Source organism: Spirosoma litoris, from assembly GCF_054776755.1.
Genome location: NZ_BAAHBI010000010.1, coordinates 391,065 through 506,407 on the forward strand (window position 1 = coordinate 391,065; position 115,343 = coordinate 506,407).

A 115,343-nucleotide genomic window follows, 5' to 3' on the forward strand; every position below is an offset into this window, starting at 1 on the left:
ACTAGCGTATGAACAGACGCCCGCCCAATTTCAGGATGATTTGGTCCGATCGATTCAGCATTTGCAGGATATTACAGGCAAAAAAGTACGGTCGTATCGAGCGCCGGGTTTTTCAATTAAGGAGTATAATCGTTGGGTGTTCCCAATTCTGGTTGAGCAGGGTATCGAAATTGACTGCTCGGTGTTTTCTGCACGGCGTTCCCATGGGGGCGATGCATCGCTAGGTATGTTTGAGCCGGGGTATTTAAATGTTGGCGGCACCTTATTAAAAGAATTTCCGATCAACACGGCCCCTGTACTAGGGCAGGATCTGATTTTTTCGGGTGGAGGCTATTTTAGATTATTCCCGTATGGTCTGATAAAGAGCCTGATGCGTCGATCCCCCTATGTCATGACTTATTTTCATCCACGCGATTTTGATGCGAAACAGCCTATGATTCCAGGGTTGAGTCAAATGCGTAAGTTTAAGTCATACTATGGCCTTCAGAATTGCTGGCCCAAATTAAAGCAGTTGCTCCTCGAATTCCCATTTGTAGACCTTGCCGAAGCTGATCGGCAAGTCGATTGGACTAAGGTTATACAGCGAACTGTGTGATATTCGTTTTGATTAGCTAATTAAGTAGCACATTAACTACAATTGCATTCTTCACTTCTTTAAAAAATGGTTACTGGTTTCTCTGAAAATAGACGTACTGCCACATGGTTTATTTTGCTCAGTGCCATTCCAATTCTGCTTTTTTTCTATATATTTTTCCAATATATCAGTAATATTCCTTTTCAGGACGATTATGATGCGCTCTTAGAACCTGTTACAAAGTTTACGCAGCAAACTCATTTTTCTTGGCCGGAGTTTGTGAAAATTGTTTGGACACAGGATGATGAACGACGAATTGTAATCGATCGGTTAGTGGCAATTTTAACTTATTCGATACTGGGTAAATTAGATCTGAGGCTACAGGCTTTTTTAGGCTTGTTATCTTTATTGGGTATATTTTATTTGCTGTACGCGATCATTCGTGATGCTAAACTTCCGTTTACTTTAGTCCTGGCTTGTTCATTATTATTATTCCATATCCAGTATTACGAAACGATCTTTTGGGCAATGATACCCTTGCAACATGTCATTGTTTATTTTTTCGTTTTACTCGCTTCATCTTATTTATATACGCCTAAACTGTCTTCTCTAATAATTTCACTGGTAGTGGCTATTCTTGCCATTTTAAGTGATGTAAGTGGGACGTTTATTTTACCCGTAGGTTTACTGTTGTTAGGATTACAACACCGATGGAAACATAGTATTATATGGGCTATTGTTATAGGGGGAATAATCGTTTTATACTACCAAAACTTTACAGTTCCTTCCTTCAGACCTAAGTTATCCGATAACTTACAACGACCTGATCTGATTACTGGACGTATTCTGGTGGCTAGTGGGATGTCGTTCGATGCGAACATGCTCCTTCCAGCAGGTCTACGAATAGGTTTGATCATGGTGGTAGGAGCTATTTTGTGGGGTTGTGTTATTTTATTCGGCTTTCTTCTGGTTAAATCAGCATTTAATCGGTTAGGTGTAAAGCTTGCTCGCTGGGAAAGTACACTATGGGGTGGGTTATTTCATTTTAGTATAACCTTACTTGCTTTAGCTGTAGGAAGGGCAATTGAAGGCATTGATCCATTATTAATTAGTCGCTATAAACATATTGGATTTATTTGGCTGATATTGATCATTTTATTGATTGCCAGCAAACTTAGGCCTGCCGCCCAGCTTGTATTTAGTAGAGTTTGGCTTGTGATGGGTTTTTGCCTGTTTTTATTTAGTTATTTTTCTTATTTAGCTCCCCTCGATTTTTATTATAAAGACCGTTATACAGATATATATGGTTGGAAAAATAGCCGGACAATACCCAGCACGCCTATTTATATAAGTGTGCGGGCAACCGTAGATACCATAACGAATCAGGCTGTTCGGGCAGGTGTTTATCAGTTACCTGATCATTACTTTTTTGAGGGCCCCTATCAGGAAAAAAAGGAGATCGTTCGCTTAAAAACAGAGCATATGGGAGGACACACATTGTCCTTTGTAAACGATAAATTTACTCGGCGATTCGGCAAAGAAAATGGGGCTTTTATTATTCTCAAAAGTGCCGATCAACAGCAAATTATTCCGACTCAGCAAAACAAATACTCCCTGAAATCTTTTCTAGTTTCGTTCGGACAGAATTATTATGCAAATGGTTTTTCCGGTGTATTTACCAGCAAATACTTAAAAAATAATCAGACGTATAATGTATTTGTTTTAGGGATTGATGGGGACAATAAAATTATTTATCCCACCAATACACAAATTGAAACGGGTACTGATTCACTCAAAATTGTGTCATTGTAGCATTACTTCTTTTGAACGATTTTCGTATACTCGTCCAGAAGCTGTTTAGCTACCACATCAATATCGTAGAGCTTCTTTACCATTCCCGTTGCGTTCTGTGCTACCTGACGGCGAAGTAAATCATCGCCCAATAGTTTTTCCAGACCAGCCGTAACAGCTTCAGGAGTTAAACTACTTAACAGACCTGCCGCTTCATATTGCCGAATCGTATCGCCAAATCCAACTCGATCCGACACAAGGGCAGGTGTTCCGGCGGCCATTGCTTCAAGAACTGCCATCGAAAAGCCTTCTGAATAGGAGGGAAGCGTAAATATATCCGCGTCAGCGAGAGCCGCCTTCTTATCGTCGCCGGTGAGCATGCCTACCAGACGTATCGAGTCGCTAAGATTATGCTGATCAATAAACTGCCGGGTCGTGGCTTGGTAGCCATCATCGGAACCCGCCAGAGCCAGTATCGTATTTGGGTATTTCTGCACATAATCCCGAAAGCCAGGTAAGAGTAAGTCCAATCCTTTTTTTACATTCAGACGACTCATAAACAGCACTAACTGTTTATTGGCGGGGATATTGAATTTCTGTCGGAACGTGCCTTTGGGAGGAAGTTGAGCAAAGTCGCTGGTTTTTACACCGTTGGGAATAACAACTACATTGGGATGTGGCTGCCCAAGGTACCGCAAGATGTCTTCCTGTTCATCGGTATTATTGATTTGTACTAAATCAGCACGGCGTAAATAGGCTTTTTGAGCAAGCGAATTCATCAACTCTTTTTTCCAGTTGTTGTGTGCATATACCCAGCGATCTAGTACCCCATGAATCGTTATGACTTTGGCGATCTTCCGATCGAGCATAAAAGGGGCTAGTGTGCCAAAATGCCAAAGCCCATGACAATGAATGACATCGTACTCGTGGATATGCTTCTGGAGATATTGATACAATTCGACCGAAAATTCCCGAAAAAATCGACTGATAAGCGGAGTCCGTTTGCACAATATTAAGTTAGCGCCTTCGGGGACTGGATAGGGTTTTTCGCCAGGAGTAAATGGGCTTAAAATGTCAACCTGATGGCCGTAACGAAGAACAACCTGCGTGTGGTCGAAAATGATTTTAGGAGGGCCACCAGCTTGCCAGGTGTAAGCACAGATATTTAAGATTCGCATAGATGACGCGAAATAACTGATTAGTTCGTGATTTTTATAAAACCATTTAGCATTTCCTGAGCTACCGCTTCGGGCGCGTAGGGCGCAATGATCTGTCGGGCTGCCTCACCCATTCGGTTTGTATCCACTAAGCCATCCATAAACTGAGTTAACAAATGACTTAATTGCTCAGGCTCATCAGGGTTGAAGACAAACCCATTTTGCCCATTTTTAACGAGGTCAACCGCACAACCACATCGCTCAGATACGATAACGGGTAGGCCGCAGGCCATAGCCTCATTGACGACTAAACCCCAGGGTTCTGACCGACTTGGCAGCACCAGTACGTTACTAAGAGCCAGCACCTCCGGTACCCGAAACCAGGGTCGACCTGGCAGCAGAATAATCTGGTCTGTTAATTCCAAAGTGCTGATTTGCTGAGTAAGCTTCTCCTTTTCCGTGCCATCGCCCAATAGAATTATCCCCCAGTCGGTTCCGTTTTTCGATTGTTTACGAGCTTCTGCAAACGCGTTTAGTAACAAAGAGAGGTTCTTGGCCTCAATGAGCCTACCCACAAAAACAAAGTTATTGGGGCGCAACCCGAATAACTGCTGTTGCTGCGTGCGGGAAGGCAATGACTGGTTGTATACTGATTGAAGTACGTTATTGTCAACAGCGTTTTTGCGGAGTAAAATCTTACTGGACGGCACACCGAGTTGGATTACATAATCGGCAGCCTGGCTACCAAAGCAAAAGAATCCGTCGCACTGACTAAACACCCATCGTTTTAGCTGTTCTTTCCAACCTCCCCGTTGTTGATCAGCCGCCGTACTTTCGTTTTGCATCACAACCCGAATACCATTTACTTTAGCCCACATTAGGAGCAGAAGCTGGGCGGGATCATAATAACCCGTTAGGTCTATGACATCGGGTCGAAAGGTTTTGGCGTGCCGAAGTAGTGCCTGAGCCCGTTCGCGAAAGCTGATTTCCTCCAGATAACGGTCAAACAGAAGCTCGTACTTGTAGGTGTAGGTTGGAGTGGATGCATCCGAATTTGATTCCAAACTGGCACGGGAACGTTCGTTACGGGCAATCTGTAGGACGAGTACAGAAATATCGTTTTTTTGATCAACAAGCTGTTGTAAGGCCTGAAATACACTGGATTTATAGTGCGCCCAGAGCATATTATGAACTATAAGGATACGCATCAGGCCGATTCGGGGTTTGCTATGACAACGTATTGCTCATGGGCATCTACGGGAGCATTATCCTGTAAATGATTGGGGAATAGATGATCGACGCCCATAAATCGGATCATCAGTGCTAAGGGGAACCAGAACGAAATCTCATACGGTCGCCCGTTTGTGATTGACTGGATTAGGATCAGCAGGAAAAAATACGCTAAAAATACACTCAATGGATTGGGGTTTCGGCGCATAATACCCAACGAATAGAAACTGGCCATACCAATAACGCCCCCGAATAAGACTAGTCCCAAAATTCCCTGATCAGCCAGGGCCTCCATTATTGGCACATCCAGGTACAGGAACTTGTAGCCGTATCCGAGAATCAGCATGTGAATGTGGCCTAGTAAGACATTTCGAAGGAAATCGGCACTGGCTGAACGGTTTGCTGTAGAATCATCGAGAACGGCTTTATAATCTGCCCCCTGCGCTTTTAGCCCTAACATCGCATAGACCGTTTCTAAATTTCGCTCTGCGAAGGAAGTCACGTAATCGTACAGAATGAAGTAAACGGTTAGATAACGCTGGAAAAAATACATAACACCTAAGAAACCCACGACCATAATTGTGATCGGAATGGGTTTGACCAGGCTACGAGCAACCTGGCGAATTTGGGCTGGCCGAACGTTGAAGTATAAAAATAAACCAATGGCTAAAGCCAATGCAACAATAGCCGAACGGGTTTGAGTGAGTACCAAAACCGCAATATTAAGAACACCCGCAAAAAAGGAAAGAAGTCGAAATATAACATGTGTATTAGGGCGAAGGAGCCAGATTGCACAGGCAATGGCACCCATAAAGGCGTTGCGGGAAAATGAATGAGGATTGCCCGAGCCTGGGTCACCATTGTTCAGCGTAATGGTTGCTCGCTGGCCAATAGCCCATGTTGGATCTGTTATTAGCGCGTAAACTAGCCCCAGATTTGATAATAATGTAAAAATCACCACTACCGGAATAAACACCGGAATAATTTCATTGGGTATATTGATCAATAGAAATAAGAAAATCAACATGTAGGCATAATAGATCATATCCCGCCCCGAATCCTCAAATCCGGGCACACCATTGTATAGGTACATGTAGATAATGCTAAGCAGAAGAAAGCCCAGACCCATCCAGAACATGGTCATGTTAGGACGATAAAGTCGGCGTAAAAAGGTAAATGGAACCATAAGCACCAAACCACCTGCCAAAGCCGCAGCCGTAAATGCTGTGCTGCCAGGGGCAAGTCTCATTGTTTCCCGAAAAAAGAAGATCAGCGGGTAGCCATCCACCAGAATGCAGATACCGAGAACTATCCGCATATAATCGAGGGTCTTCAATAAGCGAATAAAGTTGCTCATAAACAGACTATGGTTTGTGGTTTGTGTTATTCGGTTTTAGAAATCGGGTAACGATAAACCGGATAATGCACTTTCAATTTAATGCCTGGACCGATTTAGGGTAAGCCGATGACGGACATAGCCCCATTCACCTTTCAGTACAAAAGTCAGTAGTTTGCGAAGTCGGCAATAACGTTGCCAGAATGATGCCCCTAACGATGAGGTTAAGCTAGGAAGGTATTTTTCCTTCACGAACTTGTGTTCCTGGAGGCCAACCGTTGCGGCAATCGTCGACGATTTCGCATCTGGCTGTACCCGGAATCCTCCCCAGAACCCATTCACATGCCGAAACTTTATGCCAGATTGAACACCCAAACGTGCTATAATTTCGTAATCGATCACAAATCTCAGGCTTTCGTCGAGTAACCCGAATTGCTCTAAACGTTCGCGTCGGATAAATAACGACTGATTAAATACCTGCATACCTTCGTAAAGCTGACATTCTACACAAAACTCAGGGGCACGCATCTCCTCTAAAATAACGTCGGCTTCATCGATGATATACATATCTCCGAAAAAAACGTCGGTAGTCGGGGCTTTACGCCAGGCTTCAGCTACCCGGCTAAGGGCATCAGGAGCAAATACATCGTCGGAGTTCTGAAAGGCAACGTAATCGCCTGTGGCCAATCGAAATCCTTTATTTATGGCGTCGGTTTGCCCACGATCTTTTTCACTAACCCATCCGGCCAGATAGGGTTCATATTTTTTTATGATGTCAAGACTACCGTCTGTAGAGCCACCATCCATAATAAAATACTCAAGGTTTGGATAGTGCTGATTCAGGACGCTCAAAATCGTTCGTTCGAGGTATTGGGCCTGATTAAACGAAGGCGTTACGATCGTTAACTTCGGATAGACTTTCGAATCGGCGACGGAGTTTCCTTGCAGACGATACGGCGAAGTCACAAAATCCTGTAAGGTGTTGTTCGAAGAATTCATACTGTCTAGCGCAGAGATTGATAAACCTCCAGCGTTTGCTGAGCAGTTTTGTCACACGAAAAATCACGAAGGCGTTCAGTACCTTTCTGGCGCAGGTTGGCAAAGAGTGCATCGTCGGTTACGATACGTTCAATGGCATGGGCTATCGAATCATCATCTTCTGGATCGAAATAAATAGCGGCATCGGCACCTACTTCGGGCAGCGAACTCCGGTCGCTTAATACCACTGGGCATCCTGCACTGTAAGCTTCCAAAACTGGAATACCAAACCCTTCGTTCAAAGATGGAAAAACAAAGGCACGCGCGTGCTGATAGAGCGTCACCAAGCCCTCATCTGTGAGGGGGCGAAAGTGAACTCGTTCACTAAGGCGGGCGGCATGAAATAAGGCTTGTTCATTGGGCGTAAAGGCCCCTCCGCCCGCGCAAATAATGTGCAAATCGGGGTGCTGATGTAAAACGGGTTGAATGGCTCGGAAAAAAACGTTGAAATTTTTATATAAACCACGCTTTCCTACATACAGTAAATAGGGAGCCGCGAGGGGAGAGGCTTCCCGTTTGGAGGGAGCTACATACTCATCCATTGTTGTGCCCAGCAAAACAACCTTTACTTTATCGGGATCAACCGGGAAGTAACGAAGCAGATCCTGCTTCGAGAATTCAGAGATGCAAATAACACAATCAGCCCGGCGCAGGAGTTGTTTTTTCGTCTCATAAATCCCCTCACCTAATTCTGGATATTGATCACCAAATCGTTCGCTGGTGGCATCGAAAAAGGTGAGCACAAATGGTTTAGAACCGATCGAATCCAGGAAATAGCGGTGGTAATAGGTCGGATGGAAAATATCGAATTTGCCAGATCGAATCCGCTGTTTACTATAGAGCCGATTAAGGACAGAAGCGGCCCGATGCGCATTACGCATATGGGCAAACCTCGGATAACGTATATGATTACTAAACGATGCCTGATTTAAATATTCATTATTCGATAGCCGCAGCGATAGCTCAAAGTCGATGTCTGACCGTTTGGCAAACGAACGCATCAGTTCAAAAAAGTAGCGGGAAACACCCCCATAGGGCAGGCCCGTGAACGATTGATGGTCGAAGAGTACTTTCATGAAAGGGAAACCTACAACCCAACTCGGTTTGTATTTTTCTGAGATAATTTACCGGCAAAAATAGGTCTAATTGCCGATAAATCCTTGTCGAATATAAGTATTCGGTTTTCGGCCTTTAGTTGATGACTGGGATCTGCACACGATCAAGAAAGCTGGTAACGGCCTTCATGGATTTAATGGTGGCATACCGCCAGCCCCGTACAATTGGTGGTTCAGGATGTTGACCATAGGCCGGATTAATAGCTGCGAACGGTAAGGCCTGGCGCTGAGCAATAACCTGGCGATAATTGGCTAATAACGTCATTAGTTCAGGCTGCTCTGAAATGCGTACACGGTTCTGGTAGGGAAAAAAGCCTTCGTCAGGATTCAGAATACCTTTGAAATTAACAAACAGTACTGGCTCTTTCAAGCCACCAGGGCCGCTCGCCTGCCAGTTGCCAGCCTGTTGTTGAAGCGTTCGCTCGTGCAGATTCCATATCCCAATGTGCCAGCCCGGACTTTTTACGATAGCAACTTCCCGGAACATAACCGGCACGTGCATTAGCCAAATCTGATCGAGACAAAGTCCTTCACAATAATTGATAAAAGCCCGTTCTCGCACTCGGTTATCCCACCAGGCTAATAAACGATCAGTTTCGGCTGATCGGCGGAATGCCAGAATGTCGGAACTATACAGCCCAATATTCTGGAAAAACTTTTCATCGGGCCAAGCCTTATCTGTTGGCCCATTTGCTGGGCTTTTTGTAATAAATGGGGATAGTACAATATTAGCGGTATCGAGCTTATCCAGAATTGGAGCTGGAGAGCCTAAAAAATGAATATTGGGATCTGCATATATCAGTTTGTTTACAGCTGGGTAGCGTCGAAAGACTTCAGTAATAAACAACGGTTTGCAGGCTGCCGCAAACTCCGTCGGCGTGTATTTTGCCGACAAAGCAACCAGTTGATCGGTTGGCAATAGTTCTCCAATTGGTAGTATCGGATAAGCGGATACAAAACCGGGTGGAAGATGAGCAGGATCATCGGCTAAACCGATCAGAATTGATTCAGTTTGGCCAGTTGCGGTGAATTGATTTAACGTATCGCCCAGCGCAAGTGCCTGCGGTAATTGACGGATTGTACAGATTGTTAGTAGCACAGTAGGTGCAAAACTACATTATTCGAGTATATCGCCCAAAACGGCTAACAAAGGAGCATACCAATTGGCTGCAGGATCGGCATAGCGACGGTAATTGCCTTTGACCAAATTAGTGAGTACAGGTACGATACGTTTTAGCCGATTTGGGGCTAAATTACTCCGCAGGCTAAAATGAGCCAGGCGCTGTCGGAGTTGAGGCAGACCTGGGGAATTTGCAGGAACTCGTTTGGCCAACAAGTCATTAATTGTACTCAGCTGAACCTGTTTTTTGACCAGCGGAGCTAGCTTTCTGGCACGGTGACGTGTTAGACGGTCTCGTAACCGTATTCGAGCGCCAACTTCTTGCGGGCGTACGCCCACTTGTTGTTGAACGTGGGTACGGTAAAGCTGTAGCGGTTGATCGATGAAATTAATTGCGTTCTGGGTAGCAGCCACTAATGCAATCCAACCATCATAAATATAACCCGGAATTTTTCCTGGAATTGGTAATACAGTGGGCAAAAATGTCCGACGAATTACGCTGGCGCAACCCATCATACGGTTTCCATCCAACAATACATCCATTGTTTCACCTGCTTTCCATCGTTCCTGAGTTTCTTTGTCGAAAAGAACGGCTTCCCAAAACCGATTCTGACGCCCTTCAAGATTTTCATCCGTTACCCAGGCGTCACAAAAAGTGACCTGGACATCAGGATGATCAATCATGTACTGAGTCATCGTGTGAATTTTTTCCGGTAGCCAGAAATCATCCTGGTCACAGATAAAAATCAAATCGCCAGTGCAGGCTGCCAGAGCTCGTTCAAAATTTTTATTGTAGCCCAAACGAGTTTGATTCCCTAAAATACGCACGGAGAAAGGGGCCTCTGCAGCAAATTGCTCAAGTAAACTGCCGGTGCCATCCGTTGAACGGTCGTCAGAAATGACCACTTCGTTAGGTAGCAGGTGTTGATTAAGCAAACTTTCCCATTGAGTTGGCAAGTAGGCCATACCATTGTAGGTACAAAGGGCAATGGAGATTGTTGGTTGCGCAGACGTAGTCATATTTTGTAACCGTATTGGGCGAAAATAGGACGCCAGTACTCTGTTCCATGGATATTCCAGGCATGACAACCGAATGGTAAACGCCCTTGATTATAATGTTCAACAGCCCATTTCGGAAAAAACTCAATGGCAAAATGTAAGGCTTTTTTATACTTAGGAATACGTAATCGTGGCCAGTAACGATTTACTTCAATACCCCAGAAAACATCTTCGTGATAATGGTGCAGATCAATTCGGTTGTACTCAGCAATTTTATCCTTAAACGGCTCCAGCCAACGTAACATCGCTGGTACACGTCGAAGCGAGAAACCACCACAGCCAACGCCGTTCAGGTTAATAATTTCGCGAGGGGTTATACCATCTTCTTTTTTGAGGTTAAACCAGGTCGCTATCTGCTGTTTAATGCTAAACCAGATGTGGTCACCAATACCTGTAAAGTCTCGGTCACGTAGCCAGGGGGCTCCTATATAATCGTAGTTTTGCTGGCACCAATAAGCCAGATCGTCCTGAAAGACGAAGGCATCCAATTGATAAATCAGTAGATATTCTTGATCATCAAAGGCCTGATAAAAGTCGGCCGATAGCATGAGCCGATTATAACCCTGGATATCGGTGAAATAACTTTCATCGAATGTCCGGGCCTGCAACGACGGTTCTAGTTCCCGGTAAGCCGAAATATCCAATGAATGCGGAGTGGCTAGCCAAATTGGGTAATTACCCAATACCCGCAAGCATTGGGTCAATGAGATGCGCTCATAATCGGTAAGCTGTGGTTTATAAACAGGTAAAACCACATTTACACTAACTTTATTCGACGACTTCATACAAATTTGGGTTGGCCTAATCGTTCCTGAACAGCATCCTGAACCCAGCTATAGGGTAGCTCGGCACATGGATGGCCATAATCGTTAAGAATGGTTACCCCTTCTCCCCGTTTGAAACGACCAGAATAAGGCAGATAATCGACAAAGTCGAACAGCTTGCCTAGTAAAATAATGCCCTCTGTTTCCATAGCATTTGCCATATGAGCGGGGCCACTGTCAATACCTATAAACAGGCGAGCCTGTCGGATTACTTCAGCCGTTTCGAGCAAGCTCAACTGGCCGCATAAGCTTCTAAATTGTGGGTGTTCTTCAACTATAGTCGGAGTTAAGCCAATTTCAATTATTGGATAAGGATAGGTCGCTAGTAGCCACTTCACAAGTTTAGTCCAATTTGCGGCAGGCCAGTCGCGCATAACATGGCTCGACTGACAGTGGATAACAATTGGGTTGGTCGGTAAATGCAACGCCTGTACTTTCTCCTGAACAGATTTCGGGACGTACATCTTTGGATCGGCGGTGATGGCGGGTAAGCCAGCTGCCTGTGAAAACATATACAATAGATCGCCCCGATCGTAGTAATTATCAAAATTTAGGCCAATGCCATCAGAAATTGGATTTATCGGATCTTCGAGGCAGTATTTGCACTTTCTGTGTGAGATGTGCATGTTATACACTTTATCGAAAATGCCTGATCGCAGTAGCCGAACTCGTTCACCAGGACATTTTTCAATCAGAAAACCATCCAGATCCGGGTGATGGCTTACTAATTCTGCATACGGTTTGCGCACCATCCAGATAATATGATCATCTGGATGAAGTCGACGAACTTCACGGGCAACAGGTTCGCAGGCAATAATGTCGCCCATTTGTTCCGAAAGAATAATGACGACCAACTGCCGAGAGCCCAATTTCTGTTTGAGCCGACGCAACTGCACATATTTAATGGCAAATGACCAGAATTTCCCGATGATGTGGGTGTATTTGTGAAAGCGATACGTCCAGAGTTGCTGGATACGTGACCAATCTGCCATACTTAACGAGATTCTAACAGCGCAATCGCTCGATTAAAAGGTGTTTTTAGCAATTTGCGAACTCGAAGATAGCGAAGAACTACGGGAGGCTTAATATAAACGCAAGGATATTGTCGATATTGATCATTATGATTAGCCAAAAGCCGTTCTCGATACAAATCGAACAACGGTTTTGCATCCGGCCGTTCCTTTTTTTGTTGCCCCGAACTAGTAAAGACATACCGGGTCTGGTATTTAGAAATTTCATTCGGCCGTTCGGGATTATAGCCACTATAGTGGAAAAATTGTAGCGGCTCTACTTCACTAAGTTCGCCATGTTGATCTACACATTTAGTTGAACTAGTCACCTGCCACTGGCCTGCTTCGTTTTGATATAGATGGCGTTCATGCAGATTCCAGTAAGCTACATTATAGCCTCTATGTTGGTCAATTAAGACATTGTCGTAATAAACCGGCGCAAAATTTACCCAGTGCTGATCTACGAAAAGGCCTGCGCATAAATCAATGCGACATTCATACACGAGCCGATCTTTCCACCAGTTAACGAAGCTGCGTGCAGTAGCATCGTTGCGTAAGCCAATAAAGCCAAGGTTGAAAATACCTGTATTTAAGTGGTGTTGCTCGTTAGGGCGCTCCCAGTCGGGCGTGGGGGAACAGGTATGGGGCGTTAAAACTAAGCTATAGGTTTTTAAGGCTTCGTTGAGCTGTTCCAGTGGTTTGAAAACAATAATATCGGGGTCAAAATAAATAACCTCGGTGGCGTCAGGATATGAATTATAGAGGTAATCGATATAAAATGGCTTAACGGCCGTGTTTAGCTCCGTTATATCATAGCGGTCGCACATAGCGGCAAAGTCAGGAATCCCAATCTTGTCTACTTCAAGCATGGGATAAACGGGCATCAACTCAGCAGGTAAATTGGCTTCACCCAATTTATCGACCAGGCCAATTATATACTGATAATCAGGATTGGTTTGCCGAAGCGAATCGCCTAAGGTTCGGGCCTGAGCTAAGTAGTTGATCGAACAGATTGTAAATGCAAGCGTCATAAACGTAATTGGTCGGTAATGCAGTTGAGTAAATAGGATTGCCTAACTCACCAATTCACCCGTTCTTTTCTGAGTAAAATGACGCTTTAGGTTTTGCAAAGGTTTCTCAAACAGATACCAGGAAAGCGATGCTACGACTAGTAGCAATAACAAACTTACAAAACGATGTGACCAATACCCCAAGGTCAAGGGGAGGTGGATGCGATTACTAATAGCGAATAGTATCTTCATGCCATAAGACGGAACAAGCATATGGAATACATAAAGCCCGTAGCTGATTCGCCCAAAATACTGAAGAACAGAACTGTTAAGGACCTGCCCAGCCAGACCTTTGAAACCCAGGCTTGCTCGGGCAATAATAAATAGAGCAAGTACCGAAATGAGTGTTCGTTGGAACAAAACGGCCATTAAATGATCGTTGGGTAAGAAAAGTAAACCTACGAAACCAAGGAGTGCCAATCCGGCGACAATGGTTAATTTCTTCAGAAAGGCATCGATCGAGTTGGGATGATCAACAACCACGTAAGCCCACAAAGCACCTATCCCAAACGTATCTAAACAGGCAGGTGTCAGAACTCCATCAAGACGCTCTTGCGTATACCCGTAAGCGCGAGAAGCTATCCCCAACACAATCATGGCCAAAATAGCCCAGCGAAAGTAGTTTTTTGGAACTAATAAGACGATGCAGGGCCAAACAAGGTACAGTTGCTCCTCGACCGCCAGCGTCCAGAAAGGAGATAATATATCGGCCCAGTTTCCGGTTTTGTTAAGCAGGAAATTGTATCCGTATAAATAATAGACTAAAGGGTGTTCGTCAATATCCGAAGCGTCGGGAAGTACTAGCCAGACGAAGGTAATAGCCAGGTAATAGAGCGGTAAAAGACGAAGGATGCGTCGAATGAAAAAATTGCGGTAAGTGTCCTTAAATGAATACTCGCCCATCTGAATCAGGTCTCTGCTTTGGAGAAGAATTCGGGTGATGAGAAAGCCACTAAGGACAAAAAAAATCACAACACCTATCGAGCCGTTGGGTAATCGATTGATGCCTTCGCCCGTTGGAAACCAGTGATAAATAATCACTAGCATAACCGCAAACGTCCGTAGCGAATCTAATTGGGGCATATAGCCAGAGGGACGTATTGCCATTCAAATAGTCTATTTAATAGTCAGTTGGTTGAACAAAGTTACGAGAGTTTCAACACTCTGCTTCGCAGGGTGACGTTCCAGGATCTTTTGACCGAGTCGATGGCCTAGCTTATGACGGAGATCAGGCTGTTGAAGTAACGCTACTACTTGACTACTCATCGTGTCCAGGTCAAGGTAAGGAACAACAAAACCGCCATCGTCTTCAACCAGTTCGGGAGAACCTCCAGCACCCTCGAAACAGACAACCGGAATGCCACATAAACCAGCTTCAAAAACAACTAATGGGTAAGGGTCTTCGCGGGAGCAAAGCACAAATACATCGAACCGGCTCATGTAGCGCAACACATCGGGCGTGGGCGGAATTAAATGAACCTGATTGGTAAGGCCAGCTTTTTGAATATCCAGCAGCAAATCGTCGCGCAACGAGCCGAGGGGCATGCCAACCCAAACAAAATGAATGGGCTGTGTCAGGCTACTGTTAGTTAATGTTGCCTGCGTTCGGCCAATTACTTGCCGAGCCAGCGAGATAAATAAATCATTTCCTTTTCGCCACTCCGCATTGCCGCATCCCCCCACTATCAACGCATCGGCAGGCAGACCTAATGCTGAATACAAACCTGGTTGATCGCGTGCTTGTTGAACATTGCGCGCCAGTGTGGGCGTATCAATGAGCGTATAAAGGCTTATGCGGGCAGGATCGAAGCCATGTTCTCGTTCATAATAGAGAGCAGTTGCCCGCGAAACAGCCAGTAAATGAGTCGTTCGCTTTAGCAGATGAGCCAATTCGTCGGGCTTTGAGTAAATCCTGACCGACATGGCCAGTTCATGTACGAATGTGACAACTGGAGTTTTATCAGGAATCACCAACTGACTGAACAAGTGACTGCTAGCTACGGTATTAACCAACACCAGATCAATGGAACCCAGATCTAATTGTTCCTGGATTTCACGTTGCCGGGTTGCCTGTTGCCGATCATGAAACTGCTGCCATAATCCTAACTTGCCCAATACTTTATCTGCCAGCGCGTTTATGACGTAAGTCTTGGGAGCAGGCCAGATTGTTATAGGGCAAATAGCCTGATAATCATCTAAGATTGGGCCACCTTCGCCAAGTAACAGATGCATTTGCAGGCCCTTGGCCTTTAGCAAACGCATTATATTAAGTAGAACAAGTGGCGCACCGGCGCGATTGGCATCGTGGCCAATGAGAAGTATATGCATGTACGATTTACGAAGTACGAATTACGATTGTAAAATCACGAGTTCATGAATCGTAAATCGTACTGCTATCAATAAGCTTCGTAACTTGGTTTGGGGAGCTTTTTTGCCGGATTACCCAGATACATACCCCATTCTTCGGTGTCTTTATAAATGGCAGCTGCCATGGCTAAAAGAGTACCTGTAGCAACATGGAGGTAATCGCGAATGGTACTATTGACGCCAAAAAAGCAGTAAGGTTCGATCACACAATGTCCCGACATAACCACGTGTGACGTAAAGAAAACGTGATCCTTGATTTGTCCATGATGGCCAATGTGGTTGCCACTCCAAAGAACAACATTGTTGCCAATCGTGGTGAACGGCTGAATGGTATTGTCTTCCAGAATGAAGCAATTTTCACCGATCTGATTCCCGAAAAGTGTTGCTTTTGAACTGATATAGGAAATGAATTCGTATCCTTTCGCTTTGGCTTCGAGGTAAATTCGTTCGCGATTCCGGTTCATGTTCCGACCTGTCATAGGCGCGAAAAATTTGTATTCCTTCGGCGAAAACAGTGTTTCTACATCCTCAAACGCCACCAACGGCAATCCCTGGAATTCAGTGCCGTTCATGTATTCCCGGCTAACCGTAAAAGCCACTACTTCGTGTTCCGAATCGTGCGTAAGGTAGAAGTGGGCCAGTTCAGCCGTATCCATTACCCCGAAAATGATAACTTTTGCCATAATTTAATGAGCGAATGAGTGAGTGAACGAATGAGTGATGTTCAGCTTTTCGCTCTTTCACTCATTCATTCTTTCACTCTTTATTATACTAATTCATATTCAGTCAACATCGTCCTGACTGTCGCGACGTCGTTAAACATCAATACATCGATGATAGATAACCAGGGAACAAATTCGTTTTTGAATTGAGGATACTCGACCCGATTAGACTTAATAAAATTTAATTGGATACCTGCTTGATCAAACGTCGGTTTGTCGTACAGTTCAGTCCCACCAATTGGATTGATATAACGCTGTGCGTTTTCCTGCCGACAAATGTCCAGTATACGCGCCTGGGCTTTCATGTCCTCATTGGCATAGATCGTAGATGATTGTACCAGGCGAGTCGTCATACCTAAATACTGATTCAGTTCAACCAGACTAAAATAGACCAGATCAGCAATGGAATCGGTGGTAAAATTGATAACTTTTTCGGTTAGCGGCATCACCGTTTGATAATAGGGAGCTTTCCGATAACCCTGTTCAATCGTTTTTAACAATTTACTACGCCACTTCGGATCGTCGGCCAGATGCACTTCATTAATGCGTTTATTCTGGCTGGCATCTTTCAATGGAACGGTAAAAAGGTATTCCTGTCCGTTTATAAGTAGCCGATTCCGGTTTATCCAACCTCGGTTTATGAACGCTACATCATCGTACAACACAAATGTATCAACAGCACTCATGAGCTGCATGTAGCCGATGTAGGGCATAAAATAAGGTTGCATGATGGCAAGCGTCATAACTTATTTTTTGAGTTTTCGCAAATAATAGTCCTCGGCAGGTACAATTACATTGGCCCGCATGGTGGTGTCGGTGCCTAAGCGTAAATCGCCGGGTTGAGGTTTTATCACACTTTTATCAAAAAAGAGATAATCGGCCTCTTTCGGGATTGGCTTCAGACCCTTCTCAAACGGATTGATAGCAATAAGTCGTCGAGATAAATGCGGGCCGTAAAGCGGATACTCATAATCGTCGTTGATGGTAGCTAAGGCAACCGTAGCACTGTCGGGGACTAGTTCATCGAAACGTTTGTAAGGAATATAGGTGTCAGGCCGACCCAAGGTCATTTGGCGGATTCTGTCGGATTGGAAGGCTGAGACAAAAGACGTCCCATCGGGCGCTGTCCAGGCAAATGGCAACGCTCGGGTATTGAGAAATATAGCTAATAGAGCCGAAAGACAGCCTACTACCGTTACCAGACCAACGTAACTTTTCCAGATCACTCGGCCTGGCGTATTAACCGTTGTTCGTGGATGCAGAAATAAGAGTGCCAGAAAGGTAATACCAAATACCCCAGTCTCGATAAAATAACGCCCTTTAAATGGATCATAGGGGGCGGAGTAGGAGAGAGCGGCAAAATGAAGCAGTAGCGCTATACCCAAGAAAAAATGAGGTGTTGAGCGTACGAAACCAATTAATACCAGAATGAGTAACGGGAAAATAAGCCCAAATCCAAAGATGCCCCAATATGGATTGGCATTGTAGAATACAAACTTCCGATCGAAGGCGAAGGGCTGGATGGAGAAATCGGTTTCTTCGTCCAGCCGCATGTGTAATTTATTTTCCAGGACGACTAGCGGCTGGCGCATAGCGTGATTAACTTCAGCGCCGATAGCGAGATTTCGGATGCCGTCCAGATTGACGTGATCATAACCATATCGAATCACATTTCTGCTACCTTGCTCTAGAAGATTTGATAAGGAACCAGCTCGCTCAACAGACTGGTGTTTGAGCGCAGTTGGCGGGCCAATGGGGTGACCAAAAACTTCGATGTTCTTTAAATAGCCCGTTGGCAGAGTCCATATGCAAAACCCAATCAAAATTGCCGCTGCCAGCCGCCAGGTTCGTCCAAATGTAATGGCCCAGGATGGTGACAGAAAAACGGTGTAAATCATGATAACAAACACCGAAGGCAATAGTAAGGTGAACGTAATCTTATGGCCATAAGCAATACCGAACGCCATACCGGCTAAATACAAATAGCGGCTATCGGGCTGTGGCGGAGTGCCAACCTGCCGGGTTCCACTCGTCCGATAACTAAACAGCATATATAACAACACACTCAGATAAGCTGTCAAGACAATATCCGTTTCGGTTGTGATCGACTGCATCAAAAAATCGGGAAGCAGAGCGTATGCTAACGCACAGAAAAAGCTAGCCGATAATTGATTTTGACCGATGCGTTGCACAATGCCAAATACGGCCACAATAGCTGTCCAATAGCTTAGGTGGTGAATGAATTTGAAGCCGTTTTCGAAGTGGCCCGTAATCAGAAATGAATAGATCTGAAGCGTACAAACACTCTTTGGGTACGTATCGATATTCCAGTTTGTACCACCAAAATGACGCATCGTACCTCGTTGTACATATTGCATTACCCGATTTAAATGGCCGGTCATGCTGTCCCACTCATTTGGAACCGTGAACAGAACTAACAGAAGATTGGTAACTGCAAGAAGGAGTAGTGTGCTGAATAGTATAGAAAACAGAAAGCGAGAATAGCCGGATAAACCGCTGAACCATTCTCGGCCTGTTTGCCAACGCTCTTGAATAAGGGGTATTACCGAAAAACGTTCCTGATTAATCAACCGGCTCAACAAACCACCAACTATAGTAGCGGTAACGAACACCGACCCAGCCCAAACCGCTGTGTTGGCCGTCAGGTATAAAGCGGAAAGGATAAAACCAGTTAGAATAACGCTGCCAGCTCCCAGAAGGAAAGTGGTTAGCCACCACTCCGTCAGTGACCGACGAGAAATACGTGTCGATAACTGACCGACATAGTAAATAAACAGAAAAAGCGAAAGGAGATAGACTAGGATCATAAGGTACAACAAACCGTACTAGCAGCATTAAACAAAGTTGCCTGCCAGTAAGCGCAATCAATCATTGATCTGATTGGCTAATTGTCAGGCAGCTAATGGATTAGGCATCTTCGTTGACCGCAAGCACGGCTTCGTTGACGATAGTGGCAATACGGTCGATATCTGCTTTAGCTAAATCAGGGTACATGGGTAAACACAACACCCGTAATGCAACATCCTCCGATACCGGGCAGGGCTGTGCTTCGCCTGAGGTAAGTGCAAAAGGCAATGTATTTAAGGAAGGGTAGAAATAGCGCCGAGGTACAATATTCTGGGATACCAGCGTCTCCATGACGCGCAGAAGCGTTTCTTCCGAATCGAATACAATCGGATAATAAGCATAGTTATACTCCATGCCAGGTGTAAGGGAAGGACGCGTAATCCGGCTAAAATCAAGCTGACTATCGTAGTAGCCGAACCGTTCTTTACGGGCCGCAATTAGATCGGGTACTTTCGGTAGTACGCACAAACCCATTGCCGCATGGAACTCTGAATTTTTGGCATTTATGCCTAACCCAAAATACGTGTCATTCTTATGACCAAACGAACGGTAGTGATGCAATTTCTCTGCCAGAGCATCGTCATTCGTTACAATACAACCACCCTCAACCGTATGAAATACTTTCGTTGCGTGGAAACTACAGGTACTGATATCTCCGTAGCTGAGAATTGAACTTCCTTTATACGTAGCCCCGAACGTGTGCGCTGCGTCGTAAATAACTTTCAGATTATGTTTCTCTGCTATCGCCTGAATTTGCTCGATCTGGCAAGCATTGCCGTACACATGGGTTGCCATAATAGCCTCTGTATTCTCGGTAATCAGAGATTCAATTTTGGCCGGATCGATATTGAAATCGTCTGGACGAATATCGGCAAAAATAGGGGTACAGCCTTCCCACAATAGCGCATTAGTGGTTGCAACGTAGGAGAAAGGAGTTGTAATCACCTCTTTTTTAATATCCAGTACCTTGAGGGCCATCTGGAGAACAATGGTGCCATTGGTACAGAACTTCAGATGCTTAACGCCCAGGAATTCTTTTAGTTGATCCTCTAAGTCGCGCAATAAGGGGCCGTCATTTGTTAGGTGAACGCGTTCCCAGACACCTCTTAAAAGGGTTACATAATCCTCAAGATCGGGCAGGTATGATTTAGTTACGTTAATCATTCGTCAGGAATCAGTGAATGGCCATTAGTAGATAGTCGACAGTTTCAGTTTATAATCGTTTACGAATCATGAGGTTACCTAGTGATTGTACACCAGTAGATCATGATTCTTGATCGATAACTGATACCTGTAAACTACTCACTTACAACAGGTTCCAGCATTTTGGTATGAAAAGGAAACTGCGGTCGAACATAGCCAGGCCATTTCCCGTACCAGGCAATTCCTTCGCGATAATCCTCAACATCAAAGGTAATGCCTTCTTCCATAACATAAAGTGGTGTAACCGTATCCTTAACGATCATTATGGAAATGGTATACGAACCATCGTTGAGGAAATAACCTGGAATGGTACATTCAGCAGCAATCAATCCTTTGCCATAGGGTTGTGATAGTGTACCGATATTAAAAATACACTCACCCGTAAGCGAATTAAGGTGCAGACTTAAATTCAGGTTGGCATGATCCATTTGATTCCAGAATTCAAACTGAAACGTCATGGAGGTCCGAACGTCAATATGAGTCAGGTCCTCCTGATAGTCTGGAATCAACTCAATCCGTCGTACGCGGACCAGATCATTGCCTGGACCTTCTTCGGGCGTATCCCACTGACGGCGTAATCGTGTTTTCGAAACCTTGCTCAGGTAAGAGGCAATAACTTGGTTCGTCTCGCCCTGTTCGATCAAACGGCCTTTTTCAAAATAAAAAGTCTTATTGCAAAGGGCTTGTACGGCGGTTAAGTTATGGCTAACAAAGATAACCGTTCGACCACTGGCCGAGTTATCCCGCATTTTACCCAAACTTTTTTTCTGAAATTCCGCATCACCTACGGCCAAAACCTCATCAACAATCATGATTTCGGGGTCGAGGTGAGCCGATATGGCAAACCCAAGTCGAACGTACATGCCTGATGAATAGCGCTTTACGGGAGTGTCCAGGAATTTTTCAACTCCAGCGAAAGCCACAATTTCATCGAATTGCTTCTTGATTTCGCTACGGCTCATTCCGAGTAGCGAACCATTTAAAAAAATGTTTTCCCGGCCAGTCAGTTCCGGGTGGAAGCCTGTTCCAACTTCAAGCAAACTGGCTACCCGCCCCCGAATACGTACTGTACCTGTGGTTGGTTGAATAATCTTGCTCAAGATCTTGAGCATCGTTGATTTCCCGGCTCCATTGTGCCCAACGAGACCTACCCGATCGCCCTGTTCAATCGAAAAGTTGACGTCGCGTAAAGCCCAGAACTCTTCATGAGTAGTGGCATTCTTAGCCTTCTTGCCAAACATCGACCGGAAATTTTCCGTCAGAACATCGCGTAGCGTATTGCTACCCTTGCCTCTTTTGTGGTCAATGATGTATTGCTTACTTATATTTTCGACAGTGATAACAGACATAGTGATTTACGATGTGTGATTTACGATGCACGAATTCGCAGGGGAAGCGCTACAAGTTACGACTGTGATACGTCGTAATTCGTACTTCGCAATTCGTAATTCTTATATATCATCTACAAAAGTATTCTCCCGCTTCCGAAAAAAGTATAGAGACAGAATTAAACAGACTGTTACTATACCAATAGATAGGAGTAAACTATGAAGATCAAAGTAGGCTTTTTCACCGAGCAGTGACCAACGAAAACCGTCGATGATACCAACCATCGGATTGAACCAGTAAAAAGGTGCCCACCATTCGTTGGCTTTCTCTGCAACTAGGCGACTGCTGTATGCAATCGGGCAAATGTAAAAGCCAACCTGAACAATGAACGGAATGAGTTGGCCTATATCGCGGAATTTGACATTGACGGCGGCAAAGAATAGCCCAAAGGCAAACGATGCCAGCAGCGCCAGCACAATAAACGCAGGGAGTAAAAGTAAATGCCAGTCAGGTATGAACCGATACCAAATGGCTAACAGAATAAATAGTCCCAGCGAAACCAAAAAGTCGACAAAACTAACCGCTATCGAACTGATGGGCATAATAAGCCGTGGAAAATAGACTTTCGTAACCAGGTTAGAATTCAGCGTTACGCTGTTACTGATCTGGGTAAAAGCCGTTGAAAAAAATGTCCAGACCGTAATACCGCCCAGAACCATGAGGGGGTAGGGGACACCCGGATCAGCTGGCAGTTTAGCAATTTTACTGAAGACGAACACCATAATCAGCATGGTCGTCAGGGGGCGGATAAGTCCCCAGGCAGTGCCTAATGCTGTCTGCTTATACCGAACAGACACGTCGCGCATCGACAGAATATACATCAGTTCCCGATTGCGCCAGAGGTCTCGCCAGTAATGCCGCTCTGAGCGACCCGGTTGAATAATTACTTCGTGAGTTTTCAAAATAAGTTAGTCGATTAATAACAGGATCGTTTACTTGTCCAGTTAATCCATAACTGTTTATTCTTCCTTCATGATAGACCGATACGTCTCTCGGATAAAAATGACGATAATAGCTAAGATAAACGAAAGCGCTGTTCCAATCTGCAATCCCTTTGTATTAAGTACCTCCCGAAATAAAGGCAATGATACAGGCTCAATAATTGTGAACAAGGGCGTTTCCCGAATAAGCGACAGACGCATGTTATCGGCCTGCTGTAAAGCCTGATAGTATAAGGTAGTTAGGAAGGTTGAATTGCGAGTCAACTTATTCTCTTTTATACGAGCCTGCGCTACCACCACCTGCTGATTCTGATCCATGAACTGGGCCAACTGGTTTTCGGTGCCACTTAAAATCCTGGCCAGCGAATCAGAACGTTCATTAAGCAGGTCATACATTTCGCGGGTTTTTTTGGTTTGCTTCCGCTGATAATCTTCTTCAATCGTTTTGAGGTGGCGAGACAGAAAAGTTGCCGTCAGTAGCTCATCTTCCATAAAGCAGCTTAACTCCATAAATGACGATTTGCGTTCTGGCTGTTTTATCGCTATTTCACTTTTGATCCGCGTATAAATGTCGGCCATTGCCAACTGCTCCATTTTGGTATACTCTTCCGGCTTTTTTGCTCTCTTAAAATAAAAAGCTCTTAAAGAATCATTTTCTTCCCATTCTTTATCGCGAATACCACTATGGCGAATGTAATAATTGACCAATAGCGTGTCTTTGCCATTGATCGTATCATGTTGCATCAGGGTTTTCTCAACAACTGGCCGAGACTGAGCATAGATTAAGAAGTTATCTCCAACAAAGATATTCGCATCGGGAGCGCCAGAGCTTAATCCGAAAGCTCCTGCTAATTGACCTAACTCACCAAATCCACCACTCGATGACCCTCCGCCGAGGTTAAACATAATCGAACCCGTGTAGGTGATTCGGCTTTTATGCATTAGATCATATATATAGCCAATTAGTGCCCCTATTGCTACCAGAATAACAAGTAACTTCCAGTTGCGTCGAAATACGTTCTTTATCTGCAGAAGGCGCAAGACAACTGCTTTGGGGGAAATCTGATCGGGAGGTAACGGCCGGGTAACGATGCCGTTTGGGTCTATAGCTGGTTTATTTGTAGGCGTCATAGTTTCCTTTAAATTAGTTCCCCACCCGGCTTAAAGCGATAATCAACCCGATTACACTTAACAGCGATGAAATCGTACCTGCTGTTGACGTTAATATCTGTTGGGGGGTCAGCGGCACATTTGTTTTTCTTGGAACGATGATTTCAGCACCTGGCTCAACACGTGGATACACATTGAAGAAAACAAACTTGCGGGTACGATCGACGGAGCCATTGGCATACATGATAAACGATCGCCGGCGTTGTGATTTACTGGTAAAGCCACCGGTTTCTGAAATGTAATCCCGGAAGCCCTGACCAGCCCGGTATTTTACCGTTTTGGGTAATTGTACTTCCCCCTCAACACGTACTGTTTCGAGGAGCTTAGGAATGCGTAAGGTGTCGCCTTCCTGAAGCAAAATATCTTCAGACGAACCTGGTTTTTGCAGGATCTTCTTAAGATTAATATTAATGGACTCAACCGAGTTCGTCGAAATAACTTCGGTCTCAACGACAGATTTTGCCGCACTATTAGCGACGTCTTCGATAGCCTGCTGCTTCCGACGCAATTCTTCAGCACTCAGTTTTACTGGACGAACCAATGTTGCTCCTTCTACATAAGCTTGTGGCGTGAGGCCGCCGGCCTGAGCAACCAGATCTGAAATTTTCTGATCTTTACTAATAATCGCGTACGCACCGGGCAATATTACTTCGCCTGCAACGGTAGCGTAGGTTTGAATGGCGTAGTTAGGCGATCGGCGAACTATGATCTGGTCGAACGGTTCTAAGGTGAAGTTTTTGTTCTCGTCGGAGTTGATTGACAAATCCCGGTTGACATTGAACCGATAGATTGTAGCAATCTGAGCAGATGGAGAACGGGGGTCAACATCCTTTTTTCTACGAACAACTTCAACCAGCGATGCTGCTGCTGATTCTTTCAGACCACCTGTTTGAACAAGTGCATCATTTAGTGTCATATTAGCCATATAAGGCAGGTCAGTATCTACTCTGTTCACCTCACCCTGTACTGAAATTGTTGCTGCCTGAGCTAACTCAAACCGCGACGGAATAATAACCTGATCTTCGCGCTGGAGAGGAATATCTTCCTGTGTACCAGCCATAATAGCAGCCAGGTTTATGGCCAGGTTTTCCATGGCCAAATCTTCACGGGTTCTCAGAATATTGATTCGACCCGTAAAGGCGTCTCCTTTCAACCCTTCGGCAGAGGCAATGAGTTGTTTTAGCGTACGGTTATTATCCAACGAATATTCGCCAGGACGATAAACTGACCCTTCAATAGTTAGTTTATTCTCAAAGCGATTGAGCAATCGTTCAACAGTCACGATATCGCCGTCCTGCATCACAAACGTCTTAAATTCGGGAACAGTTACATCCAGGAATTTTAGTTCGCGATCGGTTAGGCGGGTTACCTGTAGCCGACTTTTATACGCGTTTGACGTAAAGTCGCCTGCATAGAAAAGTAACCGTTCCAGAGTTTCGCCCGGAAGCATTTCGAAAATATTTGATCGTTTAACCGCTCCATTGATTTCAACCCGCTGAATATAGGTTGTAAATCGAATGTTGTCATTATCCTGTAAACGAAAATCATTGCGTTGGGTACCATTTAACAGATAATCATACAGATCGAGCGTGGCCAAAATATGGTTGTTCCGAATGAGTTGAACTTTACGGAATGAACCAACATCGTTAGGTCCACCTGCCTGATAAATAGCGTTCATCACTGTCGACAAACCCGACATAGTGTAGGTGCCAGGCCGTATTGCATCGCCAGTTACGGTTACCCGAATACTACGAATATTTCCTAATGAAACCTCCAGGAACGTATTTTGGGCGCCATACGAAGAGTTGCGTAGCCCCACAAACTTAGCCGACATCCGGCTTATGAGACGTTCTTTCGCTTTATCGACGCTTAAGCCAGATACGAAAATTGGTCCAATACCACTTTGACCTGAAATATAAACGTAGCCTTCTGGCGATACTTTCTGCGAAAAATCACCAGCCGAGTAGCCATACATCTGAATATTCAGTTCATCGCCTGGGCCAACAATATAGTTCCTAGGAGTAGCAATATTCAGGTTTGGCTGAAAGGTTGTGGCCATCGCAGGGTCGTTAAAGAGCGAATAGCCAAATAGTTTCTGGCGTCTCTCGGCCTGCTCACGGAGTTGGGCGCGCTTAACACCTTCTGCTGCAATTTCCTTATCGGTTAATGCTTGCTGAGTGGTGTCCGTTTGCTGCGAAAAATCAGCACCTGTTGGCGTTTGGGTTGTTCCAGGAGTTGCTGTTCGACCATTGGTTGCTCCCTGGCCTGTTCGTTGGTTATTAAGTTGCTGCTGAACACCAGCCGGTAAATTGTTGATATTGACGCCTGCTGGTAATGCTCCTTTGCTACTGCCAGGTAGTGATGATGGCGTACTACTGGGTAATCCAGATGCGGGAGTTGCCCCTGCTCCCGACGATGGGGCAATCTGAGCCTGGGTGGTAAAGCCTGCTATGGATACCAGCAGAGCGGTTAAAATAATACGATTTTTACGTTGTAAACGGGTTGCCACACGTTGAAAAAAAAATAGTGGCAAGACGTGCATAATTGCTGGTTTTTGCATATTTTTAAGATGTCGAACAGCTCGCAAACGATAAGGGCGAATCCCTGTAGTAACGTACCAATATGTTATGTAGTACACAGGACAGTTCAGCCGGCAAAGTAAGCGAACTTTTGTTGGATTATAAATAGTTTCCTCTTGTGCGGTAATTTTTATCCCTGTAACTATACCGGGTATAATTTTTCCGATGTTTGGTTTTTAGGGAGTATGTTATTTAGCCTCCCGATCTAGTCTATTAGTTACTAACTCCTTATGGCAGAATTGCTGAATCAGTCAGTTCAATACAATGAAGACAGTATCCGCTCGCTGGATTGGCGCGAGCACATTCGCCTGAGACCAGGCATGTATATCGGTAAACTTGGCGATGGCTCCGCTGCCGATGATGGTATTTATGTGCTTATTAAAGAAACCATCGACAACTGTATCGATGAACACGTCATGGGTTTTGGTAAAACCATTGAGGTTCGTGTGACAGATCACCGGGTTGAAGTACGCGACTTTGGCCGGGGTATTCCACTGGGAAAAGTTGTTGAAGTCGTCTCTAAAATCAATACTGGTGGTAAGTACGACTCGGGTGCGTTCCAGAAATCGGTGGGGCTTAATGGCGTGGGTACAAAAGCCGTCAATGCCCTGTCTACTTATTTTCGCGTGCAATCGTTTCGGGAAGGCCGTACCGTGTGGGCCGAATTTGAACGAGGTGAACTTAAAAATAAAGGCGAAGATTCGACTACCGAGCGAAACGGTACATTGATCTGCTTTGAACCCGATGACAGTGTATTTAAGAACTTTCATTTCATTCCGCAGTTTCTGGAAAACATGATCTGGAATTACTGCTATCTGAATGCGGGGCTGACAATTGCGTTCAATAAACAGAAATACATTTCGCAAAACGGGCTGCTTGATTTACTTCGCGACAAGACCAAAAAAGATGAAGAGTCGCTCCGGTATCCGATCATCCATCTGAAAGGAAATGATCTCGAAATTGCCATGACCCACGGCAATCAATACGGCGAGGAGTACTATTCATTTGTAAACGGCCAATATACTACCCAGGGTGGTACGCATCTGAATGCCCTGAAAGAGGCTATTGTTGAAACGGTTCGGCGGCACTTCGATAAGAATTATGAAGTATCCGATATCCGGTCGTCCATTATTGCCGCTATTAGCATACGAGTTCAGGAGCCCGTTTTTGAGTCGCAAACCAAAACAAAGCTTGGATCACAAAACATGTCGCCCGAGCCGAACGCCCAGTCTGTCAGTTCATTTGTTAAGGATTTTGTGAAAGAACGCCTGGATAATTATTTGCACATCAATCCCGCTGTTCGCGACGCTCTAAAGAAACGCATTGAACAGTCGGAGCGGGAGCGCAAAGAACTCGCCGGTATTAAAAAATTGGCCAATGATCGTGCCAAAAAAGCAAGCCTTCACAACAAAAAATTGCGCGATTGTCGCAATCACTTGCCTGACTTGAAAGCGGAAGATCGTTACCAGTCAACCCTCTTCATTACCGAAGGAGACTCGGCGAGTGGTTCCATCACAAAATCGAGGAATGTGCAGTCGCAGGCTGTGTTTAGCTTGCGCGGGAAACCTTTGAACTGTTTTGGCCTGACTAAAAAAGTTGTGTACGAAAACGAAGAGTTTAACCTGTTGCAACACGCTCTGGATATTGAAGAAGGATTGGATGGCCTTCGGTACAATCGTATTGTTATTGCCACCGATGCAGATGTTGACGGCATGCACATCCGATTGTTGATGCTAACATTTTTTCTGCAATTCTTCCCCGATCTGGTTCGTAACGGACATTTGTACATTCTCGAGACACCTTTGTTCCGGGTTCGGAATCCGAAAAACCATAAAGAAACCACCTATTGTTATTCGGAGGAGGAAAAACAGGCGGCAACGGATAAATTAATAAAAGGCAGCAAAAAAGTTGAGATTACCCGATTTAAGGGTTTAGGCGAAATCTCTCCTGATGAATTTGGCCTGTTTATTGGCGAAAATATGCGTTTGGAACCCGTGATTATGGAGAAGGAAACATCGGTTCCTAAATTGCTGAGCTATTATATGGGCAAAAACACGCCCGATCGTCAGCGATTCATTATCGACAATCTTCGGATCGAAAAAGATGTAGACGAAGTTGCCTTAGTATAAGCTGTCAGTCAATAGTCGTTACGAGGTCGCCCATGTGATCATTAGGGATTTTAGCCGTTATTTGCAGGCTATACCGCCCTTGGCGACTCACGACTATTGACTGACGATTTTTTTATGACTTTAGAGTCTCTCCGTAACGATATTGACGCCCTCGATGATCAACTGCTGACATTGCTCAATCAGCGGATGGAATTGGTACGTCGGGTGGGCGAATTAAAGCGCTCGACCAATGCTGTTATTTATCGACCCGAACGCGAAAAGCAAATTATTGATCGGCTGCATGAGCAGAATAATGGTTTATTGAACCGGCCTGCCATTGAAGCGATCTTTTTGGAAATTTTTGCTGTATCGCGCAATCTGGAACTCCCCGAACGAGTGGCTTATCTGGGGCCAGAAGGTAGCTTTACCCATCAGGCTGCCGAAAGTCGTTTTGGGGCCATGAGTACCTATATGGCGTTGCCAAGCATTCGGTCGGTATTCGAGAGTGTGGAAACGGGCAGAGTACGCTTCGGGGTTGTTCCCATTGAGAACAATCAGGAGGGGGTTGTTGAGGAAGCGATTGATTTGCTCCTCGAAAAAGACCTGCGTATTGTTGCGGAAATTAAGATTCCGGTACATTTTACGTTTGCCACACAGGCCGAAAGCCTGGCCGATATTACCCATATTTATTCGAAAGACATCGCATTTCGGCAGTGCAGCCAGTTTTTGAATGACTATTTCGATGGATTGAAAGCGGAGCTTGTGCCCGTTGAATCAACATCGAAAGCGGCAAAACTGGCTTCACAGCATCCTCATACAGCGGCTGTGTGTTCAGGTATCGCTGCCAAGTTATTCGATGTGCCTGTCTTGTTCGACAATATTGAAGATAGTGATCTGAACCGGACACGATTCCTGATTCTGGCAAAAGATTTTGTGAATCAGCCGAGCGGCCATGATAAGACCACGCTCATTGCCCGATTACCGAATACGCAATCGCCGGGTGTATTGGCCGAATTTCTTCAGGAGTTTAACTCCCGAAATATTAACCTCACTAAAATTGAAAGTCGCCCTTTACGGGAAGGAGCAACCTTCAAATACTGGTTTCTGCTCGAATGTGAGGGGCACGCCAATGACCCTGATTTACAGGAAATCCTGAACCACCATGCTGCCGAGGTAAAACTCCTGGGAAGTTATGTTCGGGTTTCTTAATTGTCTTATCAATAGACGAATACAAGAGCATGTATGGGCACCTCTCTGAACTGGAGGGGTGTTTTTTGTAATCTGTTATCTGGTTAGTAACCAATAAAAAATAGGGCGTTAGCCCGTTAACTTTTTGGCGAAAAAATAGCTTATAGAGGTATGGAAGCGAACGAAAAAACCGATCGAATTATCGATGCCCGTATGAAACTCAAACGTAGGTTTGAGGAAAAAATGGCCATGACCCCTTCCTTGACGGATGAAAAGCCACGTGGCTCAGGTCCGGTGAATCGGCATGGTATGCCAGCAATTCCAGTAGGACAGACGGTTACGACCAAATGGCCTGTGTTGGACCTGGGGTATCAACCAAGTATTCCGCTCGATAAGTGGCAGCTTAATATAGATGGCGAAGTGAATCATCCAATCCGACTTAAATGGGAAGATTTGATGGCACTACCACAGGTGGAAGATACAAGCGATTTTCATTGTGTAACTACATGGTCGCGATTGGATATTCCCTGGGTCGGCGTACGTTTTATGGACCTGGCTGCCTTAGTCGATCCCAAAGGGTCAGCTACCCACATCATGTGTTATGGATATGATGGCTATTCTACGAACGTTTCGCTTGAAGAGGCTCTCAAATCCGATGTTCTGCTGGTTCATACTGCCGACGGCAAGCCGTTAACACGCGAGCATGGCGGACCGCTTCGCATGATAACACCGCAATTGTATGCCTGGAAAGGCTCTAAGTGGATAAAACGGATTGAGTTCTTAGCCAAAGATCAGCTTGGTTTCTGGGAGGAGCGTGGTTATTCGAATACGGCCTATCCGTGGCGTAATGATCGCTATTCTTGAGATCATACAAAACAAAAAAGATTCTCTAGAATCAGACGTTATTATTTATAAACAGGTACGCCCCGATGGGAGCAAATGTTATAGAACTTCACTATAAACATTTGCTCCCATCGGGGCGTACCTGTTTATAACCTAATTTTATTTCACTAGCTCTAGAAGTAGCTCCGGCTCATTAGTGGTAATGTAATCGATTTTCTGATCCAGAAACCATTGAAGGGTTGAGCGGTCGTTTACTGTCCAGGCGTTCGTGGTCAGATGGCGTTGTTTGGCATCCTGCAACCAGGCTTCGTTCTTTTTCAGAACCGAAAAATGATAATCAAAGCCCGTGAGTTTATCCGCTGCTAGTTGCTCCGGTGATTTATCGCCATTGAGGTAGGAGACCTGCGCTACAGGATCTAAATCCTTCACTTTTTTACAGACATCGTAATCGAAGGCAATATAATCGACCCAAGCCTGTGCCCTTAGGTGATGAACCATGTCGACCACCCGCTCAGTCAAGGCCATCGACCGTCCCGTTTTTGAGGTTTTTATCTCTAGAATCAGCCGGGTTCGGTTCTGCTTCATGCCTTCCCGCAAGTACGACTCTAACGTTGGCAAAGGCTCCCCGTTGCTTAGCTTAAGTTTTGCTAAATCAGCGGCAGATGTCTTCTCTATCTCAATGCCATCCATTGCTGGATCGTGATGAATGAACATGACCGAATCGGACGACATGTGCACATCAAACTCACTCCCCATGCAGCCTAACTTGACCGCGTTGTTTAACGACGTTAGAGAATTTTCAGTCGTACCACTTTGCTTCCAGGCACCACGATGGGCAATTACTTGATTTCGAATAAATTCATCCTTAACCAGCCGAAAGGTATCTAGTAGCGCTCCTTTGGCACTCTGACCTTCAACAATCAGATCATACCAACGTTCGGAAGACTTCGTTGCCGAGGATTTGATGGACAACTGATTCGCTTTATTCACGCTAAATAAAGCCGCATTCGGCCCGCGTAGCGTAAATCGGCTGATTGGCTCTTTTGACTGAATCGTGCCGATAACCAACTGGGTTGGCGAATAGGTATAATTCGAAAGAGACAGGACTGATTGAGCCATGCTGACTACAGCTCCGTAGTAAGCCATGAAAGCGAAGCCGATTAGCTGAAGGAGCGTTTTTTTCATGAGTTGAGATGCTGAATGAGTAGCGGGTTTACGCTTTTTTGCCTTCTTCAATAAATCCATAGCAGAGCATATGGCAGATTGTCATCTGGGCATCTTCAACCCGGCCATAATGTTCATCCTGAATAGTAATCGACTCATGGGCTATTTCAGCTAATTTACCCCCTTTGCCTCCTACAAGAGCGATGGTTGTCAAGCCGTTGTCATTGGCCCATTGAACAGCTTTTACCACATTGGGTGAATTGCCGCTCACACTGAGCGTTAATACCAGATCGCCGGGACGGGCGTAGTTCTGGAGCTGGCGAAGATAAATGTCTTCATAGGCGTAATCGTTGCCCAACGCTGTAATCCATGAAACACTTTCGTTTAGCGAGGTACACCGAAAGCGTTTGCCCATCGTATCGGATGCACTTTTGCCGAGGTCGGTGATGAAGTGCGACACATTGGAAGCACTACCGCCATTGCCGAAAGCAAACAATTGCCGATCGTCTTCCCAGCATTGTTTAATGAGGTTGATGAGGTGTTCTACCCGATCAATGGGTATTGCTTCGTAGGCCGCTTTCTGACGATCCAGGTAATTTTTGAAATAAGTCTGATTCATAAAGTATAGTGGGTAATATATAATGAGTAATGAAAAATGTATAATGGGGTATTGAGCATAGTATTATTCATTTTTCATTAATTCTAAGGCGCCAACAGGTACGGCATCTTCACCCAGTTTAGCTAGTAAGACGATGGATGGCGGCTGAAATGATTTCATGACAAAGCGAGGGAGAGCCTGTCGGACTGCCGCACGCAAGGGCTCGCCAATGAGTGAAATGCCCCCACCTAATACAATGGCATCGGGATGAAACAAATGGATTACGTGCGAAAGGGCGAGGGCCACCACCGACCCAATCTGCTCAATGAGCATTCGGGCAACGGGGTCACTGGCTTCGTACGCAGGGTGCAGAAACCGGGCTTCTTTACCCTGATCGCCATGGGTATGAGCTTGCTGAACGGCTATTTTTAAGGCCGAATCATCGGGAAGTTGGGGAAGTAGGTCGCGAATTTGTTTGTCGACAGCCCAACCCGATACGGTTTGCTCAACGGTTTGCCCTGGTGACGAATCGCCTGGTGGCACGAGCCACAAATGACCAATTTCGGCTTCACCGGGTAAAGCGCCGTGATAAAGGTGCCGATCAACGACCATACCGCCACCAACGCCACTGCCCAGCGTAACATAAAAGACCCGGTTGAATCCGGTAGCTACACCACGACGGGCTTCTCCAAGCGCGGCTACATTGGCGTCGTTTTCGATGCGTACCAATGCCCCCGGTGCCTGCTCCCGCAGCCAGCTGCCCAAGTCAAAGCCTGACCAGCCTGCAATTTGATGGGAAGTCGCAATTTTACCCGTTTGCCAATCGACAGGGCCGCCAAAGCCTACGCCAATTGACTGAGGAGTTTCGGGAAGCTGCTGGATAGTGCTTGCAATTTGCGTCAGAATACCTTCTGCACCCTGTGCCGGGTCAATCGCGAATCGAAAACGTTGGTTAATCTGGCCAGTTATGTCGCCTGTCACCAATTGTAATTTCGTGCCGCCAATTTCAATACCAAGATTCATGCGGCAAAGATAATCGGTTGTTTCAGGTTTCAAGTTCCCTATTTATGAACAACGCGCGCCTTGAAACAATAAAAACTTAACTAGAGATTATCCTTTTTTCATGGTTGCCCGACCCAGATAGATTTCGTCACCCTTGAGTGAAATCGTTGTGTAAAAATTGTAGCCGTTCTGCACATAGCGAACCATTACCTGGTTCGTCTGGCCCGATCGGGCGTAGGCTTTCGTAGCCGCGACTAGAATCTGGTCTCCATTGACAATGGCTCGTACAAAAGGCAAATCATGCGTTTTTAGCTGATTGGCGTTGTATTTCAACCAGGTTTGCCCACCGTCATACGAACAGTCGGTGGCTTCATTCAGGTACGTTTCCCGGCCATTGAACATGTCGCTATGATGCTTGAAGAGCCGCCAGAGTCCATGAACGTAGTGTTCATAGCAGGCATAATTTCGATCATTGCCAAGTCCTTTCTGGTTTGGGTCAGTAGGAGAGGGCTGGTCGGGGGTAAGGTCATTCTGATCGTCCCAGAACAGCGCGCCATAAGCTCCGGTGAACCAGTAAAAAATGCCCATTCCTTCGGCCACAGCAGGCGGAGCGGCATGTTCTGCCTTACCGCTATTCGGAAGTTCGCTTTGAGTATTGAACAACCAGTGCCAGGCAATACGCTTTTTGGGCGAAAGTTTCATGTTAACCTCCTGCTCACCCAGCAAAGCCGCTAACCAATGCCGATCATTGTCGCCGGTATGCTTAATGGTGTAATCAAAGTCAGGGTAAACGTAATATGTGCCAGGCATTTGAAAGTCAGCATAATCGCCGAATGACTTACCCAGAATATCGTCAGACATACCTCGTTGCCGACTAGTTGCTGTATGTTGAGCCGGTGTTGTCCATAGCCATTCTGGTCCCGCTTTATAATCTTCGGCTCGTGAATAGCCTACGCTGTTATGTAGCACTGGAGCAATAGAGCCAACCAACGTTTGTGGACTGGAGTTTTCCTTGATCGTTTTGATCATGTAAGTGTACAGATTTGCCTGCTCCTGCCGATTACTCATATTGGCCCCATCATTTTCAATATCCAGCACGATTAGTCCATACGTACTCTTCCAGGCAGCAGGGCAATCCCCGAAATTTGAGCAACTTCCCTGTAACTCCGAAGATGCCTGAAAAAGCGTGTTCCGATTGAGTGGAGCTGATGGGTTCGCCCGATTAGGCAGTACTCGGTAAATGGTTTCGCTCGCCTTGTCGCTATTTTGAGCCCAAGCCAAACCGAATGCATCCCTGAAATAATTCTGATAAATAATCCAGGTTCGTTGACTTAGATTAAGGGTACTTTTCCAGCCTTTAGCCGGAAAACCATCCCGCCAGATTTCAACATTAGGGACCATCCGGCTCGACTCGACCGCCGAAAAGCCACGCCGGAAAATTTTCGACCGATCCTGTTGTACGTGCAGATTCCGACCAGCTCCACAGAACATGAGGGTTTTCGTGCTGGGCAGGGTAAAATCACTCACAATATCCAGACTATAATACCCTTTTCGGGTACTAGGTGTGAAGCGGGAGCGCGGTGTTGCAATTAGTTGTGTTGGAGCAGGCAAAGCTCCCTGTAGTTTTATGGCAATTGGTTCGGGCATGGCCGGACGCGAAAACCAATAGCCTAAACCAGCCACACCAGCCGTTAAACTTAAGAGAAGCAGTTTCATGTTGAGTTTCAAGGAGCTATAAGGCTAGTAGGGCTGCGTAATGATACGCAGCCCCCTGAATTTTGCGAATAGAACAGCGATTACTATTCCTGATCAATATACCGTTTCGTGATCGGCTGATAAGAGTCGATGCGCCGGTCGCGGAGATATGGCCAGGTAGTACGGTATTTTTCCGATAATGCCAGATCAATGGTTTGTACGTGCACCAGTTCCTGGTCGTGAGGAGCCAGATACAGTAATGCCCCAAACGGATTAGTAACGAACGAGCCACCCCAGAATTGCTGGTCAGCTTCGCGTCCGACCCGGTTTACCGATACGACGTGGACGCCATTGGCAATAGAATGACTACGCTGAATCGTTTGCCAGGCATTGTACTGCTCTTCGTTTTGCTTAGGATCGGGTTCGTTCGTATCCCAACCAATAGCGGTCGGGTAGAAGAGAATTTCGGCACCCATCAACGATGTGATGCGAGCAGCTTCCGGATACCACTGATCCCAGCAGATAAGGACGCCAATCCGGGCAAATTTTGTATCGAAAACCTTATAGCCCAGATCGCCGGGCGTAAAGTAAAATTTCTCGTAGTAACCTGGATCATCGGGAATATGCATCTTCCGATATTTCCCTAAATAAGACCCGTCTGCATCCAGAACGGCCGTTGTGTTGTGGTATAAACCATGCGCCCGCTTTTCAAAAAGAGACGCTATAATGACGACACCTAATTCACCCGCCAATGAGCCTAAACGGTCGGTTGTTGGACCGGGAATTGCTTCGGCTAAGCTGAAATTATGGTGATCTTCGACATCGCAGAAATAAAGAGAGGTGAATAATTCCTGCAAACAAACAATCTGAGCCCCTTTTTGAGCGGCTTCACGAATGCCATTGATGGCTTTCTGAATGTTGGCCTCGACATCTGCCGAGCAACTCATTTGTACTAAACCGATATTGACGTTCTTAGACATGGGGCAAAAATAGGGTGTTCTTTATGAACAGACCCCATTGGCAACAAAAAGCTTATCGGGTGGGTTCGGAGCTGGTTTCAAGTTCAAGGTTCAAAGTTTCAGGTTTCAGGTTTGAAGTCTGGCAACTGTCCACGAACTTTAAACCTGAAACTTTGAACCTGAAACAAAAATGACGTCGCGCCGAACCTTCTTAAATACCACTATTCTTACGGGGATAACCGCTTCTATTTCGCCCAATACACTGCTTACGGCAACTCGCCCAGCTAAAGATCGACTTGGGGTTGCATTAGTTGGGCTAGGTTATTACAGTACTGATTTACTGGCTCCTGCTTTACAGAAAACGAAGAATTGTTACCTGGCTGGTATTGTGACAGGAACCCCCGAAAAGGCTGAGAAGTGGAAAAAGCAGTACAACATTCCTGATAAGAATATCTATAACTACCAGAATTTCGATCAGATCGCAAACAATCCTGATATCGACGTTGTGTATGTAGTGTTGCCTCCGTCTATGCACGAAGAGTATGTGGTGCGGGCAGCTAAAGCGGGTAAACATGTGTGGTGCGAAAAGCCAATGGCCGTCACAGCAAAGGAATGTCAGAATATGATTGATGCCTGCGCGAAAAATAAAGTGTCGTTGTCGATTGGTTACCGATTGCAGCATGAGCCTAATACGCAGGAATGGACAAAGGAGCTTCGGGCTGGTAAAATCGGTAAGATATTGATGGTCAGTTGTTCGGCAGGCTATTATGATAATCGGACTACCCATTGGAAGCAGAAAAAAGAAATGGGCGGGGGCGTTATGTACGATATGGGGGTGTATGTGCTACAGGGAGCCAGGCTGGCCACTGGCGAGGAACCTATTGCAGTTACAGCTCAGCAGTATACCTCACGTCCTGATGTCTATAAAAATGGTCTGGACGAAACGTCGATGGCGCAACTTATTTTTCCGAGTGGAGCACGGGCTGCTGTTCAGACGAGCTATGGTATGAATATGAATTTCTTGAATGTAACAGGCTCAAAAGGTACCTTAATGATGGAACCTTATTCGGCATATAATGGACAGAAAGGAATCTGGAGTAACGGAGGAAAGATTGAACATCCCTATGAGGTGCCCTGGCAGCAAACAAAGCAAATGGACGACGATGCCGAAGCGATTATGAACAAGAAACCGATGCTGGCACCCGGCGAAGAGGGCCTCCGCGATATAAAAATTGTTGAAGCGATCTATCAGGCTGCACGAACGGGTAAAGAAGTGAAAATAGTTTAAGCTATATATGTTTCAAGTTTAATGTTCCATGTTTCCTAATTTGGCATAACGAACTGAAACATGGAACATTAAACCTAATACTATTGGATTTGTATGTTAATTATGTTTTAGTTGGAATATATAAAGTCGGTTGGTGTGTTTGGAGGAGCGTATGCTTTTCGCTTATTTCGCCTGTCAACCCCGTTTGCCCATGCAACCCGCCGATTTTACCCGCCTTCCCGCCGAGCAACAACTCGACACCTTGTATTTCACTGGCGACATTCTCGCCAATCGTTATGAAGGTGAGAACATCTTTCTTCTATACAATCTACAGGATTTCTACGTCGAACTCCGGTACGATGCCTATAACAACAAGCTTCATCAGGTTAGTGCTTTTCGGGATACCACTAAATTGGAGCCGTATCTTCCCTATCTATCGGTTTAAATGTTGTTAGTAGAGTCAGTTTTAAAACACCGTACTGGCAATTGCTATTTCCTTTTTAGCCTTGCCATTAGGGATGGGTCTGGCTGTTCCGGCCATGACAACCGGCACTCTGGCCACCGTTGATCGTAGTCGTTCGGGTATTGCTTCGGCTGTGCTGAACACTACTCGGCAAACAGCTGGGGCTATTGGTGTAGCCGTGTTTGGCGCGATGGCAACGGGCGGCCCTGCGGACATTGTTCAGGCAATTAAAACCAGTTCAGTTAGCTCTGCGGTGTGTGTATTGCTGTATACCTGCCTTGTGTTGAAGTACCTAAAGAATAATTAATAGAGTTGGAGACGGCTCTGGTTAGAAACGCAGGAGTTTAGGATTTATAGGAAAAGGTTCTCCTAACAGCACTCGCTTTAAATATGAGCACACAAGCCGATTCCTGGCAGGCCCGCGCCGAACTATTTCAAAAACTTCACCAACGAACAGGAATTTTCGTCGTTCCTAACCCTTGGGATGCGGGCTCGGCACGAGTGCTGGAAAGTCTGGGCTTTGAAGCGCTGGCAACAACAAGTGCTGGTCTAGCCTACGGCCTTGGAAAACCAGATGGACATGCTTCCATAACTCGGGAAGAAACTCTACAGAACGCCCAAAGTATCGTTAGAGCAACTCGGTTACCCGTAGCTGCCGATTTGGAAAATGGCTATGGCGACTCTCCATCTAGCTGTGCCGAAACGATTCTATTGGCTGCTGGAGTAGGGCTTTCTGGCGGTTCCATTGAAGATGCAACTGGCAGACCCAGCGATCCAATTTATCCCTTCGAGCTGGCCGTTGAGCGGGTTAAGGCTGCCGTTGAAGCTGCGCGAAGTTTACCATATCCATTTACACTGACGGCAAGAGCCGAGAATTTGATTTATGGTCGGCCTGATCTTTCCGATACAATCAGACGTCTGGAAGCCTTTGCCGATGCGGGCGCTGATGTGCTTTTTGCACCCGGTTTAAAAAGCAAAGAAGAGATTCAGGCCGTTATAAAGGCAGTACACCCACGTCCTGTAAACGTGATTATGGGCCTGTCTGGTGGTAATTTTTCGCTGGACCAACTTGCCGAATTAGGCGTTAAGCGGGTGAGTGTAGGTTCGTCATTGGCTCGGGCAGCCTATGGGGCACTTTTCCGGGCGGCCGAGGAAATTCAACAAAAAGGTACGTTTAGTTATGCTAATGAAGCGAAACCCTATGCCTATATGAATAGCCTGTTTACAAACGATGCGCAGAATGATTAGTGCTTTGTTAAACTAGATTCTATTGATTCTGCTAGTTTCTCTTTTTTTATTGCATTGATAATCAGATGCTAAGATTTAGTCAGAGTCAAAGGGTCTATAGTGACTAAATGGGATTAGTACTAGCCTAATTCAACAACTGCTTCTTAAATTGATTCGGACTTACGCCCGTTTCTTTCTTAAAAAGCCTTGAAAAATATGGTAGATTTTCGAATCCCAACGTATAGGCAATTTCGGATACGCGCTGATCTTCGCCTTTTAAACGATTTTTTGCCTCATTGATCAAGTGAATATGAATCAGTTCAATGGCCGTTTTGCCGGTTTCCTGCTTCAATAAATCACTTAAATATCGGACTGACAGATTGAGTTGAGATGCTACCGAATGTACCGTTGGTAGGCCATTCGTTTGGAGCAGGCCCTTTTGTGAATAGCTCGTTAAGATATCGTTGAACCTGGAAACCGTATTGCCCGACAACTCAGTCCGGTTGATAAATTGTCGTTTGTAAAAACGTTGAGAATACTTCAGGATAGAGTCAATATGGGTCAGGATAATGTCGCGACTATATTCATCGGTAATGTTGTTGTACTCGGTTTCAATTTTTCGATAAAGATCCCAGATGATTGCTTCCTCTCTGGGCGATAGATGCAGCGCTTCATTCGTTTCGTAGTCGAAGAAACCATATCGGTTCATCTCATCATGTAGCGGAGAGCCTATTAGGAAGTCTTCGTGAATAAACAGATTGAAACCAGTTTCCTCAAATTGTAGGTCTTTAAATTCGATGACCTGACGAGGCTTTACAAATAATAACGAGCCATTCTCGTGGTCATACTTGGTACGACCATACTTAATAATCCCCGATTTCAGCTTTTTGAAACCGATCATGTAGAAATCGCTGGTAAAGGCTTCATCGCCGAGCGAACATTGACCATTACAGTCTATAAGGACAATCATCGGGTTTTCGGGTGGTGGAAAACCGTTGGATGTCAGGAAATGGCTCAAACTTTTATAATGCTTCATACTGGTAAAGATGTAACACAAATTACACCGGTAAAAGCGCAACTTGTGTTACAAATAGATGAAAAACTACGATTAATGACCATGTGCGGCTGTTGATACCTCGCTCCATTGATCCCATTCGGCTATACGTCCGGCATAAACCTGTTTGACCCAGGGAAGCGCTTTTTTACCCAGAAACAACCGAAGTGGTGGATTTTCGGCATCAATCAATTGTAGGACCGCATCGGTCGTCGATTCTGGATAACCATAATCATCGTCGGTAGTGCTGGCCGCAAAAGCTGCTTTTACCCCTTCGTATTCCTGCATCGGTGCTGTATGAAAGGCAGAAGCGCCACCCCAATCTGTCGAGAATCCATTGGGTTCGATAAGCGATACGTGGATACCGAACGAACTTACCTCGGCCGCTAGCGATTCGCTCAAGCCCTCTACTGCATATTTGGAGGCATTGTAAAGGCCAAGTACTGGAAGCGTTACCACGCCTAATACACTGGATACCTGTACAATATGACCATGACCTTGCTTCCGCATAACGGGTAAAACAGCTTGGGTTAGCCAGAGCAAACCAAAGAAATTGGTTTCGATCTGGTCACGAGCTTCTTGTTCGGTGGTCTCTTCAACACTGCCAAATAGGCCATAGCCAGCATTGTTGATGAGTACGTCGATCTGGCCAAAATGGTCGGTTGCCTTTTGTATCGCAGCGAAATCGGCAGCCCGGTCATTGACGTCTAGTTTAATGGGGAGTATGGCGTCGCCATATTGATCAATTAGATCGCTAAGGGAATTTATATCACGAGCCGTAGCAACCACTTTATCTCCACGTTGTAAAAAGGCTTCGGCCCAGATTTTGCCAAAACCACGCGAAGCACCTGTAATGAAAATTGTCTTTGACATTGTTGTGTTGGTTTATTGTCAGGACAAAAGTAGCGGGTGGATCGCCGGAGAATTTATACGAAAGTAGGGAAGAATGATACAGTTATACGACCGTCTGAGCAGTAGGATAGGGTAAGTTGAAAAAACTCTAATGGATTAATTCGGTTAACGTATGAGGAGCATACAAGCCTGGAAACTTGGGAGATACTGTTTGCCCAAAGTCATCTGATTATTCTTAATTATCTGAAAACAACCAACGTTATGAGCGAGAAAAATGTGAAAAAAGTAGCCAGAGTTTTTCTGGGAGGTGCGTTAATTTTTGCAGGCATCAGTCACTTGACGTTTGCCCGAAAAGCATTTAGAGCCCAGGTCCCTGATTGGGTTCCACTGCCCAAAGACGATACAGTTGTCTATTCGGGCTTAGCTGAAATTGCGCTGGGTAGTAGTTTGGTGCTAACCGACGAAGAGCACCAGGAGGCTGTTGGGAAAGTAGCAGCTGCGTTTTTTACGGCTGTTTTCCCTGGCAACATTTCTCAGTTTACGAATGAGCGAAGTGCGTTTGGGTTAGATACAGACCTGAAGCGATTTGTGCGCTTGTTCTTCCAGCCTGTCCTTGTCGGCTGGGCATTGAAAAGTACCGAAACAAACTAAACCCAGGAGTTAGGCAAATTAAATTCTGTTCTGTTTGCTCCTGGTCGGATTTGCCCGTTTTAGAGCAAACAGAAACACAGTGGAACTGGATAGTTTATGAAAACAGTCGGCTAAAACGATTTGTTAAATTCGAACTTTCTGCCGAACCTGTTCAAGCCATATAGTCCGGCCTTCGCAATTCCAGTGAGTATCGCTTTTCAGATAGGGCGATGGCGTTGCGCGTTTGAACAAATCGTATGTGTTAATGTAAGGGACGACCAATTTAGGGTTGTTCTGAACTCGTTCAATCAGGTGATTGTAATCGCTTCGATTCGTCTCTAGGATACTGGCCTTGTTCGGAATAATGGACAAATACACCTCATCGAACCCTAACTGCCGATAGCGGTTAGCGACCGCATTTACACTGTCGACCAGTGTGTTCACTTCCTGATCGCTCAGTTCCGAAAACGAAGAAAGAAGTTTCTGGGTAGTATCTGTGTCCATTTTAAGAAACAGATTTTGCTTGTCTTTCGATAAACTCACTTTTGAGTTCGTTCGATCAAACCAGTTGAGCGTTAGACTCGCTTTAAGCTCTTTAAACCAAAAAGCCCAGTCCTGACTAAACAAGGTCGATTCAAGGCGCTCTTCTATATCCGTCCGGTGAAGATCATCTGAAATCCGCTTGCGAAGCGACGGTTTGGTTTGACCTAGTTGGGTAGTATCTTTTTCAACAATAAATTCGATGATTGGAATAGCCAGATGTTCGCGAAAATGGCGTTCAACAGTTTCAATGATCAACACATTCCGTTTTTCTGGATTGAGCTGTATTCGTTGTTGGTTGTACCAGGCTACACGTTGAAAATGACTCACTTGGAAATCCGATTGACTCAGTCGCTGAGGTTCCGTAAAACTGTCGCCAATGAGGTATAGTTGAGTCGATGCGGTATCGCTTGATCGATGCGATGGAGCGCAGTTGGGCTGGGCCATTTTAAATTGGGGCAATGCCGAAAGACGGTATAAATCCCCAAATCGATAATCGTCGGCAATGAACCCAATTTCATAAAGCCAATGCGATATTGTGCTCGAGAGGCCACCTCCCCATAGGACGAGTGCAAACAGTAAGATAGTGTAGCGAAAAAAACGCATAAGGTTTTGGGCAAAGATTTGTGGCTTGGAACAATCGGTTTTGTACGCTGTTCGTTGCCCAAAACTTTGCTATCTAAGTCGAATACTAAAGAGTAGAACGGCTTGTTGGGCACCACTCAAAATATATAATTCGTTGGTTCGCTCATCAAATTGAAGCGCCACCGGAAAATCACTAGGAATAGGCCGCTCGCCTACAATTCGCCCGTTTAGGTCATACAGCGTTGTAAATCCTCCCGATTTAACACTGATCAGGTCAATACCTGCACCCAGGCGATGATAGCGCACATTGTTACGGCCCGATTGCAAGGCCCGTACATCGAACAAGCGTTGTCCTTGTTGGTTCAGTATGGTTACTTCTGTATCTGTTGTTCGTAAGAGCAACCAGTTCGTTTGATCTTCGTCTGGAAAAAGTCGGAACGATCCTCGCCGAACCGGTCTATATAACTGAGTTCGCTTGGCAACCAATCCATTGGAGTTTATTGAAAGTAGTTGACCTTCATCGGCAATTGTCTGAATCAAGGATTGACCTATTGGTAACAGGGCTGGCCCAATGAATTTAATTTCGGGCTCTTCTTCGTTGGTTCGTTCAATCCGACTAGGAAAATGCGGGTATTCACTGCCATTGTCACGCCAGTAATTTAAGGTGCCATCGGCCTGCATTCCCAATACATTCATGCCTGCGGGTGTGGCCAGCACTTGAAAAGGAAGTTGTAATGACCCTTTATGGGGTGCCGTCATGATACGAATGAAAGCTCGCCGTTGCCGATCTAGGGCATAGATATGCCCGTCTTCATGAGCAGCCAGAGCGACCAGATTCCGCTGTAGACTTCCCCGTGGCTTGGCCAAATAAGACGGATCGAGACCTTTGGGGAGAGGAATCGCCTGAAGAGCAACTTGCTTACTAATCCGTACTGGATCAGCAACATAAAGCGTCTGATCAGTCATAAACAGATATTGCAATCGCCCATTGTTCAGAAAATCGACTCCCAATGCGTTACTACGAATAGGTCCATCGGTATTGTTCTGCACAATCTTGTCGCCTTCTGGCGTTACCAGCACAAATTGGCCGGCGTTGTTTTGCGCATAAAACTGAGCTGAACTGTCGATTAGGTTGCCGGTTACAATAGGGGCTGCAATCAGAGGGGCATTGAACTCCGTTCTTTTCCGGAGTAATAATTTATTGAGAACCGCCCGGCTGGCCCGGCGGGTAGTGCGGCCCAAAATAACTGTCGATTGAATGTTCTCGTTTCCATAACTGGCTTGATACGCCATGTTTTCCAGATTCGACAGCGAGGTGCTACCCGTAGCTGGATCAACCTGATCGAGCAGGTTTTGCCAGGCCAGAGGCCAGGTTGCTGGTACGGTTGTCTGTGCCCGGTTCAGCCGAACGAAGGCTGTAAAGTTGGCAGGGCGCAACGTGGTGTTTAGTAATTCCGCTTGCCGACCATCCGCTGTCCAGACCGCTCCTCGCTGAACCTGCTGCAGGTAATCCTGCATCGCTTCCTCATTGTTAGCGACGATTAATGAAGAACCATGCTGCGTAATCCAACTTTGCGAAAACCCAGAAAATAAACTACTAAATAGAGACGCAGGCAGTTCGGGCACAGTCAACAATAAGAGTTTATGGCCTAAATATTCTTTAAGGAGCGTAGGCGCTTTGGCACCAGCCCGGTAGGCTATCTGCTGATAGACAGTAGCCAATTGTTTGCCATTTTGAGAGGTTAGAACGAGAACTTGCCGAAGAGAGCCAGTAGGTGATTCAAGCCGACATAATAATAAGTCGCTACCTAAGGTTTGATAAAGCGCCTTTGTCGAAGGCTCAATCTGGTCGAATCGATCCCGTAGAAAATCGCTGGATGCTGACCCCAGCAGTTTGCTTAACGAACGACCAAAACGAGGGGCATCGCTGATACTAATGTGATAAAGCGTAGCCGTTGATTGCGGAATGAGATTCGCGTGTTGAATACGCTGGGGAGTTTGATCGGCAAATAGGGCAGCTACATCGCTCCGAGCGCCAATTTTATCGACAGCGTACCCAATCAGGTGTGAGCGCGAAGCTGATTGTCGGAACTGCAGGTTTAACTCTTCGGGTAGGAATAACCGAACCAGTGAGCCTACATTACTGAATAACGATTGGAGTACGTCGGGCCGAACGGAAACAACAGCCAGATGATCATCATCAACCCGAAAATCGGTCTCATCCTTCGTTAGTTTTAGCGATTGGTGCATTCGTTTGGCTACGTTCTCGATCAGAATTCCTGATACGCTACCGACCAGAAAACCATCTGTCAGAATAAAGGAGCCAATCGGTTCATTCATCCTGGAAACAAAATCCAGGATTTTTTCGCCCGCAAATGTATGATTCAATACCCGGTACTGTCGTGGATCGGGCTTGGTAATTCGAGTTAGAAATGCCTGATCTTTATCGCTTAACGGAATGTAAAAAACGAATTCAAGTGTCGTTTTAGAAATCGAGTGGAGGGAGTAACGAATGGTTCGGCCCTTAACAAACTGCAATACCGTGGCCGAGTCGGCAGTTGCATATAGGAATCGATCCAGACGTTGACGGGCTTCATCAAAAACGGGTATCTGCCTTAGCGACATTTCGGTACGCAAGGATTGCGCCGAAACAGTGTCCTGTAAGCGATCGCTGGATAAGATCATCAACGCTCCTGGCGGTACCAGTGAGCCAACCGTACGAGTTACTGGAAAGAATTGTCGGTAGCCCCACCAGCCAATAGCTAGCAGCAACAACGCACCGATACCGATCCAGAGAGTTCGTTTCATTTAAATGTTATATAGTTGTGAAGTTATATAGTTGTACGGTTATATAGTTGTAAAGTGAACTTCACTAATCACCCAACTGTATAACCGTACAACTATATAACTTCACAACTATTTTTATTTCCCCCACATCGCATTCGCGGTTTCGGGGAAAGGCATGGTTACTTCGGGTACATTGGCGGCTATCCGGTTTGCCCATTCAACACCTTGCATCAGCGAATGATCCTGGTTACTGACCTCGTATTTCCAGGCACCAAAACGACCTCGGGAGTAGATTCCGAACGGCTCGAGCTGGGGTAAAACGGCTTTTAAAATGCCATCTCGTTCAACCGATGGCGTTGGATAACCATAATCGAACGCCATGTGGAAGGTCGAAATCACATCGTCGGCCGATTCAATCAACTGGTCTTCAATAAGCGCGCGGATCGTATCGTCAATCAATGTTTCCCGATTAACGGGCTTCGCCGATGATTCACTCGTTTCGGTCATTAATGACCAGTGTTCATTGATATCAGGAACGTTATTCGGGCTGTAGTTTGAGAATACCGTAACTCGATAATAAGGGCTGTTATATTCCGGGAAATACATCCAGCACATGGTTTTCAGGCTTTCTTTAGGTTTCCCTTTTAAGCCAATGCCGACTACATTGGTCGATGAGTGTTTGAGACCCTGTGCCGTTTGTACTGTTTCTGGCGACAGTCCTTCTACCCGTTGCGTGAACAAATCGAGGGGCATGGTACTCATCAGGTGCTCATAGTGAATTTCTTCGCCACTGGCCAGTACTATCTTTTTCTCAGGCCCAACTACCTTTTCGACGGTAGCATTCAACTTAACATACTCCCGGCCAATAAGGTCGCCAACTGCTTCCCAAATACCACCGGTGCCTCCTTGTTTGGGGAACTGAAATGTGCTGTTGGGACCCCACGAAAAATCGTCCTGATCGAAGATGATGTTTTTCGTGACTCGTTGCAGGTCGGTAACGGCTACGCGTTCGCCCACCCAAACGGCATTCATGTCTTCGGGCGGATAGGCCCACACTTTAAAGTTATAGGGAAACATAAACGTTTCGGCCAGACCAGGACCAAACGTCGCCAGAATCCACTCCCGGAAGTTGGCGGGCTTCCGGTTGGTTGGAAATTTATAGTTGTGGATAATACCTTCAAGGCATTTCCACATCGTTTCTGGGGTCAGGTATTTAATGTTATTCTGAAAAGGGTAGGGCACAAATCGATTTTCGATCCAGACCCAAGATTCGCGCTGATGACTAAGCCAGCCGTCTGAGCCTAAGGCTTTCAGCATCAAATCGTCGAAGTATTTGTAGTGCGAAAATTGTACGTGTCCACCTACATCCCAGGTGAACCCTTTTTCGTCTACAAAACTTTTTGATAGTCCCCCAATTCGATTTTCTTTTTCTAAAACGATAAAGTCGGTAATACCCAGCTCTTTCAGGCGGTAGGCTGCTCCAAGACCCGTAGGGCCAGAGCCAATAATGACATATTTGTAGTTCATAAGTTGATGCGGATATATGATATATGATGTATGAGCTGGTTAGCTAAGAATCATACATTATATATCATATATCAATCTATGCTGTTACTGGTTCAGGTTTTTTGAGCGCTTTCACTTTGCCGCCTAACTCGAAGCGGAACTGCGCCAATTCTTTAAAGCTCTGAATGCACACTTTCAACAGTTTCCACTTCAAAATCGAGACAGTACCGGTTTGGCGCTCTTTGTGTGTGATGGGAATATCGAAGGTATTGCAGCCAGCTTTCTTGGCCATCACAGCCAGAAAAATATTGGGGGCGAATGGGGTTGGGTCAGGTAATTGGGCTAGTAGCTTTCTCAGGAACGTACCTCGGATCAGCCGAAATGGAATATTGCTGTCCATTATGTAAGTGCCATAAATGAAGGCAATGCTCCAGCGAAGAATTCGGGTGATGAACAAGCGCGCTGGGGCATCGTACCGTTCTTCACGGTAACCTAAAATAAATGGCGAGTCATTACGGTGAGCCCATAACTTACCAAAGTCGTCAGTAATAAACTGATCGTCACTATCGGTTTGGAACACATATTCAGAGTCTAGGGCAACGGCTTGCCGATACCCATTAACAACCGCATTGCCGTGACCCCCATTGATCTGATGGACTACCATCAATTTGGGATAACGGCTTTTAATTTGGTCGAGGATCTCCCCGGTTTTATCGCGTGATCCGTCGTTAACAACAATCAGACGGGTATTTTCAGTAGGGAATTGACGGGTCAACAAATCGGTCCACTGTTTAACAACAGTTTCAATCACTTCTTCTTCGTTGTAAGCCGGCATTACAATGGACAGCAGGAGGCTCATTCAGTGTACTTTAGGGATTGACAACACGCCTAACGCTTGTCAACGGGTTTGAAATAAGTTGGATTAACACACAGCACCAACCGGATTATGTATTCCTATCAATACTGCAAATATATAAAATTGTTGATGGCTAACCGTTTAATTGAGGAAGGAGCTTAGCGAGTGGTTAAACAGAATCAATACGTGAACCTGTCTTTGAGGGCATTAATCGGTTTTTCAATTAAGTACCAGGATAGGGTAGCTACTAACACCGTTAATGCATAGAAATAACCCATTTTTAGCGCAGTTATACTGTCTAGAGCTGGAAGTAAAGAAACCGCTTTATTCCAAACTCGCATTGTTATGTAGGTAGGTTGCGTGTGATAATAGTTGAATACCAGATTGTGAAATAAGTACAGACCATAACTGATTTTTCCTAAATAATTGCTGACAGGATTCTCTAAAATCCATTTAAAAGGCTGATTAAAACCAACGACAGCCCGGCCAATTAAAAACGTGCAAAACAGGGAGGTAACGAAGCGGTCGGTTATATCGGTTGCTACATTTCGGGTAAGGTAGTCGGGCGGTCCTACCAGAAGCTTCATCAAGTATATGTTTGCGGCATAGAGTACGAAGCTCAGTAACAGAAGCCAGTTGTTGGTCACTAACTTCAGAAAACGATCTCGATGGTTAACCATGAGGTAGGCCAGGATACCACCCATGCCGAACGCATCCAGACAGGTTGGCATCAGGACAAACTGCGCCATCCAGGGTGCCTGCACAGCGAAGAGGTAGACGCGTAATAGAAAGGCAAATCCGATTAGCCCGAACAGGGTACGGAGCAGGTAACGGTTAGGAATAAAGAGGACTAGAAATGGGAAAAAGATATAAAACTGCTCTTCAACAGCTAATGACCAGAGGTGGTCAATAGCACCCATCCAGGTTTGATGCTTAACAATCCAGATGTTTGGGGAATACGTGACGAGCCACCAAAACGTCTTTCGGACAGCCTGAAAATTAATGGCTGCTAAAACCAGAATTGTGAGGTAATAGATCGGGAAAATCCGCAAACTCCGACGGATATAAAAAGCTTTGAGTGAATGCCCATGCCCTCGATTGAGCCGAGCGTCGTGTTGTTTACTGGTAATGAGAATGCGGGTAATGAGAAACCCACTGAGTACAAAAAAAAGATTAACGCCCAAATAGCCCAACGGAAACTGATTGGCTTCGCCGAGCCAGTGATCAAACATAACGAGGGTTACGGCAAGAAACCGCAATCCATCTAATTGGATAAGGTAATTCTTTTCTTTCTGAATGGTCTCTAAGGATGCTGTTGCCGTTTCTTGCATAGTTCGTTAGGTGATTCCGACCATAGCCCTATTATGGAGAAATCTGGAATGAGTGGGGAAGCACCGTACTATAAAGACGTAAAAATAACGTATCGGTCAGTCATCGCAAGATGAATATGATTATTCTGGTTCGTAAGAACACCAATTCGATAGCGTCCAGGCTCTAATTTTTCTTTTAAGGCCTGCGTATAAAATCCCAAAGGACTAAAATAAGGCGTTAAACCTGATGAATTGAGTAGCGGGCGGGCCGCAAATAAATACGTACGCGTTGGGCTTTTGAAATAAAGATAAGAACCATCGTCGGGTTGGGAAAGGGTAGGGTTTGCGGCCTTAGCCTGAGCAACGTTATACATAAATGGCCGATCCTCAATTTTGTCGACATCGGTGGTAGGTTGAGTCGTCCACCAAACGGGCGATATAAGTTGAGAAACACTCGCGCTGAAAAATGGGCGTTCTGTTGGGGTAAATACCTGCCGAATAGCCTCTTGCTTTTCTTGTGGTGTATTGGCTAAATACGTGAAGTATTCGGCCATAGTCCGCCGGCGTTGGGCAATGATACCTTCCAGGCAGCAGTAATCCGACAATAAACTTTGCCCAATAAGGATCACAGTGATACCCAACACAATCCGTGGGAGAAATGTCTTTTTCTGCCAATAGGATAAGCTGTAAAGATAGACGACACTAAGTGCAAGGGCTGAATATATTTTATAACGGCCTTGTAATAAATAGCCAGGTCCAGCAAATCCAACGCGTGAATAGACCGTAATAACGGCTGAGGCAACTAGAAAAAGAATACACCCCAGAAAGAAACTGTCCGCCAGCTCAATTTTCGATTTGTTCAGACGCCGAAGCAGTGAAGTAACAAAAATCCCGGTAAGTATAACAACTAAGCCTCCAACAACGATTGTCAGCCAGAGTGCAGACTCATTCGTAAAGCCACTAGGACCTAAATTGGGCGATGAATCGGCAAAGGAACCTAGAAAAACGAAAAATGCTTTTATCCAGTCAGTTATTGGGTATCGGAACGGAGACGGGAAAAATGAGATGCGGTGGTAGGTGTAGAAATAGCCAGCCAATGAAATCGCCGTGGTTAGTAGCCAGATAACCATAAATCGCCAGTGTTGTTGGTAGGCTAAAACGATCAGGCCTGCAATAAGTGCCAATGAACCATTACCACTGGTGAATGTAGCCAGGACCGCTAAACCTAATGCCAGCATCCGGGGCACCGGTTTATTGAGGGCCAGCCCGTAAAAGATGCCAAAGACAAAGGCGATTATCCAGAAGTTTTGGATAGAAGCCATTGCCCAAATCAGATTTTCGTACGACTGTAACGTAAAGAGCAGAAAGGGGATAGGAATAAAATAGCGTAAGGGTAATGACAATCGGCGAAACACAGCAAATAGTGTGCTCAGTACGATCAGAAGACCACTGAAGCCAATGAGAGTTAATCCGTAATAATTTAACGAACCATTGATTTTGGCAAAAAAAGTAAAAACCAGACGAGTCCAAACAATACGATGCTCCCAGTGCTGATCAAACAGATGAGCTAATTTCTGACGTCCCGTTCCGGTTTTTAGGACTAATAAATGCTCCTGAATCAAATAATCATCCCAATACGGTAAATTAATGGCATAGGTTAGGATTACCCAACTCACTAGCACAATAGGTAAACTAATGAGTAAAAGTGAGCTAAGTTGTTCCCAGGTAGTTACTCGTTTGGATGGATTGGCCAAGTGCATTACGAAAGTTTACCAGTTTTTTTTAATCTCAGGCTGTGCCTGTGAATTGGCTATAGCTGTAATCGTTTGACCAGTAGGATGGCGTTCGATAGCTCCATCCGCTTGAACAATGAGCCGTTCAACCTGATAGGTAGCGGGTACTACTGCAGATTCAGAAATACTACTTGAGAAGCCTTTTTTAAACAGATCGGCAAGGCCAACACGGCTTCTCCAGGCTTGATTAATAATAGGCGTTGTCTGAAACAAATAGAGCCGCTGACTCGATCTTAGCAAAATATACGAACCAGCATCGGGAGCGGCTGGAATAATTGTTGTTGAATCACCCAACGTAAAGCTCCCGTTCGTTTTCGTTATTTCGGATAGGGGGAGCGAAGGGCCAGAAGCGGGGCTATATAGTGACGCCAACGAGGCATCATAAAAGGCTGGCGAGTTATCAATCAAGTGAGCCGTATTTGCGTCGATTGTTGAGATGGGCTTATTGGTGGTATAGGTCCAGTTAAACTGGTTTGTTAGTAGCCATTGTCGCCACCAGATTGTATCATCCTGATACGACCGATAGGAGCTTCCCATCAAAATCAGGCTAAATACCAGACCTAATCCTGCTACTATTTTTTGGAGTAATGCGCGAGTTTGCCCTATCATATACACATAAATAAGGGCTAGCGTCAATACTGAATAAAGCTTATAGCGACTGGTAATTAAGGTATTTGCCCCAAACCCTGCCCTGGTCCAGGCAACAACAGCACCGGTGCCCACCAAAAAGACAGCTGAGCCAAGAACGAAAGAATCGAAGGGCGAAAGCGCTCGTTGACTTAGCCACTTTTTCAGGATGTTCAGGCAGATTCCCAGTATAAAAATGAGGCTTAAGCCACCCAGTACGATACAGGCCGTAAGAACGGATTTGACAGGGAAAGCCTCTGCGGCTGATCCTGTAAATGCCATCCAACCACTGATTAAATCAAGGAGAGAGCCTTTGGCTGGCGGGTTACCTTCTGGTTTTGCATAACCCCAAAAGTAGAGCGCGATAACGGCGATAGCGCTGCCTCCCCAATAAAGTAGATTTTTGGACTTCGCCCAGCTACTTGTTTGTAGCAAGAGTATCGCAAAGCCTACAGGCCATACGAGTAAACCATTGCCACTCGTTAAACTAGCTACTATGGCTACTAATAGGGCTGCCCCAATTTTTTGTGTATAGGCAAGCAGATAAATAACCCCAAACACCCAGAAAATAACGGTGAAGTTTTGCAAGGCTGCCATACCCCAAAACATATTCTCCCAATGAGATAGGTTTAAAAGCAAATAGGCAACGGGTGGGAGATAAACTAATCCAGCCTCCCCATCAAACAATGGTCTACGCGTTAAGGAATTACTCGATTGGTTGGCTGATTGCGCCAGTACCAAACCAAATATAGTCACTAGACCCACCAGACTCAGGTTGCCTATCAGCATTAAATGTAGATAGCTAAACTTACCAAACAGATGGAAATCAAGCCAGGTTATTAACCGATCATAAACAATTCGGTGCTCGTTATGCTGTTTGAAAAATTGGTATAGTTTTCCTGAAATGGAGGTTTCGTTGTTTAGGTTGACCAAGAAAGTCTTTAAAACATGGTCATCCCATTTGGGAACGTTCACTGCATAGATTGACCAGACATACCAAAATACCCCAACCGGTATCAGCAGCAGGAGCACAGCTACCCAGAGGTCGTAGCGCCTGGCGTGAGTCTGATGGGATGATTTGGTATCGTGTAGCGTAACCAATGGAGAGAAACAGAAGGCTAGTTTGTGAAAGAGGCCAATTGGCGGGCAATGTTAGCCGGGTCTAGTCCAGACAACTGTTGATGGTATTTCTGATCGCCATACAACCCATTCGGATAGCCTTGTGCCGAGAGACTCACAAAATGACTGGGAGCAACTCCGTCGGTAAGTAGTTTGACCGACAGTTGCTGTGCTAAACCTCCAACAGACACATGCTCTTCAACAACCAGCAATGGTTTTCCGGCCCAACGATGCGCCAGATCCGCAGGTAGATCGAGGGGTAGGTTTGTGGCCGTGAACACATCAAATTGACCCGTCAGCAACTCATCGTTAAGGGCTGTCAGGACATTGGCAGCTACAGGGCCCAAAGCAACAACCGTACCGACCGAAGCTTTACTATGGACAATGTGCTTAAACGAACCATGGACTTCGGCTCCATCTGGCGTGTTGGGGCCAGCTCCTAAGCGAAGATACGTTGGCCGGCCTTCTGCAACGATCTGATGAAGCATTGGTGATACCTCGTCAGCAAAAGCCGGGATGTAGGTATTCACATTTTGAAGACTACTCAAACAGGCGAGATCCTCAATGGCATGGTGCGTACTGCCCATAATACCGTAGCCATAACCTCCGCCATTTCCAACTAAAAAAACAGGCATTTGATGCAAGCAAACGTCATTACGAAACTGCTCCAGGCAGCGATAAACAACAAAGGGGGCTATACTATAACAAAATACTTTATACCCTTTATAGGCCATTCCGGCAGCTACCCCCACCATGTTCTGTTCGGCTACACCTGCATTGATGAAACGAGGACCAAGGGCATCGGCCACGTTTTCCAGAGCAGCATATCCCAGATCGCCCGTAATGAAAACTACTTTATCGTCTTCGCGACCGATTTTCTCGATAGCGGCTGCAAATTCTTTACGCATGACAGAAGTATGAATTATCATATAGGCTATATGATGTATGCGTTATTATTCCCTTTAACCTACATCATATAGCCTATACCATACATTAATTTACTTACTTTTTCGCTGCTCAATCATGGTACTGATCTCAGCCGCCGTTTTGTATATTCGGTCCCCTTTACGAACCATCGTTCGGATAAATTTCGGGCGTTTTTTCGTCTCCTCAAATATCTTGCTGATATACTCCCCTAAAAACGAGATACCCAGCAAATTGATACCGCCGAAGAACATGACCAGAATGATGACAGTTGATAATCCGTAAGGAGTATGGGGGTCGAAATTGAGTAGTCGGGAAATGATCTGCCAGACGATCCCCAGCATCGACAATCCCGTTAGAACAAAGCCTGCGTAGGTCATCAACTCCAGTGGCGCAAAGCTAAACGAGAAGATCGCTTTCTTGGCCCACCAGATGTTCTTGGTCCAGTTGTTCGTTGAAATACCGAACATGCGCTCTGGACGGACGTAATCCACTCCCGTTTGTTTGAAACCCACCCAGGCTCGCAAACCGCGCAAAAACTGCTCCGTTTCGGGAAGATTGACCAGCTCGCGCACCACTTTGCGATCAATAATCGAAAAGTCGCCCGCATCAACCGGAATATTGATATAAGCTGTCCGTTTGAATAGACGATAAAACTGCTTGTAGAAAAAATGGACGTGGGGCGGCATTTCACGCTGTACCCGAACACCGTAAACGACATCAAAACCCTGTTGCCATTTTTCGTAAAACTTCGGAATTACTTCTGGCGGGTCTTGTAGGTCGCCATCCATTAAAACGACGGCATCGCCCGTGGCAATTTCCATTCCACTCAAAAATGCCGATTGTGAGCCAAAATTACGCGAATGCTTAATCGCAATGACATTTGGATCTTTAGCGCAAATCTCACTAAGCACTTCGTCTGTATTGTCGGGTGAATTGTCGTTTACGAAAATAATTTCGTACCGAACCTTCATTTCATTGAAGGTTTTCACCAGCCGCTCATACATGTATGGAATAGCCTGAGCGTCTTTGTAACAGGCAATGATGGGTGAGATAACAGGGTTGAGCGTAGGCGTTTGAAAAGCAGGAATTACCCTATTCTCATACTGATGAGCGATCTGCCAGTCAGCGGTTTGGCGAAGGCCGTTGCTGAGCGAGGTTGTCGCTTTCCAGCCCAGATCAGCCTCGGCAGCTGTTGGATCGCCATACCAGTCGGAGAGGTCCCAGTTGCGATTAGTCATACTGCCCCAAACAGGCTCTTGTGTTAAGCCAAAGGTTTGCCGGGCCACATCGACCAGCTCACGCATGGTTGTTTTTTGACCCGTCGCAATGTTGTATGACCTTCCCCGAATTTCGGGATTTACCTTAAGGGCAGCCTGAACAAACGCGTTAATGCAATCGTCTACATAAACAAAGTCACGACTGATATCGGGCGATACGAGCGGAGGCAATTGTCCTTTTCGATTTTCTTCCACAAGCCGTGGAATAAGCCGATCCGGTTCTTCCCAGCCGCCATAAATGGAATAAAGGCGTAAATTAAGGGTGTTGAGCTGATGGACTTTCGCGTAATACTCAAGGGTGTAAGCCGCCGAAACTTTCGAAACAGCATAGTGACTATTTGGTTCTACCCGATCGGTTTCTTTCGGGGCAGTACAGTTAAAGCCATATTCAGAGCTGCTGCCTGCATGGATATAAACCATGTCGGGCGTGCAGTTTTCGAGAATATTGACTGTTCCGAGTACATTTGTCTCGTACGTCAGGCCAACATTTTTCTGCTTGCTGTAGGCACCGTAGGCCGCCAGATTGAAAATTGTTTTGGGCTTAATTTTGCCAAAAACATCCTGTACCGATGTCGTCGACAAAATATCGCAGTGAACGATATTTTCGGCGGGTACATCTAACAGTTTAAGACGCCAGGCTTTGGTAGCGTCGTGGGTCAGCGCGTACACATCCTTGCGGACGCGGAAGAGTTGCTCGAATAGGTTAGCGCCGATGAAGCCACTGGCTCCGAAAACGACGATAGGACCCTTGAGTCGTGTACTATCAGTAGGTAGCAAATTGGGGGCAGACTGATTCATTCAGGCCGCAATATTACGGGAAAAGACGGATATGCCTTCTTTAATAGGCTTTTTTATAGGAAACGGTAACCGATACAGGCTTATTCCTGAACTGTAGTTAAGGCTAGATAATGCTCATTTACATCGTCTTTAGCTTGTTCGTACTGCGTTTCGGTCATGGGTAAATAGTGCCATTCAAGCCGATTTTCCATATACGACACGCCTTTACCTTTTACTGTTTTGGCAATGATGAGTTTGGGTTTTCCGTTTGGGGTAGCGGTCAGCCGATCAATTGTAGTCAATAACTCGGCAACGTTATGCCCATCAACAACCGCAGTTTCAAAGCCAATGGCATTCCAGGTTTGAACAGAAGCCGTATCTCCCAAAACGTCGGCAGTTTGGCCAAAACCCTGCAAGCCATTTTTATCAACCAGTACAATCAGATTATCCAGTTTGTGCTGAATGGCAAAATGAGCGGCTTCCCAGGTTGTCCCTTCGTTCGTTTCTCCATCCGACATCAGGACAAATACGCGAGAATCATCGCCTGTCAGCTTGCCCGCCTGAGCTATCCCCGAACCAATGGGTAAACCATGTCCTAACGAACCCGTAGCAAATGGAATGCCTTTATGTTTATTCGGTGCAGGGTGAGCTGGAAGAGTAGTGCCATTCAGGTAATAAGTTGCCAGTACCTCGTCCGAAATTTCACCCAAATGATTCAGACATGCATAAAGCGAAGCCGCTGCATGTCCTTTCGATAATAAAAACGTATCCTGTTCCCGCTTGCGTAGCACGAGTGTAGCAATCATTAAGTCTACGCAACTCAATGAACAACCAATATGACCGGCATGCGCCTGATTGTAGAGACTCAGTATTTTGAGCCTAAGCTGCCCCTGAAGTGTTTGCAGGTCAGTGATTTCTGTCGTTGATGTCATGGTTGTTAAGTAAATGGATAATGTACAATGAATAATGGACCATTCGACTGGCATTATTCATTGTACATTATCCATTGTTCATTGGTTAGTCTCCGTAGCGATAAGTACCGCCCTGAAAATCAAAAATAGTAATTTTTTTATCCGAATTTCCTTTCACCAGTACAATCCGATCCCGTTCATTTGGGTCAACCCGCTGAATATACTGCGCATCTTTGGGCAAATAAACGTTTACTAATTGAGCATCATAGAGCGACACAGGCGAGAAGGTTTTGTCATTTTTCTCCGAGTAAATAACTCGTTTTTTATTTGGATACAGAATCGTATCCCCCGGCGCATACAATTGAATTAATTGCTGAGCAGACGATCTATAGGGGTTGGCAATTCGGGGTGTACCAAAAAGCGTGTATTTAGGCGAAGTGTCAGCGTAAATATTGCCTAACGTTAGTACAATGTGGCCTGCCTGAATAAGCAGAACAACTGCGATAGGCAAACTGAACCACCAGCGAAGGCTAGTTAACTGATAGAGTCCTAATGCTACTAAAATACAGACATAGGGGAATGAAAAACCGGAATAACGTTGTGTAATACCATAGGTATGCCCGGAGCGCCAGGCCATAAATAGTAAAAACAACGTGGGTACAAAAGCCAACAGAAGTAAAAGAACAACAAAACGCTTCTGGTCTGTATCAGTTTGATCAACTACGTATCGGCCGATGAGGTAAATAAACGGAATGGCTACCGACAGAACCAATAGCCGAAGTGGTTGAACCGTGTAAAATGGCAGGCCGATTAGCAAAAGCACCGTCATAGCAGCGTACACCCAGACTGGCGGTTTCGCCATCGAAAAGTACCTATGCATGATTAGCGTCGTAACTGTCCCAAGTCCTAATGCCAGTACTGAGTTACGAATACCGCTTAAGACCTGACTTAGCCCATTGGTGATCATGAACAAATCGGAGAAAACGGGAATTGCCCGAACTGTGATATTGGGTAGCGTGGCAGGAAGAATAATACCGAAAACATTATTTCGGGGGTTGGTAAGAGCCAGGTTACGGTAAAAATTCTTTTGTTCTTCTAGGATATAAAACGTGTATTTACCTCCGCCGTAACGAAACCACAACGAAATAAGCCCAATACCGATTATTGCTGTTAGACCAAGGGTGACCCAGGCCCGACCATTTCGGAGATAGAGCAGTGCATAAAGACCATGACATAAAAATACCGTGATCGCTAAATAATGCGATAGCACGGCTGTTACAAAAACGGCCCCGTAGCTAATGTAAAGCCAGGGTAAGGAAGGTCCAGAATAGCGTAGATGACGATCTGACGAACGAACGCGCTCCTGAATCAGCAGAAAAATATGAGTGGCCAGTAACGTCAGAAAAAACGTCATGGAGTAATTCCGGGCGATGTGGCTGTAGGCTACAAAAAAAGGCTCGATTGTAGCAATAGCGGCACTCGTCAGTGCTATTTTATCAACAGAACTAAGCCCAAACGCGTCAGTAGATCGATTGGTGGATTGGAAATGTCGTCGGACAAATACAAAAAGCAGCCAAACAATCAACGTACTAAAAATAACCGAAGGCATTCGCAGGGAAGCATCGCTTAAGCCGAATATCTTGAGCCAGAGCCATAGCACACCATAGTAAGCAGGGCTATTTCCAATATCGCCCCGGATATTCGCTTCAATAAAGTCATTGATGGTTTTGGGCTTCCAGAATTCAGCTGGCGTAAAATAGGGTTTGCTGAAGACATCCTTCTGATTAGCGCCTTCCAGGCAAACACCCTGGCTAATAAGTAAGGTCGATTTTTCGTCGAAATAAATGCCATAGGTACCAACTCGGTACAGGCGAAGTGCCAATGCTAAGACTAGTAAAGCGCTTAATAAAAGCAGGCTATTGCGGGATAATTGGACAGACATTGGGCCAAAACTACGGCAAAATGAGTGTAGGACAAGTTCTTTTCGATAGGATTTACCGGATGAACAGGATTGGTAAGTCGTATAAACAACCGTTTTGTTCAGTAAGTCTTGTTCAACCGGTAAATCCTGTCAGAAAAAATATACCCTATCAAAGTTAGGTTTTCAGAGTTTGAGAATCGTGAATTCGACGCGTCGATTCTGTTTTCGTTTCTCTTCGGTTTCGTTGCTGGCAACGGGTTTACTCGGTCCCCACGCCTTCGTCTGAATGCGTTTTTCGGAAATCCCTTTGCTGATCAGGTACTCTTTTACAACCCGAACACGGTCTTCAGAAAGCTTCATATTAGGTTCCCAATCGCCCTGATTATCCGTATGGCCTTCGATTAGCAGTTCCATTGTTGGGTATTTTTCCAGCATTGATACGACCTGATCCAGTTCTGAGTTGGCTCCCGGAAGCAGGGTAAATTGGCTTTGCTGAAACAGCACCTCGCGCATGACGATTTTTTGGCCTGGCTCAATTTTTACCAGATAAAGCGTCCGCTTAATATCCCGGAATCGCTTGTCTTTGCTTAAATCAAGGGTTTCGGTGGTGGTAAAGTAGCCCTCTTTTTTTGCTTTTAGATTGTAAACCTTCTGCGTAGGGAGAATCATTTTATACTCGCCCGTTTCAGGATTGTAATCTACTTTAGAGATCTCTTTCGAATCGCCAAATAGACCCGATGCTACTTCTGAGGCCACTGGCTTTTTGCTTTGAGAGTCCAACACTTGCCCGGATATAATGGCAACGGGGTCTGGCTTGATGGCAGGAAATAGTCGCAGACGAAAAATGTCATCTTCTCCCAGCGAACCAGACCGCGAACTCAGGTATGCAAAATCACCGGATGCCGGAATGGTAAAATAACCATCCCATTCGTTGGTGTTGATAGATGGCCCAAGGTTTTCGGGTTCACTCCAGTTTCCCCAGGAATCATCTTGTCGGCGGCTGACAAAAATATCGCCATTCCCATAACCAGGATGTCCGGCAGAGGTAAAATAGAGCGTTCGGCCATCGGCAGCTAAAAAAGGCGAACTCTCAAACTCGGCGGTGTTTACAACGCCACCCAACGATACCGGCTCCGACCAGGAATTATCCGGTTTTAGAAGCGATACATAGAGATCACGATTACCACGGGTATCTTTCCGCTGCACGGCTAAGATAATTGCCTTCCCATCGGGCGATACACAAAACTCAAGTTGATTTTTTTCGTGCAGATTATAGTTGTTGGCAATTCGGCACTCAACTGGCTGAGACCAACCGGCTTTAGTCCGAATGGACTTCGAAATGCCAAACGACATGCCTCCATCGGGGCGATATACATTGATCAGGTAAGCCGTTCGTCCGTCAGGGGCCATTCCGCTAATGGCATTGTCACCATTATTATTAATGGGAGGCCCAATATTGACCGCTTCGCTCCAACCAGGCGGGTTACCGTTTGACGCCGATTCCAGTGTGGAGTACCAGACATCCTGGCGATCAGGAGCCCCCATATTTGCTTTATTGAAATTCCGGGTGAAATACAGCGTCCGTCCATCGGGTGAGATAACGGGAGCTACTTCCTGACCCGGCGAGTTTACCGTTTTGCCGAGATTTTCTTTCTGAATGTCCTTAGGCGTGTTTTTCGAAACGTTGATGCCTACCGTAATTGGTTTCGTATCTTCAGAAATCCCAATGGCATCAATCTGATTCATCCCTTTCAGGGCAGCTCCATTGATGACAACTTTAATCTGCGTACATAAAAAAGCCGAGTCCTTGGGGAAAATTCGTAGTAAAGGGTCCTGACGCGCCTGAACACTGGTGGCCTGATAAACAGCATGCTCTTTCCCTTTTTCATCAATCACGATGACTTTTACCACCGATCCGGGATTTACATTTTCAGCCACAATAATTTGCCGGGCCTGAATAGGGTTTTCAAATCCTACCTGAATCCATTCATCGGCTGTGCCATCGGCGTAAAAGGGCGCCCACGCACAGGGACTTTCGCCCATTTCAGGGACTTTGCTGGGGCGGCCTAGTACCTGAGAGGCTTTATATTGCTCGCCGGTAGGTTCGCCTTTTTTCTCAGATGATACACCCACAACCCGACTGGCCCATTGTATGGCGTCTTTTTCAGGGGATGGTAAATTGGTAGGGCTGGCGGCTCGCTGTTGCGCATCAGTTGTTTGCGCAAAACCAATCGAACTGGCTACGCTAAATATGACCGCTAAAATGCTCCAGACTCGCATAAACGATTAAACGATGAGTAATATAGACTGATTTTTGTTGCAATAGTTGCAATGAGGAACACAGAATTACCACCCAGTCAGAAAACCTAGTACTCGTCCAATTTTAGATACTTTAAATTCTATTTGAGGTTCTTATTGATAATCAATTTAATAAAATCAGATAGAATCAATAGTATCTTGCTTGGTAAAGCACTAGTTCGTTAGCACTCGGTATTCCCACGGTTTTAAAGTTACAGCCATTTCGGGTTTTAACTCTACCGATTGATGACTAAATATTTCTGCATATGTACCTGCGTAGCCATCACCCGATAAATGTACTGTTTGGGGGGTCCCGCTTAAGTTAAGTAAAACAACAACACGATCATTGTCGCGCTGACGATGAAAAGCATACACCTGATCATCATGATCCGTTATTATTTTCACCGCATTGCCACCAGACAGCCCATTCCAAAGCGCCTTGTTGCGATGTTTTAGCGTGAGCAGAGTTTTGAAGAAATCGCTTTTAGAATAGCCGTCCCAGGCTATCGTGTCTTTATCCGAAACAGCCAGCCGCTTATTAAGGTTAGATTCCATTCCATTGTAGACCAACGGCATACCTTCGAGCGTACTGCTCAGAACAATGAATGCATCGGCTCCGGGGCCAAACGATTCGTCTAGCGTACCATTGTTGGTATTCTCATCATGATTCTGCGTGAACAGCATCTGATAATACCACTTTGGAAACAGTTTCTGATTTGCCTCACGCAGTGAGTCAATCTTGCTGGCAGTGCTAACACCTTTGGCTACAGATTTCATCAGGTTATACATGCTCCAGCCATAATTCATATTAAAACAGCCTCGAAACTGATCTGGATCGGCTTCCCATTCGGCTAACATGAATACTGGCTTGATCTTATCTAATTGGGGGCGTAGTGCGTTCCAGAACGAATTGGGAACGTAACCCGCTGCATTGCAGCGATAGCCATCAATATCAGCTTCCTTGACCCAGTATTCCATGGCTTCGGTCATGCTTTTTCGTAGCGCTGGATTGTCGTAATCAAGCTTAACCACACTAAGCCAGTTGGTTGGTTTACCCGTCTGATAATTAGTGGGAGAGACCATTTTGCCTTTTTCTGTAACGTACCAGTCTGGGTGTTCTTTTACCCAGCTATGGTCCTGAGCCGTATGGCTGGCAACCCAATCAAGAATAACCCGCAGCCCCAGCGCATGAGCCCGGTTGACCAATGATTTAAGGTCTGCCATTGTCCCATAGTCTGGATTTATGGTTTTGAAATCAGTTATCGCGTAAGGACTGGCTTGTACTCCTTTTTTTGTTTCCTGACTAATGGGGTAAATTGGCATCAGCCAGATAATATCTATGCCCATCTCTTTCAGCCGGGGCAGTTGAGCTTCAATTGCCTTAAAATTCCCCTGTGGCGAAAACTGGCGTGTATTTACTTCATAAATAGTTGCATTCTTAGCCCAGTCGGGTGTGGGCGGAGCGGCTGAGGCAGTCGTATCAGAGGGAGAATTCTCTGTTTGATTCTGGGAAGAATTTGTACAAGCCGTGATCAGAAGGAGCGAGCTGAACAGAATGGCCAGATATAATTTAATCATGGAGGATGCTTGCTGAGTCAATTAAAGTTAAGAGTTACGGAAAGCATCAGGCTATTGTAGGCTGACGGCTGTTTTTTAATTGACGGATTGCCTCCAGCGGATCGGTGGCTCTGAAAACGGAATTGCCTGCTACCAGTATATCGGCGCCAGCGTTGAGTAAGATTGGTGCGTTTTTTTCGCCAACCCCTCCGTCAACTTCAATCAGAGCCGCCGACCGATTTGCTGTTAGTAATTGTTTTAACTTCGTTATTTTCTGAATCGTATGAGGAATAAACGTTTGTCCCCCGAAGCCCGGATTTACAGACATGATTAAAATAACATCAATCTGCTCCAGAACATCTTCAAGGACGGAAATTGGGGTATGTGGATTAAGAGCCACTCCGGCCCGGCAACCTAATTCCCGGATTTGGCTAAGCGTTCGATGGAGGTGCGTGCAGGCTTCATAATGTACGTGAATAACCGATGCGCCCCCTTCGGCAAAAGCTTCCAGGTAGCGTTCCGGTTGTACAATCATTAAATGCACATCCAGCGGTTTCTGGCAATATTTTTTTGCTGTTTCTAACAGTGGAAAGCCAAAAGAAATGTTAGGAACAAACAAGCCATCCATTACGTCGAAATGAAGATAATCGGCCTCGCTGCGGTTTATTAAATCCAGCTCTTTTTGCAGATTAGCAAAGTCGGCGGCTAGTAGCGAAGGGGCAATGAAAGGCTGAGTCATGGTTGTTTTGACGCCCTAAAAAATCAATCCATTGAAAAAGAAAGACTTAGTTAGTAGCCGTTAACAATTACGTAATTTTTTATCCTGTAAAACTAACGTTTTTTTGCTTGAACGAGGAAACAAACCCAATATTGCTGACTAGTCGTTAGTCAACGGTCAATAGTCATTAGCCAATATATGCTACTGATGACTATTGACTATTGTCAACGAAGAATGCCTAACAACTTATTTTATGACACCCCAGGAGCGTATAGCCGAATTAACCGATCGTCTGAATTATTATACCCACCAATACTACCAAAATAGTATTTCGGAGGTAGATGACTTTACATTCGATCAACTCCTGGCCGAATTGGCCGATCTTGAAACACAATATCCCGAATTTCGCCGGCCTGAATCGCCAACAGCGCGGGTTGGTGGGACAATTAGCAAGGAGTTCGCAACGGTTTATCATCGTTTCCCAATGTTATCGCTGGGAAATACCTACTCCGAAGAGGACTTGATTGAGTTTGATAAGCGGGTCCAGAAAGGGTTGAATAATCAGCCCTACGAATACATCTGTGAACTCAAATTCGACGGTGTAGCCTTAAGCATGACGTATGAGAACGGCCTACTGGTACAGGGTGCTACCCGTGGAGATGGTGTTCGGGGAGATGACATTACGAACAATATCCGAACAATTCGAACTGTCCCATTACGTGTGGTAGGCGGGGGGCGCGGAGCGGGGAGCGCGGAGCAGGAAACAGGCAGGACGGAGTTTGGTAATGGCCAGATTACGATTGCCTTTGCTGATAATACCCCCCCTGCACCGAGCCCCCTGCCCCCTGCTCTTTTTGAAGTGCGTGGCGAAGGGTTTTTGCCATTGGCTGAGTTTGAACGAATCAATAAAGAGCGCGAAGACATTGGCGAACCTTTGTTGGCCAATCCGAGAAATGCCGCTTCGGGTACGTTTAAACAGCAGGATTCGGGGGCGGTGGCTAAACGCCGACTTGATTGCTATGTTTATTCGTTTTTATCAGACCCCGACGTTTTTCAGACCCATGAAGAAAGCCTGATTGCGATGAAGCAATGGGGGTTCAATGTCTCGCCAACTTGGCAAAAATGCACCAACATTCAGGAGGTGATGCAATACATCAATCAGTGGGAAGAAAAACGGTTTACGTTGCCACTGGGCACAGATGGGATTGTAATCAAAGTAAATCGCTACGATCAGCAGCGGGAGTTGGGCTATACAGCGAAAAGTCCGCGTTGGGCCATCTCGTTTAAATATAAGGCATTAGCTGCCAGTACCGTTTTGACAGGTATTCGGTATCAGGTTGGCCGTACCGGATCGGTCACGCCCGTTGCCTTGCTTACCCCGGTGTTACTGGCAGGAACCACCGTGAAACGAGCATCCTTGCACAATGCCAACGAAATTGAACGCCTGGGCGTGCGGCTTTACGACACCGTTTTTGTGGAGAAAGGTGGCGAGATCATTCCGAAAATAACTGGTGTAGATCTGAATAGGCGCACCGATCAAAGCCAACCCATTGTTTACCCCACAACCTGTCCAGCCTGTGGCACCCCCTTGATTCGGAAGGAAGGCGAAGCCAACCACTATTGCCCCAATGAGCGTGGTTGCCCACCGCAACGACAGACCCGATTCGAGCATTTTATCCAGCGTCGGGCCATGAATATCGAGAGCCTGGGCGAAGGCAAGATCGAAATGCTCATTGATCGGGGCCTGGTGGAAACGCCAGCTGATCTCTATTCATTGACCAGCGAGCAACTGCTAGGGCTTGAGAAAGTATTCCTTGATGAAGAGACCGGAAAAAAACGGATTGTTAGTTTTCGGGAGAAAACCGTTGAGAATATTTTAACGGCCATTGAACGGTCGAAAGCACAACCCTTTCAGAACGTGCTATTTGCGCTGGGTATTCGCTATGTAGGGAGCACAACTGCCGAAAAACTGGTGGATTATTTTGGGTCGATGGATGCTATTATGAAGGCTAGCCAGGAAGAGTTACTGGCTGTTCCGGATACGGGTCCACGCATTGCCGAGAGTGTGGTGACATGGTTTGCCGATGAGTACAATCGGGCGTTCGTAGAGCAATTGCGGGCGGCTGGTTTGCAGTTTGCTGGTGAGAAAAAAGTGGTTGAACAGGAAGGTGATGCACTGGCTGGGAAGACATTTCTGTATACGGGCACATTCGCCAATTTCAGCCGCGAAGAGTTGGAAAATCGTATTGAAGCCAATGGTGGAAGACTGCTCAGCGGTATTTCCAAAAAGCTGAATTACCTCATTGTGGGCGAAAATGCGGGTCCATCCAAGATCGATAAAGCACAAAAACTCAATGTGCAAATGATTGGCGAAGACGAATTCCTGGCGATGCTGGAGGTGTAGCGTATATCGAAACTATATTCGCTATATTTGTATACTTAACCGCCCACTGAACAATGGAGTCGACTACAAGCTTTGATGAAATAAAGAAAATCCTCACGCGTACCGCTGAGCTTACCGAACGTAATGCTAAGCTCATTGGCGATCTGGGTAACAAATTTGGTAGCTTTACAGAAGGCATGGCGTTTCCAGCAATGGAAAAAGTACTACGGGAGCGGTTTGGCATGACCACTGTAACAACGCGTTATAAAACGCAGAAGGGCAGCGACACTATTGAAATTGATGTGCTGGGTATTGCTAATGGAGCGGTCAATACTGTAGTTGTTGTGGAAGTTAAAAGCCATCTGAAGCGACGGGACATTGAGCAGATGTTGAAAATCCTGGACCGCTTTACCGATTATTTTCCGGAACAAAAAGGTAAAAAACTGTACGGAATTTTAGCCTTCGTTGATGCCTCTGATAATGTCATTCAGGAGGCTGAAAAATCCGGATTATATGTCGCTCGAATTCATGATGAGCTCTTTGACCTATTGCCTTTGAATGGTTTTTTGCCAAAAGACTTCTCTCAAGTTACTCCGAAACAATAACTCCCCAGTAAAATCCTGTAACTTTGCAGGAATATATATTCCTGTTTCTTCTAATGGATACTAAATTCCATGGCGTAGGTGTTGCCATTGTGACACCTTTCAATGCCGACCTGTCTATTGATTACGACGGCTTCGGCCGCATCATTCGGCACATCTCCGATGGCGGTGTGCGTTACATTGTCCTGCAGGGCACCACTGGCGAATCGCCTACCGTGACTAAGCAGGAGAAGAAACAGTTGTTGCAATACCTTAAGGAAAATAACCCGAAGAAACTCCCTATCGTATTTGGCGTGGGCGGAAACGTTACGTCTGATGTTGTATCGGGTATGAAAGATATTGATTTTGAAGGCGTCGATGCTATTCTTTCGGTTTGCCCATACTATAATAAACCTGGCAAACGGGGGGTTATCGAGCATTTTACGCGGATTGCCGATGCAAGTCCAGTCCCAGTTATCTTATACAACATTCCATTTCGGACCGGTATCAATATGTCGGCCGAAACGATTTGTGAACTGGCCCAACACCCCAATATCATTGGTGTAAAAGAAGCATCGTGTGTGATTGAGCAGTGCATGGAAATTGTTCGCGATAAACCTGATGACTTCCTACTCATTTCAGGAGATGACGTGCAGGGTGTCCCCATTATTAGTATCGGTGGAGTAGGGGTTATGTCGGTGGTTGCCAATGCATTGCCTGCCAAGTTCAGTGGCATGATTGAAGCCGCTTTACAAGGCGATTTTGCCTTTGCTCAGAAAGAACTTGGTCATTTCCTGCGCATCGATCCGCTCTTGTACGAAGAAGGAAATCCCGTAGGTATTAAAAATGTTCTGGAAATTATGGGCTTGATTTCGGCTGAAGTCCGGCTACCGCTTATGAAAGCTTCCGACGATCTGAGTGAACGCCAACGAGCTGTGCTTCAGCGAGATGGTTTGCTGGAATTGGTAGCTTAAGCAAAACATACGTAAAAAAAAGCAATGGTCCTCAACTTAGCAGCTAAGTTGAGGACCATTGCTTTTTATAGCCTTTCTGCGAAAGGCCTGGAGGCAAGTAATAATGTGAGAGGTTAAACTTTATCTGTTTGGTCGCCAGCTTGCCCAATCGCACTCATTTCCTGGTAAATCCAACTGCTAATCTTAAGCGCAATGTCTACTATGGATAGAAACACATTTCTGAAAGAAATCTCATTGCTGGCTGGAGCCTCTCTTATGTCAGGACCAACGACCCTGGCTATGGAAATCGCTAAGGAAAAATCGGCGATTAAGTTGGGGTTTGTGACCTATCTGTGGGGTAAAGATTGGGATTTACCTACGCTGATAAAAAACTGTACGGACACAGACATACGTGGTGTAGAATTACGCGTAGAGCATGCGCATAAGGTAATGCCTGATCTGAATTCGGCGCAGCGGCAGGAGGTTAAAAAGAGATTCATGGATAGTCCCGTTCAGCTTGTTGGACTTGGAACAAACCAGCAATTCGATTTTGTGGATCAGGCCAAACTGAAAGAATCGATTGAAAGGTCAAAAGAATTTATTCGGTTGAGTGCCGACGTGGGCGGAACGGGCGTAAAAGTGAAACCGAATGCGCTCCATAAAGAAGTACCTACCGAAAAAACACTGACGCAAATCGGCGAAGCGCTCAATGAGCTTGCTCGCTATGGGGCAGACTTTGGACAGCAGATTCGACTGGAAGTTCACGGTGAAGAAACGCAGGAGTTGCCTGCAATTAAGCAGATTATGGATGTCGCTACTCATCCGAACGCGACCATTTGCTGGAATTGCAACCCGCAGGATTTGAATGGCAAAGGTTTCGCGTCCAATTTCAACTTAGTCAAAAACCGATTTGGGGCTACCTGCCATGTTCGTGAACTGGACAGAACCGACTATCCTTATCAGGAATTATTAACTAATCTGGTGAAAATGAACTACAAAGGCTGGGTACTCCTTGAATGCCATACCAATCCGGCTGATAAAGTAGCTTCAATGAAAGAACAAAGAGCTGTGTTCGATCGGATGATTGCTAAGGCGTAGCGACTAGATGATAGTAAGTATATTTTTAGTGATGTAGCCCAAATATAGCTTTGTTTATTTATCTGTATTTGTCGTTAAATTATCCATAGATTATTTGTGACGACTCGGGAATGTATAGCCTAGAGTAAAATAAGCTTCTGATGTAAGTGAAGAGTTCGCCCGAACATTAATTAGTGTACTTCTGGTGCTTAATCCCAACTCTAAATTAAGATAGAAATTCTTCCTATAAGTTCGTTGGAACCCCCACAGAGCTTGCAATGCAAACCCCTGAATATCATTTGGCCGAATAACAGCTCCATTACAGTCACAGTTAGAAATTGGGGAGAATGTATAGAGAACTTTTGCGCTGATATAATTCCCCGAATTATACCGGATTGATTTGCCTTTTTGAATACGACGGTTGAAATTATAAAAATGTCTGCCTGCTATTGATAATCGGGGGCTAAAGGCAAAACCACCAGATGATTCAAACTGACCTATGGACGAAGTTACAGTTTTAATAAAGGCCGGTGAACTAACAAACCCAAGACGAGATACTATTGTAGTTTTCTGTCCAATCGACCTTTCGTTGCTAACACCAGGCCCGAAAAAGTCTACACGCCAGACATTTCTTTCAAGATATCGAATCGATGATGTCGAATCCTGAGCTTGGCAGAAATAAGTTGACAAAAGGAAAGGTAAAAATTTATACATGAATCTTTATTTAGTAATTTAAAACATAAATATAGTATATATATAAGTATGTAGTATTATAGAACAAGTATTTTCATGTTAAATTGATTTCCTCATACTGCACTCAACAAAAAGGCAGCTTTCTAATTTTAGAAAGCTGCCTTTTTGTTGAAGAAAATCCTAAAGAGAAGTTACTTACTACCTCCACCAAAGAGCTTGGAGACCAACCAGATGACTAGTCCAATCCCTAGAATGACAAGTATAGCACCCGTCCAGGCCCCGGCTTTGAAAATATCGCCTATGGCCTCGCAACTGGTCAAAAACAAGGTTAAAAATAAAGCCACAAAGGCTATGGGGAAAAAACGCAATAGAGTTTTCATAAACGTTGACTGAATTTTAGTGTAGTAACTAACCGTCCGTTTTTTAGCGGATTGTCAATAAAACAGACACTGATTCAGTTTGTTTAAAACCCTGAAAATTAAAGATTCCACCAGTAAGTCCACTTCAGTACCAGCGCCCGATTTTTAACCGAAAAGAACCCCGGTACATCCTGACCAATCTGCGCAGAATTGGGTAAATAGTTGTCGGTATAGACCAGGAAAAAGTCGGAAGCGGGTTTGTAACGCCATTGAACACGAGCATTAACATTCATGTTTTTTTGCTGCTCATTATACTGCACAAACGTGGTCAGGTACAGCTTGTTCGTAAACGTAAAGTCGAAACGGGGGCCAACAAGCCAGAAGGTAGTGGCACCCCAGGGTTGCGGCAGACGAATGTCGTTATAACTCGCACTGGCAGCCAGACTGACGTATGGTTGGAACCGGTAGCCTAGATCGGCAGTGAGATTCAAGCGAGTACCGTTCGCATAATAACCGCCGTAACGCGACGAAAATCCATAGGTAAATACGCTCTGAGGTTTCGAATCAAAATCGGTTCCCCAAGCGGTCCAGTTATGTTCTGTGCCCGTCGCCAGTGTTTCGCGACCTGAATTAGTGGGATCAAACGGTTGAAGTAGCCGAACGTAATCGGTGGCAACCCAGGCGGTGAACACACTTCGACTACGGAACGTGATAGCATAGCTGAGCATGCTTTCATTATCGCTCTGTTTCCAGGCAGGATCGAAAAAATACGTCGATGTGAGCGTTGGTCCGTGGTTGAGTACGCCACTACCTGTGGGTAAAAAGGTGTAACCGAGTGTCGCCATGCCTCGCTCATAACCAATACGAGGAACATAGCCAGCTTCGGCCGTGTAGTTTTTGCCGATCGACTCTACCTGACCGCTGATCAGCCATCGACGAGTGAAATATTGCAGGTTAGCGGCATATACGGCATCATTTCCCGGCTGATCGGGTCTGAATGATTTGACATACAGGGCCTTTCCCGTCCAGACGTTATTTGACGAAGCCAGATTATACTCCAACCCTAAGTTTCGGTTATAGCGTGAGTAAAGGGGTTTGTCAGGGTTTGGGGTATACGATAGCGATTCTTTATTAACGAAGATCATCCCGATGTTCGAACGAGCGGAAACACGTCGTTGTAGGGCGACAACCGCAAAATTCTGAGCGGGCAACCCTGTTTCATCCACGCTTCCGGTCTGCATATCCATAATGCCAAGTCGCCAATCTTTATTGAGTTTACCACTCAGTCGGGCGCCAAAGCGAATAGGCACGCCACCCAACCCAATCCGACGGCTAAAAAATGGTCGAATCGTTGCATAGCCGAAGTTGGTAAATTGATCGCCGTTCTCTAAAAAGAATTGTCGCTTCTCTGGAAAAAACAGCTCATAGCGATCCAGATTCGTCACTTGCTGATCGACATCGACCTGCGAAAAATCGGGATTAACTGTTAAATCAAGGTTTAATGATGAGGTAACGGCCACTTTGGCATCCAACCCGGCATCGAAACGACTTTTGGTCGGAACACCATTCTGATAGTCGCGGGTTACTCCACTCAACGCATAAGGAATAATGGAAATATTGGGGCCGGGTTGTGGCGGAGGCTGATCCCAGACCAGAACTCCGGTTAAGGCCAGTGAGGCCGTTGGAAACTGACGTTGTATAGGCGTCCAGGATGATTTCTCAGTCGTTTTCAAATCCTGCCGACTAAAGTTGATTCCCCAGCGAGAGATGCCTTTTTTGTAGCGAATCGTTTTGAACGGAATCGCCAGTTCAATTACGTAGCGATCCGGGTAATTCCGAACAACGGATGTCCATTTATTATCCCAGCTTAGATTGGCTTTTCCTCCTTCATATAACAGTCCATCCCACTGAGCACCAGCGGCATTGGTGCCAAAGGTGAAGCCATTCGTCTGGTCGTCGAAGGTGTCCATGAAAAAAATGAAGTTATCATTTTTGAGAAAAGCCCAGTCGCGTCGGAGCGATTCAACCATGTAGGGGCCTGGCACATCGCCATGATAGCAGATGGCACTTAAATATACATTATGGTCATCGTAAGTCATCCGAACGTCGGTGCGAACGCGGGCGCGGCTGGTATCCATCGGGAGTACCATCCAGAAATCACTGGCCACTTCGGCTGCCTGCCAGGCAGGTTCATCGATGGTTCCGTCGACAATAACTGGTGAGGTGGCCCGGTTGATGTGAAGCTGATAACTCTCGTTTTTTTTCTGAGCCAATAGGACACTGGGACTCAGTAACAGACAGATAATGGAAGCAATAAAGGAAAACTTCACCAAAGAACGACGTTTAAAGAGATCACTACTAAAAGCAAAGGTAAGGTAGATTTACCTACCCATAAGCATAAAACAACAGGCACCGCTTGATCAAGCGGTGCCTGTTGTTTTAATCTAGTACTCGTTCTTTACATTGTTCATTAGACCCGATCTTCGTCTGTCCAGGCAGGGTCTGGCTCAGTGCCATCGTTATTTCCGAGGGCATCTCCATTACCATAATTCGTTAAATCGGGCTCCATATTTGGACTACCTGAAGCGGCACCGGTTCCTTTATTGGGTTTAGCTGCATCCTGCTCGTCTGTTGGTGTAGTAGGCGGGGAGTTCACATCGCCTGCCAGGTCGGTTGGATTGTAATCTTCATTCAGTGTAATACTGTCGTCGGGCGTTTGGGCTGTGCCCCCCGTGCTGGGATTAAACGTCTGCGATTGCTCATTGAGCATCGCATCCTGATTTGCATTTTCCATGGTAAGTAGGGACATCGTTTACTGCATAACCCGAAAAGCCGAATTCGGTTTAACCCTTTGTGAACAATTCCCACAGACGATGATACAGTTTACCCGCGTAGGTCTTCACGTCGAGGTGCGACGCGTGTATGGTAAACGGAGCAAACTGGCTGGCCGATGAGGCCAAGGGTTCAATTCGGACAGTGCGTCCGGTTGTCCATCGACCTGCCAACTGGCGTACCGAACCCGTCAGTCGTACACCCGCGTCCAGTAAATCGACCTGATAGGTTTCTGGATATTGCGCCGTTGCCAGATTCTGCGAAAAATTTTGCAGTTGACTAGCGTCGAACCAGGTCAATTCGGGTATTTGAAGATGATTCGTATGGCGATCGTTGTTACACAGAAAGCGCAGCGATAGAATTGATTTTCCCGAAGCCCGCCGGGAGGTTACCTGTAAATCAAGGACTTCCAGTGGAGATTTATCTATGGATGTAGAAAGTTCTATATTCATGGCTGATGAAGATGATAAAACTACTTACTAAACACCGCAAAGGTGAGGATGTTTTAGCCTTTTTAGTAGCGTAGTTATACGTAAATCATTTTACGGGTCATTCCGCCATCAACCACGAAATTCTGACCCGTAATAAAACTGTTTTCGGGCGCTATCAGGAACAGGATCATCCGGGCAATATCGTCGGGTTGCCCCACCCGGCCTGCCGGATGCTGATCGTGATCTTCGGGTTGAAGTTCATCGGATTTAGCCTTCGCTTTTTTCTTTAGTGCCGACACATCGATCCAGCCGGGGCTAATGGCATTGACACGAACGTCGGGGCCCAGACTAATGGCGAGGGAGTGTGTTAGCGCCAGAAGGCCCCCTTTGCTGGCTGAGTAGGCAAACGTATCTGGCTCCGACTGAAACGCCCGTGTTGAACAGATATTGATGATGCTGCCTTTCTGAGTAGCCAGGTAAGGGGCGGTGTGTTTCGCACACAGAAAAGCACCTGTTAAATTCGTACTGATGACCCGGTTCCATTCGTCTAGCATGAGTTTGTCGAGCGGTTTCTCGATCATGATGGCCGCATTGTTAATCAGGGTATCGATTTGCCCAAAATGCGCAACAGTTTGTTCGGCTGCTTTTCGGACATTCAACTCACTGGAAACATCACAGGAAACGAATAAAATTTGTGCCGACGAGGCTTTAAAGGCTTCTTTGAGTTCGGCCAACGCGTCGGTGTCGGCCTCCCAAACCGCTACCCGATAGCCGTGCGTAAGTAAATATTGTGTTGCCACGCGGCCAATTCCCTGACCGCCCCCGGTGATAATAGCTGTTTTCATACAAGCCACATTATGAAGTTGGATAAACCATACCAACGAACAATTGAGTTGGTTTGGTAACACAACTTGCCAAAGATGGGTTAACTAATGCGTATCCTTATCGAACGGGACAGTTGATTTCTGCAACCTACCGACCTTATTTGTTCATGCTTCAGATTGCCTTTTCGCCCGTTTACCGACTCCGATTACCCGAAGGCCATCGGTTTCCCATGCTCAAATATGAACTGATTCACGAACAACTTTTGTACGAGGGAACCTGTACGGAAGCTAACTTTTTTGCTCCTGATCCGGTCGATAATCGATGGGTGCTGGGCGTGCATACTCCCGACTATGTGCAGGCACTAAAAACCGGAACGGTTGATCCAAAGATGATGCGCCGGATTGGGTTTCCGCTCACGCCTGAGCTTATCGAGCGGGAGTGGATCATTACGCAGGGAACGCTTGAAGGTACACAAATTGCCCGAACGGATGGGGTTTCGATGAACATTGCGGGAGGAACTCACCATGCGTTTCCTGATCGCGGTGAGGGATTTTGTCTGTTAAATGACGTGGGTGTTGCGGCTCACTATTTGCTTGAAACAGGTCAGGTGCAGAAAATTCTGGTGATTGATCTGGATGTTCACCAAGGGAATGGAACCGCCGTTATGTTTCAGCATGAGCCCCGCGTGTTTACGTTTAGTATGCACGGGAAAGACAATTATCCCCTCAAAAAAGAGCAATCTGACTTCGATATCGAATTCGATACCGGCACTGAAGATGACCGCTATCTGAATACCTTATTCGATACATTGCCGGGGTTGATTCGTCGTGTGCAGCCCGACTTTCTGTTTTATGTATCGGGTGTCGATATTCTGGCGTCGGATCGCCTGGGAAAGCTGAGCGTTAGCCGGGAAGGATGCAAAGAGCGGGATCAGTTTGTGTTTGAACAGGCTATCAAAAATAGCCTGCCCATCGTTGTATCGATGGGAGGGGGCTACTCTCCCCGCCTGACTGATATTGTAGAAGCGCACTGCAACACGTTTCGGTTGGCAGCAGATATGTTTGGGAGTTAGACGGTTTTCGGTATTCAGTTTACGGTAGTTGATGTAGGAATGATGGCGTGTCACCCACCGTAAACTGAATACCGAAAACCGTATTACCTTCGTACTATGAAGCAAAATATTGTTAAAACCCGGCTCAAAAATAGCCAGCCCGTTTTGGGCGTACTTTCTAACAGCTCCGATCCTACCGTTGCGGAACTTTGTGGTTTTTCGGGCCTGGATTTTTACATGATCGATGGCGAGCACAGCCCCGTTACAACAGCACAGGTTCAGGACATTGTGCGCGCCTGTGAGGTAAGTGGCATCACGCCGTTGGCTCGCGTGCGTAGCAATGACCCCAAATTGATTCTGCAATTTCTGGATTCGGGCGTAATGGGCATTATGATGCCTGGCGTTAGTACGGTTGCCGAAGCCGAAGCGTTGGTACAGGCCGTTAAATATCCACCTTTGGGCCTACGAGGATTTGCCCCTGCACGGGCCAATGACTATCTGTTGGGGAATATGAATCAGGGCGAAGCCGTCGAATTTGCGAACGAACAGACCCTGATCTTAGCACAAATTGAAGACAAAGAAGCCATCGCTAATCTCGACGATTTGCTACAGGTTGATGGGCTCGATGGTTTCGTCATTGGTCCGCGTGACTTAGCCATGAGCATGGGTTATTACGACGGCCCCGGCCATGATGAAGTGAAACGGACTATTGCGGGCGTTGTCGAAAAAATCAGAAAAGCAGGATTGATTGCAGGGACTACAGCGGCCACCGGCGATCAGGCCAAAGCGTTGATTGATCGGGGTGTTTTATTTTGTCTGAACTCCTTTGCCGGGCTATTGAAATCTGCCGCTGGTGATTTTATGAAGGGTAGAGTATAACGGCAGGCCTGCATGATCCAAACGATTTCGGTTCTTGAAAACAGCCTCATTGGTTCCGCTGAGCAGTGGACAGAGCCGCCATTGAACGGAATTTTGGTGCCGGATAGTGTTTTCCAGTCGCTGCGTCGGTTTGTGTTTGATGATGAGCAAGCCGAAGGATTGCTGGCATTTTCGATTCAAAAAGGCAGGGAACTTATTCAGGTTCGGAATTACGTCGGGTTGCTTCCGTTGCCCAATCATCAACAGCTTGAGGTACTGCCGAAGGTGGGGCAGGTTGAAAAATCTCGCCCTATACTGCTAAAGATGTTACGCCATCTGCGATATAGCCCGTTCAGAACATTATCGGCTGCGCATACACGCGCCATTCAGTTGCCTCTTTGGGATGTGTTCATTGCTGCCTTTCTTGATACGGTAGAGCCGCTGGTTCAACAGGGAATCCAACATGCGTATGTATCGGTCGATAGCAATGAGCGCTTCTGGAAAGGGAAACTTCAGGTAGCCCGGCAACAACGGGAAAATGCCTGGCACGCTGAGCGGCTGGCTGTTGCCTATGATTGCCTAACGGCCGATGTAGCTGCGAATCGTATTCTGAAAACAGCGCTAACCTATCTAAATGGAGTGACTACTCATCCGCCTGCTCTCCGTCGGATTCGGCAGGTGCTTTGGGCGATGGACGAAGTGCCTGTTACGGAATCATTGCCAGATGATTTACGACTGATTCGTCGTTCCAGTCGCTTGTTTTTACGCTACGAAGCGGCCTTGCGCTGGGCCGAAGCTTTGCTTCAAGGTCAGGGTTTTGGAATTAAAACGGGCCAGATGCCTAGCCTCTCTCTCTTGTTTCCAATGGAACGGGTTTTTGAAGATTACGTGGCTTACGGTATCCGATCGTATTGGCCCGATACCGATGAGGTGCGTGTTCAGGAGTCATCAGCCCACTTGGTTGATGAGCACGTTGGTGCGCCTAAATTTAAACTTCGGCCCGATATATTAATTCGACACGCTGGCAAAACGATGGTGTTCGATACGAAATGGAAGCAGATAAAAGGCAGGGAGTCGAGCGTGCATGCAAATTCAGGAAACTATGGTATTGAGCAGACAGATATGTACCAACTGTATGCGTATGGTAAAAAATACGCTGCCGATGACCTGTTCCTGATTTATCCAGCCAACGAAACCTTCCGGCAACCCTTGCCCGTGTTCGGCTACGATGCTACCACCCGATTACACGTTGTTCCGTTCGATCTGACCAATTCATTAGTGAATGAAGTAGAAAAATTAGCAACTTACGCTTTGTCGTTCTAAACCCACCTGCATATCATGCCCCTTATTCTAACCCTGATTGGGATTCTGACGCTTGTTTTTTTAGTTGCCTTTGTTCGATTAGATACCTTCATTTCGTTTGTCATTGTTTCCTTAGGCATCGGTTTGGCGTCTGGTATGGACGTTGTGGCTGTCGGTAAGTCCATCCAAACGGGGATTGGCGGTACCCTTGGCGAACTGGTATTAATTATCGGTTTCGGGGCTATGCTGGGCCGATTGGTTGCCGAAAGCGGGGCTGCCCGACGAATTACCGACGTCCTGATTGGTTGGTTTGGTATCAAAAACATTCGCTGGGGGTTGGCTCTGGCAGGCTTTGTGATTGGTATTCCGCTTTTTTACAATGCGGGCTTCATTATTGTTGTTCCCCTAATTTTCACGATTGCGGCTTCCTCCCGATTACCCCTGATGTCGGTGGCTGTGCCCATGTTGTCGGCTTTGTCGGTGGCACACGGTTATTTGCCTCCGCACCCATCGCCATCGGCTGTGGCGGGGCAGCTTAATGCAAACATCGGGCAAACCCTACTCTACGGCATTATCGTGGCCATTCCAGCTATCATTATTGCTGGCCCGATATTTGGCAAAACGCTGACAAACATTAACGCGACGCCTAATCAGGAACTATTCAAAAATCGTGATGTCGCGGTAAAAAACTTGCCAAGTGCGGGTATTAGCTTTCTGGTAGCATTGCTACCTGTATTGTTATTAACGACATTCGGCCCGTTGAAAAACTCGATGGCGGGCGATTCTCTTCTGAAAACTATCGTCACCTTATTGGCCGAACCCTATATCGGCATGTTATTATCGGTACTGGTGGCGATGTACGCATTGGGCATTCGGCAGGGTCAATCCATGAAAGCGATTACGAAAGACATGGAAGAAGCCGTCAAAGCCGTAGCACCAATTTTACTTGTTATTGCAGGGGCAGGGGCACTTAAACAGGTTTTCGGCGATAGCGGTACCAGTAAATATATCGGTAGTTTACTCGCCGATGCAGCTATTCCTCCTTTATTACTTGGCTGGGGCATTGCGGCTTTCATTCGCGTGTGTGTTGGCTCGGCTACCGTTGCCGGATTGACAACGGTAGGTATCGTATTGCCCTTATTGCAGTCACAGGCCATAAAACCAGAATTGATGGTATTGGCCATTGGTTCAGGGAGCCTGATGTTTTCGCACATCAACGACGGTGGCTTCTGGCTCTTTAAAGAATATTTTAACCTAACCATTGGACAAACCATCCGAACTTGGTCGTTAATGGAAACCATTGTATCAATAGTTGGATTAATAGGAGTATTATTACTTAATATAGTGGTTTAAGTTTGTATATTCGGGGGAAAATAGAACTGCCTAATAAAGCTATTACTAAAAAAGCCGTGTTGTGGGTCTAACCCATGACGCGGCTTTGGGCTTATGAGTAACACGCTACCTGTGAGCTTGAAGCTACGGCTTGTTCTGAGCAATGAACTGCGTAATAAACTGGTCGAAATCGTTGTCGACGCTGAAGCCGCAATGCAGGGCTCTGGTATTGTCCAATAAGCCTGGCCAACTGCTTACAATCGCATTGATGGCTGGATCGGGTCTGAACTGTACGCGATCGCGCGTTTCTTTATTGGTGATTCGTTCGAGCGAATCAAGCATCTGCTCTACGGTTACACTAATTCCGGGTAAGTTTACGGTTGCCCAGCCGCCGAAGATAGCACTGTCCAATAAGGCTCCCTTAACGATATTCTGAATAATTGTATCCGGACTCGACAGCCATAAAGCAAGCTCTGGTGAAACCGGACAAATGGCTTCTTCGCCATTAATCGGCTCCCGAATAATACTGCTAACAAAGGAAGAAGCGGCCAGATTGGGTTTGCCGGGTCTGACACAAATGGTAGGTAAGCGTAAAACACGCCCATCTATGAAGTTTTTGCGTGTGTACTCATTGACCAATAGCTCGCCCATCGCTTTCTGACTTCCGTACGAAGATCGGGGCGTAACAACCGTCATGTCATTGACGATTTCGGGCAGAGGGCCACCATAAACGGCTAGTGAACTGGCAAAGACAAACCGAATGCCGGGGCGTTGATGTCGACAGGCTTCCAGCAGTTTCTGGGTACAATCCAGATTCACCTTCCAGCCAAGATCAAAATCTTTTTCCGCATGGCTACTCACCACGGCTGCTAGGTGAAATACAATCTCAGTGTCTGCTGTGACTAATTTTTGCGCGGCACCTTCTTCTGAAAGATCCATTTGTAAGCAGCTTATACGATCGTCATTCCCAGGATTTTGGGGTAGAATTAGATCGACTAACACTAACTCATCAAAAGCTAATGAACTGTTAAGTAATGCTTTGGCCAGCCGTTGGCCAAGGAAGCCAGCACCACCAGTAATAATTAATTGCATGGACATAAAATTCGAAGTAAGTAGGGCTGACAGTTTCGCTACTCTTGACTGTGTTATACGATCTGCTGACCAAGGTTGTAAAACACAGTGAACGCAAGTGCATGGTACTGTACTGGTCGCATTATAAGCAATAGAACCAACTCCGCTTTATTTACTTGTTTTGCCCTAAAAGTTCGTTGGAATAGATGTATTTAACTATAGATCAGAAGGTGGCGCAACTTCCGCCCGACTATCCAGAGGAGATGCTTAGCACCATTCGAGATGAGTTTGTCCAGAGTGGGAAAACCATTGTGGTGCTTGACGATGACCCGACGGGAACGCAAACTTCCTCTGATGTAACGGTGCTGACATCATGGCGAGTGTCGTTGATTACGGATGAGTTGAAAAAGAAACCGTCCATTTTATTTATTCTTACCAACTCCCGTAGTCTACCCGAATCGGATGCAATTGGACTTGCGCACGAAATCGGTACAAATCTGAACGAAGCTGTGAAAGCGAGTGGGAGAGAGATTGTTGTGATTAGCCGAAGTGATTCTACATTGAGAGGGCATTTTCCTGCCGAAGTAGATGCGCTAGCTGAGACGCTTAACATGACTGATGCCGTGATCGTTTTAGTGCCTGCGTTTATTGAAGGTGGTCGAATTACGATTGATGATGTGCATTATCTTATTGACAATCAAATATTAGTGCCGGTAGCAGATACACCTTTTGCTAACGATGTAGTGTTTGGCTACCAAAACGCTAATCTGAAACATTGGGTAGAAGAAAAGACCAAAGGAAGCGTCAACGCACAAAACATTAACTCAATTACCATTGACGACCTCCGACTGGGTGGACCACAAAGGGTGATTGAGAAGCTACAAGTCTGCCCGAATGGATCAATTTGTATTGTTAACGCAGTTAGTTATCGCGATTTAGAGGTGCTTGTGATGGGATTACTTCGTGCCGAAAAGTCTGGGAAAAAATTTCTATATAGGAGTTCGGCGACCCTGGTTCCTATCCGCGCGGGCATGGCCTCTGGCAAAATAGTCACTCCGCTAAAACAGAAGACAGTCTCTGGAAATGGATCACTCGTGATAGTAGGCTCGCATGTTCCTAAAACAACTAATCAACTTTCCTGGCTTCTGGCCAATGGAACAAGTAAGGCAATCGAAGTAAAAGTTAGCGAGGTATTGACGTCAACAGACCCATTGGCGAAAGCCACTGCTATTAGTCAGCAAACCGATAAATGGCTTGCCTCGGGTAATGACGTGGTCATTTATACCAGCCGACATCAGGAAGTTGGCGCAGATTCAGCGAGTAGTTTGGCGATTAACTCGACGGTCTCTGCTTTTTTAGTCAACATTCTGCAGTTTCTGACAATACGGCCCAAATTTATTGTTGCTAAAGGCGGAATTACGTCCAGTGATTTGGCATCAAAAGGGCTTTCTGCCGAAACGGCTTTGGTTTTAGGGCCCGTAATTCCGGGTGTTCCTGTCTGGAAGCTGGATACGAAGAGTAAATTTCCAGAAATCAGTTACGTTGTTTTTCCGGGTAATGTAGGGGACGAAACCGCATTGCTAGACGTATGCAGAAAGCTTGACATTTAAGCTGGATACCAGCTAGATAATCGAGCGCACTATCCTCTGTTTCATTTGTTTTATTCTTAGCCATTGCGTTGGTGTATCGACTGTTATTTCGCTCTTCAATAATCAAAAAAATGATCTAAGAATACAAATTCCGGGCTTCGTATTCTTAGTCCATTTTCTCTGGTTATGAGCACTTTGCTGCCTATTTTAGCAGGCTATGCCTTTGTGATACTTAATGGATTTACTCGTCGTGATTGGCTTCGTTTCGTTTGTCCAGTAGGATAAGTTGGTCGGCAATGATTTCGGTGATGTAGCGCGTCTTGCCTTCCTTATCGTCATATTGCCGTGTTTTTAGTTTACCTTCTACAAAGACAGGGCTTCCTTTTTGCAGATATTTACGGGCTACATCAGCTAATCCTCGCCATAAAACAACGTTATGCCATTCGGTAGCTGACTGTGATTGACCTTTGTCATCCTTAAATGTCTCAGTCGTAGCCATTGAGAATTTTGCAACGCTGATATTACCTTCTAGTTGCTGAATTTCCGGGTCTTTGCCCAAATTGCCAATTAAACTTACTTTGTTAAGTCCTCTCATTTTTTTAGGGGTTAGATTGCCTGGTCGATAGCCTTAAGCTAAGCACAAACGATTGGTTGTGATTATGGTTTGAAGTGGATTTTGCACTAAGACTATAAGGCATCAAAATAGTAACTAGTGTTTACTTGAATTGTCTTTGATGACCCAAATGAGTAATGGCTATACACTAGCTGCTTTTAGGGATTATGACTACAATCTATCGATCTCTGCTTTTCCTACTGACAGTTGGGCTGCTTGCTATGAGCGCGGCTAAACCAACTCGTGTTGTCTTTTTTGGGGATTCTATCACCCAGGCTGGAGTTAACCCTGGCGGTTATATCGACCGTTTGAAAAAATCAATGCCTGCCGATCAATATGAACTAATTGGCGCCGGAATTGGTGGTAATAAAATCTATGATTTGTTTCTACGCATGGACGATGATGTGCTGGCGAAACAACCCGATGTTGTTGTAATTTGGGTAGGCGTCAATGACGTTTGGCACAAAGCATCGATGGGCACTGGTACAGACCCTGATAAGTTTATAAAATTCTACGATGCCGTTATTAAAAAACTAAAAGCAGCTAATATCCGGGTGATCTTATGCACTCCGGCTGCTATTGGTGAAAAGACAGATATGACCAACCAGCAGGATGGCGATCTGAATCTATACAGCCAGTTTATTCGTGACATTGCCAAACGTCATGATTTAGCATTGGTCGATTTACGCAAGGCATTCCTGGAGTATGACCTGAAAAATAATACGGAGAATAAAGATCGAGGTATCTTAACGACCGATCGTGTTCACCTGAATGATGCGGGTAATCAGTTTGTGGCCGAGCAGATGCAAAAAGTCTTAACGGCTGCTAAATAATGAAGTTGTTTAAACTTTTTTTAAAAAGAAATACTTGGCCATTTTTTGTCATTCCGACGTCAGGAAGAATCTCAAAGTCCCTTGTTAGTCTAGTTTGAGATTCCTCCTGACGTCGGAATGACAAAAACTCAGTTTGGATAGAATTCAGAAAGTTCAATAGTTACCCTACATAAGACCAATAAAAAATCCCCAGATTGATTTCTGGGGATTTTTTATTGGTCTCGTTTTCAGATTAATAATTTTTATCTGGATTGAAATTGCTGAATCGACTGTTGCCCGTTCCCCGACTTGGCCGCTCAGCATTAGTAGCTGGTTGCCTTGCGTTGGTAGGGCCACCTTCGCGCTGGGGAGAGCTATTTCGATTTGGATTGGCTGGGCGGCTTTGCTGATTACGAGGCCGATTTCCTGTGGATGAGTCTGCCTGACGATTGCCGTTGTTACCACCTTCACGTCGGAAAGGCCTTTGGTTGGGACTCTCAGTTGATCGCCCACCGTTTCCTCTCTGACGATTGCCGTTCCGATTCTGTCCATGCCGCTGGGCTGGTGCAGGTGTAACCGTAGCGGTAGATATATCGAGTACATAAGGATGATCTTCAATCACCGGAACGCGCTTGCCAATCAATTTATGAATGTCGCGCAGGAACTCCGTTTCTTCTGCGTCGCAAAACGACAACGCAATACCATCGTGCCCAGCTCGCCCTGTCCGACCAATGCGGTGCACATAGGTTTCGGGAATATTGGGCAACTCGTAATTGATTACGTGCGACAATTCATCAACGTCGATTCCTCGTGCGGCAATATCTGTGGCCACCAGCACCCGTGTTTCCCGACTCTTGAAGTTAGAAAGAGCACGTTGCCGAGCGTTTTGTGATTTATTGCCGTGGATGGCTTCAGCCCCAATACCCGCTTTCAACAGGTCCTTAACGACCTTATCTGCTCCGTGTTTGGTACGGGCAAAAACCAGAGCTGATTTGATTTTCTGATCGTTCAGGATATGCACAAGTAGCTTGCGCTTATCCTCACGTCCTACAAAATAGATTGCCTGGTCAATGGTGTCGGCAGTCGACGAAACTGGTGTTACTTCAACTTTGGCTGGATTACGTAAAATAGAATCGGCCAACTTTGCGACATCCGGCGGCATGGTTGCGGAGAAAAACAACGACTGTCGACGCTCGGGTAGTTTCGCGATGACTTTCTTAACGTCATGGATAAAACCCATATCGAGCATCCGGTCGGCTTCATCAAGGACAAAAAACTGGATATCCCGAAGCGATATAAATCCTTGATTCATCAGGTCGAGTAAACGACCGGGTGTAGCAATCAACGTATCGACACCGGCTTTGAGTGCGTTAACTTGAGCATGTTGCGAAACACCCCCAAAAATAACCGTATGGCGTAAGTTCAGGTGACGCCCATAAGCCGCAAAGCTTTCCGAAATCTGGATCGCTAATTCACGGGTTGGAGTCATTATCAGCGTTTTAATACGCCGTGGACCGTTAGGGTTTTTACGTCGATCTTCGTTCAGAAGTTGCAGGATTGGTATCGCGAAAGCGGCCGTTTTACCTGTGCCCGTTTGAGCGCAACCCAGTAAATCCCGGCGATTCAACAAAATTGGTATGGCTTGTTCCTGAATGGGAGTAGGTGTAGTGTATCCTTCTTCGGCAAGTGCTTTGAGGATAGGATCAATTAATGATAATTCGGAAAATTGCATGTGCTAGTTGGACGTCGGTAGGCTGCGGAATAGGATATGTAATTTGGCCCAACATCCAACGTCTTTGTAAAGTTATATGGCTATAACGGTGGTGCTACAAATAAAGTGCCATTTACTGGCGAAGTACAATTTATACGCGAAAGGCTGTTATCTGTACACAGATAACAGCCTTTCGCGTAGTTTAAAACAAATACGATTATTCGTAAATACTACCAGCCGTTTTTTCGACTAATCCTTTGGGGAGCAACCAAGCCATTAGCTTGCCCGCTTTATTCAGCAGGCCCGTTACGACTTCAGCTTTACCGGCAAACATGGCATCGACGGCTTGTTTTGCTACATCCTGGGGAGTCATATTGACTTTCTCAGCGGCCTTTCGCCCTTTGTCGCCTATCTGTGCTCGGTCAACAAAATTGGTGTCGGTAGCGCCGGGGCAAACGCAGGTTACAGATACGGACGTGCGTTTTAACTCCTGGTGCAACCCCCGACTGAACTGAAGAACAAAGGCTTTTGCTGCCGAATATAAACTTAACCCAGGCACAGCCTGATAGGCAGCAGAGCTGCCTATGTTCAGAATATAAGCTTTTGATTGTTGGCGAAGTTGGGGCAGAAATAAATACGTCAATTCGACCAGAGCCGTCATGTCGACTCGCATCATATCGGTATGCTCAGCCAGGGCGTGTTTCTCGAAAGGACCGCTTAACCCGTAACCGGCATTGTTGACCAATACTTGAAGGGTATATTTCTTTTGGCTGCACCAGTCATATACCTGCTGAGCCGCTCCGGCTTCAGCTAAGTCGATAGCCAGAAAGTCGGTTTTAATGCCATGCTCACTCGCTAATTGCTGAGCGACTGGTTGGAGTGATGAAGCCGACCGGGCAACTAATAACAAATCGTACTTTTTTCGGGCTAGTTCATTGGCAATGGCCAGGCCAATGCCTCGGCTGGCTCCGGTAATGAGGGCGTAAGCCATAAATAAGTTGTCTGGTTATTAAAGTTATAGGGTTATAAAGTTGTAAAGTCTCCTAATGAACCTTACAACTTTATAACCCTATAACTTTATAACTTCTAGATTAGATGTTGACTTTCGAAATAAAACGGTGATAGAACGGCGTTTTGCTGTTCTCGTTTTTAGGCATGTACTTGCCCGTAACGACTGGCACGTACATAACACGACGACGGCTTGCTTCACCAACGTAGGGCGATTGCTGGGCTCGGTGCCAAAGGCGTCCATCGTGTACCGATAGATCGCCAGCGTTCATATCGAATCCAATTTCGTGCTTGTCGGGGTCGTTGTCGACGAAGTACTTTTTGCGGAACAACATTTTAAAGATGCCCTGCTTGTGGGTCCCCGGAATAACACGCAAGCCTCCGTTTTCGTAAGGTGTTGCGTTCAGGTGAATACCAACGTTGAGCATTGGCATGATGCGCTGACCTAAGAAAATGTCGCGAGGGCTATCGGTGTGCCAACCCATCTGCGAAAATTTACTATTCGGTGTGCGAACGTAGTGGTTCAGAATAAGCCCGTCTTTTTCGATTTCAGCAATACGACCTTCGTATGGTTGAAGCAGATCGACAACAGCCTGAAGGCGTGGGTCCTGCAAAAATTCGTGGAGTGCTGTGCTGTACTGCGACAGGAAACACATCCGTTGAATCATGGGATTACCTTCTTCATCCTGACCGAATTTTAAGGGTACACCATTTACTTTGTCGCGTCCTTCGGCCAGCCACTCTTTTTCAATTCGCTCAACTTCGCTAATAAAAAGTTTAACTGTTTCGGGTTCAATAAAGTTACGGAATACGATGACACCATTTTTATTGAAAAATTGGCGTTGTTCCGGAGTAATTGTTTCGCCCAGTTTAAAGGGCGGCAAGTTTAATTTGCTCATATCGGTGGTTTACAAATCGGAAGTTCCGTAGTTGATGCCAACCGGTGACCGCGCTTTGGTTGATAGGTGCAGTCTTAATCGGTTTATTAAAAGCCCAAATCTACGAAATTTACAATTTTAGGATTACTTTGCCGCAATTTAATTAATACGACTTTAATTAACGGTTATTCAAGTTATTGTGTCTGGTTTTCTTGATAAAAGGTTGTTTTTGCTGTTAATCAGCTCATTAATGGGTATTCAGGGTACTCTATTGGCTCAGTCGGATAGTATCCCAGTTCCTCGCGAACCTATACCTAATCAATTATTGCGAACACGAAATACGCTAATTTTACCCTTAGTCGCTCGCTCCATCGAAACTGACTGGTCGATCGGGGCCGCGGGTTCATTTACCTTTCGGTTCGGTCACACAGATACACTGACGACTCGTACATCAAACACGCAGGCGCTGGCTCTCTACTCACTGCGAAAACAATTTATTGCGGCCATTAATGGAACCACGTACTTTCCGGGTGAGCGAATTATACTCAATTACCAGCTTTCCTACAGCTATTTCCCCGATAAATTTTGGGGGTTAGGCAAAGATGCCCCCGATGAACATGAGGAGTCTTATACCTTCAAGCAATACTACGTTTATCTGCATTTCCAGCGTAAACTCAAAGAGCGGGTTTTTGCGGGCTTAGTTTACGAATATCAGCGTTTGCTGAGTATCGACTACCAACCCGGCAAACTTTTCGACCAGTTAGCGGTAGCGGGCCGTGATCCCTACCATATTTCAGGTGCGGGCTTAAGTCTGACCTACGATTCGCGTAACAATGCCTTTGCTCCCGATCAGGGTGGGTTTTTGCAGGTATATTTCAACCACTTTGCGCCCTTATTTGGTTCCGATTTTCGCTACACAAATTATGTTATTGATTTCCGGAGGTTCCTCCGAATCTATCGGCAGCAGGTCCTGGCCATACAGGCTTACGGCTTTTTTAATTCGGGCGATGTACCGTTGCGGAGTCTGGCCAGCTTTGGTGGGTCAAATAGTATGCGAGGTTTCTATGACGGTCGGTTTCGAAGTAAAGATCAGGTTGTGGCCCAGATTGAGTACCGTGTCCCGCTATTCTGGCGATTGGGCGCGGTTGGTTTCTTTGGTGTCGGAAATGTGGGCGATCACTTCAATGATCTTAATTTTCAGGAGGTTAAATATTCGGCCGGGGGAGGGGTACGGCTGGCGCTGAACCGCAAAGAACGCCTGAACCTTCGTGTCGACTATGGCTGGGGATTAGGACAGAGTTTATCGAACGGACTCTATTTTCAATTAGGGGAAGCGTTTTAATTGTTTACTGTTTCAAGTTCAAGGTTTCATCTTCCAAGTTCTGTAGAAGCGGACACGGACCTGGAACATGAAACCTTGAACTTGAAACAATTAAACTTTAGTTTTTTTCATTCCACCCGCTCAGAGCGAGCCACTTTCCGAGCCGATATTGTGGATACGTGAATGCGAATGCACCCAATACATCAATCGTGTAATGCACATGCTGAACAAGCAATAAACTCCCAACCAACAGCGATCCTAGCAGAACCCAAAGTCGATCCCACCAACCCCGCAGACAGAGGAATATTAGAAAAATGGTTGAGGTGTGGCCTGAGTAAAACAAATCTTTAGTAATGTAAACCTTGCCATAAAAGGCATTTGTGATCGGGTCGATCATGGGTATCAGACCAATGGGTGGATTGAGAGGAAACAGGTTGATACTGAGCATGCGGGTCAGGGTAATGATGATGTAGCTGTAGATAAACATCATAAACACCGCCGGGCTGTGTCGGGCACGAATCAGGATCAACAAACCTGCTGCCCAGATGACCCCAAAAATGATTAACGAGACATCGTGAGGAGGCAATTGAGCAACTACCCAGTCATTCAAAACCGGACCGGTATGTTGTTCGATAGTGAGGAAGAAATAATTAAACGAAGACAGTAAGGCAATGATGCCAATGATTCCGATAATGAACTTTCGGCGGAAAATGGGTGATTTCCAGGCGGCCTGCCAAATTAAATCGCCAGTTGGATCAGGTGTAAGAATTGACATGTACTACAATAAAAGGGCGCAAATTTACGAACCAGACAGATATTATGCTGATCTATTCCTAATCCAACCTAACTAATCAGAAAATAGTTGGTTTTAGGTTAATCTGCATTAAATGATATTTTCGTACTATTATCGTTTATAATAAACCGAAGGAAGTTGTCGACTCCGTGTCCTGTTTAACGTTGATTCCCAAAACGTAGGTTTAAAAAAGATCGCTAACACGCTGTACAAGCCTTTCTGATGCGCTACTATTTGGGTTGGGTTGGATTACTTTTTCTGCCAATTCTGGGGCTTGGGCGTTCAATGTCGCACCCGCCAGATCTGGTTATGCCGCTTGCTGACACGGCGAAAGAAGCGCACCATCGGTTTCAGCTTATTCCGCTACCAGTAATTTTCTATACGCCAGAAACCAAGATCGCGTACGGTTTATTGGGGGTTTGCCTGTTTAAAACAGATAGCACTGCCCGCACATCCAATGTAGATTTTGCGATCATTCATACGCAAAATGCCCAAACCGTTATTGAGCCAACCTATACCATTTTTACGAAGGGTGAAAAATACCTAATTCGGGGAATGCTCCTCTTTACGAAATTTCCCGAGTTATATTATGGCATCGGCCCAGGAACGACCGATGACGAGGAAGAGCTTATTTCATACAAAAGCTTGCGGGCCTACAACCGTTTTTTACGACAGCTGAAGCCAGGTTGGTTTGTCGGTGTTCAGCAACAGTATTTTAAAACATTTGATATAAATCGCTCGTCGGATCGGCAACTGCCTGCCCAGACGTTGATAGGTGGCCTGGGTAGTGTTGTGAATGGACTCGGGGTAGCCAGTTTAGTTGATACGCGTGATAACATCTATTCGCCCGTTCGGGGTTGGTACGCCGATGTGTCGTTTATGGAATATGGTAAGCTACTGGGTAGTGAATTCGGCTTTACTAATTTCCTGTTCGACATTCGCCACTACCGGTCACTGACGCCCAATACGGTGCTGGCGGGGCAATTCTATTTAAACCTGAACCTTGGTGAAGTGCCCTTTAAACAGGCCGCTACATTAGGCGGATCATCGTTACTTCGAGGCTATTACAACGGTCGGTATCGGGATAATAATGCGGTAATTATGCAGGCCGAGTTGCGACAACACCTTTTTGGCCGAATTGGCGGGGTTGTCTTTGCGGGCGTAGGAGATGTAGCTCATAAACCCAGTGAATTTGAAGTAGGCGATCTGAAACCAACAGGCGGGGCCGGTTTGCGTTATCTGATCAGCCGGAAAGAGCATCTGAATGTTCGTTTTGATGCGGCCGTCGGCAATCATACTCACGGTTTTTACGTGAATATTTCAGAAGCGTTCTGAAGATGATTTGAGTTAATCTAAATCATCAACAACCGCCAGACTCCTGAAATCAATAAGAGAATCAATCCGATAGGCGTCAGGACTTTCCAGCATAGATGCATCATCTGATCGACCCGGATACGGGGAAAGGTCCAGCGAACCCACATCTGTAGTAAAACAGCCAGAAACACTTTCGATAGGAGCCAAAATCCGCCCGTGAGCTGTCCCCAGAAAGTCCCCGGAGCACCACTTGTCCAGTCGGCGAGCCGGACGGGGCCGATGTTGGGTAGGGGTGTATTCCAACTGCCCAGGAATAATATAGCGCCCAAAAACGATACCAAGAGCATCATGGCATATTCTGACAAATAGAGCAGCGCGAACCGCATGCCTGAATACTCGGTATGAAAGCCTCCAACGATTTCTGATTCACCCTCGGGCAAATCGAACGGAGCGCGGTTGCTTTCGGCGAGTGTGCAAATGAAGAAGATGATGTAAGCGATAAACAGGAATGGGTTTCGAATAATATTCCAGGAAAAAATACCTCCCCAGCTCGTCACATCAATACCTAGTGCTTTTAGACCAAACAGATAATTTGTCTCTTGTGTATAGATACCCTGCTGGAAACTCAACGTCTGTAAATTGAGTGTCTGACAAATCATGACAACACACAAAATCGTAAGTCCAAGCGGAATTTCGTAGGAAATGATCTGAGCCACCGATCGCATCGCACCAAACAAAGAGTATTTGTTATTGGAACCCCAACCGGCCATAAGGATACCCACTACATCGAAAGAGACAATGGCCATGAGATAAAAAACACCGACCGCTGCACCCGAACCTTGTAAATCGGGGGTAAGCGGCATGACGGCAAAACCGGCAAATACTGACGCAAAAATGAGGGTTGGTGCTAGTAGAAATAGTTTCCGATCGGCAGCGGTAGGAACAATGTCTTCTTTCTGAAGCAGCTTCAGTAAATCAGCGAAGAGTTGCAATAATCCCCATTTTCCGGTCTCCATCGGGCCAAGCCGATCCTGCATGAACGCCGAGACTTTACGTTCGGTATACACGCCAACGACCACAAAGCCGGAAGCCATTGCCAGGAAAATAGGGAGTGCAAGCATAGATAGGTTTGTAGTTTGTAGTTTGTAGTTTGAAGTGCGTCAGGCAACTACAAACCACAAACTACAAACTGTAAACTGGTTTTAAAACTCAGCCGTTTTGGGCGCTCTTGGGAAAGGGATAACGTCGCGGATGTTGCCCATACCTGTTACGAATAAAACCAGCCGCTCGAATCCAAGGCCGAAACCTGCGTGGGGAGCTGAACCGAATCGGCGGGTATCCAGATACCACCAGATAGCTTCGGGTTCGATGCCTACTTCGTGCATCCGGGTGACGAGTTTCTCCAGATTGTCTTCACGCTGCGAACCACCGATGATTTCACCGATGCCTGGGAACAATACGTCCATCGCTCGCACCGTCTTACCATCTTCGTCCTGCTTCATGTAGAACGCTTTTATCTCGCGAGGATAGTTGGTCAGAATGACGGGCTTTTTAAAGTGTTTTTCAACCAGATAGCGCTCGTGCTCCGATTGTAAATCGACGCCCCAGCTTACTTCGTACTGGAATTGGCCTTTCTTGGCAGGCTTCGAATTGACCAGGATGTCGATAGCTTCCGTGTACGTCAGTCGCACGAATTCATTGCTAATGACGAACTGAAGTTTTTCGAGCAACCCAAGTTCACTTTGTTCTTCTTTCTTTTTGGTTTTCTCTTCTTCTTTCAGGCGATTATCAAGGAAAGCCAGATCATCTGCACAGTGTTGAAGCGCATACCGAATCACGGTTTTGACGAAATCTTCGGCCAGATTCATGTTGTCCTCCAGCTCGTAAAAAGCCATTTCTGGCTCAATCATCCAGAATTCGGCCAGGTGACGCGTCGTGTTCGAGTTTTCGGCCCGGAACGTAGGTCCGAAGGTATAAATCTTACCTAGCGCCATTGCCCCTAATTCGCCTTCCAACTGACCCGATACCGTCAGGTTGGTTTCGCGACCGAAGAAATCCTGACTATAATCAACTTTGCCGTCTTCGGTGAGAGGTGGCTTGGTGGCATCAAGCGTTGTTACGCGGAACATTTCACCAGCACCCTCGGCGTCGGAAGCTGTAATGATGGGCGTGTTGAGGTAAAAGAACCCGTTGTCGTTAAAATATTTGTGCACCGCAAACGCCAGCGCGTGCCGAATCCGAAGAATGGCACTGAATGTATTGGTGCGCGGGCGGAGGTGGGCTATCTCACGCAGAAACTCCAGCGAGTGACGCTTAGGCTGCAACGGGTATTTTTCAGGATCGGCAGGACCGTAGATGAGTACATCAGCAATTTTTAGTTCAATCGCTTGTCCAGCCCCCTGTGACTCGACCAACTGACCCGTAATCGCCAGGCAGGCTCCGGTGGTAATCAGTTTCAGGGTTTCTTCGGGAAGTTGACCGGCTTCGGCTACAGCCTGAATATTATTAATGGTAGAGCCGTCATTGAGGGCTATAAATACGGCGTTTTTACTTTCGCGCTTGGTGCGAACCCAGCCCTTTACGGTCACGGTTGTGCCGACTTGGGCGGTCTTTAATAGTTGCTGAATTGGTAAATAACTCATACTAGAACGGCGACCAGATAGTGGTTGTAGCCGCAAAAGTACGGATTGTCAGTTGAAACGCCCACAGACAATTTTATTCCTCAAAAACTCCAATGATTAGTTACGTGCCAATTGCGGCCTTATTTTTGCAGCAAGACACGACACCACTTCTCAACATAATTCAAACGAGTATGTCAATTACGCTCTATATTGTCCGTCATGCTAAAGCAGAAGACAGAGCAATTTTTATGGCTGACCATGATCGTCAGCTAACACCCGACGGAATTATTGCCGCTGCCCGTATGGGCCGTTATCTACATCGGAAAGGTGTCCAGCCCGATCAGATGATAAGCAGTACAGCTCCTCGGGCTAAAGATACCGCAAAGGTATTTGCTGAGCAGTTGGGGTTTGATCTGGGTCAGATCCAATTAGATGAAAAGCTGTTCGATGGTGGACCAAAGGCCTATCTGGCCGCGATCAATGCGTTGCCACCTTCAACGAAGACAGCTATGATTTTCGGTCACAATCCGGATGTGTCGTATCTGGCTGAATTTCTGACCCATGAGAACATCGGATCGATGAGCAAAGGGGCTGTGGCTGTGGTTACGTTCGAGACTTCGGACTGGGCAGAGGTTTCTGGCCGGACGGGTAGTTTAGTTTTTCAGATTGGACCGAAACAACTTATAAATGAATAATAAATGAATAATGGATAAAACGTTTTTTTCGACAGGATTAACAGGATGTTCAGGATTTTTTTTGCGAATATCCTGGCCAATAAATTCTGAATATCCTATTAATCCTGTCGAAAAAAGAATTTGTCCTACACCTTCATTAAACTAATGAATCGGAATCGTCGCATTTTCATTATCGTGTTTATCGTCTTTACAACCATCGTAGCCCTATTTGCTATTGACATGGCTCGGCGGACGACTGCTCCCTGGAATAAACATCGGGAACTCGAACGGGCGTTACCTGCTAAAGATGGCACAGCCGTTGATACGGCCGCGACGGATACGTTACTTGCTCCCTAACGACTATGCTCCAACTTGCTGCTGTACATCACATTGCCATTATTTGCTCGGATTACGAGCTTTCGAAACGATTTTACACCGAAGTGTTAGGGTTTTCTGTGCTGGGTGAGTATTACCGGGCTGAGCGGCAATCGTATAAATTAGATCTGGCGCTGAACGGACAGTATCTAATAGAACTCTTCTCATTTCCCAATCCTCCGAAGCGCCCCTCCCGACCCGAGTCGGCGGGATTGCGCCATTTGGCCTTTGCGGTGACTAATCTTGATAGCGCCATTGCGCACTTAATGGAACAGGGCATAGTTACTGAACCCGTTCGCGTTGACGAACACACCGGTCGACGCTTTACCTTCTTCGCCGACCCCGACGCTTTACCGCTGGAGTTGTATGAGGTTTAGGGGCATGGAGCAGGGGGCACGGCGCAGGGAATTCATCTTACCCCTTCTCCCTGCGCCGTGCCCCCTGCTCCATGCATTTAAAGCGCTCTAGTTAATACCCTTACCAGCGCATCAACATCCTCTGGCGTGTTGTACAGGTGTGGTGCGATGCGTAAAACGCGTGCTCGGGCAGATACCGATACATTTTCGTTCAGCAAGGCTTGTTGAACCGCCATTGGATCGGCATGATTGGGTAACCACAACCCAACTAAGTGATAGCTGCGCCCCGAGTTGCTATTCTCGGGTTCAAGTTGGCAACCCAGTTCTTCCAGCTTCGACCAGGCGTTTACCATAAGATCTTTGGTATATGCCTGAATACGGGTAGGTTGCCAATCGATCAGCTGTGAGAGAGCCGTTTCGAGCATTGGCATCTGGAGAAAATGCGTATGCTCGCCTACGTTATAACGATAAGCTTTCGAACGATAGAGGGGCTGGTAGTCCATCAGTCGATGGAATTGATTACTGTCGAGTCGATTCATCCAGCCTTCTTCAAGCGGCACGCCATCATCGAAAGCTGGCCCAAAATAGGCCAATCCGAGCGAGTAAGGCCCCATCAGCCATTTATAACCAGCACAAACCAGCGCATCGGGTTGAACGGTAGCCAGATCAAAAGGGAGCGCACCAATCGCCTGAGTGCCATCAATTACCAACCAGGCTCCTACGTCGCGGGCTCGCTTACTGATCGCTTCCAGGTCGAAACGAATACCATACATCCAATGAACCGGTGGTACAACCACTAAAGCGGTATCGCTATCGATAGCGTCCAGTAGTCGTTCATTCCAGATGGCTCCCTTGGGAAATTCGGTAGGCATGCCGACTGTCGTGATTGTCAGGCCCAATTCGGTACTGACGCGGTTCCAGGCGTATACATCACTCGGAAACTCATCTCCAATAAGTACAATTTTCTGCCCGGCCTGAACCCCTGGTTTAAAAGCCAGATTGCGAGCTACTACGGCCATGCCATAGGACACAGAAGGTACGACCGCAATCCGATCTGGATCAGTATTATGGATAAGCCTAGAGAACAACTCCCGCACCCGAATGGCGCCACTAAAAAAATCGTCTGGCCGTAATCCGAAAGGGTTTGCCTGCTGGCTAAGGGCTGAATGCCCAGCTTGTTCGACCGCTTTGCTGAAGGGTGCTCGGGTAGCACAGTTCAGATAGTGAATAGTCGCTGGTAAATTAAATTGATCTTTTTGACAAAGAAGAGGAGTGGGATCAGCAACAGGCATAAGTTGTCCGGGATGAAGTAGTTATATGATGAAAGGTTATTCTGGCACGGGGTTTGTTTAGAATATTCTGAAACGTAAACAGTACCATTTTTATGAATACCCTATTGGGCATTGGTTCCCGCGTGCGTCATGCTGAGTTTGGTGATGGCGTAATTATTAATCTGAAAGCCAGTGGATACACCATTACATTTCTCGAGCATGGCGTGAAGATAATCAAATTCGATACGCCCCTGACCATTATCGAAGCGATTGAACCGGATGGTGATCTGGTAAGCTTGTTTGATGTTGAACAGGCGCTTACGCGAGTTCTCCAGAAATGGGTCGATCAAACCGAACTGGTGCCACTTGGCGATAAATGGAAAGGAGGGAAGCTAATCATGAAACCCGGCCGGACTGACTTAGCGCAGAAAGAAATGCCAATCGATGCCTTCTTTCATAAAATAGTAATGGTACGGGATCGGCTACGGGTACTCGAACAACGGGTAAATGCCAGCCAGCTCGATGATGAAGAGAAGATAAACATTCAACAATATATCACCCGGATTTACGGTAGCCTGACTTCGTTCAACCTGCTGTTTAAAAATCAGCACCAACAGTTCGTGGGTGAGAAAGCCACTGCTGAGGCCTAGTTTGCCGACGCGTAAGTTGAGAAAAGTAGTTTTAATGTTTCATATAGTTTTGGGTTAGTTAGATTGGGGGTTCCCCGCCGTCGGCTTCGACAGCGGGGACTTTTTTTGTAGCAGGGCGCTCGGAGCAAAGCGTATGACCCTCGTGTTTTATCCCCTGCTCCGCGCCCCCTGCCCCTTGCTATTTGCTCGTGGATGATACTCCCTAAGCGTTTGCTGCAAATAATCCCGGTCGAGATGGGTATAGATTTCGGTGGTGGTAATCGACTCATGGCCAAGCATTTGCTGGACGGCTCGCAGGTCGGCACCACCTTCAATCAAGTGCGTAGCAAAGGAGTGTCGGAAGGTGTGTGGACTGATCGTTTTTCTGATACCCACTTCCTCTGCCAGCTTTTTGATGGTTGTAAAGACGGTAATCCGCGACAATTGTTTACCCCGTAGATTCAAAAAAATAGTGTCTTCATCGCCCTTCTGAACCTCCAGCTGGCTACGTACATGCTCGACATAAATGCGCGTGTAATGCATAGCGTCTTCGCCGATTGGTACCAACCGAACTTTGTCGCCTTTGCCTAGAACGCGCACAAAGCCTTCGGTAAAAAAGCAGTTTGTCAGGCGCAGGTTAAGTAGCTCCGTTACCCGTAAGCCCGAGCTATAGAGAACTTCGAGCATAGCGCGATCGCGGGTGCCGCCAGGAGTCGACAAATCAATGGCAGCTAGCATAGCCTCAATTTCGGGGAAACTGAGTGTATCCGGAAGTTTTCGACCCAGCTTAGGTGCTTCTAACAGTTGCGTTGGATCGCGATCAATCAAATTTTCGAGTAGCAGGTACTTGAAAAACGACTTGATTCCCGACAACATCCGGGCCTGACTATGAGCTGTTAGCCCCAATTCGCCAAGATATTTCAGGAAATTCATCAACTCTTTTTCCGTCACCTGCATAGGCGTTCTGGCCGGATCAGTCAGCAGAATGTATTCGTGAAGTTTCTCGGCGTCGTGCAAATACGCTTCCACTGAGTTTTCGGCTAATGACCGTTCGAGTTTGAGGTAGTTCTTAAAGGCGTTTATATAACTTTGCCACACAGATAGATTTACGATTTACGAAGTACGAGTTGCGATGTAGGGCTCCGAATTAGTAAATATCGTACCTCGTAAATCGTAACTCGTAAATCAAGTACATGAAACAAATTCTCATTATCAACGGCCCCAACCTTAACCTATTGGGTAAGCGTGAGCCAACTATTTATGGTAACCGATCTTTCGTTGAGTACCTGGAAACCCTCGAAGCGAAGTTTCCGGAAGTGCAACTTCGCTATTTTCAGTCGAATCACGAGGGCGAACTGATCGATAAAATTCACGAGCTAGGCTTCGATATCGATGGAATCGTCATCAATGCTGGCGCCTATACCCACACATCTATTGCCATCGCGGATGCCCTATCGGCAGTAACAGCCCCCGCCGTAGAGGTGCATATCTCGAACGTTCACGCTCGCGAGTCCTTTCGGCATCACAGTTATCTTTCGGCAAAATGTAAAGGGGTTGTGGTGGGTTTAGGGTTGATGGGGTATGAAATGGCGGTGAGGTATTTAATGGATGTATGAAGTATGATATAGGATATATTTTTACAAATCATACATCATACATCATACATCATACATCATACATCATAATGATCACCTTCTACCCCGGTCCGTCTAAAGTTTATCCGCAGGTAGCTGAATATGCTGCCGAAGCAATACAACAGGGCATTGTGAGCCTGAACCACCGAAGCGCAGGCTTTATGGATATCGTGAAAGAGACCATTCGGCTACTTCACGAAAAGCTCGAAATTCCGGCCGATTACCATATTGCTTTGGTTTCGTCGGCGACGGAATGCTGGGAAATTGTGGCTCAGTCGCTGACTGCCGAAGCGAGCTTACATCCGTATAGTGGGGCCTTTGGGAAAAAATGGGCTGAGTATGCGTATCGAATCAAGCCCCCTGCCAGCCTAAACGAAGCCGATGTATTGTGTATCGTTCAAAACGAAACATCTAATGGTACACAGGTGACGATGGAAACGCTGGCCCAGTTCAGGCGAGATTTCTCTTCGCTGATTGCGGTCGATGCGGTTTCGTCAATGGCGGGGATCGCTTTCGATTGGACATTGGCCGATGTCTGGTTTGCTTCCGTACAGAAATGTTTTGGTCTTCCAGCGGGCTTAGCTGTCCTGGTGTATTCGCCAGCTGCGCTCAAACGAGCCGAGGAAATTGGCGAGAACAACCATTATAACAGTCTATTATTTATCCACGAAAATTTTTCGAAGTTTCAAACGCCGTACACCCCGAATGGGCTAGGCATTTATATGCTGATGCGCGTTCTACAACAGGTGCCACCAATTGCCGTTGTTAATACTCTGACAAAAAAACGGGCTGCTGATTGGTACGCTTTTTTTGAAGAGACTAGCTTGGCCCTTGACTCACCAGCTTTCAAGCTACTGATCAACGACCCCGCTACTCGTTCAGATACCGTGATTGCAGTTGAAGGTTCTGAAGCCGCGATAAAGGCTATTAAAGCCGCTGCTCAGCAGGCGGGTATAACCCTTGGGAATGGCTATGGTGACTGGAAAAATACAACGTTCCGCATTGCTAACTTTCCGGCTATTTCTGATGAAGAGATTGGAACTTTGAAAAAGTTTCTGGAGTCATATAAGTAGCGTGGACTTTAGTCCGCGTAGCCGAAAGCTAATTTTCTATTTACTTTACCAGTTAGCCTTCGGCTACGCGGACTAAAGTCCACGCTACATTGTGATTAATATATCGTTATGTTCAGCATCAAGGAAGTTGTTTCCGTTACACTCATCCTATTTTCAGTAATTGACATCGTTGGGTCGTTACCGGTATTGATTGACCTTCGTAAAAAGACTGGGAAAATAGAATCGGAGCAGGCTACGTTTGCTTCGGGGGTGTTAATGATTTCGTTTCTGTTTGTTGGGGAAGAAATTCTGAAACTATTCGGGGTTGATGTTGCGTCGTTTGCCGTGGCAGGAGCGTTGATAATCTTCCTGATCGGTCTGGAGATGATTCTGGGACGAACCATCTTCAAATCAGAAATAGCTTCGGGTGGTGCCACTCACATTGTACCAATCGCGTTTCCGCTAATAGCCGGGGCTGGTACATTGACAACCATCATTTCGTTACGGGCTGAATACCAAACACTAAATATAATTATCGGAATTATTTTAAATCTGATCCTGATTTATGTAGTCCTGAAATCATCGGGCTGGCTCGAAACCCGTCTCGGACAGGGTGGACTGGATGTACTCCGTAAAATATTTGGAATCATTCTACTAGCTATTGCTATTAAGTTATTCAAGACGAATTTGATTGCTGATTTTTGATTCTAAAATCAGACCGTTCAGTTTGTGTTCATACAAGAATTCAAAATAGCCTTTTGTCAGAATTAATCTTCTGACAAAAGGCTATTTTTTGTAAAAACGCCTGTTTTTCAGGCAATCAGCCCTGTTTTTAAAGGTCCTAACTGCTTCTATACACTTTTTTATTAATAGACGCTTAAAATTATAAAGTGATAAATTTTTTGCCCGAATGTTGTATTTTATAGGATTTGACGAATTAAAATTATAATATTTCCTGAAAAACAGTAAAAAGTATGGTTGTAGGGGTTGTTGGCCTTTATATTTTATTGTAAAGCCGTATTATATTTGCCGAAAGTCTAGTGAAGAAACCCCTATTCAAAATAATCCACTGTACATCATGGCAAAATCGAAGTTAGAGTACATTTGGCTCGATGGCTACAAGCCCACCCAAAGCCTACGGTCCAAAACTAAAATTGAGGACGATTTCTCAGGCAACCTTGAAGACTGCTCGATGTGGTCGTTTGATGGATCTTCAACCGAACAGGCTGAAGGTGGTAAGTCAGACTGTCTGCTGAAGCCTGTTTTCATCTGCCCTGATCCACAGCGCAAAAACGGTTATCTGGTAATGTGTGAAGTACTGAATGCTGATGGTACTCCTCACGTGACTAATGGTCGTGCTACGATTGAAGACGACGATAACGATTTCTGGTTTGGTTTTGAACAGGAGTACTTCCTGTGGGATATGAAAATTGATAAGCCACTGGGCTTCCCAGCCGAAGGCTTCCCAACTCGCCCACAAGGTCCTTATTATTGCTCGGTAGGTGCACAGAATGCCTATGGTCGCTATATCATTGAAGAACACCTTGACGTTTGCCTCGACGCTGGTCTGAACGTAGAAGGTATCAATGCTGAAGTAGCAACCGGACAGTGGGAGTTCCAGATCTTCGCGAAAGGCGCTAAAGCAGCTGGTGATCAAATCTGGGTTGCTCGTTACTTGCTGGAGCGTATCGGTGAGAAGTACGGTATTTCGATCAACTGGCATTGCAAACCCCTGGGCGATACCGACTGGAATGGCTCGGGTATGCACGCAAACTTCTCGAACTCTGTACTCCGTACAGCAGGCAGCAAAGAAGTTTATGCTGAAATCTGTGAAGCATTCGGTAAAACACCAGAAGTTATCAAAGCGCACATCGATGTATATGGTGCAGATAACGAAATGCGCCTAACAGGTAAGCACGAAACGCAGTCGATCGATCAATTCTCATATGGTGTATCTGACCGTGGTGCTTCGATCCGTATCCCAATTGCTACGGTAGAGCGCGGCTGGAAAGGCTGGTTAGAAGATCGTCGTCCAAACTCGGCTGCCGATCCATACAAAGTTGCCGCTGTTATCATCAAAACCGTTAAATCGGCTGGTGTCGTATTAGCATAAGGCAACATACATCGTTTTATGAAGCCCGACCACGTGAGTGGTCGGGCTTTTTTTTGTTATTCATTGTAATCTGTGTCGAAGGCGTGTAAGTTTGGCAAATAGTTTAACCTAAAACCCTTTTAACCAGTCAATGTCCAATTTTCGTTTTAAAGCGCTTGAAATCGCCCAAAACCGCCAGGCTATGCCAGTAACTGCCCCTACGGAGCGGGTTGGCGATTTTTTTGGTAGTTATACGTTTAATAATGAGGTCATGCGGGCGCTACTTTCACCCGAAGCGTATCTGAAAGTAACCGAAGCTATTAATACCAACGGTCAGATCGATCGGGGAATTGCCGACGAAGTAGCGAGTGCTATGAAGTCGTGGGCCACGTCGAAGGGGGCTACTCACTACACACACTGGTTTCAGCCGTTAACGGGTGAAACCGCCGAAAAACACGATGCATTTTTCGATATTACCTTTGATGGTAAAGCGGTCGAGAAATTCAAAGGAAGTGCCTTGGTGCAACAAGAACCCGACGCATCGTCGTTTCCGAACGGTGGCCTGCGAAATACCTTCGAAGCGCGGGGCTATACCGGCTGGGACCCCTCATCGCCAGCTTTCCTGATGGATAACGGAGCGGGCGGAAAAACACTCTGTATTCCGTCGGTCTTTATCTCCTACACCGGCGAAGCATTAGATTATAAGACACCTTTGTTGAAAGCACTTAATGCCCTGGATAAGGCGGCTACGGCTGTTTGTCAGTACTTTGACCGGAATATCACGAAAGTAACGCCAACCCTTGGTCCAGAGCAGGAATACTTTGTAGTCGACCGTGCGCTATTCTATGCACGCCCTGATTTGGTACTAGCTGGCCGAACGTTATTTGGGCACGCACCCGCCCGTGGACAGCAATTGGAAGACCACTATTTTGGGTCAATTCCTCCTCGCGTCAATGCCTTTATGGTAGACTTTGAGTTCGAGTCGATGAAGTTAGGTATGCCTGTCCGTACGCGCCACAATGAAGTAGCGCCCGGTCAGTTCGAGGTGGCACCAACGTTTGAGGAAGTCAATCTGGCGGTCGATCACAATGCGCTCCTGATGGATCTAATGGAGAAGATCGCCGAGAAGCACAACCTGAAAGTGCTCTTTCACGAAAAACCGTTTGCGGGCGTCAACGGCAGTGGCAAGCATAACAACTGGTCGATGGGAACCAATACGGGAATTAACTTGCTGGCTCCCAGTACTAAACCCAAAGAAAGCCTGCGATTCCTGACATTCCTGGTAAACGTTGTGAAGGCTGTACACGACAACGCCGATTTGCTTCGGGCCAGCATCGCATCGGCGGGTAACGAACACCGCCTTGGGGCTAATGAAGCGCCACCCGCCATTGTGTCTATTTTTCTGGGTGAAGCCTTAACGCAAGCACTTAATGATCTGGAAACCAAGTCGGAAGTGACGGTTAACAAAGGAGACAATGTGTACTACAAATTAGGGCTGAATCGAATCCCCAGCCTGATGCGCGACAATACGGATCGTAACCGAACATCACCTTTTGCTTTTACGGGAAACAAGTTTGAGTTCCGGGCGGTGGGAAGTTCGGCCAACTCGGCATCGACAATGACTGTTTTGAATGCCATTGTCGCTGATCAATTGAATAAGTTCAAATTTGATTTGGATGCACGATTGGCGAAAGGCGAGAAGAAAGAACTCGCCATTGTCGACATCTTAAAAGAATACTACGCCAACAGTAAACGAATTCTGTTCGAAGGTAATGGTTACTCCGATGAGTGGGTTGAAGAAGCGGCTCGGCGGGGGTTATCAAATATCAAATCATCGCCAGATGCTTTAGGCATTTTTGTGCAACCCGAATCACTGGCACTTTTCGAGCGAACGGGCATCATGAATCATGCCGAAGTTGAATCGCGCTACGAAATTGAGCTTGAGAAATACATAAAAAATGTACAGATCGAGTCGCGGGTGATGGGTGATTTGGCGATGAACCACGTTGTTTCGACCGCGCTGAAATACCAGAATAAACTGGCCGAAACCGCCCGCAATCTGGTCGAGTTGGGCATGACTGCTGAAGCCGAACCGATTAAGGATATTCTACGTGAAATTTCGACGCGCGTTATGGTGATCAAGAAAGGTGTAGAAGCCATGATTGAATCACGTAAAAAGGCCAATAACGTACTTGATACAGGTGAACGTGCTAAACTCTACGCCACCGAAGTAAAAGATCATTTTGAGCTAATCCGCTACGAGGTAGATAAGCTTGAGGAGGTCGTGGACGATGAAGACTGGCCACTGGTCAAGTATCGTGAGTTGTTGTTTGTGAAGTAGTCAGAACCGGGATTTTTATGATTTGACTGATCGACTATGATTTAACTAATAAACTTTCGTTAAAAGCGAAAATCACATTTTTCCAATCATAGTCAGTCAGTCAAATCACAAAAATCCCGGTTCAAAATTATACCCTTGTGAATCCCAGTTCCGATATTCTTCATGACCTTGCTGCTTTACCGCACCGTGGTACTGCAACGCCAGAAGGGGCTGAAGCGGCACGACTGCTTCAATCGCATCTGACAGAGATGGGAGCTTCTGTACGAACAGAGCCTTTTCAGACGCCCAAAACTTATGTAACCATTGTCTACTGGTTAATTGGTGGGTTGCTTACTGGCTTGATCTTACTACCCGTCACAGGTGTTGCAGTTGGCTTTGTCTGGTATTTTTTCTGGATGGCTTGGAAGTACTTCAACTGGCGTTATTCATTCATTGTCCGATTCCCCATACAGCATACAGCAACCAATGTTATTGGAAAATGGACAGGCAGTGGAGCGGGAGAAAATCGACGGAAAGTAATCCTGATGGCACACTACGATACGGCCCCGGTATCGTTGCTATATAGCCCAAAGCAACAGGCAAATTTTCGAATCTCCTTACTTATTTCGCTCTGGCTGATGCTTCTGGCGGCTTCTTTGGCTACCCTCGAAGTATTCAGGATTGGCTTACCCTACCTAACGTATGTTCGGTATGGGCTCATAGGCTACTTTATTGTACAGGCCATTATGGGTACAGTAGGCTACTGGCTTAAAGGCTATACCAATGGCGCTAGTGACAATGCAACCGGTGTGGCTGCCGCATTAGCCACCGCCGACCGACTTCGGGAAGCGAATTTACCCGACCTGGATTTGGAAGTTGTCCTAACCAGCGCCGAAGAGGTGGGCATGATTGGGGCTCACGCGTATGTCGAAGCGCATAAACGGGAATGGAAACGAAAACAGACACTAGCCATTAATTTCGATACCCTTGGTGCCGGTAAACTCACGATTATCGAGCAAACGGGCACTGCCGAATTAATTCAGTATAACAATGAACCTACCCGGCTGGCTCGGCAACTGATTGAAAATGATTTTTTTAAAGATCGAGCACAGGTAGGTCGCTGGCATACCGCCGACTTCGATAGTGTATGGTTTGTGCGAAACCGCATTCCGGTTTTGGCTTTATGTGCCTTAGATGCTGATGGACGAATGCCCCATATCCACCAGCCCGACGACGTATTGGCAAATGTCGATAAAGCACCCATTTATACAGCAGTCGATCTTAGCGAAGCAGTGGTTATAGAGTGGTTGAAAAATCAACCTGCTAAGTAGAATTACAAACTTTTTTGCTGTTGATTGGTACTAAGGTTTAGGGATTGCTCCTAAAGTAGGTTGGCTAATTGGGGTAATTACCGCTTAAGGTTCGTTCATCATTGTTCATTAACCCTTACTTTTGTCAAATGGCTACTTATAAAAACGAAGGGTTCGACCCAGAAGAAATCAGCGCACTCAAAGAGGAGTGTAAGCAGGAAGGTAAATCGTTCGTTATTGTAGAAGACGACGATTTAGATACGCTGGACGAGGGAGAATGTGTGCATATTCAATTTCCTGGCCACTATCAGGGCGAGGAAGTTATTTTCGATACGCTGGTTTATACGCTTCGGTTGCATCATAGCAGCTTAGTTTATGAAATGGCTGTTGAACAGGTTCGGAAAACCTTTCCAGAATACGTACCCCCCGAAGAACGTAAACCCAACTACAAAATCGATCCTGAGCTGGAGGAAGAAGCCGAAACGGCTTTAACTGAAATTATTGAGGAAATCGAAGAACTGGAGACAGTCAAAGTACAGGAACACGTTGAAGTCGATGCCCAGTCCGACTATGGCATTGCTCTGGATGTATGCCTGAACGTAGAAGAAATCACGGACGACGTAATTGAAGACTTTATCGCCCACTTTAAATCAAATACCCTCTCGCTCGATACCACGCTGTATTCATTCTCCAGCGAGGAGGAAGAAAACTAAATGAGTGGAATCGGACCGCCGAAGCGGAGCGAAAGAGTGAATGAGCGAAACCATCGGACTATTCACTCTTTCGCTCCGCTTCGGCGGTCCGATTTCACTCTTTCGCTCATTAATTATGCAACAACCAGATTCTCTTAATCAGGTTGCGGAATTTCACCGCACCTTTCATGCTCCTGTATTAGAAACACCCCAGATCCCTTCGGCTGCTCGTTGCCAGCTTCGGGTGTCGCTACTGGCTGAAGAACTCGATGAATTGCGAGAAGCGATTGCTGAAGGCGACATTGTGGCCGTAGCCGATGCCCTTTGCGATTTGCAATATGTACTATCGGGGGCCGTACTAGAGTTTGGGTTAGGGGATAAATTCAAAACACTTTTTGACGAAGTACAGCGCTCGAACATGAGCAAAGCCTGTCTAACAGTGGCTGAGGCTGAAGCAACCGTTGCAGCGTATCAGGCTAAAGGCTTTCCCTGCCATTTCATTGAATCGGATGGGAAATATCTGGTGTTCCGCGACGCCGATCATAAAACACTCAAAAGCGTAAATTACTCTCCAGCAAATCTGGCAGGAATTCTGGAATAAATGAACCGCAAAGGACGCGAAGGTATACGCAGAGAACACTAAGATTCTTGGCACTTATCTTTGCGTTCTCTGCGTATACCTTCGCGTCCTTTGCGGTAAAAAAATGAAAAACTACACGTATACAGCCGTAGATCGTTTTCTTCGTTACGTTCAGATCGACACCCAGTCGGACCCACAATCGACAACAAATCCGAGTACCGAAAAACAGAAAGACCTTAGTCGTTTACTGGTTCAGGAATTACTTGCTATGGGCATTGCGGACGCTGAACTTGATGAGTGGGGCTATGTGTACGCAACCATTCCGGCCAATACCGAAAAGACAAATGTGCCAACCATTTGTTTTTGCTCTCATGTCGATACATCGCCCGATGTAACAGGCGCAGGAGTTAAGCCAATGATTCATCAGAACTGGGATGGTTCTGATATTGTCTTGCCTGATGACTCTTCGCAGATTATTCGAGTTATCGATCATCCTGATTTAGAGTACCAGATAGGTAACGACATCATAACTGCCAGCGGTACGACTTTACTTGGAGCCGACAATAAGGCGGGTGTCGCCGAAATCATGGACGCGGCTAATTACCTATTGACCCATCCAGAGGTTAAACATGGCCTTATTCGATTGCTTTTTACACCCGATGAAGAAGTTGGTCGAGGTACCGAAAAGGTTGATATTCAGAAATTAGGGGCTGATTTTGGCTATACGATCGACGGAGAAGCGTTGGGTACGCTTGAAGATGAAACCTTCTCTGCCGACGGCGTTAAGGTCACTATTCAGGGAGTGAGTACCCATCCCGGTTTTGCCAAGGGCAAGCTCGAAAACGCGCTGAAAATCGCTGCCGATTTGCTGGCGCTACTGCCTAAACATGCGCTTTCGCCCGAAACAACAGAGGAAAAAGAGGGTTTTGTTCATCCAACCCACATGGAAGGCAATCAGGATCAGGCCGTTCTGGAGTTCATTATCCGAGACTTTACCGAGGTTGGCTTGCAGGAGAAAGAAACGTACCTCCAAAATCAACTCAACGATGTGTTGAAAAACTACCCTGGTTCGTCGGCTCAGTTTGTTGTGAAGGAGCAATACCGCAACATGAAAGATGTGCTTGACCAGCATCCAGCGGTAGTCGATAATGCCCTGGAAGCCATTCGTCGGGCAGGACTAACGGCCGAACGTCGTAGTATTCGGGGAGGCACAGACGGATCGCGGCTATCGTTTATGGGGTTGCCCTGTCCTAATATTTTCGCGGGCGAACACGCGTTTCATTCCCGGCTTGAGTGGGTATCAGTACAGGATATGCAAAAAGCCGTTGACGTAATTGTGAATGTAGCGCAGGTTTGGGAAGAACGAAGTTAGGCTGATAGACCATTTGCGTAGTATATAGAACAATCGAGTTTGTCGGTGGGTTAAGCAGGAAACTCAACTCAACGTATATGGAAAGCGAACTCGACCTTGATTTGCCCGTTGACACCAGCCCAAAATCGCCATACGATGTAACGGATGACGTCGCCGGATTAAAGACACTCTTTGTCAATGTCTTTTTTATTGGAACACCCGGTCAGGATAACAAATGGGTGCTAGTCGATACGGGCTTAGCAGGTTTTACGAACCAGATTAAGAAAAAAGCCGAGGAATTATTCGGCCCCGATACCAAACCCGATGCCATCATTCTGACGCATGGTCATTCAGATCATACCGGCGGATTAAAAACATTGTTAAATGACTGGGATGTGCCAGTCTACGCCCATCGGCTGGAGTTGCCCTATTTGCAGGGAAAATCGAGTTATCCCCCACCTGACCCGGCTATTGGTGGAGGAGCTATGGCGTATATGTCGTGGGTGTTTCCTATCGGACCAAGTGATTTCGGTGACCGGATTAAGCCAATCTCGGAGGATGGGGCTATTCCGGAACTACCCGATTGGCGTGCTATTCATACGCCCGGTCATGCACCTGGGCATATTTCGCTCTTCCGCGACAAAGACCGGACTCTGCTGGCAGGTGATGCTTTCGTGACTACAAACCAAAATGCGCTCACTGCCGTAGCCACGCAACGGGAAGAATTTCATGGACCACCAGCCTATTTTACCTGCGATTGGGCAGCGGCTAAAAAATCAGTCTTAAAGCTAAACAACCTCAATCCACGAGCTGCCGGAACAGGGCATGGGGTGTCGGTCCGAGGACTTGCTCTTGAGCTTGGGTTAAATCGACTGGCGCATGATTTTGAGACTCGTTCTATTCCATCGTCGGATGGGCGTTATGTAAAGCAACCCGCCGTGACCGATGAGAACGGCATTGTAGAGATGCCACCCCCAACTTCCTTTAACGTCGCCCGCACGCTAGCCTGGGGGGCCTTAGCGGGATTGACGGTTTATTTGCTTTGGTCGGGCAGGCGTTTGGTGATTGGTAAATAACGTGAATAATGGATAAAATCTGAAATTATTGACTGATTACCAGTCATTTATAATATTGTTTTTTGTCATCCCGACGCCAGGAGGGATCTTCGGTAAATAACCAGTTGCCGAAGATCCCTCCTGGCGTCGGGATGACAAAAAACTAGTATAATTCTATTCGTAAATCCTCCATTATTCACGTTAAATGATGAAAAAGAACCCTAGCTTTTCTGATAGGGTTCTTTTTTACAAGTGAGTTATTGAATGAAAGGTAGATTTTTGACTTATTTTACAACGCTTGGTGGAGGATAGTGTGACACTTTACCAAAGAAACATGTTACTTTGGTGTAAATCAGCCAGCGTATACGACACATGGATGCCTTGATCTTAAAAAAATACGAATCTTTACCCGCTGATTTACGGAGAGAGGTTAGTGACTTTATTGACTTTCTAGGAAGTAAATATCAGAAGCAAATAACTGATTCGGCATCACTTGCTCATAAACGGGCCTCTCTTTTCGGAAATGCGAAAGGACTGATTACTATTCGTCCTGGATTTGATGATATACCAGAGGGATTTGAAGAGTACCAATAATGGATTATATACTTGACACACAAGTTTTCATTTGGCATGCAACGGGTGATGTTAAACTGAGCAATAGAGCCAAACAAATAATTGAATCCGATGCAACTTGCTGGATAAGTATTGCCAGTATTTGGGAAATGGCAATTAAGTATAAATTAGGGAGTCTATTATTTGCGAAGCCTTTTGACGAATTGATTCAGGAGCAAATCACTTTATACGACTACAACGTTTACCCTATTGAACTTCGTCATACGTTTCTTCTTAGTCAGCTAGAACAGCATCATAAAGACCCTTTTGACCGATTAATTATTGCACAATCAATTGTTGATAATATCCCGGTAATAAGTGTCGATTCTGCTTTTGATCTGTATCCTGTTAACCGAATCTGGTAGTTCTATGGCTGAGAAAAAGCCGAAGTTTTATGTAGTCTGGCAGGGGCGAAAGCCCGGTGTTTACGATAGTTGGGACGAAGCTAAAGTCCAGACAGACGGGTTTCCCAAACCCTTGTTCAAATCGTTTGATAGTAAACCAGCTGCGCTGAAAGCCTTTAAAGACAAACCCCACGTTCATATTGGTCAGGGAACTAAACCCACTGGTAAACAGGGGAAATTAGACGGGTTGGTTGGCTTGCCTATCCAGGATAGCCTGGTTGTCGATGCAGCCTGGAATACGGCTACTGGCGATATGGAGTATCAGGGGATTTATTTAGCTACGAAGCAAAAACTATTTCTGAAAGGGCCCTTTGCGGATGGAACGAACAACATTGGTGAGTTCCTGGCCATTGTTCATGCACTTGCACTCTTACACCAAAAAAACAGCAATATCCCCGTGTATTCCGATTCGCGGACAGCCATTGGCTGGGTTCAGAAGAAAAAAGCGAACACTAAACTCGAAGAAACATCTCGCAATGCCGAACTCTTCGAACTGATAGATCGGGCTGAAACCTGGCTCAAGACCCATCGATTCGCTAACCCAGTCCTGAAATGGGAAACCACGGTCTGGGGCGAAAATCCAGCCGATTTTGGCAGAAAGTAAGGTGATGTATGATATAGGGTGTATGATGTATAACTATTAAATGCACCTCCTATCATACATCATACACCCTATATCATACATCACATTGTTTTCCTTTAAGCAATTCACCATTCAACAGGATCGTACGGCTATGAAAGTCTGTACGGATGCCTGCGTATTGGGGGCCTATGCTGACGTAGGAGTAGGCGGGCGTGTGTTAGACATCGGTACAGGGACAGGTTTGCTGGCGTTGATGGCTGCACAGCGCAACCCAACAGCGAGTGTTGATGCGGTTGAGATTGATGCGGCCGCGTTTGGTCAGGCGACAGAAAATGTATCGGTCAGCCCATTTGCAGAACGGATACGAGTAATTCATAGACGGATTCAGGAGTTCGGAGATGGTCATGTTTACGACCGAATCCTAACAAACCCTCCTTTCTACACCAACCATCTTCGGTCGCCCGATGCGGCTGTTAATCGGGCGCTTCACACCGATGAGTTACCATTCTCGGAACTGCTTGAGGCTGTTGTTCGGTTATTGGCGTTAGAGGGGCAGTGGTGGGTACTGTTGCCACCTTATGAAACAGAAAGATTAACAGAGTCAGCACAAACAATAGGCTTAAAACCGTTTAAACGGCTTTTTTTGAAGCACAATGAGCGGAAGCCTGCCTTTCGGGTTGTTACGGGTTTTTCGTTCGGGGCTAGGCTAATTATCAATGAAACGCTGAGAATTTATGAAACCAATCTGGTAAGCCAGGCTGATGGAAAGATGCCAACGGCAACTTATACATCAGAATTCCGAGCTTTACTGAGCGATTTTTACCTACTGTTTTAAAATAGTAACTTTGCCGTCTCACTAATTGCTTTCATTATGGAAAAAGGCCAGATTGTGCAGGAGATTCAGCATTATTTTGCCGATAAACCAGTTGAGCGAGCCTGGTTATTTGGTTCGTTTGCCAGGGACGAGCAAGAGACTGATAGTGACATAGATGTTTTACTAGAACTTGACTTCTCGGTGCCGATTGGGCTAGAATACATACATTGGTGGATGGATTTAGAAAAAAAACTTAATCGTAAAGTTGATTTAGTTTGTGAGGGCACCTTATCAAAGTATATCATTCCTTTTGTAAATCAGGATAAACAGTTGATTTATGAAAGGTAGATTGCCGAACAAAGCACGGCTAGAACATATTCTTGACGCATTACAAACAGTTGACATATTTATTGACGGGCTAACATTTGATGAGTTTGCCGTAGATTTAAAAACTACATTTGCGGTCGTAAAGGCCCTGGAAATTGTTGGCGAAGCCGCAATCATGTTACCAATGAGATTCAGGAATTGGATAGCACAATCGATTGGGGAGCCATTATTGCCCCGCGACATATACTTGTACATGAATAGTATGGTATTCGACCCGAAATTCTTTGGCGTATTATTACAAAACACACGGCTGAACTGAAACCGAAAATTCAGGCGTTAATTGATCAATTAACGAGCCTTAATCAAATGTCTGAATTGCTTCAACTAACCGTTCTGATTCCACTCTACAATGAAGAAGAGTCGCTGCCTGAACTGCACGACTGGATTGTACGAGTCGTAACAGAGCAGCAGTATACATATGAAATCCTGTTCGTTGATGACGGCAGCACCGACGAGTCGTGGGCTGTGATCGAACGACTGGCACAGGCTAGTTCGACAGTCCGTGGTATCCGGTTTAATCGGAATTATGGCAAGACAGCGGCTTTGCAAACGGGTTTCCAGGCGGCTCGTGGTCAGGTAGTCATTACGATGGATGCCGATCTACAGGATAGCCCCGACGAAATACCGGAATTGTACCGGATGATTACAGAAGAGAAATTCGATCTGGTGTCGGGATGGAAACAGAAACGCTACGATCCTATTACGAAAACGCTGCCGACCAAACTGTTTAATTCGGTTTCGCGCTGGATTTCGGGGGTGCAGCTTCATGATTTCAACTGCGGCCTAAAAGCATATCGGCAGAAAGTTGTTAAAACCATAGCGCCGACACTCTATGGCGATATGCACCGAAACCTGCCCATTGTAGCTAACTGGAACGGGTTTGGTAAGATCGGTGAGAAGGTGGTTCAGCACCGGGCGCGTAAATATGGTACCACTAAATTTGGTCTCGAACGTTTTGTCAATGGTTTTCTGGATGTACTCGTTATCGCGTTTGTTCAGAAATTCAGTAAACGGCCCATGCACTTTTTTGGAACGTTCGGCACCTTGTCGTTTTTCGTAGGTACTGTGCTGGCCATCTGGTTGATCGTTGAAAAACTGATTAATATTTCCCAGGGCGTTAAATTTCGAAACGCTACCGACAACCCACTGTTTTATTTCGGCTTAGTCGCGATAATTCTGGGCGTTCAGTTGTTTCTGGCAGGCTTTCTGGGCGAAATGCTGGTTCGACAATCGCTGGGTAAATCGAGCGATATGCAGATTGCTGAGCGAATCGGCTTTACAGAGCAAAGAAGTATTGGCATTACCGACGTACATTTATAAATAAAACAACCTCCATAGTAAAAAGCAATGAAGAGTAATTTTAAAGCGCATCCTTGGCATGGTATCCCAATTGGCGAATTAGCGCCCAAACAAGTGACTGTCTTTGTCGAGATTGTACCGACCGATACCGTTAAGTACGAAATCGATAAAGCAACAGGCTACCTTAAAATTGACCGCCCTCAGCAATATTCCAACGTATTACCTGCGCTTTACGGCTTTATTCCCCAAACCTTTTGTGGCGATCAGATCGCGAAACTGGCAACTGAAAAATCAGGTCGGACAGTTGAACTGGGCGATGGTGACCCGCTCGACATCTGTGTATTGACGGAGCGCGAGATTACCCACGGTGATTTGATTCTACAAGCGATCCCCATCGGTGGTTTCCGCCTGATCGACAAAGGTGAGGCCGACGATAAAATTATTGCCGTTCTGAAAGGCGACGCCATGTATGGCCAATATACCGAACTGGGTCAACTGCCCGAAGCAGTCGTAAAACGGTTACGTCACTACTTCCTGACCTATAAAAACCTGCCCGAGGAACCAGCCGTTATGGAACTGGCCAATATCTACGGACAAGCCGAAGCCTGGGAGGTTATTCAAACATCTATTAACGATTATAAGTTGATGTAATAAAGGGACCATTCGTCCGCTGTTTTACGCGTTCAACACGTTGTATAGCCTGGGAATTTACTTCCGGGCTATATTTGTAATAACCTGTTAACAAGGGGCTCAATTTATTTTAATACATGCGACAGTTTCTTAAATATGTGCTGGCCACCATTATTGGCCTGATACTGTTTTCGTTTGTGGGCTTTCTGCTTCTCATTGGCTTTGCGGCAGCGTTATCGACGTCTGGAGATAAGAAACCGGATGTAAAAGCGAACTCAGTACTGAAAATAGATTTAGACAAACCCATTGAAGAGCGTAGTAGCGAAAATCCCTTTGAAGGCTTCGGCCCGATTCAGGGATCAGGAGATGCCATTGGGCTAATTGAATTAAAGGAGAGCTTAAAGAAGGCGAAAGAAGACGATAATATCAGCGGTATCTACCTCCAGACCGAAGATCCACAGGCTGGCTGGGCTACGGTTGAAGAGGTTCGAAATGCGCTTATCGACTTCAAACAGTCGAAAAAGTTTGTCTATGCCTATGCTGAAGGCATGAGCGAAAAAGGTTATTACCTCGCATCGGTTGCCGACAAGATTTACCTGAACCCGGCTGGCGAACTGGAATGGAACGGTCTCAACGCCGAACTATCTTTCTTTAAAGGCACGCTCGATAAGCTGGGACTGAAGCCTGAAATTTTTCGGGTAGGGGAGTTCAAGAGTGCGGTGGAGCCGTTTATTCGTGAGAATATGAGCGAGCCCAACAAACGCCAGGTGACCTCATTCCTGAATTCGATCAACGATCATATGCTGGTTCGGGTAGCACAAAGCCGTGGCTTGCGTGTCGATTCGCTGAAACGATATGCAGATAATCTCACTATCCAAAAGCCGGAGGATGCACTACGAACTAAACTGGTTACCAATGTTGGCTATCAGGACGAACTGGAATCTGTGATTCGGAAACAGGTAGGTATCGATGAGAAAAAGAAAATCAACTACGTTTCGCTGAGTAAATACGAAAAGTCAGACTCAGAAGAAGGAACAGGGGGCAGTTCAAATCGCATTGCGGTCATTGTTGCTTCGGGCGATATTCATTCAGGCAAAAGCGGTGAAAACAGCATCGGCTCCGAAACCATTGTGGAAGAGCTACGAAAAGCCCGCTTAGATGATAAAGTGAAAGCCATTGTATTGCGGGTAAACTCGGGCGGAGGTAGCGCATTGGCATCGGATGTGATGTATCGCGAAGTCGAACTGGCCAAGAAAGCCAAACCGGTCATCGGATCAATGTCCGACTATGCTGCATCGGGCGGGTATTACATGCTCATGAGCTGTAACAAGATTGTCGCTCAACCGAACACCATTACGGGCTCCATTGGTGTATTCTCATTGCTGTTCAATACCGAAACGTTTTTCAAAGACAAATTGGGGATTACGTACGACCGGGTAAAAACGAACGAAAACGCTGATTTTCCAACGGGTACCCACGAGATGACACCGTTCCAAAAGCAAACCATGCAACGGTCGACCGAGCGGATTTATGCCCAATTCACGGGTAAAGCCGCGGCAGGCCGCAAATTGCCAGTGGATAGCATCCGAGCTATTGCGGGTGGCCGTGTCTGGACGGGTAGTCAGGGTAAAGCTATTGGTTTGGTTGACAAACTGGGTGGTTTGGACGATGCCATTGAACTGGCGGCTCAGTCGGCTAAGCTGAAAGAAGGCGATTATAAACTGAGATATCAGCCCCGTAAGAAACCATTCTTCGAGCAGGTGATGAATTCGTTTGGGGGCGACGAAGAAAGCCGGATTCAGGCCCAACTTGGCGAACTGGCTCCTTACGTAAAATACCTGAAAAAACTTAAAACCCTGGAAGGTATTCAGATGCGGATGCCTTTTGAGCTGACGATTCATTAAGTTAAAATTTGGTTTACGTAATCCAGACCTATGAGGTTTTAAAAACCTTATAGGTCTTTTTTTTATCTTCGCTACGTAATACTGTTTACATGCAAACGCTTCCCATTCATCTTGATCTATTCGCACTCATCATTTTTCTAGGTGTTGCCCAAGGCCTATTTTTGGGTATTTTCTTCCTGACTGGTGAGCGAGGAAAGAACATATCCAATCGATGTCATGGGCTATTTATGTTGGTGTTATCCGCAATCAGCGGGGAAATATTTCTGAACTACACCAACTATACATTTCGATTATTATGGATGGGAGATTTTTCGGAACCATTCAATTTTTTACTAGGTCCACTGTTCTACTTTTTCGTTTTTAGTAGGCTTTGGCAGCGATTACCCCATCGTTGGGGTTGGCATTTAGTACCATTTGGAATCTGGCTGATTAACTCGGTAACCTGGATGTATCAACCTATTGATTTCAAATACAACTCCTACATAAATTCACAGCACCCTGAATTGCCATTTATAAAACAGCATCTCTATTTGGAGGAGGATTTCACAGAGCTACGCGGTTTCATTAGTGAGATGACACTCATTAGCTGTTTTATTTATGCTATTTTGGCCCTGCTGGCTATTCGAAAGGCAAGCCGTCAGGACTCAGTTCTACGATCGTCGATCAAATTGAAATCGCTTCGTTTACCAAGTTGGCTGTTTGCCCTGGTCCCATTTTTAATTGTCCTGGTCAAACCACAGTTCGTAAATGATGTTGGCGATTATTTACTGGCAACATACATCGCGATCACGATTTACACGAACAGTTTTCTAGTGATGAGTCGGTCCGATTTTTTTCGGGAAGAACCGCCTATAGAACCGAAAATTAGTGAACCAGATTCAACCGTCGAATCTAAAAAGAAATACGAGAAATCGGCCTTGTCGGAAGAGGTTGAAGACGCTGTTCTGACAAAGCTTGCCCGCTTACTTGAATCCGAAAAGCCTTACCTGGATAGTGATGTATCGTTGCCCAAACTTGCCAGTCGGCTAAACACCAGCCCTCACCATTTATCGCAATTACTCAACGATCGCTTAGGGCAAAACTTCTTCGATTGGTTAGCGACTTACCGAATTGCCGAAGCGCAACGATTGCTAACTGATACCACAACGTCTCATTTGAAAATCGATGAGATTGCCGAGCGCGTCGGCTATAATTCACCTTCGGCTTTCCATACTGCTTTTAAACGACTAACGAATCTGACGCCGGCACAGTACCGAATAAAGGGGCTAAAAGAAGGGGCTTAGGGTTAGTCTGGAGTTCGTCCCGGTCGGCACGAACTTCGTGATTGCCGGGAAATAGATCATTTGGGGCTTTGTGAGGGCACTTTTGCAGCATAAACTAAATCTGCAAAACCTATGCAGTCGACATTGCTTCTACAAACCCCCAGCCCCGCGCTTCCGGCTTTAAGCCAACGCCGATACGATCTTGACTGGCTTCGCATCATTGCCATTCTGACGTTGTTTTTCTACCATACGGGCATGATTTATGTCTCCTGGGATTTTCATATTAAAAGTCCTGAACATAGCCGCCCGATGGAATATGTCATGAGCTGGCTGCATCGCTGGCGAATGCCCTTGTTGTTTTTTATTTCTGGTGCTGGCGCATTCTTCGCACTCAAAAAACGCGCTTACGGTACGTATGCAAGCGAACGTGTCCGCCGATTATTTGTGCCCTTGCTATTTGGCATGTTCGTTATTGTACCTCCTCAGATTTACGTAGAATGGTTGTTTCGAGGACGATTCTCGGGTAG

General features: G+C 45.9%; 103 protein-coding genes (2 of these 103 cut by a window edge). 47 read left to right on the forward strand and 56 right to left on the reverse strand.

Annotated features, from left to right (window positions below):
* Both ACYVGR_RS08085 and ACYVGR_RS08090 read left to right on the forward strand, forming a co-directional pair.
* Positions 1–595 carry the 3' portion of a polysaccharide deacetylase family protein gene (locus ACYVGR_RS08085; protein WP_460955335.1) on the forward strand. The gene continues 254 nt to the left of window position 1, outside the view, so 595 of the gene's 849 nt are visible here — the last part of the coding sequence; its start codon lies off the left edge, out of view; it ends in the stop codon at positions 593–595.
* 66 nt (positions 596–661) lie between these two features.
* Entirely contained in the window at positions 662–2,386 is a 1,725-nt protein-coding gene (locus tag ACYVGR_RS08090) for a hypothetical protein (protein WP_460955337.1), read from the forward strand.
* 2 nt (positions 2,387–2,388) lie between these two features.
* On the opposite strand, the gene ACYVGR_RS08095 is transcribed toward ACYVGR_RS08090, so the two are convergent.
* The 20 genes from ACYVGR_RS08095 to ACYVGR_RS08190 all read right to left on the reverse strand — a co-directional run bounded on the left by ACYVGR_RS08095 (position 2,389) and on the right by ACYVGR_RS08190 (position 26,544).
* Positions 2,389–3,543: a glycosyltransferase gene (locus ACYVGR_RS08095; protein WP_460955339.1), complete on the reverse strand. Its 1,155-nt coding sequence runs from the start codon at positions 3,541–3,543 to the stop codon at positions 2,389–2,391.
* 20 nt (positions 3,544–3,563) lie between these two features.
* Positions 3,564–4,730, reverse strand: a complete 1,167-nt coding sequence (locus ACYVGR_RS08100; protein WP_460955341.1) for a glycosyltransferase family 4 protein — start codon at positions 4,728–4,730, stop codon at positions 3,564–3,566.
* Positions 4,730–6,109 carry an O-antigen ligase family protein gene (locus ACYVGR_RS08105; protein WP_460955343.1) on the reverse strand — a complete coding sequence of 460 codons (1,380 nt, stop codon included), beginning with the start codon at positions 6,107–6,109 and terminating at the stop codon, positions 4,730–4,732. The genes ACYVGR_RS08100 and ACYVGR_RS08105 overlap by 1 nt, the downstream gene beginning before the upstream one ends.
* 78 nt (positions 6,110–6,187) lie before the next feature.
* Positions 6,188–7,087 (reverse strand): glycosyltransferase family 2 protein, encoded by a 900-nt coding sequence (locus ACYVGR_RS08110; RefSeq protein ID WP_182463349.1) that lies wholly within the window; start codon positions 7,085–7,087, stop codon positions 6,188–6,190.
* Between the two features lie 5 nt (positions 7,088–7,092).
* Entirely contained in the window at positions 7,093–8,202 is a 1,110-nt protein-coding gene (locus ACYVGR_RS08115) for a glycosyltransferase family 4 protein (RefSeq protein WP_460955345.1), read from the reverse strand.
* Positions 8,203–8,317: 115 nt separating this feature from the next.
* A complete protein-coding gene (locus ACYVGR_RS08120; protein WP_460955348.1) occupies positions 8,318–9,340 on the reverse strand; it encodes a hypothetical protein in 1,023 nt (340 codons plus the stop codon).
* 18 nt (positions 9,341–9,358) lie between these two features.
* Positions 9,359–10,381 carry a glycosyltransferase gene (locus ACYVGR_RS08125; protein ID WP_460955350.1) on the reverse strand — a complete coding sequence of 341 codons (1,023 nt, stop codon included), beginning with the start codon at positions 10,379–10,381 and terminating at the stop codon, positions 9,359–9,361.
* Positions 10,378–11,205, reverse strand: a complete 828-nt coding sequence (locus ACYVGR_RS08130) for a DUF5672 family protein (protein WP_460955352.1) — start codon at positions 11,203–11,205, stop codon at positions 10,378–10,380. The genes ACYVGR_RS08125 and ACYVGR_RS08130 overlap by 4 nt, the downstream gene beginning before the upstream one ends.
* Positions 11,202–12,236, reverse strand: a complete 1,035-nt coding sequence (locus ACYVGR_RS08135) for a glycosyltransferase family 9 protein (RefSeq protein WP_460955354.1) — start codon at positions 12,234–12,236, stop codon at positions 11,202–11,204. The genes ACYVGR_RS08130 and ACYVGR_RS08135 overlap by 4 nt, the downstream gene beginning before the upstream one ends.
* A gap of 2 nt (positions 12,237–12,238) precedes the next feature.
* Positions 12,239–13,285 (reverse strand): glycosyltransferase family protein, encoded by a 1,047-nt coding sequence (locus ACYVGR_RS08140; RefSeq protein WP_460955356.1) that lies wholly within the window; start codon positions 13,283–13,285, stop codon positions 12,239–12,241.
* A gap of 42 nt (positions 13,286–13,327) precedes the next feature.
* Positions 13,328–14,431 (reverse strand): acyltransferase family protein, encoded by a 1,104-nt coding sequence (locus ACYVGR_RS08145; protein ID WP_460955358.1) that lies wholly within the window; start codon positions 14,429–14,431, stop codon positions 13,328–13,330.
* 9 nt (positions 14,432–14,440) lie between these two features.
* Positions 14,441–15,652, reverse strand: a complete 1,212-nt coding sequence (locus tag ACYVGR_RS08150) for a glycosyltransferase (RefSeq protein WP_460955360.1) — start codon at positions 15,650–15,652, stop codon at positions 14,441–14,443.
* A 68-nt stretch (positions 15,653–15,720) separates the two neighbouring features.
* Positions 15,721–16,374: an acetyltransferase gene (locus tag ACYVGR_RS08155; protein ID WP_460955362.1), complete on the reverse strand. Its 654-nt coding sequence runs from the start codon at positions 16,372–16,374 to the stop codon at positions 15,721–15,723.
* 83 nt (positions 16,375–16,457) lie between these two features.
* A complete protein-coding gene (locus ACYVGR_RS08160) occupies positions 16,458–17,156 on the reverse strand; it encodes a WbqC family protein (protein ID WP_460955364.1) in 699 nt (232 codons plus the stop codon).
* A gap of 3 nt (positions 17,157–17,159) precedes the next feature.
* Positions 17,160–19,241: a glycosyltransferase family 39 protein gene (locus ACYVGR_RS08165; protein WP_460955366.1), complete on the reverse strand. Its 2,082-nt coding sequence runs from the start codon at positions 19,239–19,241 to the stop codon at positions 17,160–17,162.
* Positions 19,242–19,341: 100 nt separating this feature from the next.
* Positions 19,342–20,445 (reverse strand): DegT/DnrJ/EryC1/StrS family aminotransferase, encoded by a 1,104-nt coding sequence (locus ACYVGR_RS08170; protein ID WP_460955368.1) that lies wholly within the window; start codon positions 20,443–20,445, stop codon positions 19,342–19,344.
* A 134-nt stretch (positions 20,446–20,579) separates the two neighbouring features.
* Positions 20,580–21,833 carry an ABC transporter ATP-binding protein gene (locus ACYVGR_RS08175; protein WP_460955370.1) on the reverse strand — a complete coding sequence of 418 codons (1,254 nt, stop codon included), beginning with the start codon at positions 21,831–21,833 and terminating at the stop codon, positions 20,580–20,582.
* Between the two features lie 102 nt (positions 21,834–21,935).
* A complete protein-coding gene (locus ACYVGR_RS08180; protein ID WP_460955372.1) occupies positions 21,936–22,775 on the reverse strand; it encodes an ABC transporter permease in 840 nt (279 codons plus the stop codon).
* A gap of 57 nt (positions 22,776–22,832) precedes the next feature.
* Positions 22,833–23,945: a hypothetical protein gene (locus tag ACYVGR_RS08185; protein ID WP_460955374.1), complete on the reverse strand. Its 1,113-nt coding sequence runs from the start codon at positions 23,943–23,945 to the stop codon at positions 22,833–22,835.
* A gap of 13 nt (positions 23,946–23,958) precedes the next feature.
* Complete coding sequence (locus ACYVGR_RS08190) at positions 23,959–26,544, reverse strand: polysaccharide biosynthesis/export family protein (protein WP_460955376.1); 2,586 nt, start codon at positions 26,542–26,544, stop codon at positions 23,959–23,961.
* Positions 26,545–26,793: 249 nt separating this feature from the next.
* Between ACYVGR_RS08190 and ACYVGR_RS08195 the strand changes: the two genes are divergently transcribed.
* The 3 genes from ACYVGR_RS08195 to ACYVGR_RS08205 all read left to right on the forward strand — a co-directional run bounded on the left by ACYVGR_RS08195 (position 26,794) and on the right by ACYVGR_RS08205 (position 30,723).
* Complete coding sequence (locus tag ACYVGR_RS08195; RefSeq protein ID WP_460955378.1) at positions 26,794–28,692, forward strand: DNA topoisomerase IV subunit B; 1,899 nt, start codon at positions 26,794–26,796, stop codon at positions 28,690–28,692.
* Between the two features lie 114 nt (positions 28,693–28,806).
* The gene (pheA, locus tag ACYVGR_RS08200) at positions 28,807–29,880 is read left to right on the forward strand and encodes a prephenate dehydratase (protein WP_182463333.1); all 1,074 of its coding nucleotides are present in this window, start codon (positions 28,807–28,809) and stop codon (positions 29,878–29,880) included.
* A 150-nt stretch (positions 29,881–30,030) separates the two neighbouring features.
* Positions 30,031–30,723, forward strand: a complete 693-nt coding sequence (locus ACYVGR_RS08205) for a sulfite oxidase-like oxidoreductase (RefSeq protein WP_460955380.1) — start codon at positions 30,031–30,033, stop codon at positions 30,721–30,723.
* A gap of 138 nt (positions 30,724–30,861) precedes the next feature.
* Here ACYVGR_RS08205 and ACYVGR_RS08210 read toward each other — a convergent pair whose 3' ends face one another.
* The 5 genes from ACYVGR_RS08210 to ACYVGR_RS08230 form a co-directional block, all read right to left on the reverse strand.
* Positions 30,862–31,887: a glycerophosphodiester phosphodiesterase gene (locus ACYVGR_RS08210; RefSeq protein ID WP_460955382.1), complete on the reverse strand. Its 1,026-nt coding sequence runs from the start codon at positions 31,885–31,887 to the stop codon at positions 30,862–30,864.
* Positions 31,888–31,915: 28 nt separating this feature from the next.
* Entirely contained in the window at positions 31,916–32,485 is a 570-nt protein-coding gene (locus ACYVGR_RS08215) for a D-sedoheptulose-7-phosphate isomerase (protein ID WP_460955384.1), read from the reverse strand.
* Positions 32,486–32,548: 63 nt separating this feature from the next.
* Complete coding sequence (locus ACYVGR_RS08220) at positions 32,549–33,487, reverse strand: ROK family protein (RefSeq protein ID WP_460955386.1); 939 nt, start codon at positions 33,485–33,487, stop codon at positions 32,549–32,551.
* An 87-nt stretch (positions 33,488–33,574) separates the two neighbouring features.
* Positions 33,575–35,182 carry a hypothetical protein gene (locus tag ACYVGR_RS08225; RefSeq protein ID WP_460955388.1) on the reverse strand — a complete coding sequence of 536 codons (1,608 nt, stop codon included), beginning with the start codon at positions 35,180–35,182 and terminating at the stop codon, positions 33,575–33,577.
* Between the two features lie 83 nt (positions 35,183–35,265).
* Positions 35,266–36,141 (reverse strand): carbon-nitrogen hydrolase, encoded by an 876-nt coding sequence (locus ACYVGR_RS08230; RefSeq protein WP_460955390.1) that lies wholly within the window; start codon positions 36,139–36,141, stop codon positions 35,266–35,268.
* A 169-nt stretch (positions 36,142–36,310) separates the two neighbouring features.
* On the opposite strand from ACYVGR_RS08230, the gene ACYVGR_RS08235 reads away from it, so the two are divergent.
* From ACYVGR_RS08235 to ACYVGR_RS08250, 4 genes are all read left to right on the forward strand, one after another.
* Entirely contained in the window at positions 36,311–37,408 is a 1,098-nt protein-coding gene (locus tag ACYVGR_RS08235; protein ID WP_460955392.1) for a Gfo/Idh/MocA family protein, read from the forward strand.
* Between the two features lie 190 nt (positions 37,409–37,598).
* Positions 37,599–37,832 carry a hypothetical protein gene (locus ACYVGR_RS08240; RefSeq protein ID WP_460955394.1) on the forward strand — a complete coding sequence of 78 codons (234 nt, stop codon included), beginning with the start codon at positions 37,599–37,601 and terminating at the stop codon, positions 37,830–37,832.
* 61 nt (positions 37,833–37,893) lie between these two features.
* Complete coding sequence (locus ACYVGR_RS08245) at positions 37,894–38,157, forward strand: hypothetical protein (protein WP_460955396.1); 264 nt, start codon at positions 37,894–37,896, stop codon at positions 38,155–38,157.
* Positions 38,158–38,240: 83 nt separating this feature from the next.
* Positions 38,241–39,098, forward strand: a complete 858-nt coding sequence (locus ACYVGR_RS08250; protein WP_460955398.1) for an isocitrate lyase/PEP mutase family protein — start codon at positions 38,241–38,243, stop codon at positions 39,096–39,098.
* Between the two features lie 124 nt (positions 39,099–39,222).
* On the opposite strand, the gene ACYVGR_RS08255 is transcribed toward ACYVGR_RS08250, so the two are convergent.
* Together ACYVGR_RS08255 and ACYVGR_RS08260 are read right to left on the reverse strand one after the other, a co-directional pair.
* Complete coding sequence (locus tag ACYVGR_RS08255; RefSeq protein ID WP_460955400.1) at positions 39,223–40,113, reverse strand: helix-turn-helix domain-containing protein; 891 nt, start codon at positions 40,111–40,113, stop codon at positions 39,223–39,225.
* A gap of 72 nt (positions 40,114–40,185) precedes the next feature.
* Positions 40,186–41,004, reverse strand: a complete 819-nt coding sequence (locus ACYVGR_RS08260; RefSeq protein ID WP_460955402.1) for an SDR family NAD(P)-dependent oxidoreductase — start codon at positions 41,002–41,004, stop codon at positions 40,186–40,188.
* A gap of 240 nt (positions 41,005–41,244) precedes the next feature.
* On the opposite strand from ACYVGR_RS08260, the gene ACYVGR_RS08265 reads away from it, so the two are divergent.
* A complete protein-coding gene (locus tag ACYVGR_RS08265) occupies positions 41,245–41,634 on the forward strand; it encodes a DoxX family protein (RefSeq protein WP_460955404.1) in 390 nt (129 codons plus the stop codon).
* Positions 41,635–41,757: 123 nt separating this feature from the next.
* On the opposite strand, the gene ACYVGR_RS08270 is transcribed toward ACYVGR_RS08265, so the two are convergent.
* From ACYVGR_RS08270 to rpe, 14 genes are all read right to left on the reverse strand, one after another.
* Entirely contained in the window at positions 41,758–42,759 is a 1,002-nt protein-coding gene (locus ACYVGR_RS08270) for a hypothetical protein (protein ID WP_460955405.1), read from the reverse strand.
* Between the two features lie 69 nt (positions 42,760–42,828).
* A complete protein-coding gene (locus ACYVGR_RS08275) occupies positions 42,829–45,546 on the reverse strand; it encodes a hypothetical protein (protein WP_460955407.1) in 2,718 nt (905 codons plus the stop codon).
* A gap of 114 nt (positions 45,547–45,660) precedes the next feature.
* Complete coding sequence (locus ACYVGR_RS08280) at positions 45,661–47,052, reverse strand: protoporphyrinogen/coproporphyrinogen oxidase (protein ID WP_460955409.1); 1,392 nt, start codon at positions 47,050–47,052, stop codon at positions 45,661–45,663.
* A gap of 76 nt (positions 47,053–47,128) precedes the next feature.
* Positions 47,129–47,890, reverse strand: a complete 762-nt coding sequence (locus ACYVGR_RS08285; RefSeq protein ID WP_460955411.1) for a glycosyltransferase family 2 protein — start codon at positions 47,888–47,890, stop codon at positions 47,129–47,131.
* 176 nt (positions 47,891–48,066) lie between these two features.
* Complete coding sequence (locus ACYVGR_RS08290) at positions 48,067–49,218, reverse strand: acyltransferase family protein (RefSeq protein WP_460955413.1); 1,152 nt, start codon at positions 49,216–49,218, stop codon at positions 48,067–48,069.
* Positions 49,219–49,286: 68 nt separating this feature from the next.
* The gene (locus tag ACYVGR_RS08295; protein ID WP_460955415.1) at positions 49,287–50,957 is read right to left on the reverse strand and encodes a hypothetical protein; all 1,671 of its coding nucleotides are present in this window, start codon (positions 50,955–50,957) and stop codon (positions 49,287–49,289) included.
* Between the two features lie 9 nt (positions 50,958–50,966).
* Positions 50,967–52,718 (reverse strand): hypothetical protein, encoded by a 1,752-nt coding sequence (locus ACYVGR_RS08300; RefSeq protein ID WP_460955417.1) that lies wholly within the window; start codon positions 52,716–52,718, stop codon positions 50,967–50,969.
* A 17-nt stretch (positions 52,719–52,735) separates the two neighbouring features.
* Complete coding sequence (locus tag ACYVGR_RS08305; RefSeq protein ID WP_460955419.1) at positions 52,736–53,644, reverse strand: transketolase family protein; 909 nt, start codon at positions 53,642–53,644, stop codon at positions 52,736–52,738.
* A gap of 90 nt (positions 53,645–53,734) precedes the next feature.
* Positions 53,735–55,738 carry an NAD-dependent epimerase/dehydratase family protein gene (locus ACYVGR_RS08310; RefSeq protein WP_460955421.1) on the reverse strand — a complete coding sequence of 668 codons (2,004 nt, stop codon included), beginning with the start codon at positions 55,736–55,738 and terminating at the stop codon, positions 53,735–53,737.
* An 80-nt stretch (positions 55,739–55,818) separates the two neighbouring features.
* On the reverse strand, positions 55,819–56,649 hold the full coding sequence (locus ACYVGR_RS08315; protein ID WP_460955423.1) for a transketolase: 831 nt from the start codon (positions 56,647–56,649) through the stop codon (positions 55,819–55,821).
* 85 nt (positions 56,650–56,734) lie between these two features.
* Positions 56,735–58,570, reverse strand: a complete 1,836-nt coding sequence (locus tag ACYVGR_RS08320) for a glycosyltransferase family 39 protein (RefSeq protein ID WP_460955425.1) — start codon at positions 58,568–58,570, stop codon at positions 56,735–56,737.
* 162 nt (positions 58,571–58,732) lie between these two features.
* Positions 58,733–60,829, reverse strand: a complete 2,097-nt coding sequence (locus ACYVGR_RS08325; protein WP_460955427.1) for an OmpA family protein — start codon at positions 60,827–60,829, stop codon at positions 58,733–58,735.
* Between the two features lie 192 nt (positions 60,830–61,021).
* Positions 61,022–62,425: an alpha-amylase family glycosyl hydrolase gene (locus ACYVGR_RS08330; RefSeq protein WP_460955429.1), complete on the reverse strand. Its 1,404-nt coding sequence runs from the start codon at positions 62,423–62,425 to the stop codon at positions 61,022–61,024.
* A 46-nt stretch (positions 62,426–62,471) separates the two neighbouring features.
* A complete protein-coding gene (gene rpe, locus ACYVGR_RS08335) occupies positions 62,472–63,143 on the reverse strand; it encodes a ribulose-phosphate 3-epimerase (protein WP_460955430.1) in 672 nt (223 codons plus the stop codon).
* A gap of 232 nt (positions 63,144–63,375) precedes the next feature.
* Here rpe and ligA point away from each other — a divergent pair, with 232 nt between their 5' ends.
* From ligA to ACYVGR_RS08355, 4 genes are all read left to right on the forward strand, one after another.
* Positions 63,376–65,526, forward strand: a complete 2,151-nt coding sequence (gene ligA, locus ACYVGR_RS08340) for an NAD-dependent DNA ligase LigA (RefSeq protein WP_460955432.1) — start codon at positions 63,376–63,378, stop codon at positions 65,524–65,526.
* A gap of 53 nt (positions 65,527–65,579) precedes the next feature.
* Entirely contained in the window at positions 65,580–66,110 is a 531-nt protein-coding gene (locus ACYVGR_RS08345; RefSeq protein ID WP_460955434.1) for a hypothetical protein, read from the forward strand.
* A 53-nt stretch (positions 66,111–66,163) separates the two neighbouring features.
* The gene (gene dapA, locus ACYVGR_RS08350; protein ID WP_460955436.1) at positions 66,164–67,060 is read left to right on the forward strand and encodes a 4-hydroxy-tetrahydrodipicolinate synthase; all 897 of its coding nucleotides are present in this window, start codon (positions 66,164–66,166) and stop codon (positions 67,058–67,060) included.
* Positions 67,061–67,252: 192 nt separating this feature from the next.
* Positions 67,253–68,137, forward strand: a complete 885-nt coding sequence (locus ACYVGR_RS08355; protein ID WP_460955438.1) for a sugar phosphate isomerase/epimerase family protein — start codon at positions 67,253–67,255, stop codon at positions 68,135–68,137.
* A gap of 863 nt (positions 68,138–69,000) precedes the next feature.
* Here the strand turns inward: ACYVGR_RS08355 and ACYVGR_RS08360 are convergent.
* The 5 genes from ACYVGR_RS08360 to ACYVGR_RS08380 form a co-directional block, all read right to left on the reverse strand.
* Positions 69,001–69,189 carry a hypothetical protein gene (locus tag ACYVGR_RS08360; protein ID WP_460955440.1) on the reverse strand — a complete coding sequence of 63 codons (189 nt, stop codon included), beginning with the start codon at positions 69,187–69,189 and terminating at the stop codon, positions 69,001–69,003.
* Between the two features lie 98 nt (positions 69,190–69,287).
* Entirely contained in the window at positions 69,288–71,501 is a 2,214-nt protein-coding gene (locus ACYVGR_RS08365) for a carbohydrate binding family 9 domain-containing protein (RefSeq protein WP_460955442.1), read from the reverse strand.
* Positions 71,502–71,638: 137 nt separating this feature from the next.
* On the reverse strand, positions 71,639–71,962 hold the full coding sequence (locus tag ACYVGR_RS08370; protein WP_460955444.1) for a hypothetical protein: 324 nt from the start codon (positions 71,960–71,962) through the stop codon (positions 71,639–71,641).
* A 49-nt stretch (positions 71,963–72,011) separates the two neighbouring features.
* A complete protein-coding gene (locus ACYVGR_RS08375; RefSeq protein ID WP_460955445.1) occupies positions 72,012–72,452 on the reverse strand; it encodes a hypothetical protein in 441 nt (146 codons plus the stop codon).
* 74 nt (positions 72,453–72,526) lie between these two features.
* Positions 72,527–73,276: an SDR family oxidoreductase gene (locus ACYVGR_RS08380; RefSeq protein ID WP_182463298.1), complete on the reverse strand. Its 750-nt coding sequence runs from the start codon at positions 73,274–73,276 to the stop codon at positions 72,527–72,529.
* 146 nt (positions 73,277–73,422) lie between these two features.
* Here ACYVGR_RS08380 and ACYVGR_RS08385 point away from each other — a divergent pair, with 146 nt between their 5' ends.
* The 4 genes from ACYVGR_RS08385 (at position 73,423) to ACYVGR_RS08400 (ending at position 77,820) form a co-directional block, all read left to right on the forward strand.
* A complete protein-coding gene (locus tag ACYVGR_RS08385; protein ID WP_460956082.1) occupies positions 73,423–74,328 on the forward strand; it encodes a histone deacetylase family protein in 906 nt (301 codons plus the stop codon).
* Positions 74,329–74,424: 96 nt separating this feature from the next.
* Complete coding sequence (locus ACYVGR_RS08390) at positions 74,425–75,186, forward strand: HpcH/HpaI aldolase family protein (protein WP_460955448.1); 762 nt, start codon at positions 74,425–74,427, stop codon at positions 75,184–75,186.
* A 12-nt stretch (positions 75,187–75,198) separates the two neighbouring features.
* A complete protein-coding gene (locus tag ACYVGR_RS08395) occupies positions 75,199–76,488 on the forward strand; it encodes an McrC family protein (protein WP_460955450.1) in 1,290 nt (429 codons plus the stop codon).
* Positions 76,489–76,503: 15 nt separating this feature from the next.
* Positions 76,504–77,820, forward strand: coding sequence for a gluconate:H+ symporter (locus tag ACYVGR_RS08400; RefSeq protein WP_460955452.1), 1,317 nt, complete (start codon positions 76,504–76,506; stop codon positions 77,818–77,820).
* Between the two features lie 123 nt (positions 77,821–77,943).
* Here ACYVGR_RS08400 and denD read toward each other — a convergent pair whose 3' ends face one another.
* A complete protein-coding gene (gene denD / locus ACYVGR_RS08405; protein WP_460955454.1) occupies positions 77,944–78,891 on the reverse strand; it encodes a D-erythronate dehydrogenase in 948 nt (315 codons plus the stop codon).
* A 185-nt stretch (positions 78,892–79,076) separates the two neighbouring features.
* On the opposite strand from denD, the gene ACYVGR_RS08410 reads away from it, so the two are divergent.
* A complete protein-coding gene (locus tag ACYVGR_RS08410; RefSeq protein WP_460955456.1) occupies positions 79,077–80,480 on the forward strand; it encodes a four-carbon acid sugar kinase family protein in 1,404 nt (467 codons plus the stop codon).
* A 220-nt stretch (positions 80,481–80,700) separates the two neighbouring features.
* Here ACYVGR_RS08410 and ACYVGR_RS08415 read toward each other — a convergent pair whose 3' ends face one another.
* Positions 80,701–81,054, reverse strand: coding sequence for a single-stranded DNA-binding protein (locus ACYVGR_RS08415; protein ID WP_460955458.1), 354 nt, complete (start codon positions 81,052–81,054; stop codon positions 80,701–80,703).
* Positions 81,055–81,239: 185 nt separating this feature from the next.
* Here ACYVGR_RS08415 and ACYVGR_RS08420 point away from each other — a divergent pair, with 185 nt between their 5' ends.
* Positions 81,240–81,905, forward strand: a complete 666-nt coding sequence (locus tag ACYVGR_RS08420; RefSeq protein ID WP_460955460.1) for an SGNH/GDSL hydrolase family protein — start codon at positions 81,240–81,242, stop codon at positions 81,903–81,905.
* 232 nt (positions 81,906–82,137) lie between these two features.
* Here the strand turns inward: ACYVGR_RS08420 and ACYVGR_RS08425 are convergent, their stop codons facing one another.
* The 3 genes from ACYVGR_RS08425 to ACYVGR_RS08435 form a co-directional block, all read right to left on the reverse strand.
* Positions 82,138–83,616, reverse strand: a complete 1,479-nt coding sequence (locus ACYVGR_RS08425; protein ID WP_460955462.1) for a DEAD/DEAH box helicase — start codon at positions 83,614–83,616, stop codon at positions 82,138–82,140.
* A 196-nt stretch (positions 83,617–83,812) separates the two neighbouring features.
* The gene (locus tag ACYVGR_RS08430; RefSeq protein ID WP_460955464.1) at positions 83,813–84,586 is read right to left on the reverse strand and encodes an SDR family NAD(P)-dependent oxidoreductase; all 774 of its coding nucleotides are present in this window, start codon (positions 84,584–84,586) and stop codon (positions 83,813–83,815) included.
* Between the two features lie 100 nt (positions 84,587–84,686).
* Positions 84,687–85,502, reverse strand: coding sequence for a phytanoyl-CoA dioxygenase family protein (locus ACYVGR_RS08435; RefSeq protein ID WP_460955466.1), 816 nt, complete (start codon positions 85,500–85,502; stop codon positions 84,687–84,689).
* Positions 85,503–85,680: 178 nt separating this feature from the next.
* Between ACYVGR_RS08435 and ACYVGR_RS08440 the strand changes: the two genes are divergently transcribed.
* A complete protein-coding gene (locus ACYVGR_RS08440) occupies positions 85,681–86,823 on the forward strand; it encodes a BamA/TamA family outer membrane protein (protein ID WP_460955468.1) in 1,143 nt (380 codons plus the stop codon).
* A gap of 97 nt (positions 86,824–86,920) precedes the next feature.
* Here ACYVGR_RS08440 and ACYVGR_RS08445 read toward each other — a convergent pair whose 3' ends face one another.
* Positions 86,921–87,577, reverse strand: coding sequence for a phosphatase PAP2-related protein (locus tag ACYVGR_RS08445; protein ID WP_460955470.1), 657 nt, complete (start codon positions 87,575–87,577; stop codon positions 86,921–86,923).
* Between the two features lie 240 nt (positions 87,578–87,817).
* On the opposite strand from ACYVGR_RS08445, the gene ACYVGR_RS08450 reads away from it, so the two are divergent.
* Positions 87,818–88,930 carry a BamA/TamA family outer membrane protein gene (locus ACYVGR_RS08450; RefSeq protein WP_460955472.1) on the forward strand — a complete coding sequence of 371 codons (1,113 nt, stop codon included), beginning with the start codon at positions 87,818–87,820 and terminating at the stop codon, positions 88,928–88,930.
* Positions 88,931–88,947: 17 nt separating this feature from the next.
* Here ACYVGR_RS08450 and ACYVGR_RS08455 read toward each other — a convergent pair whose 3' ends face one another.
* Positions 88,948–90,030: a complex I subunit 1/NuoH family protein gene (locus ACYVGR_RS08455; RefSeq protein ID WP_460955474.1), complete on the reverse strand. Its 1,083-nt coding sequence runs from the start codon at positions 90,028–90,030 to the stop codon at positions 88,948–88,950.
* Between the two features lie 81 nt (positions 90,031–90,111).
* Positions 90,112–91,551, reverse strand: a complete 1,440-nt coding sequence (gene asnS / locus ACYVGR_RS08460) for an asparagine--tRNA ligase (protein WP_460955477.1) — start codon at positions 91,549–91,551, stop codon at positions 90,112–90,114.
* A gap of 170 nt (positions 91,552–91,721) precedes the next feature.
* Between asnS and ACYVGR_RS08465 the strand changes: the two genes are divergently transcribed.
* The 3 genes from ACYVGR_RS08465 (at position 91,722) to gloA2 (ending at position 92,956) form a co-directional block, all read left to right on the forward strand.
* On the forward strand, positions 91,722–92,225 hold the full coding sequence (locus ACYVGR_RS08465) for a SixA phosphatase family protein (RefSeq protein WP_460956084.1): 504 nt from the start codon (positions 91,722–91,724) through the stop codon (positions 92,223–92,225).
* Between the two features lie 144 nt (positions 92,226–92,369).
* Positions 92,370–92,561, forward strand: coding sequence for a hypothetical protein (locus tag ACYVGR_RS08470; RefSeq protein ID WP_182463278.1), 192 nt, complete (start codon positions 92,370–92,372; stop codon positions 92,559–92,561).
* A 5-nt stretch (positions 92,562–92,566) separates the two neighbouring features.
* A complete protein-coding gene (gene gloA2, locus ACYVGR_RS08475) occupies positions 92,567–92,956 on the forward strand; it encodes an SMU1112c/YaeR family gloxylase I-like metalloprotein (protein WP_460955479.1) in 390 nt (129 codons plus the stop codon).
* Positions 92,957–93,033: 77 nt separating this feature from the next.
* Here the strand turns inward: gloA2 and ACYVGR_RS08480 are convergent, their stop codons facing one another.
* Positions 93,034–94,227, reverse strand: coding sequence for an aminotransferase class V-fold PLP-dependent enzyme (locus tag ACYVGR_RS08480; RefSeq protein WP_460955481.1), 1,194 nt, complete (start codon positions 94,225–94,227; stop codon positions 93,034–93,036).
* Between the two features lie 92 nt (positions 94,228–94,319).
* Between ACYVGR_RS08480 and ACYVGR_RS08485 the strand changes: the two genes are divergently transcribed.
* Positions 94,320–94,856 carry a hypothetical protein gene (locus ACYVGR_RS08485; protein WP_460955482.1) on the forward strand — a complete coding sequence of 179 codons (537 nt, stop codon included), beginning with the start codon at positions 94,320–94,322 and terminating at the stop codon, positions 94,854–94,856.
* A gap of 147 nt (positions 94,857–95,003) precedes the next feature.
* Here the strand turns inward: ACYVGR_RS08485 and xerD are convergent, their stop codons facing one another.
* Complete coding sequence (xerD, locus tag ACYVGR_RS08490) at positions 95,004–95,933, reverse strand: site-specific tyrosine recombinase XerD (RefSeq protein ID WP_460955484.1); 930 nt, start codon at positions 95,931–95,933, stop codon at positions 95,004–95,006.
* A gap of 95 nt (positions 95,934–96,028) precedes the next feature.
* Between xerD and aroQ the strand changes: the two genes are divergently transcribed.
* From aroQ to ACYVGR_RS08595, 21 genes are all read left to right on the forward strand, one after another.
* On the forward strand, positions 96,029–96,451 hold the full coding sequence (aroQ, locus tag ACYVGR_RS08495) for a type II 3-dehydroquinate dehydratase (RefSeq protein ID WP_182463273.1): 423 nt from the start codon (positions 96,029–96,031) through the stop codon (positions 96,449–96,451).
* A gap of 68 nt (positions 96,452–96,519) precedes the next feature.
* Positions 96,520–97,542, forward strand: coding sequence for an aminotransferase class V-fold PLP-dependent enzyme (locus ACYVGR_RS08500; RefSeq protein ID WP_460955487.1), 1,023 nt, complete (start codon positions 96,520–96,522; stop codon positions 97,540–97,542).
* A gap of 108 nt (positions 97,543–97,650) precedes the next feature.
* The gene (locus ACYVGR_RS08505; RefSeq protein ID WP_460955489.1) at positions 97,651–98,226 is read left to right on the forward strand and encodes a MarC family protein; all 576 of its coding nucleotides are present in this window, start codon (positions 97,651–97,653) and stop codon (positions 98,224–98,226) included.
* Positions 98,227–98,599: 373 nt separating this feature from the next.
* Entirely contained in the window at positions 98,600–99,634 is a 1,035-nt protein-coding gene (locus tag ACYVGR_RS08510; RefSeq protein ID WP_460955491.1) for a glutamine synthetase beta-grasp domain-containing protein, read from the forward strand.
* A gap of 130 nt (positions 99,635–99,764) precedes the next feature.
* The gene (locus tag ACYVGR_RS08515) at positions 99,765–101,954 is read left to right on the forward strand and encodes a glutamine synthetase III family protein (protein ID WP_460955493.1); all 2,190 of its coding nucleotides are present in this window, start codon (positions 99,765–99,767) and stop codon (positions 101,952–101,954) included.
* 137 nt (positions 101,955–102,091) lie between these two features.
* The gene (locus ACYVGR_RS08520; protein WP_460955495.1) at positions 102,092–103,264 is read left to right on the forward strand and encodes a M28 family metallopeptidase; all 1,173 of its coding nucleotides are present in this window, start codon (positions 102,092–102,094) and stop codon (positions 103,262–103,264) included.
* Positions 103,265–103,392: 128 nt separating this feature from the next.
* Positions 103,393–103,956, forward strand: a complete 564-nt coding sequence (locus ACYVGR_RS08525; RefSeq protein ID WP_460955497.1) for a hypothetical protein — start codon at positions 103,393–103,395, stop codon at positions 103,954–103,956.
* A gap of 115 nt (positions 103,957–104,071) precedes the next feature.
* Positions 104,072–104,536 carry a pyrophosphohydrolase domain-containing protein gene (locus ACYVGR_RS08530; RefSeq protein WP_460955499.1) on the forward strand — a complete coding sequence of 155 codons (465 nt, stop codon included), beginning with the start codon at positions 104,072–104,074 and terminating at the stop codon, positions 104,534–104,536.
* Positions 104,537–104,639: 103 nt separating this feature from the next.
* A complete protein-coding gene (gene pepT, locus ACYVGR_RS08535; protein WP_460955501.1) occupies positions 104,640–105,887 on the forward strand; it encodes a peptidase T in 1,248 nt (415 codons plus the stop codon).
* A 77-nt stretch (positions 105,888–105,964) separates the two neighbouring features.
* Positions 105,965–106,942, forward strand: a complete 978-nt coding sequence (locus ACYVGR_RS08540) for an MBL fold metallo-hydrolase (protein WP_460955503.1) — start codon at positions 105,965–105,967, stop codon at positions 106,940–106,942.
* A 351-nt stretch (positions 106,943–107,293) separates the two neighbouring features.
* Entirely contained in the window at positions 107,294–107,515 is a 222-nt protein-coding gene (locus tag ACYVGR_RS08545; protein ID WP_460955505.1) for a DUF2281 domain-containing protein, read from the forward strand.
* On the forward strand, positions 107,515–107,898 hold the full coding sequence (locus ACYVGR_RS08550; RefSeq protein ID WP_460955507.1) for a type II toxin-antitoxin system VapC family toxin: 384 nt from the start codon (positions 107,515–107,517) through the stop codon (positions 107,896–107,898). Before ACYVGR_RS08545 ends, ACYVGR_RS08550 begins: the two co-directional genes overlap by 1 nt.
* Positions 107,899–107,902: 4 nt before the next feature.
* Positions 107,903–108,541, forward strand: a complete 639-nt coding sequence (locus tag ACYVGR_RS08555; RefSeq protein WP_460955509.1) for a ribonuclease H1 domain-containing protein — start codon at positions 107,903–107,905, stop codon at positions 108,539–108,541.
* Positions 108,542–108,671: 130 nt separating this feature from the next.
* Positions 108,672–109,355, forward strand: a complete 684-nt coding sequence (locus ACYVGR_RS08560; protein ID WP_460955511.1) for a tRNA1(Val) (adenine(37)-N6)-methyltransferase — start codon at positions 108,672–108,674, stop codon at positions 109,353–109,355.
* Positions 109,356–109,391: 36 nt separating this feature from the next.
* Positions 109,392–109,682 carry a nucleotidyltransferase family protein gene (locus ACYVGR_RS08565; protein ID WP_460955512.1) on the forward strand — a complete coding sequence of 97 codons (291 nt, stop codon included), beginning with the start codon at positions 109,392–109,394 and terminating at the stop codon, positions 109,680–109,682.
* A complete protein-coding gene (locus tag ACYVGR_RS08570; RefSeq protein WP_460955514.1) occupies positions 109,672–109,980 on the forward strand; it encodes a HepT-like ribonuclease domain-containing protein in 309 nt (102 codons plus the stop codon). The genes ACYVGR_RS08565 and ACYVGR_RS08570 overlap by 11 nt, the downstream gene beginning before the upstream one ends.
* Before the next feature lie 47 nt (positions 109,981–110,027).
* Entirely contained in the window at positions 110,028–111,041 is a 1,014-nt protein-coding gene (locus ACYVGR_RS08575; protein ID WP_460955516.1) for a glycosyltransferase family 2 protein, read from the forward strand.
* Between the two features lie 27 nt (positions 111,042–111,068).
* On the forward strand, positions 111,069–111,671 hold the full coding sequence (locus tag ACYVGR_RS08580) for an inorganic pyrophosphatase (RefSeq protein ID WP_460955518.1): 603 nt from the start codon (positions 111,069–111,071) through the stop codon (positions 111,669–111,671).
* A gap of 116 nt (positions 111,672–111,787) precedes the next feature.
* On the forward strand, positions 111,788–113,554 hold the full coding sequence (sppA, locus tag ACYVGR_RS08585; protein WP_460955520.1) for a signal peptide peptidase SppA: 1,767 nt from the start codon (positions 111,788–111,790) through the stop codon (positions 113,552–113,554).
* 89 nt (positions 113,555–113,643) lie between these two features.
* On the forward strand, positions 113,644–114,837 hold the full coding sequence (locus ACYVGR_RS08590; protein ID WP_460955522.1) for a helix-turn-helix domain-containing protein: 1,194 nt from the start codon (positions 113,644–113,646) through the stop codon (positions 114,835–114,837).
* A gap of 111 nt (positions 114,838–114,948) precedes the next feature.
* On the forward strand, positions 114,949–115,343 hold the beginning of the coding sequence (locus ACYVGR_RS08595) for an acyltransferase family protein (protein WP_460955524.1). The gene runs 832 nt beyond the window's last position; the window shows 395 of its 1,227 coding nt (coding positions 1–395); the start codon lies at positions 114,949–114,951; its stop codon lies off the right edge, out of view.

Excerpts from the sequence above, each read along its gene's own strand:
- ACYVGR_RS08090 (WP_460955337.1), top strand. The coding sequence starts at position 662 with ATGGTTACTGGTTTCTCTGAAAATAGACGTACTGCCACATGGTTTATT.
- ACYVGR_RS08095 (WP_460955339.1), bottom strand. The coding sequence starts at position 3,543 with ATGCGAATCTTAAATATCTGTGCTTACACCTGGCAAGCTGGTGGCCCT.
- ACYVGR_RS08100 (WP_460955341.1), bottom strand. The coding sequence starts at position 4,730 with ATGCGTATCCTTATAGTTCATAATATGCTCTGGGCGCACTATAAATCC.
- ACYVGR_RS08105 (WP_460955343.1), bottom strand. The coding sequence starts at position 6,109 with ATGAGCAACTTTATTCGCTTATTGAAGACCCTCGATTATATGCGGATA.
- ACYVGR_RS08110 (WP_182463349.1), bottom strand. The coding sequence starts at position 7,087 with ATGAATTCTTCGAACAACACCTTACAGGATTTTGTGACTTCGCCGTAT.
- ACYVGR_RS08115 (WP_460955345.1), bottom strand. The coding sequence starts at position 8,202 with ATGAAAGTACTCTTCGACCATCAATCGTTCACGGGCCTGCCCTATGGG.
- ACYVGR_RS08125 (WP_460955350.1), bottom strand. The coding sequence starts at position 10,381 with ATGACTACGTCTGCGCAACCAACAATCTCCATTGCCCTTTGTACCTAC.
- ACYVGR_RS08130 (WP_460955352.1), bottom strand. The coding sequence starts at position 11,205 with ATGAAGTCGTCGAATAAAGTTAGTGTAAATGTGGTTTTACCTGTTTAT.
- ACYVGR_RS08135 (WP_460955354.1), bottom strand. The coding sequence starts at position 12,236 with ATGGCAGATTGGTCACGTATCCAGCAACTCTGGACGTATCGCTTTCAC.
- ACYVGR_RS08140 (WP_460955356.1), bottom strand. The coding sequence starts at position 13,285 with ATGACGCTTGCATTTACAATCTGTTCGATCAACTACTTAGCTCAGGCC.
- ACYVGR_RS08145 (WP_460955358.1), bottom strand. The coding sequence starts at position 14,431 with ATGGCAATACGTCCCTCTGGCTATATGCCCCAATTAGATTCGCTACGG.
- ACYVGR_RS08150 (WP_460955360.1), bottom strand. The coding sequence starts at position 15,652 with ATGCATATACTTCTCATTGGCCACGATGCCAATCGCGCCGGTGCGCCA.
- ACYVGR_RS08155 (WP_460955362.1), bottom strand. The coding sequence starts at position 16,374 with ATGGCAAAAGTTATCATTTTCGGGGTAATGGATACGGCTGAACTGGCC.
- ACYVGR_RS08160 (WP_460955364.1), bottom strand. The coding sequence starts at position 17,156 with ATGACGCTTGCCATCATGCAACCTTATTTTATGCCCTACATCGGCTAC.
- ACYVGR_RS08165 (WP_460955366.1), bottom strand. The coding sequence starts at position 19,241 with ATGATCCTAGTCTATCTCCTTTCGCTTTTTCTGTTTATTTACTATGTC.
- ACYVGR_RS08170 (WP_460955368.1), bottom strand. The coding sequence starts at position 20,445 with ATGATTAACGTAACTAAATCATACCTGCCCGATCTTGAGGATTATGTA.
- ACYVGR_RS08175 (WP_460955370.1), bottom strand. The coding sequence starts at position 21,833 with ATGTCTGTTATCACTGTCGAAAATATAAGTAAGCAATACATCATTGAC.
- ACYVGR_RS08185 (WP_460955374.1), bottom strand. The coding sequence starts at position 23,945 with ATGACGCCTACAAATAAACCAGCTATAGACCCAAACGGCATCGTTACC.
- ACYVGR_RS08190 (WP_460955376.1), bottom strand. The coding sequence starts at position 26,544 with ATGCAAAAACCAGCAATTATGCACGTCTTGCCACTATTTTTTTTTCAA.
- ACYVGR_RS08195 (WP_460955378.1), top strand. The coding sequence starts at position 26,794 with ATGGCAGAATTGCTGAATCAGTCAGTTCAATACAATGAAGACAGTATC.
- pheA (WP_182463333.1), top strand. The coding sequence starts at position 28,807 with ATGACTTTAGAGTCTCTCCGTAACGATATTGACGCCCTCGATGATCAA.
- ACYVGR_RS08205 (WP_460955380.1), top strand. The coding sequence starts at position 30,031 with ATGGAAGCGAACGAAAAAACCGATCGAATTATCGATGCCCGTATGAAA.
- ACYVGR_RS08210 (WP_460955382.1), bottom strand. The coding sequence starts at position 31,887 with ATGAAAAAAACGCTCCTTCAGCTAATCGGCTTCGCTTTCATGGCTTAC.
- ACYVGR_RS08215 (WP_460955384.1), bottom strand. The coding sequence starts at position 32,485 with ATGAATCAGACTTATTTCAAAAATTACCTGGATCGTCAGAAAGCGGCC.
- ACYVGR_RS08220 (WP_460955386.1), bottom strand. The coding sequence starts at position 33,487 with ATGAATCTTGGTATTGAAATTGGCGGCACGAAATTACAATTGGTGACA.
- ACYVGR_RS08225 (WP_460955388.1), bottom strand. The coding sequence starts at position 35,182 with ATGAAACTGCTTCTCTTAAGTTTAACGGCTGGTGTGGCTGGTTTAGGC.
- ACYVGR_RS08230 (WP_460955390.1), bottom strand. The coding sequence starts at position 36,141 with ATGTCTAAGAACGTCAATATCGGTTTAGTACAAATGAGTTGCTCGGCA.
- ACYVGR_RS08235 (WP_460955392.1), top strand. The coding sequence starts at position 36,311 with ATGACGTCGCGCCGAACCTTCTTAAATACCACTATTCTTACGGGGATA.
- ACYVGR_RS08240 (WP_460955394.1), top strand. The coding sequence starts at position 37,599 with ATGCAACCCGCCGATTTTACCCGCCTTCCCGCCGAGCAACAACTCGAC.
- ACYVGR_RS08250 (WP_460955398.1), top strand. The coding sequence starts at position 38,241 with ATGAGCACACAAGCCGATTCCTGGCAGGCCCGCGCCGAACTATTTCAA.
- ACYVGR_RS08255 (WP_460955400.1), bottom strand. The coding sequence starts at position 40,113 with ATGAAGCATTATAAAAGTTTGAGCCATTTCCTGACATCCAACGGTTTT.
- ACYVGR_RS08260 (WP_460955402.1), bottom strand. The coding sequence starts at position 41,004 with ATGTCAAAGACAATTTTCATTACAGGTGCTTCGCGTGGTTTTGGCAAA.
- ACYVGR_RS08265 (WP_460955404.1), top strand. The coding sequence starts at position 41,245 with ATGAGCGAGAAAAATGTGAAAAAAGTAGCCAGAGTTTTTCTGGGAGGT.
- ACYVGR_RS08270 (WP_460955405.1), bottom strand. The coding sequence starts at position 42,759 with ATGCGTTTTTTTCGCTACACTATCTTACTGTTTGCACTCGTCCTATGG.
- ACYVGR_RS08275 (WP_460955407.1), bottom strand. The coding sequence starts at position 45,546 with ATGAAACGAACTCTCTGGATCGGTATCGGTGCGTTGTTGCTGCTAGCT.
- ACYVGR_RS08280 (WP_460955409.1), bottom strand. The coding sequence starts at position 47,052 with ATGAACTACAAATATGTCATTATTGGCTCTGGCCCTACGGGTCTTGGA.
- ACYVGR_RS08285 (WP_460955411.1), bottom strand. The coding sequence starts at position 47,890 with ATGAGCCTCCTGCTGTCCATTGTAATGCCGGCTTACAACGAAGAAGAA.
- ACYVGR_RS08290 (WP_460955413.1), bottom strand. The coding sequence starts at position 49,218 with ATGCAAGAAACGGCAACAGCATCCTTAGAGACCATTCAGAAAGAAAAG.
- ACYVGR_RS08295 (WP_460955415.1), bottom strand. The coding sequence starts at position 50,957 with ATGCACTTGGCCAATCCATCCAAACGAGTAACTACCTGGGAACAACTT.
- ACYVGR_RS08305 (WP_460955419.1), bottom strand. The coding sequence starts at position 53,644 with ATGCGTAAAGAATTTGCAGCCGCTATCGAGAAAATCGGTCGCGAAGAC.
- ACYVGR_RS08310 (WP_460955421.1), bottom strand. The coding sequence starts at position 55,738 with ATGAATCAGTCTGCCCCCAATTTGCTACCTACTGATAGTACACGACTC.
- ACYVGR_RS08315 (WP_460955423.1), bottom strand. The coding sequence starts at position 56,649 with ATGACATCAACGACAGAAATCACTGACCTGCAAACACTTCAGGGGCAG.
- ACYVGR_RS08320 (WP_460955425.1), bottom strand. The coding sequence starts at position 58,570 with ATGTCTGTCCAATTATCCCGCAATAGCCTGCTTTTATTAAGCGCTTTA.
- ACYVGR_RS08325 (WP_460955427.1), bottom strand. The coding sequence starts at position 60,829 with ATGCGAGTCTGGAGCATTTTAGCGGTCATATTTAGCGTAGCCAGTTCG.
- ACYVGR_RS08330 (WP_460955429.1), bottom strand. The coding sequence starts at position 62,425 with ATGATTAAATTATATCTGGCCATTCTGTTCAGCTCGCTCCTTCTGATC.
- rpe (WP_460955430.1), bottom strand. The coding sequence starts at position 63,143 with ATGACTCAGCCTTTCATTGCCCCTTCGCTACTAGCCGCCGACTTTGCT.
- ligA (WP_460955432.1), top strand. The coding sequence starts at position 63,376 with ATGACACCCCAGGAGCGTATAGCCGAATTAACCGATCGTCTGAATTAT.
- ACYVGR_RS08345 (WP_460955434.1), top strand. The coding sequence starts at position 65,580 with ATGGAGTCGACTACAAGCTTTGATGAAATAAAGAAAATCCTCACGCGT.
- dapA (WP_460955436.1), top strand. The coding sequence starts at position 66,164 with ATGGATACTAAATTCCATGGCGTAGGTGTTGCCATTGTGACACCTTTC.
- ACYVGR_RS08355 (WP_460955438.1), top strand. The coding sequence starts at position 67,253 with ATGTCTACTATGGATAGAAACACATTTCTGAAAGAAATCTCATTGCTG.
- ACYVGR_RS08360 (WP_460955440.1), bottom strand. The coding sequence starts at position 69,189 with ATGAAAACTCTATTGCGTTTTTTCCCCATAGCCTTTGTGGCTTTATTT.
- ACYVGR_RS08370 (WP_460955444.1), bottom strand. The coding sequence starts at position 71,962 with ATGGAAAATGCAAATCAGGATGCGATGCTCAATGAGCAATCGCAGACG.
- ACYVGR_RS08375 (WP_460955445.1), bottom strand. The coding sequence starts at position 72,452 with ATGAATATAGAACTTTCTACATCCATAGATAAATCTCCACTGGAAGTC.
- ACYVGR_RS08380 (WP_182463298.1), bottom strand. The coding sequence starts at position 73,276 with ATGAAAACAGCTATTATCACCGGGGGCGGTCAGGGAATTGGCCGCGTG.
- ACYVGR_RS08385 (WP_460956082.1), top strand. The coding sequence starts at position 73,423 with ATGCTTCAGATTGCCTTTTCGCCCGTTTACCGACTCCGATTACCCGAA.
- ACYVGR_RS08390 (WP_460955448.1), top strand. The coding sequence starts at position 74,425 with ATGAAGCAAAATATTGTTAAAACCCGGCTCAAAAATAGCCAGCCCGTT.
- ACYVGR_RS08395 (WP_460955450.1), top strand. The coding sequence starts at position 75,199 with ATGATCCAAACGATTTCGGTTCTTGAAAACAGCCTCATTGGTTCCGCT.
- ACYVGR_RS08400 (WP_460955452.1), top strand. The coding sequence starts at position 76,504 with ATGCCCCTTATTCTAACCCTGATTGGGATTCTGACGCTTGTTTTTTTA.
- denD (WP_460955454.1), bottom strand. The coding sequence starts at position 78,891 with ATGCAATTAATTATTACTGGTGGTGCTGGCTTCCTTGGCCAACGGCTG.
- ACYVGR_RS08410 (WP_460955456.1), top strand. The coding sequence starts at position 79,077 with ATGTATTTAACTATAGATCAGAAGGTGGCGCAACTTCCGCCCGACTAT.
- ACYVGR_RS08415 (WP_460955458.1), bottom strand. The coding sequence starts at position 81,054 with ATGAGAGGACTTAACAAAGTAAGTTTAATTGGCAATTTGGGCAAAGAC.
- ACYVGR_RS08420 (WP_460955460.1), top strand. The coding sequence starts at position 81,240 with ATGACTACAATCTATCGATCTCTGCTTTTCCTACTGACAGTTGGGCTG.
- ACYVGR_RS08425 (WP_460955462.1), bottom strand. The coding sequence starts at position 83,616 with ATGCAATTTTCCGAATTATCATTAATTGATCCTATCCTCAAAGCACTT.
- ACYVGR_RS08430 (WP_460955464.1), bottom strand. The coding sequence starts at position 84,586 with ATGGCTTACGCCCTCATTACCGGAGCCAGCCGAGGCATTGGCCTGGCC.
- ACYVGR_RS08435 (WP_460955466.1), bottom strand. The coding sequence starts at position 85,502 with ATGAGCAAATTAAACTTGCCGCCCTTTAAACTGGGCGAAACAATTACT.
- ACYVGR_RS08445 (WP_460955470.1), bottom strand. The coding sequence starts at position 87,577 with ATGTCAATTCTTACACCTGATCCAACTGGCGATTTAATTTGGCAGGCC.
- ACYVGR_RS08450 (WP_460955472.1), top strand. The coding sequence starts at position 87,818 with ATGCGCTACTATTTGGGTTGGGTTGGATTACTTTTTCTGCCAATTCTG.
- ACYVGR_RS08455 (WP_460955474.1), bottom strand. The coding sequence starts at position 90,030 with ATGCTTGCACTCCCTATTTTCCTGGCAATGGCTTCCGGCTTTGTGGTC.
- asnS (WP_460955477.1), bottom strand. The coding sequence starts at position 91,551 with ATGAGTTATTTACCAATTCAGCAACTATTAAAGACCGCCCAAGTCGGC.
- ACYVGR_RS08465 (WP_460956084.1), top strand. The coding sequence starts at position 91,722 with ATGTCAATTACGCTCTATATTGTCCGTCATGCTAAAGCAGAAGACAGA.
- ACYVGR_RS08470 (WP_182463278.1), top strand. The coding sequence starts at position 92,370 with ATGAATCGGAATCGTCGCATTTTCATTATCGTGTTTATCGTCTTTACA.
- gloA2 (WP_460955479.1), top strand. The coding sequence starts at position 92,567 with ATGCTCCAACTTGCTGCTGTACATCACATTGCCATTATTTGCTCGGAT.
- ACYVGR_RS08480 (WP_460955481.1), bottom strand. The coding sequence starts at position 94,227 with ATGCCTGTTGCTGATCCCACTCCTCTTCTTTGTCAAAAAGATCAATTT.
- ACYVGR_RS08485 (WP_460955482.1), top strand. The coding sequence starts at position 94,320 with ATGAATACCCTATTGGGCATTGGTTCCCGCGTGCGTCATGCTGAGTTT.
- aroQ (WP_182463273.1), top strand. The coding sequence starts at position 96,029 with ATGAAACAAATTCTCATTATCAACGGCCCCAACCTTAACCTATTGGGT.
- ACYVGR_RS08500 (WP_460955487.1), top strand. The coding sequence starts at position 96,520 with ATGATCACCTTCTACCCCGGTCCGTCTAAAGTTTATCCGCAGGTAGCT.
- ACYVGR_RS08505 (WP_460955489.1), top strand. The coding sequence starts at position 97,651 with ATGTTCAGCATCAAGGAAGTTGTTTCCGTTACACTCATCCTATTTTCA.
- ACYVGR_RS08510 (WP_460955491.1), top strand. The coding sequence starts at position 98,600 with ATGGCAAAATCGAAGTTAGAGTACATTTGGCTCGATGGCTACAAGCCC.
- ACYVGR_RS08515 (WP_460955493.1), top strand. The coding sequence starts at position 99,765 with ATGTCCAATTTTCGTTTTAAAGCGCTTGAAATCGCCCAAAACCGCCAG.
- ACYVGR_RS08525 (WP_460955497.1), top strand. The coding sequence starts at position 103,393 with ATGGCTACTTATAAAAACGAAGGGTTCGACCCAGAAGAAATCAGCGCA.
- ACYVGR_RS08530 (WP_460955499.1), top strand. The coding sequence starts at position 104,072 with ATGCAACAACCAGATTCTCTTAATCAGGTTGCGGAATTTCACCGCACC.
- pepT (WP_460955501.1), top strand. The coding sequence starts at position 104,640 with ATGAAAAACTACACGTATACAGCCGTAGATCGTTTTCTTCGTTACGTT.
- ACYVGR_RS08540 (WP_460955503.1), top strand. The coding sequence starts at position 105,965 with ATGGAAAGCGAACTCGACCTTGATTTGCCCGTTGACACCAGCCCAAAA.
- ACYVGR_RS08545 (WP_460955505.1), top strand. The coding sequence starts at position 107,294 with ATGGATGCCTTGATCTTAAAAAAATACGAATCTTTACCCGCTGATTTA.
- ACYVGR_RS08550 (WP_460955507.1), top strand. The coding sequence starts at position 107,515 with ATGGATTATATACTTGACACACAAGTTTTCATTTGGCATGCAACGGGT.
- ACYVGR_RS08555 (WP_460955509.1), top strand. The coding sequence starts at position 107,903 with ATGGCTGAGAAAAAGCCGAAGTTTTATGTAGTCTGGCAGGGGCGAAAG.
- ACYVGR_RS08560 (WP_460955511.1), top strand. The coding sequence starts at position 108,672 with ATGAAAGTCTGTACGGATGCCTGCGTATTGGGGGCCTATGCTGACGTA.
- ACYVGR_RS08565 (WP_460955512.1), top strand. The coding sequence starts at position 109,392 with ATGGAAAAAGGCCAGATTGTGCAGGAGATTCAGCATTATTTTGCCGAT.
- ACYVGR_RS08570 (WP_460955514.1), top strand. The coding sequence starts at position 109,672 with ATGAAAGGTAGATTGCCGAACAAAGCACGGCTAGAACATATTCTTGAC.
- ACYVGR_RS08575 (WP_460955516.1), top strand. The coding sequence starts at position 110,028 with ATGTCTGAATTGCTTCAACTAACCGTTCTGATTCCACTCTACAATGAA.
- ACYVGR_RS08580 (WP_460955518.1), top strand. The coding sequence starts at position 111,069 with ATGAAGAGTAATTTTAAAGCGCATCCTTGGCATGGTATCCCAATTGGC.
- sppA (WP_460955520.1), top strand. The coding sequence starts at position 111,788 with ATGCGACAGTTTCTTAAATATGTGCTGGCCACCATTATTGGCCTGATA.
- ACYVGR_RS08590 (WP_460955522.1), top strand. The coding sequence starts at position 113,644 with ATGCAAACGCTTCCCATTCATCTTGATCTATTCGCACTCATCATTTTT.